Annotated in this window: 110 protein-coding genes, 1 tRNA gene and 1 pseudogene; 44 read left to right on the top strand and 68 right to left on the bottom strand. The window is 62.3% G+C overall.

What is annotated here, in order from left to right:
• Positions 1-104: 104 nt before the first annotated feature.
• Complete coding sequence (locus tag VWY60_RS06395; protein WP_416540077.1) at positions 105-995, bottom strand: AraC family transcriptional regulator; 891 nt, start codon at positions 993-995, stop codon at positions 105-107.
• A 160-nt stretch (positions 996-1,155) separates the two neighbouring features.
• Between VWY60_RS06395 and VWY60_RS06390 the strand changes: the two genes are divergently transcribed.
• The 4 genes from VWY60_RS06390 (at position 1,156) to VWY60_RS06375 (ending at position 4,414) form a co-directional block, all read left to right on the top strand.
• Positions 1,156-1,968, top strand: a complete 813-nt coding sequence (locus VWY60_RS06390) for an SDR family oxidoreductase (protein ID WP_416540076.1) — start codon at positions 1,156-1,158, stop codon at positions 1,966-1,968.
• A 37-nt stretch (positions 1,969-2,005) separates the two neighbouring features.
• Positions 2,006-2,848 carry an SDR family NAD(P)-dependent oxidoreductase gene (locus VWY60_RS06385; protein ID WP_102855908.1) on the top strand — a complete coding sequence of 281 codons (843 nt, stop codon included), beginning with the start codon at positions 2,006-2,008 and terminating at the stop codon, positions 2,846-2,848.
• A 545-nt stretch (positions 2,849-3,393) separates the two neighbouring features.
• Entirely contained in the window at positions 3,394-4,026 is a 633-nt protein-coding gene (locus tag VWY60_RS06380) for a tyrosine-type recombinase/integrase (RefSeq protein WP_260098720.1), read from the top strand.
• A gap of 82 nt (positions 4,027-4,108) precedes the next feature.
• Entirely contained in the window at positions 4,109-4,414 is a 306-nt protein-coding gene (locus VWY60_RS06375; protein WP_416540779.1) for a type II toxin-antitoxin system YoeB family toxin, read from the top strand.
• Between the two features lie 437 nt (positions 4,415-4,851).
• Here the strand turns inward: VWY60_RS06375 and VWY60_RS06370 are convergent, their stop codons facing one another.
• The gene (locus VWY60_RS06370; protein ID WP_340545769.1) at positions 4,852-5,094 is read right to left on the bottom strand and encodes a hypothetical protein; all 243 of its coding nucleotides are present in this window, start codon (positions 5,092-5,094) and stop codon (positions 4,852-4,854) included.
• Positions 5,095-5,247: 153 nt separating this feature from the next.
• Here VWY60_RS06370 and VWY60_RS06365 point away from each other — a divergent pair, with 153 nt between their 5' ends.
• On the top strand, positions 5,248-5,982 hold the full coding sequence (locus tag VWY60_RS06365; RefSeq protein ID WP_416540075.1) for a Crp/Fnr family transcriptional regulator: 735 nt from the start codon (positions 5,248-5,250) through the stop codon (positions 5,980-5,982).
• A gap of 65 nt (positions 5,983-6,047) precedes the next feature.
• Here the strand turns inward: VWY60_RS06365 and VWY60_RS06360 are convergent, their stop codons facing one another.
• From VWY60_RS06360 to VWY60_RS06350, 3 genes are all read right to left on the bottom strand, one after another.
• Complete coding sequence (locus VWY60_RS06360) at positions 6,048-6,236, bottom strand: hypothetical protein (RefSeq protein WP_340545771.1); 189 nt, start codon at positions 6,234-6,236, stop codon at positions 6,048-6,050.
• A 296-nt stretch (positions 6,237-6,532) separates the two neighbouring features.
• Complete coding sequence (locus VWY60_RS06355; RefSeq protein ID WP_416536350.1) at positions 6,533-6,919, bottom strand: hypothetical protein; 387 nt, start codon at positions 6,917-6,919, stop codon at positions 6,533-6,535.
• Positions 6,916-7,341 carry a hypothetical protein gene (locus tag VWY60_RS06350; protein WP_416592472.1) on the bottom strand — a complete coding sequence of 142 codons (426 nt, stop codon included), beginning with the start codon at positions 7,339-7,341 and terminating at the stop codon, positions 6,916-6,918. Before VWY60_RS06350 ends, VWY60_RS06355 begins: the two co-directional genes overlap by 4 nt.
• Positions 7,342-7,681: 340 nt before the next feature.
• On the opposite strand from VWY60_RS06350, the gene VWY60_RS06345 reads away from it, so the two are divergent.
• From VWY60_RS06345 to VWY60_RS06315, 7 genes are all read left to right on the top strand, one after another.
• Positions 7,682-7,948: a hypothetical protein gene (locus VWY60_RS06345; RefSeq protein ID WP_416540073.1), complete on the top strand. Its 267-nt coding sequence runs from the start codon at positions 7,682-7,684 to the stop codon at positions 7,946-7,948.
• A 39-nt stretch (positions 7,949-7,987) separates the two neighbouring features.
• Complete coding sequence (locus VWY60_RS06340; RefSeq protein ID WP_416536347.1) at positions 7,988-8,374, top strand: hypothetical protein; 387 nt, start codon at positions 7,988-7,990, stop codon at positions 8,372-8,374.
• Between the two features lie 8 nt (positions 8,375-8,382).
• Positions 8,383-8,844 carry a hypothetical protein gene (locus tag VWY60_RS06335; RefSeq protein WP_416540072.1) on the top strand — a complete coding sequence of 154 codons (462 nt, stop codon included), beginning with the start codon at positions 8,383-8,385 and terminating at the stop codon, positions 8,842-8,844.
• Positions 8,845-8,857: 13 nt separating this feature from the next.
• The gene (locus tag VWY60_RS06330) at positions 8,858-9,349 is read left to right on the top strand and encodes a hypothetical protein (RefSeq protein ID WP_340545777.1); all 492 of its coding nucleotides are present in this window, start codon (positions 8,858-8,860) and stop codon (positions 9,347-9,349) included.
• Between the two features lie 72 nt (positions 9,350-9,421).
• Positions 9,422-10,489 (top strand): FtsH protease activity modulator HflK, encoded by a 1,068-nt coding sequence (hflK, locus tag VWY60_RS06325; RefSeq protein ID WP_416540071.1) that lies wholly within the window; start codon positions 9,422-9,424, stop codon positions 10,487-10,489.
• Complete coding sequence (gene hflC / locus VWY60_RS06320; protein WP_416540070.1) at positions 10,486-11,505, top strand: protease modulator HflC; 1,020 nt, start codon at positions 10,486-10,488, stop codon at positions 11,503-11,505. Before hflK ends, hflC begins: the two co-directional genes overlap by 4 nt.
• 19 nt (positions 11,506-11,524) lie before the next feature.
• Complete coding sequence (locus VWY60_RS06315; protein ID WP_416540069.1) at positions 11,525-11,692, top strand: hypothetical protein; 168 nt, start codon at positions 11,525-11,527, stop codon at positions 11,690-11,692.
• Positions 11,693-11,970: 278 nt separating this feature from the next.
• Here VWY60_RS06315 and cysE read toward each other — a convergent pair whose 3' ends face one another.
• From cysE to fabF, 21 genes are all read right to left on the bottom strand, one after another.
• Complete coding sequence (gene cysE / locus VWY60_RS06310) at positions 11,971-12,786, bottom strand: serine O-acetyltransferase (RefSeq protein WP_340545780.1); 816 nt, start codon at positions 12,784-12,786, stop codon at positions 11,971-11,973.
• Between the two features lie 299 nt (positions 12,787-13,085).
• A complete protein-coding gene (locus tag VWY60_RS06305) occupies positions 13,086-13,382 on the bottom strand; it encodes a hypothetical protein (RefSeq protein WP_416540068.1) in 297 nt (98 codons plus the stop codon).
• A 12-nt stretch (positions 13,383-13,394) separates the two neighbouring features.
• On the bottom strand, positions 13,395-17,372 hold the full coding sequence (locus tag VWY60_RS06300; RefSeq protein ID WP_416540067.1) for a baseplate multidomain protein megatron: 3,978 nt from the start codon (positions 17,370-17,372) through the stop codon (positions 13,395-13,397).
• Positions 17,372-17,842, bottom strand: a complete 471-nt coding sequence (locus tag VWY60_RS06295; protein WP_416540066.1) for an NlpC/P60 family protein — start codon at positions 17,840-17,842, stop codon at positions 17,372-17,374. The genes VWY60_RS06300 and VWY60_RS06295 overlap by 1 nt, the downstream gene beginning before the upstream one ends.
• Entirely contained in the window at positions 17,839-18,789 is a 951-nt protein-coding gene (locus VWY60_RS06290; RefSeq protein WP_416540065.1) for a DUF2163 domain-containing protein, read from the bottom strand. The genes VWY60_RS06295 and VWY60_RS06290 overlap by 4 nt, the downstream gene beginning before the upstream one ends.
• Positions 18,789-19,421, bottom strand: coding sequence for a DUF2460 domain-containing protein (locus VWY60_RS06285; protein ID WP_260079401.1), 633 nt, complete (start codon positions 19,419-19,421; stop codon positions 18,789-18,791). The genes VWY60_RS06290 and VWY60_RS06285 overlap by 1 nt, the downstream gene beginning before the upstream one ends.
• A 15-nt stretch (positions 19,422-19,436) precedes the next feature.
• Positions 19,437-20,093, bottom strand: a complete 657-nt coding sequence (locus VWY60_RS06280; RefSeq protein WP_416540064.1) for a phage tail tape measure protein — start codon at positions 20,091-20,093, stop codon at positions 19,437-19,439.
• A complete protein-coding gene (locus tag VWY60_RS06275; protein WP_260079403.1) occupies positions 20,086-20,343 on the bottom strand; it encodes a rcc01693 family protein in 258 nt (85 codons plus the stop codon). Before VWY60_RS06275 ends, VWY60_RS06280 begins: the two co-directional genes overlap by 8 nt.
• Positions 20,340-20,732, bottom strand: coding sequence for a gene transfer agent family protein (locus VWY60_RS06270; RefSeq protein ID WP_416540063.1), 393 nt, complete (start codon positions 20,730-20,732; stop codon positions 20,340-20,342). The genes VWY60_RS06275 and VWY60_RS06270 overlap by 4 nt, the downstream gene beginning before the upstream one ends.
• Before the next feature lie 11 nt (positions 20,733-20,743).
• The gene (locus VWY60_RS06265) at positions 20,744-21,157 is read right to left on the bottom strand and encodes a phage major tail protein, TP901-1 family (RefSeq protein ID WP_061048939.1); all 414 of its coding nucleotides are present in this window, start codon (positions 21,155-21,157) and stop codon (positions 20,744-20,746) included.
• Between the two features lie 108 nt (positions 21,158-21,265).
• On the bottom strand, positions 21,266-21,673 hold the full coding sequence (locus VWY60_RS06260; protein WP_416540062.1) for a DUF3168 domain-containing protein: 408 nt from the start codon (positions 21,671-21,673) through the stop codon (positions 21,266-21,268).
• On the bottom strand, positions 21,670-22,041 hold the full coding sequence (locus VWY60_RS06255; RefSeq protein ID WP_416540061.1) for a head-tail adaptor protein: 372 nt from the start codon (positions 22,039-22,041) through the stop codon (positions 21,670-21,672). The genes VWY60_RS06260 and VWY60_RS06255 overlap by 4 nt, the downstream gene beginning before the upstream one ends.
• A complete protein-coding gene (locus tag VWY60_RS06250; protein WP_340545789.1) occupies positions 22,038-22,685 on the bottom strand; it encodes a head-tail connector protein in 648 nt (215 codons plus the stop codon). Before VWY60_RS06250 ends, VWY60_RS06255 begins: the two co-directional genes overlap by 4 nt.
• 181 nt (positions 22,686-22,866) lie before the next feature.
• Entirely contained in the window at positions 22,867-24,051 is a 1,185-nt protein-coding gene (locus VWY60_RS06245; protein WP_416540060.1) for a phage major capsid protein, read from the bottom strand.
• 72 nt (positions 24,052-24,123) lie between these two features.
• A complete protein-coding gene (locus VWY60_RS06240) occupies positions 24,124-24,732 on the bottom strand; it encodes an HK97 family phage prohead protease (RefSeq protein WP_416540059.1) in 609 nt (202 codons plus the stop codon).
• Positions 24,733-24,767: 35 nt separating this feature from the next.
• Positions 24,768-24,986, bottom strand: coding sequence for a GTA head formation protein, RCAP_rcc01685 family (locus VWY60_RS06235; RefSeq protein WP_014874871.1), 219 nt, complete (start codon positions 24,984-24,986; stop codon positions 24,768-24,770).
• Positions 24,979-26,172, bottom strand: coding sequence for a phage portal protein (locus VWY60_RS06230; RefSeq protein WP_416540058.1), 1,194 nt, complete (start codon positions 26,170-26,172; stop codon positions 24,979-24,981). Before VWY60_RS06230 ends, VWY60_RS06235 begins: the two co-directional genes overlap by 8 nt.
• Before the next feature lie 194 nt (positions 26,173-26,366).
• Positions 26,367-27,659 carry a DNA-packaging protein gene (locus VWY60_RS06225; RefSeq protein ID WP_416540057.1) on the bottom strand — a complete coding sequence of 431 codons (1,293 nt, stop codon included), beginning with the start codon at positions 27,657-27,659 and terminating at the stop codon, positions 26,367-26,369.
• Complete coding sequence (locus VWY60_RS06220; RefSeq protein ID WP_340545794.1) at positions 27,631-27,972, bottom strand: recombinase; 342 nt, start codon at positions 27,970-27,972, stop codon at positions 27,631-27,633. Before VWY60_RS06220 ends, VWY60_RS06225 begins: the two co-directional genes overlap by 29 nt.
• 290 nt (positions 27,973-28,262) lie before the next feature.
• Positions 28,263-29,417: an endolytic transglycosylase MltG gene (gene mltG, locus VWY60_RS06215; protein WP_416540778.1), complete on the bottom strand. Its 1,155-nt coding sequence runs from the start codon at positions 29,415-29,417 to the stop codon at positions 28,263-28,265.
• A complete protein-coding gene (gene fabF / locus VWY60_RS06210) occupies positions 29,417-30,682 on the bottom strand; it encodes a beta-ketoacyl-ACP synthase II (RefSeq protein ID WP_340545795.1) in 1,266 nt (421 codons plus the stop codon). Before fabF ends, mltG begins: the two co-directional genes overlap by 1 nt.
• 329 nt (positions 30,683-31,011) lie before the next feature.
• Here fabF and VWY60_RS06205 point away from each other — a divergent pair, with 329 nt between their 5' ends.
• Entirely contained in the window at positions 31,012-31,959 is a 948-nt protein-coding gene (locus VWY60_RS06205) for a PilZ domain-containing protein (protein WP_416540056.1), read from the top strand.
• 732 nt (positions 31,960-32,691) lie between these two features.
• Here VWY60_RS06205 and VWY60_RS06200 read toward each other — a convergent pair.
• The 4 genes from VWY60_RS06200 to fabD form a co-directional block, all read right to left on the bottom strand.
• Positions 32,692-33,435: a 1-(5-phosphoribosyl)-5-[(5-phosphoribosylamino)methylideneamino] imidazole-4-carboxamide isomerase gene (locus VWY60_RS06200; RefSeq protein WP_340545797.1), complete on the bottom strand. Its 744-nt coding sequence runs from the start codon at positions 33,433-33,435 to the stop codon at positions 32,692-32,694.
• A gap of 164 nt (positions 33,436-33,599) precedes the next feature.
• Positions 33,600-33,833 (bottom strand): acyl carrier protein, encoded by a 234-nt coding sequence (locus tag VWY60_RS06195; protein ID WP_005982462.1) that lies wholly within the window; start codon positions 33,831-33,833, stop codon positions 33,600-33,602.
• 647 nt (positions 33,834-34,480) lie between these two features.
• Positions 34,481-35,218, bottom strand: coding sequence for a 3-oxoacyl-ACP reductase FabG (gene fabG, locus VWY60_RS06190; protein ID WP_340545798.1), 738 nt, complete (start codon positions 35,216-35,218; stop codon positions 34,481-34,483).
• Between the two features lie 86 nt (positions 35,219-35,304).
• The gene (gene fabD / locus VWY60_RS06185) at positions 35,305-36,237 is read right to left on the bottom strand and encodes an ACP S-malonyltransferase (RefSeq protein WP_416540055.1); all 933 of its coding nucleotides are present in this window, start codon (positions 36,235-36,237) and stop codon (positions 35,305-35,307) included.
• 186 nt (positions 36,238-36,423) lie between these two features.
• Here fabD and VWY60_RS06180 point away from each other — a divergent pair, with 186 nt between their 5' ends.
• Both VWY60_RS06180 and VWY60_RS06175 read left to right on the top strand, forming a co-directional pair.
• Positions 36,424-37,731: a cytochrome b/b6 domain-containing protein gene (locus tag VWY60_RS06180; protein WP_416540054.1), complete on the top strand. Its 1,308-nt coding sequence runs from the start codon at positions 36,424-36,426 to the stop codon at positions 37,729-37,731.
• A gap of 122 nt (positions 37,732-37,853) precedes the next feature.
• The gene (locus VWY60_RS06175) at positions 37,854-39,143 is read left to right on the top strand and encodes an MFS transporter (protein ID WP_416540053.1); all 1,290 of its coding nucleotides are present in this window, start codon (positions 37,854-37,856) and stop codon (positions 39,141-39,143) included.
• A gap of 124 nt (positions 39,144-39,267) precedes the next feature.
• Here the strand turns inward: VWY60_RS06175 and VWY60_RS06170 are convergent, their stop codons facing one another.
• A complete protein-coding gene (locus tag VWY60_RS06170) occupies positions 39,268-39,843 on the bottom strand; it encodes a YceI family protein (protein WP_416538903.1) in 576 nt (191 codons plus the stop codon).
• 204 nt (positions 39,844-40,047) lie between these two features.
• Positions 40,048-40,647 (bottom strand): hypothetical protein, encoded by a 600-nt coding sequence (locus tag VWY60_RS06165; protein WP_416540052.1) that lies wholly within the window; start codon positions 40,645-40,647, stop codon positions 40,048-40,050.
• Between the two features lie 590 nt (positions 40,648-41,237).
• On the opposite strand from VWY60_RS06165, the gene rpsF reads away from it, so the two are divergent.
• From rpsF to VWY60_RS06130, 7 genes are all read left to right on the top strand, one after another.
• Positions 41,238-41,591, top strand: a complete 354-nt coding sequence (gene rpsF / locus VWY60_RS06160) for a 30S ribosomal protein S6 (protein WP_340545804.1) — start codon at positions 41,238-41,240, stop codon at positions 41,589-41,591.
• Between the two features lie 28 nt (positions 41,592-41,619).
• Entirely contained in the window at positions 41,620-41,847 is a 228-nt protein-coding gene (gene rpsR, locus VWY60_RS06155; protein WP_005982441.1) for a 30S ribosomal protein S18, read from the top strand.
• Between the two features lie 12 nt (positions 41,848-41,859).
• On the top strand, positions 41,860-42,471 hold the full coding sequence (rplI, locus tag VWY60_RS06150) for a 50S ribosomal protein L9 (RefSeq protein ID WP_340545805.1): 612 nt from the start codon (positions 41,860-41,862) through the stop codon (positions 42,469-42,471).
• Positions 42,472-42,740: 269 nt separating this feature from the next.
• Positions 42,741-42,923, top strand: a complete 183-nt coding sequence (locus VWY60_RS06145) for a peptidyl-tRNA hydrolase (protein WP_416540051.1) — start codon at positions 42,741-42,743, stop codon at positions 42,921-42,923.
• Positions 42,924-43,326: 403 nt separating this feature from the next.
• Entirely contained in the window at positions 43,327-43,797 is a 471-nt protein-coding gene (locus VWY60_RS06140; RefSeq protein ID WP_340545807.1) for a lytic transglycosylase domain-containing protein, read from the top strand.
• 151 nt (positions 43,798-43,948) lie between these two features.
• Positions 43,949-45,907 (top strand): bifunctional 2',3'-cyclic-nucleotide 2'-phosphodiesterase/3'-nucleotidase, encoded by a 1,959-nt coding sequence (locus VWY60_RS06135; RefSeq protein WP_340545808.1) that lies wholly within the window; start codon positions 43,949-43,951, stop codon positions 45,905-45,907.
• Between the two features lie 298 nt (positions 45,908-46,205).
• The gene (locus VWY60_RS06130) at positions 46,206-47,492 is read left to right on the top strand and encodes a calcium-binding protein (RefSeq protein ID WP_416534166.1); all 1,287 of its coding nucleotides are present in this window, start codon (positions 46,206-46,208) and stop codon (positions 47,490-47,492) included.
• A gap of 225 nt (positions 47,493-47,717) precedes the next feature.
• On the opposite strand, the gene tig is transcribed toward VWY60_RS06130, so the two are convergent.
• The gene (gene tig, locus VWY60_RS06125) at positions 47,718-49,049 is read right to left on the bottom strand and encodes a trigger factor (RefSeq protein ID WP_416534167.1); all 1,332 of its coding nucleotides are present in this window, start codon (positions 49,047-49,049) and stop codon (positions 47,718-47,720) included.
• A 242-nt stretch (positions 49,050-49,291) separates the two neighbouring features.
• Positions 49,292-50,422: a porin gene (locus VWY60_RS06120; protein ID WP_416538907.1), complete on the bottom strand. Its 1,131-nt coding sequence runs from the start codon at positions 50,420-50,422 to the stop codon at positions 49,292-49,294.
• Positions 50,423-50,795: 373 nt separating this feature from the next.
• On the opposite strand from VWY60_RS06120, the gene VWY60_RS06115 reads away from it, so the two are divergent.
• Positions 50,796-53,000: a methyl-accepting chemotaxis protein gene (locus tag VWY60_RS06115; RefSeq protein ID WP_416540050.1), complete on the top strand. Its 2,205-nt coding sequence runs from the start codon at positions 50,796-50,798 to the stop codon at positions 52,998-53,000.
• A gap of 414 nt (positions 53,001-53,414) precedes the next feature.
• On the opposite strand, the gene VWY60_RS06110 is transcribed toward VWY60_RS06115, so the two are convergent.
• Together VWY60_RS06110 and VWY60_RS06105 are read right to left on the bottom strand one after the other, a co-directional pair.
• Positions 53,415-53,499: transfer RNA gene (locus VWY60_RS06110), tRNA-Leu, on the bottom strand.
• Positions 53,500-53,611: 112 nt separating this feature from the next.
• The gene (locus VWY60_RS06105; RefSeq protein ID WP_416540049.1) at positions 53,612-55,312 is read right to left on the bottom strand and encodes an NAD(P)H-hydrate dehydratase; all 1,701 of its coding nucleotides are present in this window, start codon (positions 55,310-55,312) and stop codon (positions 53,612-53,614) included.
• 195 nt (positions 55,313-55,507) lie between these two features.
• Here VWY60_RS06105 and VWY60_RS06100 point away from each other — a divergent pair, with 195 nt between their 5' ends.
• From VWY60_RS06100 to VWY60_RS06090, 3 genes are all read left to right on the top strand, one after another.
• Complete coding sequence (locus VWY60_RS06100) at positions 55,508-55,846, top strand: P-II family nitrogen regulator (RefSeq protein WP_014874894.1); 339 nt, start codon at positions 55,508-55,510, stop codon at positions 55,844-55,846.
• A gap of 92 nt (positions 55,847-55,938) precedes the next feature.
• Positions 55,939-57,345 carry a type I glutamate--ammonia ligase gene (gene glnA / locus VWY60_RS06095; protein WP_340545814.1) on the top strand — a complete coding sequence of 469 codons (1,407 nt, stop codon included), beginning with the start codon at positions 55,939-55,941 and terminating at the stop codon, positions 57,343-57,345.
• Positions 57,346-58,052: 707 nt separating this feature from the next.
• Positions 58,053-59,054, top strand: a complete 1,002-nt coding sequence (locus VWY60_RS06090; protein WP_416540048.1) for a hypothetical protein — start codon at positions 58,053-58,055, stop codon at positions 59,052-59,054.
• A 13-nt stretch (positions 59,055-59,067) separates the two neighbouring features.
• Here the strand turns inward: VWY60_RS06090 and VWY60_RS06085 are convergent, their stop codons facing one another.
• Entirely contained in the window at positions 59,068-59,841 is a 774-nt protein-coding gene (locus VWY60_RS06085; RefSeq protein WP_416540047.1) for a heme-dependent oxidative N-demethylase family protein, read from the bottom strand.
• A gap of 148 nt (positions 59,842-59,989) precedes the next feature.
• Between VWY60_RS06085 and dddP the strand changes: the two genes are divergently transcribed.
• Positions 59,990-61,342: a dimethylsulfonioproprionate lyase DddP gene (dddP, locus tag VWY60_RS06080; protein WP_416540046.1), complete on the top strand. Its 1,353-nt coding sequence runs from the start codon at positions 59,990-59,992 to the stop codon at positions 61,340-61,342.
• 91 nt (positions 61,343-61,433) lie between these two features.
• On the opposite strand, the gene VWY60_RS06075 is transcribed toward dddP, so the two are convergent.
• A complete protein-coding gene (locus VWY60_RS06075) occupies positions 61,434-61,919 on the bottom strand; it encodes an NUDIX hydrolase (protein WP_416534242.1) in 486 nt (161 codons plus the stop codon).
• A 170-nt stretch (positions 61,920-62,089) separates the two neighbouring features.
• On the opposite strand from VWY60_RS06075, the gene VWY60_RS06070 reads away from it, so the two are divergent.
• From VWY60_RS06070 to VWY60_RS06050, 5 genes are all read left to right on the top strand, one after another.
• Complete coding sequence (locus tag VWY60_RS06070) at positions 62,090-63,340, top strand: alpha/beta fold hydrolase (protein WP_416540045.1); 1,251 nt, start codon at positions 62,090-62,092, stop codon at positions 63,338-63,340.
• A 255-nt stretch (positions 63,341-63,595) separates the two neighbouring features.
• The gene (purB, locus tag VWY60_RS06065) at positions 63,596-64,900 is read left to right on the top strand and encodes an adenylosuccinate lyase (RefSeq protein WP_340545820.1); all 1,305 of its coding nucleotides are present in this window, start codon (positions 63,596-63,598) and stop codon (positions 64,898-64,900) included.
• A gap of 169 nt (positions 64,901-65,069) precedes the next feature.
• Positions 65,070-65,687, top strand: a complete 618-nt coding sequence (locus VWY60_RS06060) for a tetratricopeptide repeat protein (protein WP_416540044.1) — start codon at positions 65,070-65,072, stop codon at positions 65,685-65,687.
• 76 nt (positions 65,688-65,763) lie between these two features.
• Positions 65,764-66,963: a flagellar motor switch protein FliG gene (locus tag VWY60_RS06055; RefSeq protein WP_416540043.1), complete on the top strand. Its 1,200-nt coding sequence runs from the start codon at positions 65,764-65,766 to the stop codon at positions 66,961-66,963.
• Positions 66,964-67,132: 169 nt separating this feature from the next.
• Positions 67,133-68,068 carry a lysophospholipid acyltransferase family protein gene (locus VWY60_RS06050; RefSeq protein ID WP_416540042.1) on the top strand — a complete coding sequence of 312 codons (936 nt, stop codon included), beginning with the start codon at positions 67,133-67,135 and terminating at the stop codon, positions 68,066-68,068.
• Between the two features lie 89 nt (positions 68,069-68,157).
• Here the strand turns inward: VWY60_RS06050 and VWY60_RS06045 are convergent, their stop codons facing one another.
• Entirely contained in the window at positions 68,158-68,883 is a 726-nt protein-coding gene (locus VWY60_RS06045) for a DUF1223 domain-containing protein (RefSeq protein WP_416534178.1), read from the bottom strand.
• A 246-nt stretch (positions 68,884-69,129) separates the two neighbouring features.
• On the opposite strand from VWY60_RS06045, the gene acnA reads away from it, so the two are divergent.
• Together acnA and VWY60_RS06035 are read left to right on the top strand one after the other, a co-directional pair.
• Positions 69,130-71,817: an aconitate hydratase AcnA gene (acnA, locus tag VWY60_RS06040; protein WP_416540041.1), complete on the top strand. Its 2,688-nt coding sequence runs from the start codon at positions 69,130-69,132 to the stop codon at positions 71,815-71,817.
• Positions 71,818-72,091: 274 nt separating this feature from the next.
• Positions 72,092-72,391, top strand: coding sequence for a putative quinol monooxygenase (locus VWY60_RS06035; protein WP_416540040.1), 300 nt, complete (start codon positions 72,092-72,094; stop codon positions 72,389-72,391).
• Between the two features lie 54 nt (positions 72,392-72,445).
• Here VWY60_RS06035 and VWY60_RS06030 read toward each other — a convergent pair whose 3' ends face one another.
• The 9 genes from VWY60_RS06030 to yajC all read right to left on the bottom strand — a co-directional run bounded on the left by VWY60_RS06030 (position 72,446) and on the right by yajC (position 78,770).
• Positions 72,446-72,985 carry a DsbE family thiol:disulfide interchange protein gene (locus tag VWY60_RS06030; RefSeq protein ID WP_416540039.1) on the bottom strand — a complete coding sequence of 180 codons (540 nt, stop codon included), beginning with the start codon at positions 72,983-72,985 and terminating at the stop codon, positions 72,446-72,448.
• Entirely contained in the window at positions 72,978-73,151 is a 174-nt protein-coding gene (gene ccmD, locus VWY60_RS06025; protein ID WP_416540038.1) for a heme exporter protein CcmD, read from the bottom strand. Before ccmD ends, VWY60_RS06030 begins: the two co-directional genes overlap by 8 nt.
• Positions 73,148-73,879, bottom strand: a complete 732-nt coding sequence (locus VWY60_RS06020; protein ID WP_416534182.1) for a heme ABC transporter permease — start codon at positions 73,877-73,879, stop codon at positions 73,148-73,150. Before VWY60_RS06020 ends, ccmD begins: the two co-directional genes overlap by 4 nt.
• Before the next feature lie 45 nt (positions 73,880-73,924).
• On the bottom strand, positions 73,925-74,581 hold the full coding sequence (ccmB, locus tag VWY60_RS06015) for a heme exporter protein CcmB (RefSeq protein WP_340545830.1): 657 nt from the start codon (positions 74,579-74,581) through the stop codon (positions 73,925-73,927).
• Positions 74,578-75,204 (bottom strand): heme ABC exporter ATP-binding protein CcmA, encoded by a 627-nt coding sequence (ccmA, locus tag VWY60_RS06010; protein WP_416540037.1) that lies wholly within the window; start codon positions 75,202-75,204, stop codon positions 74,578-74,580. Before ccmA ends, ccmB begins: the two co-directional genes overlap by 4 nt.
• 95 nt (positions 75,205-75,299) lie before the next feature.
• Positions 75,300-75,653: an Mth938-like domain-containing protein gene (locus VWY60_RS06005; RefSeq protein WP_340545832.1), complete on the bottom strand. Its 354-nt coding sequence runs from the start codon at positions 75,651-75,653 to the stop codon at positions 75,300-75,302.
• A gap of 166 nt (positions 75,654-75,819) precedes the next feature.
• The gene (gene secF / locus VWY60_RS06000; RefSeq protein WP_340545833.1) at positions 75,820-76,788 is read right to left on the bottom strand and encodes a protein translocase subunit SecF; all 969 of its coding nucleotides are present in this window, start codon (positions 76,786-76,788) and stop codon (positions 75,820-75,822) included.
• 1 nt (position 76,789) lies between these two features.
• A complete protein-coding gene (gene secD / locus VWY60_RS05995; RefSeq protein ID WP_340545834.1) occupies positions 76,790-78,451 on the bottom strand; it encodes a protein translocase subunit SecD in 1,662 nt (553 codons plus the stop codon).
• A gap of 34 nt (positions 78,452-78,485) precedes the next feature.
• Positions 78,486-78,770 carry a preprotein translocase subunit YajC gene (gene yajC / locus VWY60_RS05990; protein WP_340545835.1) on the bottom strand — a complete coding sequence of 95 codons (285 nt, stop codon included), beginning with the start codon at positions 78,768-78,770 and terminating at the stop codon, positions 78,486-78,488.
• Between the two features lie 179 nt (positions 78,771-78,949).
• Here yajC and VWY60_RS05985 point away from each other — a divergent pair, with 179 nt between their 5' ends.
• Together VWY60_RS05985 and serS are read left to right on the top strand one after the other, a co-directional pair.
• Positions 78,950-80,476, top strand: coding sequence for a pentapeptide repeat-containing protein (locus tag VWY60_RS05985; protein ID WP_416540036.1), 1,527 nt, complete (start codon positions 78,950-78,952; stop codon positions 80,474-80,476).
• Between the two features lie 124 nt (positions 80,477-80,600).
• Entirely contained in the window at positions 80,601-81,893 is a 1,293-nt protein-coding gene (gene serS / locus VWY60_RS05980; protein WP_416540035.1) for a serine--tRNA ligase, read from the top strand.
• Positions 81,894-81,983: 90 nt separating this feature from the next.
• On the opposite strand, the gene VWY60_RS05975 is transcribed toward serS, so the two are convergent.
• The 5 genes from VWY60_RS05975 to VWY60_RS05955 form a co-directional block, all read right to left on the bottom strand.
• Positions 81,984-82,673 (bottom strand): helix-hairpin-helix domain-containing protein, encoded by a 690-nt coding sequence (locus VWY60_RS05975; RefSeq protein WP_416540034.1) that lies wholly within the window; start codon positions 82,671-82,673, stop codon positions 81,984-81,986.
• A complete protein-coding gene (locus tag VWY60_RS05970; RefSeq protein ID WP_416540033.1) occupies positions 82,670-83,686 on the bottom strand; it encodes a fatty acid desaturase in 1,017 nt (338 codons plus the stop codon). Before VWY60_RS05970 ends, VWY60_RS05975 begins: the two co-directional genes overlap by 4 nt.
• Before the next feature lie 331 nt (positions 83,687-84,017).
• On the bottom strand, positions 84,018-85,478 hold the full coding sequence (gene der / locus VWY60_RS05965) for a ribosome biogenesis GTPase Der (protein WP_340545839.1): 1,461 nt from the start codon (positions 85,476-85,478) through the stop codon (positions 84,018-84,020).
• Between the two features lie 99 nt (positions 85,479-85,577).
• The gene (locus VWY60_RS05960; RefSeq protein ID WP_416540032.1) at positions 85,578-86,900 is read right to left on the bottom strand and encodes a PQQ-binding-like beta-propeller repeat protein; all 1,323 of its coding nucleotides are present in this window, start codon (positions 86,898-86,900) and stop codon (positions 85,578-85,580) included.
• Between the two features lie 67 nt (positions 86,901-86,967).
• Entirely contained in the window at positions 86,968-87,639 is a 672-nt protein-coding gene (locus VWY60_RS05955) for a hypothetical protein (protein ID WP_416540031.1), read from the bottom strand.
• Positions 87,640-87,938: 299 nt separating this feature from the next.
• On the opposite strand from VWY60_RS05955, the gene VWY60_RS05950 reads away from it, so the two are divergent.
• The 3 genes from VWY60_RS05950 (at position 87,939) to VWY60_RS05940 (ending at position 93,514) form a co-directional block, all read left to right on the top strand.
• Complete coding sequence (locus tag VWY60_RS05950; protein WP_416534187.1) at positions 87,939-89,234, top strand: efflux RND transporter periplasmic adaptor subunit; 1,296 nt, start codon at positions 87,939-87,941, stop codon at positions 89,232-89,234.
• Positions 89,231-93,067 (top strand): efflux RND transporter permease subunit, encoded by a 3,837-nt coding sequence (locus VWY60_RS05945; protein WP_416538928.1) that lies wholly within the window; start codon positions 89,231-89,233, stop codon positions 93,065-93,067. Before VWY60_RS05950 ends, VWY60_RS05945 begins: the two co-directional genes overlap by 4 nt.
• Before the next feature lie 219 nt (positions 93,068-93,286).
• Positions 93,287-93,514 carry a hypothetical protein gene (locus tag VWY60_RS05940; protein ID WP_416534189.1) on the top strand — a complete coding sequence of 76 codons (228 nt, stop codon included), beginning with the start codon at positions 93,287-93,289 and terminating at the stop codon, positions 93,512-93,514.
• Between the two features lie 36 nt (positions 93,515-93,550).
• Here VWY60_RS05940 and VWY60_RS05935 read toward each other — a convergent pair whose 3' ends face one another.
• Positions 93,551-95,359 carry an ABCB family ABC transporter ATP-binding protein/permease gene (locus VWY60_RS05935; RefSeq protein WP_416540030.1) on the bottom strand — a complete coding sequence of 603 codons (1,809 nt, stop codon included), beginning with the start codon at positions 95,357-95,359 and terminating at the stop codon, positions 93,551-93,553.
• A gap of 137 nt (positions 95,360-95,496) precedes the next feature.
• On the bottom strand, positions 95,497-97,239 hold the full coding sequence (locus tag VWY60_RS05930; protein ID WP_416540029.1) for a LysM peptidoglycan-binding domain-containing protein: 1,743 nt from the start codon (positions 97,237-97,239) through the stop codon (positions 95,497-95,499).
• 164 nt (positions 97,240-97,403) lie between these two features.
• On the opposite strand from VWY60_RS05930, the gene VWY60_RS05925 reads away from it, so the two are divergent.
• Complete coding sequence (locus VWY60_RS05925; protein ID WP_340545847.1) at positions 97,404-97,946, top strand: TIGR00730 family Rossman fold protein; 543 nt, start codon at positions 97,404-97,406, stop codon at positions 97,944-97,946.
• Positions 97,947-98,033: 87 nt separating this feature from the next.
• Here VWY60_RS05925 and VWY60_RS05920 read toward each other — a convergent pair whose 3' ends face one another.
• The 10 genes from VWY60_RS05920 to VWY60_RS05875 all read right to left on the bottom strand — a co-directional run bounded on the left by VWY60_RS05920 (position 98,034) and on the right by VWY60_RS05875 (position 106,036).
• Positions 98,034-98,486 (bottom strand): host attachment family protein, encoded by a 453-nt coding sequence (locus VWY60_RS05920; RefSeq protein ID WP_340545848.1) that lies wholly within the window; start codon positions 98,484-98,486, stop codon positions 98,034-98,036.
• The gene (locus tag VWY60_RS05915; protein ID WP_340545849.1) at positions 98,486-98,686 is read right to left on the bottom strand and encodes a hypothetical protein; all 201 of its coding nucleotides are present in this window, start codon (positions 98,684-98,686) and stop codon (positions 98,486-98,488) included. The genes VWY60_RS05920 and VWY60_RS05915 overlap by 1 nt, the downstream gene beginning before the upstream one ends.
• A gap of 143 nt (positions 98,687-98,829) precedes the next feature.
• Positions 98,830-99,429 (bottom strand): superoxide dismutase, encoded by a 600-nt coding sequence (locus tag VWY60_RS05910; RefSeq protein ID WP_416540028.1) that lies wholly within the window; start codon positions 99,427-99,429, stop codon positions 98,830-98,832.
• Between the two features lie 168 nt (positions 99,430-99,597).
• Positions 99,598-99,852, bottom strand: coding sequence for a hypothetical protein (locus tag VWY60_RS05905; protein ID WP_416540027.1), 255 nt, complete (start codon positions 99,850-99,852; stop codon positions 99,598-99,600).
• A 12-nt stretch (positions 99,853-99,864) separates the two neighbouring features.
• Complete coding sequence (locus VWY60_RS05900) at positions 99,865-100,023, bottom strand: hypothetical protein (protein ID WP_416540026.1); 159 nt, start codon at positions 100,021-100,023, stop codon at positions 99,865-99,867.
• A 114-nt stretch (positions 100,024-100,137) separates the two neighbouring features.
• A complete protein-coding gene (locus VWY60_RS05895; protein ID WP_340545851.1) occupies positions 100,138-100,593 on the bottom strand; it encodes a hypothetical protein in 456 nt (151 codons plus the stop codon).
• A 179-nt stretch (positions 100,594-100,772) separates the two neighbouring features.
• Positions 100,773-101,345, bottom strand: a complete 573-nt coding sequence (locus VWY60_RS05890) for a sarcosine oxidase subunit gamma (protein ID WP_416538932.1) — start codon at positions 101,343-101,345, stop codon at positions 100,773-100,775.
• Positions 101,338-104,370, bottom strand: a complete 3,033-nt coding sequence (locus tag VWY60_RS05885; protein ID WP_416540025.1) for a sarcosine oxidase subunit alpha family protein — start codon at positions 104,368-104,370, stop codon at positions 101,338-101,340. The genes VWY60_RS05890 and VWY60_RS05885 overlap by 8 nt, the downstream gene beginning before the upstream one ends.
• Before the next feature lie 58 nt (positions 104,371-104,428).
• On the bottom strand, positions 104,429-104,758 hold the full coding sequence (locus tag VWY60_RS05880) for a sarcosine oxidase subunit delta (protein WP_340545854.1): 330 nt from the start codon (positions 104,756-104,758) through the stop codon (positions 104,429-104,431).
• Positions 104,759-104,791: 33 nt separating this feature from the next.
• The gene (locus VWY60_RS05875; RefSeq protein ID WP_340545855.1) at positions 104,792-106,036 is read right to left on the bottom strand and encodes a sarcosine oxidase subunit beta family protein; all 1,245 of its coding nucleotides are present in this window, start codon (positions 106,034-106,036) and stop codon (positions 104,792-104,794) included.
• A gap of 269 nt (positions 106,037-106,305) precedes the next feature.
• Here VWY60_RS05875 and ccmI point away from each other — a divergent pair, with 269 nt between their 5' ends.
• From ccmI to VWY60_RS05860, 3 genes are read left to right on the top strand one after another with little or no spacing between them, the layout of a single operon-like run.
• Positions 106,306-107,556, top strand: a complete 1,251-nt coding sequence (gene ccmI / locus VWY60_RS05870) for a c-type cytochrome biogenesis protein CcmI (RefSeq protein ID WP_416540024.1) — start codon at positions 106,306-106,308, stop codon at positions 107,554-107,556.
• Positions 107,553-108,026, top strand: coding sequence for a Holliday junction resolvase RuvX (ruvX, locus tag VWY60_RS05865; RefSeq protein WP_340545857.1), 474 nt, complete (start codon positions 107,553-107,555; stop codon positions 108,024-108,026). Before ccmI ends, ruvX begins: the two co-directional genes overlap by 4 nt.
• Before the next feature lie 5 nt (positions 108,027-108,031).
• On the top strand, positions 108,032-108,265 hold the full coding sequence (locus VWY60_RS05860; protein WP_340545858.1) for a DUF1289 domain-containing protein: 234 nt from the start codon (positions 108,032-108,034) through the stop codon (positions 108,263-108,265).
• A 171-nt stretch (positions 108,266-108,436) separates the two neighbouring features.
• Here VWY60_RS05860 and VWY60_RS05855 read toward each other — a convergent pair whose 3' ends face one another.
• From VWY60_RS05855 to dusA, 3 genes are all read right to left on the bottom strand, one after another.
• Positions 108,437-109,228 (bottom strand): hypothetical protein, encoded by a 792-nt coding sequence (locus VWY60_RS05855; RefSeq protein ID WP_416540023.1) that lies wholly within the window; start codon positions 109,226-109,228, stop codon positions 108,437-108,439.
• Between the two features lie 25 nt (positions 109,229-109,253).
• Positions 109,254-110,120, bottom strand: coding sequence for a sulfite exporter TauE/SafE family protein (locus VWY60_RS05850; protein WP_416534198.1), 867 nt, complete (start codon positions 110,118-110,120; stop codon positions 109,254-109,256).
• A 182-nt stretch (positions 110,121-110,302) separates the two neighbouring features.
• Positions 110,303-111,310: a tRNA dihydrouridine(20/20a) synthase DusA gene (gene dusA / locus VWY60_RS05845; RefSeq protein ID WP_416540022.1), complete on the bottom strand. Its 1,008-nt coding sequence runs from the start codon at positions 111,308-111,310 to the stop codon at positions 110,303-110,305.
• Between the two features lie 108 nt (positions 111,311-111,418).
• Between dusA and VWY60_RS05840 the strand changes: the two are divergent.
• A pseudogene (locus VWY60_RS05840) lies at positions 111,419-111,954 on the top strand (site-specific integrase); the annotation flags it as partial.

Raw genomic sequence — 111,954 nt, 5'->3', positions numbered from 1 at the left:
GCGCATTCGCTGCGGATGCGCCAACGGCTGCTTTCGGACATGGACGGGCCGAGAGGCTTTTGTTCGCTACAGGGCTGTGACGTTTGAATTTGGTCCCTATCGACTTATTCGGCAGCGTCAGAAACTCGATCCTGTCTTGGGGAGCATCCGAATTTGCGGGCATATTCTCTCGAGAACTGAGCCGAACTTTCGTATCCCACCCCGTAGGCAATCTCGGAGACCTTTGAGCCGGTCGTTTGAAGCTCATTACGGGCATGAAGCAGACGCAGATCTTTCTGGTATTGCAGCGGAGAGTTGCCCGTGACTGCTTTGAACTGTTCGAAAAAGGCCGAACTGCTCATACCCATACGAGCGGTAAGCTCTCCGACGACAAGGGGTTTGCCCAGATCTGACCGGATTTCGTGCGTCGCCGCAAAGATCCGGCTGGCCGTGTTTTCGTGCCACACCAGTTTTTGAAGCGTGCCACCATGTTGCCCGATCAGCAGGCGGGCATGGATTTCCCGCGACGTGATCGGCGCCAGCATGTGTCGCGCCACTTCGGTTTCGCACTGGCGAAAGTATCGCAACAGGGCGTCTTGCATGTCGTCACCAGTGGGTGCGAGGCAAATCGAAAACGGATCTGACACACGTTGGGCGGATGACTGCGGCAAGGACGGAGCCAGGGCGCGAAGGAGATCCAGATCAAGGGGGAATACGAGCGCGACATAGGGATGATCGGGCGCGGCCTCGGTGATCCTTGAAACAACGGGCAGCGCGTTGCTGACGATCAGCGACTGCCCGGCCCGCACGGTGAGTGTTCTGGTGCTGGTCCCAACCTCTTTTGCACCTTGCAGGACCGCGCACAACAGCGGGCGGTAGACATTTGCGTCATGTTGGGTGGTCGCCGGGTGGGTGAGAAAAACCGTCCCGCCATCCTTATGTGTTAGTACACCCTGCCCAATGCCCGCGTGGTCAAGCTGCGTCAAAACATAGTCCAATAACGTCTGAGGTCCCATGAATGCCTCCTGTGGATCGACCTACTTTACCACGGGAACAAAGCAAACGCTTACCCAAAACTTCGGTTTATCGAGGATTGTGCAAGAAAGCTGGAGAATACTGAAAGAAAAATCCTGCCTTGTTGATTATCGTATGAACAGAAAGTTAGGGATTCGAGATATGAAAACCATTCTTATCACCGGGGCCTCGTCGGGAATTGGCGCGGCGACCGCCCGGCATTTCCAAGCAAACGGTTGGAATGTCATCGCCACGATGCGCAGCCCTACGGACAGCCCGGAGCTCGGCGCGCTAGAAAACGTGCATCTGGCCCAACTGGATGTGACGGATGCGGGTTCAATTGCAACGGCCGTAGGCGAAGGCATCGAACGGTTCGGGCAGATTGATGTTTTGCTGAACAATGCGGGCTATGGCGCCTATGGTGCGTTAGAGGCCTTTTCGATGGATCGCATCCGGCGTCAGTTTGACACCAACGTGCTTGGATTGATGGAAGTGACCAAGGCGGTTCTGCCCCACTTTCGTCAAAACCGGTCGGGCACGATCATCAATATCTCGTCCATTGGCGGGCAGATCACATTTCCACTTGGCGCGCTTTATCACGGCACCAAGTTTGCAGTTGAGGGACTTTCGGAGTCGCTGCATTACGAGCTGGAGCCCCTTGGCATTCGGGTCCGTATTGTCCAGCCGGGCATGATACGAACCAACTTTGGGGGCAGTTCTTTCGATTTCGCCATGGATGAAAACCTGCCGGACTACGCGCCAATGGCTGAAGCCATGGGGCGCCTGTTTGGCAAGCTGGCCGCGAACCCTTCTGCGCCCGAAACTGTCGCGCAGGTCATTTGGGATGCGGCCAACGAGACCGGAAGCCGCCTGCGCTTTCGCGCTGGACCTGATGCTGAAGAGCTGCTCGATGCCCGCAAACAACAAGATGACGAGACGTTCATCGGTGGTCTCAAGCAAAAGATGGGACCCTGAAGGCTATCCAATCATTCATAGAAAGAGGGCATGATCCATGTACCGCGAAGCAATCGAAAAAGGCGGCTTGGCCATTGTAACCGGGGCGGCAAGCGGCGTCGGCAAAGTCGCAGCTCAACGACTGGTACAAGACGGTCTGGGGGTTGTGCTGGTAGATCTGGCAGGTGAGGCCTTGGACCGAGCCGAGGCGGAATTGCGCGATCTGGCGGGCGCGTCCGCAATCGTTCAGGCGGTTCCGACAGATGTCACAGACACCGACGCCATGACTGCCTTGGCGGATCAGGTCTTTGCGCTCGGAGAGGTAGCAGTCCTGATGAACAATGCCGGTATCGCGCTGCCGACCGGCAGTTGGAAAAACGCAGAGAACTGGCGCAAACTTTTAGAGGTCAATCTCTTTGGTGTCATGAACGGCGTGCATGCTTTCTTGCCACGCATGATAGAAGCTGCACGCCCGGCGGTGGTGATCAACACAGGGTCAAAACAGGGGATCACCACACCGCCCGGAAACCCTGCCTATAATACCAGCAAAGCCGCCGTGAAAGTCATGACAGAAATGCTGGCGCACGATTTGCGACAGGCCGAGGCGAAAATCACCGCCCATCTGTTTGTGCCGGGATTTACCTATACTGGTATGATTAAGAAGTTCATGTCGGAAAAACCCGCCGCCGCGTGGACGAGCGAAGAGGCAATCGACTACCTGCTGAAGCGCATGTCGGACGGGGATTTCTATATTCTCTGCCCGGACAATGATGTGTCCGAAGAGCTCGACCGCAAACGGGTTGAATGGGCCGTGGGCGACATTATCAACAACCGCCCGGCGCTCTCACGCTGGCATCCTGACTATGCGGATGCCTTTGCCGCGCACGAGGCCTTGGAATAGCCGCTCCAAAAGAGCGGCCGTAAATGGAGCCAGTGAAACTGTTGTCCAAATAACAAGGCTTACTCCTCATCTAAATACCTAGCGGACATTCGTGCGAAGCGCGGCATCAAGTATTTTGGGCTCACTACCGACTTGCTGCGTTGCGGCGGCAGGGTTGCAGCGAAACTTCACCAAGACGCTTCTCCCAGACAACGCCAGGCAGCCCGGAGCGGTCATTGGCGGGGGCGTCATGTAAAAGATGCTGCCGCTGCAAAATATCCTGAAAAGCGGCCGTTGAACCGACTTGGCGCGCTGCCTTCAGTGCTGCAGTCAGCACCAGGGGTAGAGGTGCGCAGGAAGCGGGCTTTGCAAAGTCGGAGCTTCTTTCTTGCCCTATCGCCGCTCTGCTGCATTGCAGCGAAGCAAAGCAGACCTTTTCGCAATATTACCCTCTAACGCAGAATACTTCGAAGTCTTTCGACCTACGGATGGACTTCAAATGCTATCCATAGACCGTTGGCGAAATGCCAAGGATGTGGAGGGTTGCGGTGGTCGGAGGACCAACTATGTCAATTCCTAACCTTCCCGCAATTCGCATGCGTCACGCTCCCTGGAACAAAGGGCGTATCATAGGCCAAAAACGTCCTTTGCTTCCCAAGCATGTCTGGGCAATTCGCGTTCGCCTTGAACTCTCCGATAGGGTGCGTGATCTGGCACTCTTCAACTTGGCAATAGACAGCAAACTCAGAGGATGTGATCTCGTCCGTTTGCGTGTTGTTGACGTTTACGCAGCAGGCCACGTGAAAGAGCGCGCGTCCATAACCCAAAGCAAAACCAGTCAACCGGTTCGGTTCGAAATTACCGAAGGAACGCGATCTTCGCTTCAGGCCTGGCTGGATATGCCAATAATGAAGAAATCTGAATTTCTTTGGCCTGGAAGGCTCCACAACCGGCCGCACATAGGTACACGCCAATACGCGCGACTGGTTCGGGATTGGGTGAAATCCATTGGCTTGGAGCCAAGCGCCTATGGAACCCATTCGATGCGGCGTACCAAGGTGGCTCAGATTTATCGCAAAACCGGGAACCTTCGAGCGGTTCAGCTCCTTCTCGGCCATACCAAGATGGATAGCACAGTCCGCTACTTAGGGGTTGACCTGGAAGATGCCTTGTCAATTTCCGAGAGCGTCGAGATCTAGGACGCCAAGACGTTAAAAAACATTCCCAAAGCCTTGCCTCTGACTTGTCTGGCCATAGGCAAGGCTCCAGCGGGAGGAGGGGATACTGGCTATCAAAGGCGATTTAAGCGGCTGGTGGTCCCGCCGGATCACTGCTGAACACAGGTTTGTATATCGCGTCAGCGGCAAAGGTAATGACAGAGCCTGGAGATCGCCCAGCTGCGACATAACTACTGTTCGATCAGGCTCTTCGCGACAATGCTCACAATCAAGAAAGCCTGCTCCAAGGCTTGTGCCGCAGCTATTTGTTTGGCTTCAGCCGAGGGTCTGTGGAAACTCGCCTGGTTTCTCGACGATGAGGATGTTTCAGTCGATTTTGGGGAGGCAGCCGGATCCAGGAACACTTTAGCGTCTTATACGCCGGAGAGGGCTAAATCCGCGCTTTTGTGGCGTTTTTCTGCGGTGCAGCTTGAGTTGAGCACCGCCCATCAGGCCGGAATGGCAGTCAGAAGCCCGCGTACCCCGATCGGGGCTATCATTCGCTTGATCTTATCGGCGAGGACATGGAAGGCCATCTTGGTACGGACGTTCTTGGGCGTTGGCATACGGAAGTGCGTCGCCTCATCTCCACTCAATGGTGGTTACGATGAGCCGGAAACCCGCTCTTATCAAATCGCGCTACACTGTTCCATTGGCGCTGACGTCAGACAATGTCAGATTGGACGTTACCGTCTTTGCGGCCCGTGCCACCCGGTATGTCCTGCAGGTCGGCCTGGTGGCTCCGTGCATTGCACGAGTTGGACGAAAGCGGCATAGGCGAAGTCTATCACGCTGCGATTGAGTATATCATCCCGGCGGCCTCCGAACGGAATTACCGCCAGCAATGATCCGGTTGATGAGACCCGCTACGGCTCGATGCGCCTCTATCTCGCCATCAGTAACAGCTGCGTTTTCATGCGTCTTTGCAGCGTCCCGCAGGATACCCACGATCTCGCGCTCGGGCAGGAGCTTGTGATCGTTCATCGCCAGCAGCAGTGCTTCGCAGATCGAGAGGGCAGCCATTCCCGAGAAGTCTTTCTCGCTGAGCATTTTATTGTATCCTTCCGGTGACGGTAAAACATCGCGCAGCAGACTGGCCTCGCTTGTCCCAACCATCTTCGCAGAAAAATGGTATGCTGGGCTAACCGAAAGCAGTCTGTGCGCGATTGCGTCTGGAGTTTCTTTCCAGCTTGAGAGGCCCCGATGACGGATATCTTAGAAAGCCCGCTTACACGGAAGCTGCAAGTCTTCGTCGCATTGTCTGAAGATGAATTGGGCGTCTTGAAGCGTTTGCATCTGCGCCGCCGGTCCTTTTTGGCGGGGCGTGATCTCGTGCATCAGGGGCAGTCGGATCAGGCCGCTTATATTCTGGCCGCCGGTTGGGTATGTTCCTACAAGCTTCAGCCGGACGGAACCCGCCAGATCGTGGATTTCCAGATACCGGGGGACTTTATTGGATTGCGCAGCGTGCTGCTGCGCACGTCCGACCATAGCTTCGAGCCGGTCACGGATATTCAGGCGGCAGAGGTCTTTGCGGACGACCTTCTGGAAGCCTTCGAGAAGACGCCTCGCCTCGCGGCAGCAATTCTCTGGGCGGCATCACGGGACGAAGCCATGGTGGTCGAGCATCTCGTAGGAGTTGGCCGCCGCGCTGCGGATGCACGCATGGCGCATTTTCTGCTGGAATTGGGGGCAAGGCTGAAGCTGGTCGGAATGGGGAGCAAGAAAGGCTACGCCTGCCCTTTGACACAGTATCATCTTGCTGACGCGCTCGGCCTAAGCGCCGTCCATGTGAACCGTGTCTTGCGGCAGCTTCGCGAACGCGGCCTGCTGACATTTCGGGACGGCCGTGTAACGTTCGGCAATTATGACGGGCTGGTAGAGTTTTCGGGGTTCGATCCGGCGTATCTGGATCAGACCGGCCCGCTCTTGAAATGAAAAAGGCCGCCCCTCCCCCCGGAACAACCTGGGGCGGCCCGATCTTCATTTAAAGCAAAGGAGTATCACGAAAGCGCTTTTTTAGCCGCGTCCAGTTCCTTGTTCGTTTCGGCGTGGTTCTTCGCCGCATGCGCCTTCTCGGCCGCCTGGTAGTGCTTCACAGCCCGGTCTTTTTTGGGGCCGGCGATTGCCTTGTCACAGGCTGCTTTGACCGAGGTCATCTTCTCGGCGGCATTGGTCTGTTCGGGTGTCATTGGATTGTCCTTTCTTGGACATTCCGAGAATAGGGCACGCAGTGCAATGCAGTCCATTTGAGGAACCGCACGCATCCCGTGCTTCTCTGCTGCTCGGAAATGAGTGCCGCCGGAGATTCGGCAGGCACGCAGCCATGTACCCATCTTCTCTGCTCCGCAGCACTGATGCAGGTTAGCTTGGGGCGGGTCCGCATCTTCTGGCTGATGATCTTTGAACGAAGAGCTCGGGAGCCGTTTCACATGCCGAGAAGTGCGTTAAAGATATCGCCCCAAGGTGAGGGTTCATCCCGCTGGCATCAGGTGGTGGGGGTTTGCTGATGTGACAGCCGCAGCCACCGGCCGTTGTCCAGCAGATATGTGGACGCGCAGAGCGCCTCATAGATTGGCAAGCCTGACTTCTCCGCGAATACGCGGTAGGCGAGCACAGCAACGGCCCCTTGCCTGATTTGGCTGCGGTCTTTCATTTCCACGGTTCGCCAGCCCGTGTTTTTCTTCACATGCTCCAGGATCTGCCCGCCCTGAAGAATGCCCGGCGGATAGGGAAGTATCATCACTGCATTTTTTGCAGTCACGGTGCGGGCGCTGTCCGCGCCGCTGGTCCAGCACCGCTCTTCCAGATCCCATAGCACCGCATAGTCCTTACCATCACTGCGGTCGCCGTCCCGTGTTTTGCCTGACATCATTGGCCCGTCCCCGGAGTGCCTGTGAGTATTAACTGCAAAATCAGAAAGAGGATCGCCAGTACCGCCCAGATCAACCCAGACAAATTCGTCGGCCCGTTTTCTGCGGCGCCAGAAACAGCCATCAAGCGCTTGCGATGTTTGGGGAGAAGGCGGGTCAGTTTCCGCGCGAGCGTTCCGCTATCCTGCTTGAGTGCGGGCACGTCGCGGAATTGCGACAGCAGCATCTCCAGTCGCGAGCCTGCGACCTCTTTCTCCAACGCGGCAAGCGCGGCTGCCTCCTCCCAAGGTTCGAGCTCAAGCCGCGCGAGGGCCGATAGAACCGTAACTGCATTGCCATTCCGGTCCTCGCCAACGAAGGCTTGTAAAAAGCGGTCAAACTCAGGGCTGTGGGGTTGAAGAATGCCAGCGGCTGGCATCGGCATATCCTCCCTTTTTCGGTGTTCGGATCGGGAAGCGGCTGTTCCCGAAGAACCGGGCTGCCGCCTGCCGGGTAACACGCTTCGGATAACTCCGATCATACCCGCATTGCCCGACGCACGCGCTGACGCAGATCAGCCGGTCTCCAGTCCTCTGAAGTCTAGCCGAAGGTTTGGTCCGCGTATGCCAGAGCGGTCAGGACCCCAGCGGCGCTAACATGGGTCAGCACGCACCGCCCGGTTCCGGGGTAATGTAGGAGCGCCGCAAAGTTTGGCTGCCTCTCGGCAACCGGGATGCTGCAGCCAAGGCAGCGCGGCAGACATGCACATATCGCGGAGACCGGTGATGGCCTGGCGATCAATCAGATCCACCGTGACTTTCCCGCAGCCTTTTACCTTGCCCGGATATCCGGACGAACTGCCTTCCGGCGAATACGAAGTGCTGGTCGAGGAGGAGCTTATCGAAGGGCTGAGTTTCACGGCTTACCGCAGAACGGCGATTTACCTGACCATCCACGGCAAGGGGCGTTTGCCGGGCCGGACAGAGTTGCGGCCAATTACCTGGACCGACCTGGAAGCAGCGCTCGGCCAAGACCCGAAACGCAACACTTGAAGATAGCGAGGCGGCGCTTTCCCCGCTGGAGGATTCACAATGTACACTCCCGAATGGCTTAAACCCGGCCTCTACGGCGCCGTGATAGGTGGCGCATTATTAGGCATCGGCGGATTTACCTGGGGCGGCTGGGTAACCGGCGGAACGTCACACGGCATGGCCGTGACCATGTCCCGCAACAATGTAGTCACGGCTTTGGTCCCGGTCTGTCTGGACATGGCCCGAACCGATGCGGAACGCGACGCAAAGCTGGCAGCGATCAGGGCCGTTGCTACCTACCGGCAGCGGGATGCCCTCATGAAAGCCGGTTGGGCGACCGTCCCGGGAACCGAGTTTCCGGACCGGGACATTGCGCAGGCCTGTCTTGCGGCCCTTGACGTCGAAAAGTCGTCGGAGCGCCCGGAAAACACGATCAATGAAGGATGAACAGTGCCATGTTACCATCTCTGCCTGAAATGACAGATCTTGAACGGCGCGTTCTGGCCCATGAACGGATTCTCCAGTCGCTCATTGCTTACATGTCCCGCACGGAACCGCGTTTCCTTGAACACCTTAAGAAGCGTTTTGTTGAGCCAATGGCCATGGTGAGGCATGAGCATGACCACCGAAACGCGGATGATTATGCAGAGGAATTCATTCGCACCGTAATGGCTCTTGGAGAACCGCATTTGCCAAAGGCCGCAAGCTCCAGCGTGCTCGATAAGCCACTGCACAAACCGGAAGATATCCATATTTCGACACACCCCTATCGTCCAACTGCGAAGGCGGAGCGCGTTCGTGCCCGGAAGAGGAATGGAATCTGGGAGGTCAAGGTGGACGGTGTTTTCCACGGGGACTACCACGACAAGGGCACTGCGTCAGTAGCCGCAGCCTTGGCCCGCTTGTCGCTTCGATGAGAGGACCCCACCCATGAACGAGGCAGTTAGAAAATCCATTGCGGTCTTTGCCCGGCCGTTCAACGTTCCGGGCTTCAGCGAAACGCTCCCTGCCGGAGAATATGACATTGAAACGGAACTGTGTTCACCTCCCGACAGCCTGCAGCCTGAGACTTGGAGAGCTTCTGTCGCCGTGAAGTTGCATCCCAGGGAATTCCACCCCGGGCTGGCGAGAACCTTGACCGTTTCGCTGGCCGACCTCGATGACGCCCTGGCAAAGGACAAGCTCACCGGAAAAGAACTGGCCGAATATTTCCTGGAAGAAATGCTTTCTGACCCGATGGTCCGGCTGGTGATGGTGGCCGACGGGGTCTCCGAAACTCAGCTGCGGAACCTTTACTCGGGCGGGGGCGCATCTCAGGCGCACAAAGAGGCGCCGGATGCGGCTATAGCGGGTGAATTGCCAACGGAAAATTCACCAATCCAGGCCGCGGAGAACGAAGGAATGCCGACACAGAGGGAATAAGCCGCGCGCAGGCGCCTTGGCGTCAAAGGTCTGTATCGGATGCCGGTTTGAGAGACCAGGAGAGGAAACAATATGCCCGACCAGAACGGCGGCCCGGAAGACCGTGGGCCATGGCAAAGCAGACAGAAGCGCAATCCGCCCGATATCGACGAAATTCTTCGTGAAGGCCGCGACCGGCTGGGCGGATTGCTCCCTGATGGGCGGCCCCCTGTGAAGGGCATACTGGTCGCAGGAGCGATAGTCTTGGCAGCGGTTGCGGCCTGGTCTTCATATTACACAGTCCCGAGCGACTCTGTCGCCGTTGTCCAGCGTTTTGGCAGATACACTGCTGAGGTTCCGCCTGGCCTGCATTTCAAATTCCCGCTTGGCATCGACGTTGCTACGCTGGTGCCCGTGAAACGGCAGCTGAAGCAGGAATTCGGGTTCACAACGCCGGGCCGGAGTGATCCCTTTCAGAGCCCGTCAGACGGCCGACGCGAAACCGAAATGGTCACGGGAGATCTGAATGCCGCGCTCGTGGAATGGGTGGTGCAGTACCGGATCTCTGACCCCCTGAAATTCCTGTTCGAGGTACGCGAGCCAAGCGCGACTTTGCGCTACGTCTCTGAGTCCGTGATGCGAGAGGTTGTTGGCGACCGCACCGTTGACGAGGTCATCACCATCGGCCGTCAGGAGATCGAGAGCGAGGCGCTTCTCAAGATGCAGGCTCTGTCCACGAAATACGCCATGGGTATCAGCATCGACCAGGTGCAGCTGAAGAACATCAACCCGCCGGGACCGGTTCAGGCGTCGTTCAATGAGGTCAACCAAGCACAGCAGGAAAAGGAGCGCCTGATCAATGAGGCGCGCCGCGAATACAACAAAGTCATTCCGCTGGCCGAAGGCGAGAAAGATCAGCGGATCCGCGAGGCTGACGGTTATCGCCTGAAACGCGTCAACGAGGCGGAAGGCGACGCAGCACGGTTCACCGCGCTTTTGGCCGAATACGTCAAGGCGCCTGAGGTCACGAGGCGGCGGATATACATAGAAACCCTCCAGGATGTTCTGCCCAGCATCCTGTCAAAAATCATTGTCGACGGATCGACTGCGAGCATCCTGCCGCTTTTGAACCTCGACAGGCTTCAGGAGGATCCGTCATGAACATCAGATTGGGGCTCTTCGCAGGGATTGCGGTTGCTGCCGGCGTGATTGCCTCCGGTTCCCTCTACACAGTTGGTGAAGTCGAGCAGGCCATTATCACCCAATTCGGTAAACCTGTGGGCGAACCAGTCATAACGGCTGGATTAAAGCTGAAGCTGCCTATCGTTCAGGACGTCAACCGGATCGACCGCCGGGTTCTTGAGTGGGACGGCAATCCTTCTGACATGCCCACCAAGGACAAGCTCTACATATCCGTCGATCTGTTCGCCCGCTGGAAAATCACCGACCCGTTGCAGTATTTTCTGCGGCTGCGCGATGAGCGCAGCGCGCAATCCCGTCTAGACGATATTCTCGGCAGCGAAACCCGCAATGCTGTCGCCAAACACGAGCTGATAGAGATTATCCGGACCACGAAGGGCCGGACCCCGCTGCGGGACACGCTTCTGACCGATGAGGAGCGCGCGCAGGACATAGGTTCTCTGGTTCCTATCCAGAAGGGCCGCGCACTTGTAGAACAGGAGATATTCGCAGCCGCCTCAGAGAAGGTTCGCGTTTTTGGGATCGAGCTTCTCGATATCCGTTTCAAAAGGATCAATTACAACGAGAGTGTGCGTCCGAAGATCTACGACCGCATGATCTCAGAGCGGCGCCAAATCGCTGAACGTTTTCTTTCCGAGGGCAATGGCGAAGCCGCTCGGATCCGCGGCAACCGGGTGCGCGACCTGAACAAGATACAGTCCGAAGCGTATCGCGCCGTCGAGGAAATCCGCGGCGTGGCTGACGCCTCGGCGGCTGCGATCTACGCAAAAGCCTACAACACCGACGCCCAAGCAGCCGAATTCTATGCGTTCACCCGGACAATGCAGGCCTACAAGGACATGATTTCAGGGGGAACGACGCTGGTTCTGACAACGGACAGCGAACTTTTCAGGTTTCTGAGAGGAATGGAGACCGGGGAGCCGACTGGGAGCACGCCTCCTCCCGCCCCCGGCCTGACGGCCGCGGCCGAACGCTGATGTATTAGAGGACAAAGAGATGACGGAAAAACCGGTGGATTTAGACGCAAGGCGAAGCGCCGAAGGCCAGATTGCGACCGATATCCGGCGGCATGCCCTTAAGGATTTCAAAGCCGACCAGAGAAAACTCCGCCTGCGGCAGGAAGAACTTGAAATGAAACGTCTCGCCAAACCGGCCTCTAGCTGACATGAGGCGGCCATGCCTACGTTGGGCAGCTTAACGTCGTCTGGCAGAAGCGCCCCGATAAAGTTTCGCTGCAGCCCTGCCGCCGCATCGCAGCAAGTCTGCTCCGGGCTGTGACAGCGACTTACCCGACCGGCAACATTCGCACCTCCCACACCCCACCAAAAAAGGGGCCGCCAGCGCTGCCCCTCTCCATCGTCATCTTTCCAAAAATACTCACAAATGCACCGATGGCGGCACGCGCACCGCCCGCCATGCCCAGACCTGCAAAGCGGCGCGGCCTACTGCGGCTTGTCGCCGCCCAGCACCTGGTTCATGCTGACCGACGGCTGGTCGCAGCCGGCCTCACCGACAATCTTGGCCGGCACGCCCGCAACGGTCTTGCAGGGCGGCACCTCGGCCAGCACTACCGATCCTGCCGCGATACGGCTGCAATGGCCCACCTTGATATTGCCCAGCACCTTGGCGCCAGCACCGATCAGCACGCCATTGCCGATCTTCGGGTGCCGGTCTTCCTCTTCCTTGCCGGTGCCGCCCAGGGTCACCGAATGCAGCATGGAGACATTGTCGCCCACCACCGCCGTCTCGCCGATGACGATGGAATGCGCGTGATCGATCATGATGCCCCGGCCAATTCTGGCCGCCGGATGGATATCAACGCCAAAGATCTCGGAAATCCGCATCTGGAAGAAATAGGACAGATCGTAATCGCCCTGCTGCCACAGCCAATGCGCCACCCGATAGGCCTGAACCGCCTGATACCCCTTGAAATAGAGGATCGGCTGCAACAGCCGGTGGCAGGCGGGATCGCGTTCATAGACCGCCATCAGATCGGCGCGCCCGGCGGCAATCAGATCCGGGTTTTCGTCATAGGCCCGGTCGACGATCTCGCGCAGGATCACCATCGACATCTCATTGGAGCAGAGCTTCGCCGCGATGCGATAGGACAGCGCCTTCTCAAGCGAGGTATGATGCAGGATGCAGGCATGGATCAGCCCGCCCATCAGCGGCTGGCGGCGCACGGCGTCCTGCGCCTCGGTGGTGATCTGATCCCAGACGGGATCAACGGAACTGACGGCCTGGCGCGTCTCAAGCATGGCTCTGCCTCCTGTGTTGCAACCAGAGTACCTCCCCCAGCGCAAAAAGGCCAACCGCAAATCCGTGATGAGAGCCATCGGATCTGCTGATCTTTTGCCCCGGCTGCGCAGTCATGCACCGACAGCCCGTTGTTTTTATTGGTGATCACCCGTCGCACCAGCTCCCGTGCCCCGATGCACAGGGGCTGTGCAGGCCCGATATTGACGGTGCCACAGGCTGTCAAATGGCCGCCCGGCACAGACGCTGCCAGCGTCGTTGAGGCGCCGCAACAGCCGCATGACAAGGCATCCGGCAGCCGCTAGCCCGGGTTATGCCTGATATGACGCGCCAGCTCGGCCAGCACCAGCCGGGTACAGGTCAGATAGTCCGGCGCGTCATAAAACGGCTCATCCGCCAGCGGGAATTTCCGCGCCGCAGCACTCAGGGAGCCATCGCCCCAGCGCGGGCAGAGCCGCCGGTGGCGGCGCAGATGGCGCACCGCCTGCGCCGCCCCGGCAAAGATCCGCTGGCACAGCGCGCGCCGCTGCGCCGGGGCCACCGCCAGCAGCGCGCGGGCGGTGCTGGTGATATCACCGGGCAGGATAGGCCGTCGCATTCCCGCCCCGCCTCAGACCAGCCGCAGTGCGGTCACCGCACCAGCCCCGTAGCGGGCCGAGACCTGCGCCACCTCGATACGATCTCCCGGCACCACCGCATCCGCTGTCTGGGCCGCCAGCGGATAGCTCCAGCCGTGAGCGTCCAGCAATTCTTCGCGCAGAATCTCGCCGCCGCGCAGGATCCGCAGGCGGTAGCGCTCCAGATCCTCGCCCAGCGGGATCTCCGCCAGATCCCAGCGGTCGCCGTCGATGCGGCTGCGGCGGATCCAGTCCAGCCCGACCGCGCCGCTGCCCAACACGCCTTTCTGGCGCAGATGCACCGGCGCATAGGGGCGCAGCCCTTCACCGGCAAAGGCCGCCTCCAGATGCACATAGCTCGGATCATCAAAGGCGCGCCGGGCGGTGCCGATACGGTAGTGACGGCTGAGGCCACGCTGATTGGCAGCCAGTGTGATCTGCTGCGGCGTGCCATCCAGCGCCACCACATAAGAGCCCTTCGGCCAGGCCACCGGCATCCGCGCATCGCTGCCCTGCTGCCCACGCAGCCGGTCGCGCAGCAGATAGCGCCCCGGTGCGATCAGCTCGGCCTCGCCAAATTGCATCAGCTCCCAATTGCCGGGGCTGCCATCGCCGATGGCCACCAGATTGGCGCCATTCAGCACCGCCAGCCGGTCCCGGCTCTGCAATTGGCCAGAGATCATATCAACTTCCAGATCGTCGCCCCGCTCCCAGCGCCCTGGCGCGCCCGCAGGCAGCACCGTATTGGTGATGGCAATGGTTGAAGCGGCGGCCAGCACCTCCTCCAGTGCATAATCCGCATCACTCTGTGCGCCGTATACGGCAACGCTCCCCGGCCAGGGCTGCGCCGTCACTGCCAGATGCGGCGCATGGGGCACCTCATCGCCGCCAATCAGCGGCAGGTCCATGAACAGCGGCAGCACCGGCACCGGTGCCGCAAAGGCGGTGACACCGGGCAGTTCCTCCGGCACTGGTGCCGGGTGGTAGTTCTCCGGCTCGATCCGCACCGCCTCGATCAGCTGCGCCGCGCCCTGCTCGACCCGGTCGATCCGGTAACGGGCCTGCGCACCGCTGCCGACCTCCGCACCCGTCTCTGAGCCTACCTCCGGGCCTGCCTCTGCCCCGGCAAGCGGCAGGCGGATCACATCGCCCGCGCCCAGCGCCATGGCGGAGGGCGGCAGCTCCAGCCGCAGGGTATCGCGGGCCATGCGGGCCTCGCTCAGCCAGCGCTCCACCACCTGCCGCCCCTCGGCGCGGGTCAGCGCCATCGGCAGCTCATTGTCGCTGACCGCATGGGTCGCCTCATCGGGCAGCACCGCCTCCTCGCCGCGCAGATCATGGCGCCCGCCCCATTCGACAAAGCGCAGCCGCATCCGTCCGGCCAGCTCGGCCTCCGGCGCGCGGGTCTGTTCCAGCACCCCGTCCAGCTCCTGCCCCTCAACCAGTTGCGCCAGATCCAACGCTGCGTCCTGTCGCCCATTGCGCAGGCGAAACCGCAGCAGACCATCGCGTTCGATGGCATCCACCCCGTGGCGCAGCAACAGCGGTTGCAGCGCGGCGCGGGCCTCACCGACATCGCTGATCGCATAGCCGCGCACCAGCGCAGGCAGGTCACTGACATCAATCGCCGCAACACCCGAGGCGGCACAGATCTCCTCCAGCACCGAGGCCAGCGTGCGCTGCCCCACCCGCCCGTTCAGCCAATGGCCGCGCAGGTAATTCTCGCCGTCGCTCCAGACCTCCACCGCATTGGGAAACACCGGAAAAGGGCGCGCGTCCCAGGCCCAGACATAGGCGTTCGACATATCCAGCATCGGGCCACCATAGACCTCGGAGACGGGGTTTTTCCCCTCCTCCTGCCAATAGCCCAGCAACGCGCGCAGATAGGCCAGCTGCATCATGTCATCGCGCTGCCCGTTGGAAAATTTCGGCAGTTTGGATTCCGAGCTTTTGGGATCCAGAAACTTGTTCGGCTGGTTAGTGCCCTTGTCGATGGCGGCACAGCCCAGTTCGGTGAACCAGATCGGTTTGCTCTGCGGCTCCCATGCCGTGGGCAGCGCGGCACGTTGCCCGTTGATCCGGTCATGATGCGGTTTGGACCACCAGCTGCGCAGATCCTTGTAGCGCCAGATCCACGGCTCATCATAGGCGCCATCGGTGATCGGCGTGCGGATCTGGGCCGCCTCGGCCTCGGGCGAGTGGTAATACCAGTCATAGCCCTCGCCGCCCTCGATATTGGCGCGCAGATACGCCAGATCATGGATGCCCGGCGCCCCGGCCCGGGCGTCCAGATGATCCTCCCCCTCGCGCCAGTCGGACAGCGGCATGTAATTGTCGATGCCGATGAAATCGATCTGCTCATCCGCCCAGAGCGGATCGAGGTGGAAATAGCGATCCCCCTCCGGGCTCTGGTAGCCCCAGTATTCCGACCAGTCGGCGGCATAGCCGATCTTGGTATCCGGCCCGAGGATCTGGCGCACCTCCTGCGTCAGCGCCCGCAGCTCTGCCACCGCAGGAAAGCCTGCCTCATCGCGGATCTGGGTCAGCCCGCGCATCTCCGAGCTGATGCAGAACGCCTCAACCCCGCCCGCCGCCGCACAAAGCGCGGCATTATGCAGGATGAACCGCCGCAGCCCCCAATCCTCCAACGGGCCGCTATAGGTGACGCTCCCGTCAGCCACAGTGAAATCCGCCGCCGTTGCCGTGCCAAAGAACTGCTGCACCTCAGCCCGCGCCATAGCCGTGCCATCGGGGCTGCCGGGCTGGCCCGGTGCCAGCGACAGGGTGATCCGCCCGCGCCAGGGCAGATGCGCCTGACCCGGCTCACCGCTCCAGGGATCGGGCAGATCATTGCCCGCCATCTGATCCATCAGGATAAACGGATAGAACATCACCCGCTTGCCCTGCGCCTGCATTGCGCGAATGGCCTCGATCACCGAGGCATCGGTGGGGGTGCCGCCGTATATGGGTCTGTCATCCTGCCGCGCGATCAGCTCGGCCTCCGTCCGGGTCAGCCCGGCCACCGACCAGGGCATATTCGCCCCCTCGATATGCTGGCGCTCCACCTTCGGTTTGACGCTACACACGCCACAGCGCAGATCATTGCCAAACCACGACACAATCAGCGAGGCCGCGCCACAGGCGGGCAGCTCCTCGCCAAGGGTCGTCAGCGAGGTGACCAGATCGGTCTCCCCCGAGGGGCTGTGCGAATTGGCGGGTTTGGCCTGTCCCGGCCCGTGGTCGTAATGCACCGGCGTGCTGGCCAGCGCGTATTCCCCGGTCCCCGGCATCAGGGCAACCCCCTGCACCAGCTGCGGCAGATCCAGATCATAGGTGCTGGAGGCCGGTTGCTCGGCACGCAGCACCTCGAACGAGAATTGCGGCACCCGGTTGCCAAAACGCTCCAGCGCCAGGTTCTCCATCACCACATAGGCGGTGCCACGATAGGCGGGCACCTCGCCTGTGCCCTCTACCGCCTCGATCACCGGATCGGGCAGCTGGTCCATGGTGCCGCGATAGACGGTCATGTTCAGATCCTTGGGCGCGACCTCTTCGCCATCAGCCCAGACCCGCCCGATAGAGGCCACCTCTCCGGCGCAGACCGCTACGGCAAGTGACACATCATAGCTGTAGCTGGTGACCTTGGGCTGGCGCCGACCGCCGCCCTTGCCGCCGCCACTAGTGGTGGAGGTCTCGCGGAACTGAGACGCCCAGATCACCTGCCCGCCCACCCGCATCCGGCCATAAACCTGCGCAATCGGCTGGCCATCGCTGGCATGGGTCAGGCGAAAGCGTTCCACCCGGCCGGTCTCCACCGGCTCACTGCCCGCGCCCAGCAGGCGGCTGTCGATGGCGCGTCCGACGGTGGCGCCAAGTGCGCGGCCAATCGCTACCGAGGAGAGACCCGCCACAGCCCCCCCAACCGAGCCGCCAAGGGCCGCCCCCGCCGCAGAAAGAAGAATGGTCGCCATCACGTCACCTCATCAGCATCAACATCAGGAAAGGAAAACCGCGCCACGATCCGCCGTTGCCACGGCTGGCTCAATGCGCTCTCGACCACACCGTGGCCGCAATAGGCATGGATGAACCGCGGCATGGCGCCGGTTTCAGTTTGCAGCGCGATATGTTTGGCCACCGCCCCCCGGCGCATCCGAAACAGGATCACGTCACCGGCGCGCGCCTCATGCAGCGGTCGGGGGCTGAGATGGCGCAGCGCCGCCTGCCACAACGCCTCCTCGCCCTGCGGTTCGGACCAGTCCATCGTATAACCCGGCACCGCCTCCGGCTCCTGGCCGTAGACCTCACGCCAGACCCCCCGGATCAGGCCGAGGCAATCGCAGCCAGCACCGCGCCGGGCGGCCTGATGCACATAGGGCGTGCCCAGCCAGCCCCGCGCCGCCGCAACCAGCTCGGCGCGCGATATCCCTCTCGCGCCGCTCATCTGCGGCTGCCGCCGGTGTTATTGCCGCTCTGGCGCGGCACGCTCATCACCCAGTCTTCGCCGGGGATATCGGGAAAGCCCTGAAAATTGACGCCATTGTTGAACTTCAGCCGGCAGGTCTTCAGCCGCTTGTCGCAGCCCGCTGCCAGATGCAGTAGATCGCCGGGTCGGATCTGCGCCCGCAGCGGCTCCCAGAGTGTCAGTTGGCGGTGCTCTGCGTTCGGATCCGGCGCGCTTGCGTCCTGTCCCAGCCGCCCGACCTGCTGGCGGTCCTGCTTGATCCAGCCCCACAGCCCCTCAGCCGCACCGCTCATCACCGTGAGACGGCCAGAGGTGAACCAGTTCGGCTCAAACCCCGGCAGGGCGGCAAATCCGAAATACTGCCCCTCGCGGATCTCTTCGGCGGCCAGCTCCAGCGTGTAACCCGGCGTCGTCATGTCAAAGCGGCAGGCGCCATCGCCCAGAACCGCCGTGCAGGGTTTCTGGTAGATCCGCCCCATCGGCTGGTTAAGCGCCTCCGTCAGGCCGCGCAGCTCCGCCTCAAAGGCACCACCGGCACGGCGGATCTGGCCAAAGCTGCCGCGAAACTGCAACCAGCGCACCGAGACATCGGCCCAGTTCACCAGCCAGCAGCGCACCTCGGCGCCGTCAAAGCACCCGGCCTCGATCTCGTCTTCGCGGATGGCGGCATCGCTCAGCGCACCCAGCGCCTCGGTATTGTCGACCGCCAGCCCGGTGGCCTGTTGCAGGCTGCGCGCGGTCAGCCCGGTGCCTGCGCGAAACAGCAGACCGGCCTCGCCCTCGGCAGCACTTTCGAACCGCAGGTCGCGGTCATGATCGGTAAAGCCGAACCGCACGCCATCGCTGCGGGTCACCAGCCAGCAGCGACACAGCGTGGTCAGACCGCTGGCCACATGGGATTGAAACGCCTCGCTTACCCCCGCCATCAGACCCGGACCTCCACCACTGGGACATTGGGCACGTCGCCCGCCTGAAAGGACGCCACGCTGGTCTGAATGCGATCGGTGTCAAAGCGCACCGGCACATCGAACTCAAACCCCGCCTTCACCGACAGGCCCGCCTCCGGTGGATGCGCCAGCGTGATGGTGCCAAGGGTGCTGTCGAGCGTGTAGTCTACCGTCTCCTGCAAGGCGTCCTGCTCAATCCCGATGCGCACGCTGCCCGCCACCGGTTTCGTTATCGGGCGCTGATAGGCAAAGCTGCCGGAACGATAGGTCTTGCTCAGCTGGAACACCTGCTGCACCCCGTCGCCGATACCGATCACCTGATCCCCAAACGCCACCTCCTGCGTGGCGCGGGCGGATTTGTAGTCGGACCAATCCTTCCAGCGGAAACCGTACATCTGGCCCTGCCGCGCCTCGAAAAAGGCAATCAGCGCCTCGATATCCTCAAGCCCCCTCAGGCCCAGCCCCGCATCATAGCGGCGACGCGAATGCGCCCAGGGGGTGTTGCGTTCCTCATGCCCGTTGGCAAGCGTCACCACATCGGTGCGCCGCTCCGGTCCGCCGATTGAGCCGAAGCTCAGCGATGCGGGAAATCTGACCTCGTGAAAATTCATCTGCTGTCCTCCGGCTCAGCGGTTGCGATTGCCACGCGACAGGGCGCGGCTCAGCTGGGCGGCGATCTGGCCCTGACTGCGTTGGAACCCCTGCACATCGGGGGTCTGGATATTCATCACCACCGAGGTGGCTCGCCCGCCCTGGCTGCGCACACCAAGCGCGCCATCGGCACCACGGGTCAGCGGCAGGATCGCCTCTGGGCCTGCCTCGCCCATCAGCCCGGTGCCGCCGCGCATGGGAAAGCTCACCGGGCCACTGACGATCCCCCCCTTGGCAAAGGGCATCACCCGGCCTTGTGAAAATGCCGCCCCATCGGCAAAGGGGAGAATGCCGCTCATCAGCTTGCCCACCCCATCCGACAGCAGCCCGCCAATATGAGAAGTGACCGGTTTCATGGCCGCCGAATAGGTGGTCTGGATCATCGACTGCGCCATGGTATCCAGCGCATCTGAGAGCTTCATGCCGTCAAAGACAACACCGTCAAAGGCGCGGCGCAGCCCCTTCGACATACCGCGTTCCAGGGTCTCGGCATCCTTGCCGGTGGCGGCAAAGGCGGCGCGCACCCGGCGCAGTTCGGCATCGAATGTGGCCGCCATGCCCGCCGCATCGCCAAGGCTGTCGCTCAGCGCCTCGCCCTGCTGTTCCAGATGGTTCAATCCTGTGTCACTCATCGCTTACGGCTCCTGTTTCTGGGGATCTCGGCGCGGCGGGATCGGGAAATGCGCGCATCAGCTGGTCCAGCCCGGCCCGTCCCAGCGGCGCGACGCCGCTGTCCTGCCCCAGCATCAGCCGCAGCTCCGCCGGGGTGAGGCGCCAGAACTGATCCGGCGTGAGCCGCAGCCCCGCCAGCCCCGCCCGCATCAGCGCCGGCCAGTCAAGGCCGGTGCTCTGTCTGTCTGTGGAGTGCTGCCGGGGCGTCATGGGGCCACCGGTCCGGTCGGCTGCGCGCCCGCCTCTCCCGGCAGCGCAAAACTGCGCGCCAGGAGCTGTGCGGCGACCCGTGCGGCCTGCATCGGACCGCCGTCGATATCGGCAACAGCCAGATCCGCCTCGCTGAGCCGGTGGCCGCCGCCCTGCACCCCCGCCGCCAGCAGCGCCAGCACATCCGCCGCCGAGAACCCGCCGCTTTCGAACCGGGTCACCAGATCAATCAGCGATCCCGTCCCGAGCCGCGTTTCCAGCGCCGCCAGCGCCCCGAGGGTGAGCTTTAACGCCAGCACATCGCCGTTTACCGCCAGCAGCACCTCGCCGGCATAGGGATTGGCCGCACAGGCGTTAACTGCCGGGGCTGGCTGTTCCGAGGGGGTCATGGTCACCCCCCTCAGACGGCGGTGAAGACCAGCGCGCCGGCGCTGGCGAGCGCAAGCTCATAGGTGGCCTCGCCATTGTGGCTGCCGGCATATTCCAGGGCGGTGACCTGAAACGGGCCTTCGACGATGCCAAAATCGGGGATGATCACCTGAAACGCCGGGGTCAGCCCCTCAAAGAACAGCTGCCGCGCCCGCTCATCCGTCCCGGCATCGCGAAAGATACCGGAGCCGGAGATATTGGCCGAGCGCACCCCCGCGCCGGACAGCAGCTCGCGCCAGCCGCCCTGGCTTTCCAGACTGGTGACATCGACGCTTTCGGCGTTGAAGCTGATGCGCGTGGCGCGCAGCCCCGCAATGGTTTCGAACTGACCGTCGCCGGTCATGTCGATCTTGACCAATAGATCCTTGCCGTTTTGAACACTCATAGCGGTGATCTCCTGTTGCTGAGTGATGGGACGTCGCGCCAATTCAGATCAGCCTTGCCGCGCAACGCATTGTAATTAATGTTGGATTTTCGCCAAACCGACCGGGTGTCAGCTGTCCTCCAGCCGCGCGGTGAAGCGCAGGCGGATCTCTCGGCCGCCGGAGGGTTTGCGGCTGGCGCTGGCGCGGTCGAACCACAGGCCCACCAGTCGCCCGCGCGTCAGGCTGAGCGAGGCGCTGGCGAGGCTGTCGCAGATGCTGGCGGCAATGCCCTTCGCACCGGCAAAGCCCGCAATATCGGTATGGACGGTGATCTCCACCCGGTGGCGCGCGCCGGCACCACTGCGGTCGGAGCGGTCCTGCACCTCCTCGGGGCCAAGGGTCACATAGGTCTGCGGCAGGCTGCCTGCTGGCAGCGCGTCATAGATGGCGCCGCTCAGCGCGGTGGTCAGCGCCGGGTCATTGGTCAGGTGCTGAAACAGCGCCTCCTGCAGCGGCAGGGCCAGGGCATAGGTCATGCGGTGGTCTCCTCGGTGGCAAAACAGGTCAGGTAGCGGCCGTCAGGGTCGCCTTCGGCCACCGCATCAATGCGAAAGATCCGGGCACCATCGCGCAGCCGCTGGTCCGGCCGGGGCCGCGCCGGGCTACCGGTGGGATGGGCCCTAAGGGTGATGCGGTAGCGTTGCAGTGACAGGCTGGTGCCGGAGTGATCGGTGCTGCGGCCACTGAGGGCACGCATATCGCACCAATGGTGGCCAAGCAGCTGCCATGCCTCAAGAAACCCGCCAGCCCCATCCGAGGTGCGGCGCGGATCCTCCAGCGCCAGACAGCGGTTGAGACGTGGTGTGGAGCGGGCAGCGGGGCGGGATGTGGTGCGGCGGCTCATGCGCCTGCCCCCGGTCCAAAGCTGCGGCCAAACCCGATCCCATGCCCGCCGCCGACGCCCAGGCTCACCCGTAGCGCACGATAGCGTTCGATCAGGCTGGTGACGCCAAAGGGCATACAGCCGCCCTGCAACCTCGTGTCATCGCGAAACTCATAGTAATGCGCCGCCAGCATCAGTACCGCCTGCGCCAGATCGCCGGGCAATGCCGACCAGCTGTTGGCCATGCCCGCCCGCATCAGGATCCGCGCCGCACCACCGCTGGCAATTGTGGGCAGCACCCCGCCAACCGGACGCAGCCGGGGCTGCTGGCTGTCGGGTTCCAGCCGGTAGCGACCGGGTGGCAGCACGGTCTCGACCCCGGCGGCATCGCTCAGCGTCACCGAGTGGATCTGCTGCACCGGTGCAAGCGGCAGCGCCTGTAGCTGGGGATCCCGCCAGGCGGCGAGCGTCAGCAGGAAATCCCGCGCCAGAAGCACCCGGCCGGTGCGTGCCTCGATCGCCGCGATGGCAGCGCGCAGGAAGCTGATCAGCACGGCCTCCTGCACCCCCGCCTCGTCAAAGCCGGTGCCCAGACGCAGATGCGCCTTGAACGCCTCTTGCGGCAGAACCGCCTCTGGCACCGGTGTCACTTCATTCAACATCATCTCTTCACTCCAACGGCTGTTCGTTCGGGGGCTGCTCGGGCTGGCTGTTGCCGGATGGGTCGGGGCGGATGCGCGCCGGGCTGCTGCCGCTGGACGGAAGGGGAGCAGCTGGACGACAGCGGCCTGAAGGCGCGCATCCGCAGACGGAACCGGGCTGCCGGGTCCGCCATCGGTCCAAGCGTCAGCTCAGACCGAATTTCAGCAGTTTGATGGCGGCAAAATCGCTGACATCGCCGCCGACACGTTTGGTGGCATAGAACAGCACATGCGGCTTGGCGCTAAAGGGATCGCGCAGCACCCGCAGGTCGGGGCGTTCAGCGATGGTGTAGCCGGCCGCGAAATCGCCAAAGGCCACGGCATAGCCGTTCACACCGGCGTCGGGCATGTCCTCGGCAATGACCACCGGATAGCCCATCAGCCGCGCCGGTTCCGCCGCTGCCAGCCCGTCGGACCACAGGAAGCGGCCATCGGCATCCTTCAGCTTGCGCAGGAGGCCTGCGGTTTTGGAGTTCATCACAAAGCTGGCGTTGGCCCGGTACTGCGCGCCAAGCGCATAGACCAGATCAATGATTGCATCGCCATCACCGATATCGCCCTCCACGCCGGTGGTGACATAGCCAAGATTGCCCCAGCTCCAGCTGTCATTGGCAACCACCGGGTGGTAGAGGATGCCGGTCGGTTTGTCGTTGCCATCGCCATTGATGAAGGAAGCCGCCTCGGCGCGGGAAAACTTGTCGGCGATCCGGCCAGCCAGCCAGCCCTCGATGTCAAAGGCGCTGTCGTCCAGCAGCCGCTGCGAGGCCTTGGGCAAGGCGCTCAGCTCATGCAGCGGGATGGTGATGCGGTCGATCACCGGGGTTGCGGTTTCGGTTACCGCCGCCGTCTCATTCGCCCAGCCGTGACCGACATCGCCATGGTCGATCAGCACATCGTAGGAGGTTGCCTCAACCGTCACCACCGAGGCGACGGCGCGGATCGAGGCGGTGCTGTTCAGCACGGATTTGACCGTATCGGAGGTCTGCGGATCCACCAGGTAGCCGCCATCGCCATTGACGGCGGTGGCCATCGCCTTGGCATCAAGATCAAGGCCACGCAGCGCGGCGTCATCGCCGGACCGCAGATAGGCATCAAAGGCTTTCTGATGAGGCGCGCCGCCTGCCTCGGCAGCGGCCAGAGGGGGACGATTGGCAAAGTGGGATTTACGATCCAGCATGGTCATACGCTCTTCTGTCTGTTTCAGTTTCAGGGCAATGTCGTCTTTGAACCCATTGAAATCATGTACGAAGTCGGCAACGGCCTGTTTGACCTCCTGCGGGGCTGCATGGGAGTGGGCCGTTGCTTCCGGGTGGGATTGGGGATGGCTCATCTGTCTGTCCTTTTGGGTCGATTGAGGAAGGCAAAAGCGGGGCGCGACCGCAGCGGAGGCCGGGGCCTGCATTCAGCCGAGCGGCGTCAGGCTGGCACCGCTGCGCAGCAGGTCGATCACCTCCCGCCAGATCTGCGGGGTATCGTCCGGGCCGATGGCGCCGCGCTCTGCGGTCTGCGATTTGGCGGCGGCCCCGGCTGGGCTGACGCGGGCTGTGGACAACATCGGGAAGGTCACCAGCGAGACCTCCCAGAGGTCCAGCTCACACAGGGAGCGCCCGCCGCCTTTGCGCGCCACGGCGCGGCGGGTCCGGTAGCCGATCGACAGCCCATCCAATGCGCCGACAGCGATCAGCGCCGCAGCCTCGGCGCCCTTTTGGGTGCGGGTCAGGATACGGCCCCGGACATGCAGGCCGCGGGCATCCTCGCGGACCTCATCCCAGACGCCGATCGGCTGTGCGGGATCGTGCTGCCACAGCATCTTGACCGCGATCCCGGCCTGCGCCAGACGGTCGAGCGACGCCTGATAGGCCCCCGGCTGCACCATGTCACCGCCAGCGTCGACGCAGCCAAACAGGCTGGCATATCCGCTGATCATGACCATATCGTCGGCCTCGTCGCCAATGGTCAGATCCTCGCCGAAGCGCGCGAACTTATGCTCCAGATGCGCATGAGATGGCATCAGCTTCTCCTTCTATCACTTTGAATTTCGTGCAATTACTGAACCACAAGAAAGGATTGGAAGGCCTGCGCCAAGATCACGGCGGCAACGCCGTAAACGGTGAGCCAGAGGCGTTTTTCCATCCGCTCCATCATCATCTCCAGCCGGTCGAGACGCCGGTTCATCGCCTCCTGCTGGATCTCGGCGATGCGCTCATGGGCGGTGAGCCGCAGACCCGGTGAGCATTCAAACGGCGGTATCGGGATTTCAGTCATCCGCCATCGCCTCCTCTTGCGGGGGCAGGCCCAGAAGGCTGCGTTTTTCGGCCACGCTGAGGAACTCCGCGGCGGCCACGCGGCGCCACTGCGCCTCGCGTTCGGAGGCCAGCGCAGGCACCTGATCAAGGTCCGGTTTCAGGGTGACCGCAGCCCCCTGATAGCGCGACAGCCAGTCCGACAGCGTCGCGGTGACACGGGTCACAAGCGGCAGCACGGTGAGCCGGTAAAAGGCGCGGTTGGCCTCCTGATAATTGGCATATGTGGCATCGCCCGGCAGGCCCAGCAGCATTGGCGGCACCCCAAGCGCGAGAGCAATTTCGCGCGCGGCGGCGTCCTTGGTCTGGTGAAATTCCATATCCGATGGAGAGAACCCCATTGGTTTCCAATCCAACCCGCCTTCCAGCACCATTGGACGGCCGGCGTTGCGCGCGCCCTGAAAATTCATTTCGATTTCTTCACTTAGACGGCGAAACTGATCCTCAGCCATCAGCCCCTGACCATCGCTTCCGGTCCAGACCAGAGCGCCGGAGGGGCGGGCTGCATTGTCCAGAAGCGCCTTGGACCAGCGCGAGGCCGAGGTATGCACATCCACCGCCATGGCTGCGGCCTGCATCGGCGACAAACCGTAGTGATCGTCCTGCGGATGAAAGCTGCGCAGATGGCAGATCGGGGCGCAGGGCATGGTCACATCAAAGCGGTGTTTGCGCCCCGACACGCTGTAGTCATAGGCCATCGGCCAGCCATCGCTGCCGGGCACCACGGTCATGCGGTCAGGGCGCAGCACATGCAGCTCGACCGGCAATACGTCGCGACCATCGGGATCGCAGACCGCCTCAATATAAGCGTTGCCCGACAACAGCAGGTGGCCAAACAGCGCTTCCAGCAGCTCAGCGCGGCCTTGGGCGGCATTGGGCCGGGCCAGCAGCGTCAGCAGCGGGTGGCTGTCGTAGCGCTGTGCGCCGTCCTGCAACACCAGCGGCAGCGCGGCGGCGGCCTCGGTGATCATCTTAACGGCACGGTAGCCCACGGGATTGCCGACAAAGCCGCTTCGGGTCAGCGAACTGCTGTCGCGCGGGCTCCAGCCGGTGCTGCCAGTGCCACCGTGCCAGGCCACCACACGGGCGGCGGCGCTTGCCTTGGTTTCGACGGGCTGTTGCTTGCGCCGCAGAAGGTCAAAGACCATGGGGCCACTCCTTTGCTTGAAGGGGGCGAACCATGCCCCTGTTTGCTGCGATCCTTTATGACGGCGGGGGTTGAAGAAGATTTGAGCAAGGCGCGCGCAGGGCACGCAACACCTGCGCTAAACCTTTGATCCAACTAAAAAACGCCCGCAGGACTGCGGGCGTTTTGCGTCTGATTTGATGGCCGGTGGCCCGCCTATAACATGCGCGCGCGGGGCAGCCTGTGGCGGGTCGCCGGGGTCAGGATCAGCTCCTGCACCGCCCAGACCAAGGCATCCAGCCGGTCCGGTGAGCCCTGCCCCAGATAGCCACGCGGGGTCATCTGGCAGAGCTGATCCTCCAGCGCGCCAAGCCCCGGCAGGTGGCGCACCCGGCCCTGTTCATAAAGCGCCGCGACCGGTTCGGCCCGTGCCCCCTTGCCCCGGCTGGCGTGCAGCGCGGTAAAGGGCACCAGCGGGTCGATCTGGCGCAGCAGGCTTTCGACCAGGGCACCGCCCTGATTGACCTCCGCCACCACCCGGTCGGCGCTGTAGCGGTCGCGCGCATCAATGGCGGCCTGCGCCCAGGTCAGCGGTCCGACGCCCTGCACCGTGCAATCCGCGAGCACATAGGCGCACCAGTCCTGCGGCGGGCCTGTGAGCGTGGCACCCACCACGAGGATGCCGCAGGCGTCGGAGTGTTTGCCGGCGCTCACCGCCGGGTCCACCGCCACCACCACCCGGTCCAGTTCCGGGGCCTTTGCGATCTGCGCCGCAACCAGCCCGGCATTGGTCCAGAGCGCGCCATCGACATCCTGCAACAGGATGCCGTCCAGCTCTTGTCGGCCTAGCCGTGACCCGGCATAGCGGCTGCGCACCTCCGCGATGAAGGAGGCGGCGAGATTGGCACGGTTGGCCTCGGTCGCGGCATGGGTCTGCACGGTGGAGGGGCTGGCCAGAAGGTCGCGCAGCACGCCGGTATTGCGCGGTGTGGTGGTGACGCAGACGCGCGGCTCCTGCCCCAGCCGGAGCGCAAATTGCAGCATGTCCCAGCTGTCCTGCCCGCGTTTCCATTTGGCCAGCTCATCAGCCCAGGCGGCATCGAACTGCGGGCCACGCAGCGCCTCAGGGTCATGGGCCGAAAACGCCTGGGCGGAGGCGCCATTGGGCCAGATCAGCCGCCGTTCGGTGGCTTTCCACGTCGGGCGGCGGTCGCGGGGTGTGCAGGCGAGGATGCCGCTGTCGCCCTGGACCATGACGTCGCGCACCTGATCGTAGGTTTCCCCGAGGAGGGCGATGCGGCGGGCGCGACCAGCGGACAGCGGTGTTGACCCTTCGGCCAGCGTACGCACCCATTCGGCGCCGGCGCGGGTCTTGCCTGCCCCGCGTCCGCCGAGGATGACCCAGCTGCGCCAGTCGCCCGGCGGCGGCAGCTGGTGCGGCAGCGCCCAGAGATCAAAGACATAGGGCATCGCACAGAGGTCATGGTCGCTGAGCCGGTCCAGAAACATCTTCTGCGTCGAAACTGGCGCGCAGGCGAGCCAGCCGCTCTTCGATTTCACTGCGGGCGGCGTCGATGTCGAGCCCGGCTGCGGCCTGATGCTGTTCACTTTGTTCGACAAGGGTTTTCTCCACTTTCTGGCTGTCACGGATCAGGCTTTCCAATTTGGCGATACGCGGCGCGCTGCCGGCGTCGTCTGCATCGCAGGCAAGCCGTTCGAGCATCTGCTCGGCCTCCTGCCGGAGCCGTTCGATGGAATTATGGAGGGAGAAAAGAAGATCGGCGGTCTTTGCCAGCCGATTTTCCGGGGTATAGGTGCTCATGGTTGGGGCCTCATAGTCATGGGACCTCCGTTCGGAAAATCGCAAGGCCGCCCCACAAGCGCGATCCATGATCGGGCGTCCTGCGGGCGGATCTGCCAATTTCCCAGCTGCCTGTGAACCCTGCCACAAACCAGCGCAAAAGTCAAAGTTGACAACCTGAAGTATCGGACGCAAGCTGCCGGATTTGTTAAGTAAATTTCAGATTAACCTACCATAAGGTTAACGGTGCCGCACAAAAAAGAGGACGCCGAAGCGTCCCCTTTCAGATCTGATCCATGATTGGATTGCGCCTAGTTGCTGTTGCCCTGCGCTTCAATCTCGCGCCATTTGGCGACATTGCGATTGTGCTCCTCAAGCGTGACGGCAAAGGCGTGGCCACCGGTGCCATCAGCGACGAAGAACAGGTAGTCGCCCTGATCGGGGTTCACCGCCGCCTCAAGGCTGGCCATGCCGGGGTTGGCGATTGGCGTCGGCGGCAGCCCTTCGATCACATAGGTGTTCCAGGGGGTTGCCCGGCGCAGTTCGCTCTGGCGCAGGCCACGACCGAGGACACCCTCGCCCCGAGTAACACCATAGATCACCGTCGGGTCCGTTTGCAGCCGCATCCCGCGGTTCAGCCGGTTGGTGAAGACCGAGGCGACCTGCCCACGCTCCTCTGCCACGCCGGTCTCTTTTTCGATGATCGACGCGAGGATCAGCATCTCTTCGGGGCTGGTAACCGCTGCGCGGTCCGAGCGGCCCTCCCAGGCGGCGTTGATGCGCAGCTCCTGGCGCTCCTGCATCTCGGCCAGGATCTCGGCGCGGTCATCACCGGGGGAGACCTCATAGCTGTCGGGTGCCAGCATCCCCTCCGCCGGGCGCGTGCCCGGATCGCCGTCGAGGATATCCATGGCTTTCAGCGATTCGACCACCTGCCAGCTGGTCACGCCTTCGGCCAGCGCGATGCGGTAACGGGTGTCGGCATCGGCTTTCTTCTCTTCGTAGACAGCGGGCACCTCATCGACGCCGGGCACAAATTCCGCACGCTCGACAAAGCGGTTGGTGGCCGGGTCCAGCTCGCGCACCTCGGCCAGCACGCGGGTCACGCCCACGCGGTAGACGATTTCGGTGCCACAGCTGCTGGCGCCGCCGCGGGTGATCTGATCGACGATCTCGGCCATCGAGGCCCCTGCGGGCACCAGATAGCTGCCGGCCTTCAGCGCATCGGTTTTCTCGGCGTAGCGCACACCAACCCGGAACAGCGGGCCGGAGTTGATCGCGCCCTGGCTCTCCAGATCACGGCTGACCCGAGACATCGTGCTGCCGGACGGCACCCGCAGGCAGATCGCGCTGTCCAGCGGACCTTCGGAGGTATACTGCGACTGCCCCCAGAGGATGACGCCGCCCAGAAGGAACAGCATCACCACCAGGACCGTCATCATGTTTGAGGCGAGGTTGCGCCACATCACTCAGGCTTTCCGAACAGGACCGACGCATTGGTGCCGCCAAAGCCAAAGGAATTGGACAGCGCCACCTTGATCTCGCGCTCGCGTTTCTGGTTCGGGGCCAGATCGACAGCGGTTTCAACGGCCGGGTTGTCCAGGTTGATGGTGGGCGGTGCCACCTGATCGCGGATCGCCAGGATCGAGAAGATCGCCTCAATCGCGCCAGCCGCACCCAGGAGGTGGCCGGTGGCGGATTTGGTCGAGGACATGGTGACCTTGCCCGCCGCATCCCCCATCATCCGCTCAACCGCGCCCAGTTCGATGGTATCGGCCATGGTCGAGGTGCCATGGGCATTGATATAGTCGATGTCCTTCGGCTCAAGCCCCGCATTGGCCAGCGCCGCGCGCATCGAGCGTTCGCCGCCTTCGCCGTCCTCGGAGGGAGCGGTGATGTGGTAGGCATCGCCGGAGAGACCATACCCCAGCACCTCGGCATAGATCTTGGCGCCACGGGCCTTGGCGTGGTCGTAATCTTCCAGCACCACGATGCCGGCGCCCTCACCCATCACGAAACCGTCGCGGTCGGCGTCATAGGGGCGCGAGGCGGCCTTTGGGTCATCGGCGCGTTTGGTGGACAGCGCCTTGCAGGCGTTGAAGCCGGCAATGCCGATTTCGCAGATCGCCGCCTCGGCGCCGCCTGCGATCATGACGTCGGCGTCGCCGGATTTGATCAGACGGGCCGCATCGCCGATGGCATGGGCACCGGTCGAACAGGCGGTCACAACAGAGTGGTTCGGCCCCTTGAAGCCAAAACGGATCGAGACCTGACCGGAGATCAGGTTGATCAGCGCGCCAGGGATAAAGAAGGGCGACACCCGGCGGGGGCCTTTTTCCTTGATCATCACGGCGGTGTCGGCGATCGAGCTGAGGCCACCGATGCCAGAGCCGATCATCACGCCGGTGCGCAGGCGGCTCTGCTCGTCCTCGGGTGTCCATCCGGCGTCACGCACGGCCATATCAGCCGCGGCAATGCCATAGAGGATGAAATCATCAATCTTCTTCTGGTCTTTTTTGACAACCCAATCATCGGGGTTGAAGGTCCCATCGCTGCCGTCGCCACGCGGAACTTCGCAGGCGTAGGTGGTGGCGACGCCGCTTTCTACCGCATCAAAATGCGTGATCGGACCCGCCCCGGACTGACCGTCCAGCAACCGCGACCAGGTCTCTTCGACGCCGCTTGCCAGCGGTGTGACCAGGCCCAGTCCGGTAACTACTACTCGACGCATTTCTTGCACTCCTCTGCCTCGGCAATTTGACTCCAAATAGCTTGGATTGGCGCAGAGGTGCAAGAGCCGGTGGTCTCCGGTTGTTTTGCGATAATTTAATGACAGCCTTAGATTGCGGTTAACTTGGATAATGTACCTTTTGGTTGTTCTTTGGTTTCGTAGTCGCGACAGTACCGATATGGCGCGCCTGCGAACCACTATGCGGCGCCCAACAGACGGGGCGCAGGATCCAAGGTCAGCGGCTGTGGGGCAAGATGTGAATGGTGCACATAGAGTTCTTGTTTGGACGCCCTGCGTCACCTGATCCTGATCTACGAAGGGTTCGGCGGATGGCACACCGCCGCCCTTCGCGCATGTGGGGGCTGGGCGTATTTGCGCTGCTGTTGCTGGTCAGCCTGCTGCTTGGCGCTGAACCGCTGGCCGCCCGCGAATGCCGTGTCTTCAACAAACTGATGACGCTGACGCTCGCCGGTGAAGATTTTCTCGACTACCTGCGCACCGGCAGCAATTCGCCCGCCGTGCAGGAGATGGAACGGTTGCTGGCAAAGACATCAAAGACCGAGCTGCATCTCGCGATGCAGAGAGAAAAGATGGACGATCTGCTGAAGGCGACCCATAACCTGATTGCCCAGCACCGCAGCCTGCTGCGGGTCCTGGCGCTGAAGGACCGGCGCCATGCGGAACGGGCCTCTGTCAAACTCTTTGCCAGTGAAACCCTGGCGGCCTATCGCCGGGAGCTGGCGCGTATGCCCTGCTCTCGTGCAGGCAGTAGCGGGCAGGATGGCGGCGGCCTTGGCGCCTTGCCCGCGCTGGGACAGATTTCCAGCACCACCGCGGCGGCCGGTTCACTGGGTCTGGTGGCGCTTGGAGCGCTGTGTTTTGTGCTGTTTGAACGGCGCATGACCACGCTGAGGCGGCGCCGCAAGCGCCATACCTGCAACCTGGACTGCACCCTTGTGCACAACAATGATAACGGGGTTGCGGCGACCCTGCTGGACATCAGTCAGGAGGGGGCGAAGGTCAAATCCGAAGCGCGCCTCGGCGCCGGGGATATCATCGTGCTGGACCTGCCCGGCGATGCGCCGCAGATAAATCTTCACGGTCGGGTGCAATGGTGCAATGCCAACTATTTTGGCCTGCAGTTCAAGGAGTGTCTCACACGCGATATGGTGAAGGCTCTGGCGGGTTTTCGCAGGGCGCCCAGAAAATCCAAACGGGAGTTCGGGCGCGACGGGACGCCTGCCGAGCTTGAACCACATGGCGCGGTGTCTGGCTGACGGATCGGCATGGCCGGAGCGACACTCTGCGGCGTGGTCCTTCGTCGTGATGATGTCACAAGGGGGTCGGCCTGTCTTGGGCTCAGCTGCTATCACGGGTCCCCGGTCGCGGCGAACCGGCAACAAGCGCGCGGCAAAGATCGCGCGCGCGGGCGGCGGACCGGCGTCTGGCTGGCGTCTGGCGGGCCATGATCGCGGCCATGATCGCGAATATGCAGACAGATCCCACGTGCGATGCCTTGCGGAGCCGACCTCGCGAACCGGTGGCACCCCTGTGGTAGTGGGATGGTGGCGGTTGGTGCCGGATGGTGGCAGATGCGGACCATTGGGGCAGGACGTGCTTCGCTCCGCAATCAGTCGGCGAAGCAGACAGATCTTCCGCCGGTATAGACCATGCAGGAAGCGCGCGCGCCGGTTTGGTCAATTTCAGGCAGAGACCACAGCTCCGGCCCGCTTATGTCGCGATCAGCGGTGCATCGGCGGCGTCGAGAGGTCGGTTCGACAATTCCGGTCCATTGGCAGCGATCTCGACCGGATCCTGTATAGACAGCGCCGCACCAGCTCAGCCGCGCCGGTCATGCGCCCGGTGCTGCAAACCCACGTCGGCCTGCCCGCTCCCCAAGGCAGCCAACACACGCAGGCTGCGCTGAAATAACAGGGCCGCGCAGTCCTGACGACACCGCAGCCCATTGGTTGATGCGGCAGCAGTGCCGCCCGAGACGTGCCGCCGACCTAGCGGAATTCGGCAACTGGCTCACGCGTGGGGCGCGCCGCCTCCAGCGCCTCCGCCACGGTCAGGGTCTTGCGGAACAGTGCCCGCCCGACCAATGCGCCGGAGATCGAACCGATGTATTTCAGCCGCGCCACGTCATCGGCGGTGCGGACCACACCGCTGGCGATCACCGGCGTGCGCGCTTTCTCCGCCAGCCCTGCGATCAGCCCCAGCTGCGCCTCGACATCGGTCATATCGCTTTCGATATCGGTGATGATGATGCCCGCAAAGGGACAATCGGCAAAGGCGTCGATAAAGGCTTCGGGCGTGAACGAGCCGGCCTGACGCCAGCCGTCGGTCATCACCTGCCCCTGCCAGACATCCACCGCCAGCACGATCTGATCGGGGTGAAGACGGGTCAGCGTGCGCACCAGTTCGGGGTCCCGGGCGGCAAGCGTGCCGACCACCACACGGCCCGCCCCCTTGTCGATCCAATGCTCAATATGCTCGCGCGAGCGCATACCGCCGCCCAGCTGAACCGGGATACCGGCGGTGCGGATGATTTCCTCCACCAGCTCGGCATTGCGGTTGTCGCCTTCGATGGCATCAAAATCGGTCAGATGCATCCATTCGGCACCATCGGCGGCAAAGCCGCAGGCGGTGGCAACCGGGTCCACGTGCCAGATCATGGCGGTGTCGAGCCGCCCCTTGTCCAGCGTCACGCAGCGGCCGTCCTTCAGTTCCATCGTGGGGTAGATCATCATCGCAATGCCCTCCTGTCGTCGGCAGTTTCGCCAAGGCTAGCACGGAGACCGATCACCCCTAAGGAGAAAACCCGACCTCGCGGAGGTCGGAAACGTCCAGAAACGAAAAACGGCGCCTTCCTGCCCGGAAAGCGCCGTCTGTGATCGTCACCGATTGGGTGGGATCAGGAAGCTTCGCTGATGAACTTCACCGCATCGCCAAAGGTCTGGATGGTCTCGGCCGCGTCATCGGGGATCTCGATGCCGAACTCTTCTTCGAAGGCCATAACCAGCTCAACGGTGTCCAGGCTGTCTGCGCCCAGATCATCGATGAACGACGCGTTCTCGGTCACTTTGTCTTCTTCAACACCCAGGTGTTCCACAACGATCTTTTTTACGCGGTCTGCGACGTCGCTCATGTCAATTCCTCATCTTTTCAGGCATTCGCCCGGTTGTCAGGCATTCGCCCGGTTCTGCCCTTGCCCGCTCGGGGCGGCGTGGTTGTGCCCGATGCGGGCGGTCGTGTCCCGCATAGCGGAACCGCCCCTGCCGGTCCGGCATGGACCCGCAGATGGCGAATATGCGCCGCCTATAACACAGACCGACGCAGAGGCAAACGGTTTCGCAGCATCACTGCACCCGCCTGCCCGGAGCCTGTCGCCTGAGGCTCAGGCAACAGGGTGAGCATTTGGCCACAGCCGCAGCCACATGCAAGGCTTGTGGTGCATATTTTTACGCAACCCCTCACCGCCGCAGGTCATTTTCCGTTATTTTGCAGCGACTTTCAGCTGGTCATCCATCCTGAGGATGGCCGTATTTCGCTCCGGATAACCGGGCCAGCTGCGGGGCGGGATCGCAAAACCCCGCGACCAATCTTGTGCGATGCCGCGTCGGCGGCACCGAAAATCCCCCACGGCCTGAGGCATAGAGGCCACATCTGACGCGGCGGCCGGAACGCAGAACCCGCCACCGGAGGACCGGCGGCGGGACCAGGTGACTCGGCGTCACCGCAAAGCCTAACCGGGGTCTCGGCGGCCCCGGTTGCAGCCCGGATCGCGCCCCGGGATCACAGCATGGCCATGCCGCCGTTCACATGCAGGGTGGTGCCGGTGACATAGCCTGCCTCGGCGCTGGCCAGATACAAGACGGCGGAGGCGATTTCCTCCGGGGTGCCCATCCGACCGCTGGGGATCTGGGTCAGGATCGCGTCTTTCTGGGCGTCGTTCAGCTTGTCTGTCATGGCGGTGGCGATAAAGCCGGGAGCCACGGCATTGACGGTAATGCCCCGGTTGGCGACCTCATAGGCCAGCGATTTGGACATGCCGACCATACCGGCCTTGGCGGCGGCGTAATTGCCCTGACCGGGGTTGCCGGTGGCCCCCACGATGGACGAGATATTGATGATCCGGCCCCAGCGCGCCTTCATCATGCCGCGCAGAACACCCCGGCACAGGCGCATGGTCGAGGTGAGGTTCACCTCCAGCACGCTGGCCCATTCCTCATCCTTCATCCGCATGAACAGATTGTCGCGGGTGATGCCGGCGTTGTTGACCAGAATATCCACCGAGCCCATCGCCGCGATCGCCTGTTTCGGCAGCGCCTCGACCGCCTCTGCATCGGAGAGGTTGCAGGGCAGCACATGGGCGCGCTCGCCAAGTTCCGCCGCCAGTTCCTGCAGCGGGGCCTCGCGGGTGCCGGAGAGGCCCACGGTGGCGCCAGCGGCGTGCAGGGCCCGGGCGATATCGCCGCCAATGCCACCAGATGCCCCGGTGATGAGGGCGGTTTTTCCAGTCAGATCAAACATATGATTTCCTTTGTCTCATCCCCGGCCCGCGGTCCGCCGTTTTCTTTGGAAGACAACGGGCCGGAATATTAATGAAATTTCCGCGTTCAGCCCGCGGTGATGGCTGCCACGTCCTCGGCGGTGCCGATCTGACGGCAGGCCAGATTGCGGTCGATTTTGCGGATCATGCCGGAGAGCGCCTTGCCCGCGCCGATTTCCCAGAATTCGGTCACGCCTTTGGCGGCCATGGTCTGCACGCTTTCGCGCCAGCGCACAGAGCCGGTCACCTGCTCGACCAGAAGCTGGCGGATTTCAGCCGGATCGGTGACCGCATTGGCGCGGACGTTGGCGATCAGCGGAACCGCAGGAGAGGTGATCTCGACCCCGGCCAGTGCCTCGGCCATGACATCGGCGGCAGGCTGCATCAGGGCGCAGTGGAAGGGCGCGCTGACCGGCAGCATCACGGCGCGTTTGGCACCTTTTTCCTTGGCGATTTCAGCGGCGCGTTCAACGGCGGCCTTGGCGCCGGAGACCACGACCTGAGTGGGGTCGTTGTCATTGGCGGCCTGACAGACCTCGCCTTGTGCGGCGGCGTCTGCAACGGCGCGCACCGCCTCGAGGTCGAGCCCCAGAATGGCGGCCATCGCGCCCTCGCCGACCGGCACGGCGCTTTGCATCGCCTTGCCGCGAATGCGCAGCAGGCGCGCGGTGTCGGCGACGGAAATCGCCCCGGCTGCGGCCAATGCGGAATATTCGCCAAGGCTGTGACCGGCGACAAACGCCGCCTTGTCGATGCTGACACCCTCAGCCTCCAGCGCGCGCATGGCGGCGAGCGAGGTCGCCATCAGCGCCGGCTGGGCGTTCTGCGTGAGGGTCAGGGTTTCGATATCGCCCTCCCAGATCAGCTGGCTCAGCGCCTCTCCCAGTGCGGCGTCCACCTCGTCAAAGACCGCTTTGGCTGCCGGATAGGCCTCGGCCAGGGCTTTGCCCATACCGATCGTCTGCGCGCCCTGCCCTGGAAACACGAATGCAATTGTCATCTGAGACCTCATCTTGTCTGCATATCTGCGTTGCATCGGGTTTAGACGCAGGTGACGCTGCGTACAAGCATAGCCTTCGCGCGGGCGCACCGGTGCTGTGCATCAGCTGACAGAGATGCGTGTTGTGTCAAACCGCTGAAGGGATAGGGTATTCCTGTCGCCCCCTATAAGAAGGTCTCATCGCCCGTGTCCTCCCCTGCCCGCGCGCCCGCGCTTCGCCAGAATACCGCCCGCCACTATGGCAGCGTTGCCAAAGGTTTTCACTGGCTGACAGCCCTATTGATGCTGGCGGTGTTCCCGCTTGGTTATTTTGCCAATGATCTGGCGCACCATATTCAAAGCCCGGAGTTTGACGGCGCACAGGCCACGCTGACCCGCGCGGCGCTGCTGTTTTCACTGCACAAGACCCTGGGGCTGGCGTTGTTCCTGACCGCGCTGCTGCGTATTCTCTGGGCGCTGAGCCAGCCCAAGCCGGTGCCACTGCACCCGGAGCGGCGGGCCGAGACGCTGCTGGCGGAGGTGGTGCACTGGCTGCTTTACGGGGCGCTGGTGGCGGCCCCCCTGACCGGCTGGATCCATCACGCCGCAACCACGGGATTTGCGCCGATCTGGTGGCCCTTTGGTCAGAACCTGCCGTTTGTGCCGAAATCGGAGGCGGTGGCGGCGGTGTTTGGCGGGCTGCACTGGCTGTTTGTCTGGACCCTTGCGGTGGCTTTGGGGCTGCATATTGCCGGGGCGCTGAAACATGAGGTGATCGACCGCGACGCCACGCTGCGCCGGATGCTGCCAGGACGCGCGCCCCAGGTGACGGTGCCAGAGCAGATCCCCCATGGGGCGGCGCCGGTGCTGGTGGCGCTGGCGATCTGGCTACTGGTGCTGGCCGGCGGCGGTGCATTCGGCCTTTATGCGCCGCACAGCCATGGCGCGCCGGGCACCACCGCACATGAGGCTGGATCCGAGGCCACGGATGGCGGCGATCCTGCCGCAACGATGGCGTCTGACACGGCCGGCAACTGGCGGGTCGAGGATGGCACATTGGCGCTCACCATCGTGCAGATGGGCAGCGAGGTACGCGGCCAGTTCGACCGCTGGCAGGCAGTGATTGATTTCGAGGACCCTGCCGCCCCCGGCCCCGCCGGCGCGGTCACCGTCACCGTGGCGATCCCCTCGCTGAAGCTCGGATCTGTCACCGATCAGGCGATGGGGCCGGATTACTTTGACAGTTCCACCTATCCCACCGCAGAGTTCCGCGCCGAGATCGAGAAGCTGGCGGAGGGATATATCGCTGAGGGCACCCTGCGGATCCGCGATCAGGAGGTGCCGCTGCGCCTGCCCTTCACGCTGGATCTGAACGGTGACACCGCCACAATGTCCGGCAGTGCCGAAGTGAACCGGCTGGATTTCAACATCGGCCAGGGCGTGCAGGACGAAAGCTCGCTTGCCTATGCGGTGACCATCGCTGTCGACCTGACCGCCAGTCGCGCCGCCCCCTGACGGATGTGGACACAGATCCGGCGGGGGTGGCCGCCGCGTGCCCCCATGGGGACATATAGTCCCGCAGGTTCTGGCCCACTTAAGGTATTGTGCCGCGCGGCAGCACCGGTGATGCTGCGAAGATGGCCACCGAAATCGAGTTCTCTTTTGCGGCACTGAACCCGTCAGCACGACGGCACATTCGCGTGTTTCAAATACACCAGTTCCTTGACCGTTTTGCGATGGGGCTGACGGTTGCCGTGGTTGCTCTGGCCTTGACCGACCGGGGCATGGACCTGTTGCAGATCTCGTTTCTCTTCGGGATCTACGCGCTTACGACGATGGCGATGGAGCTGCCGTTTGGTGGCCTTGCCGACAGCATCGGGCGCAGGCCGGTCTTCTTGACGGCGGTTGTCGCCAGCCTGATCTCGCTTGTGCTTTTTCTCTCTACGAGCGATTTTTATGTTCTGGCGCTGTCGTTTGCATTCATCGGCTTTGGCCGCGCGCTTCGGTCGGGCACGCTGGATGCCTGGTTTGTTGAAACCTTCAAAGCCGCCGCCCCCAATGTCGATGTCCAGCCCGCACTGGCCAAAGCGCAATGGGCCAATGCCGTAGGTTTGGCGATTGGCGCCATTCTGGGAGGTCTTCTGCCCGATCTCTGCGGCGAGGTCGCAAAACGCCTTGGGTTCAGCATTTATGATGTGTCCTACCTTGCGAGCGTCGTCGTGATGTCGGGCGTGTTTGTTTTCACGGTACTGGCCATTGTCGAAACACCGCGCCCGATGAGCGCCACGGCTCTCAAGCACGGCTTTGCGAATGTGCCGATGGTGATCGGGGACGCGAGCCGTCTGGCCCTCAGACATCCGGCTCTGTCGATCCTTCTGGCAGCGCTGGCGTTCTTTTTGATGGCGACCAACCCTGTTGAGGTGATCTGGCCGACCCATGCAAAGCCGATGCTGGACGAGAGCTATGCCAACACCGTCATCGGTATCGTCACTGCCAGCTATTTCTTCGCCATCGCTTTCGGCGCGTCCCTGTCCGTGCCCATCAGCCGGATTTTTAAACGGCGGCACGCCATGACGCTGGCGGCAGGTTTTGCCTGTCTGGCAGGGGTTCAGATCGCATTGGCGCTGCAAGGCAGCATTGTCGGCTTTGTGACGGTGTTTGTCCTCTATTCCGTGTTTCTGGGGGTCTGCGAAACCCCGGCCAGCAGCATCCTGCATCGCTGCGTTGGCGACGGTCAACGCTCGACCATGCTGTCTTTGCGGTCGCTGATCCAACAGTTGGGGGCCGCATCGGGCCTGATTCTGGCCGGAGCTGTCGCCGATATCTACTCGACACCGGTCGCCTGGATCGTCGGTGCGGTGTTTCTGGTGATTGCGATGATGCTGATCTTGGTGTTGGTCAGACGGCTGGCGGCAGCCGCCGAATAGCTGACGGGTGCCCGCCCACTCGTTCAGGGACGAACTTACAGGGACAAAAAAACCGCCACCCGGCAAGGGGCGGCGGTTCTGGATCGGTGGGTGGCGGGGGTGACCCCTCCGCCGTGCGGTCTGGTTATTCGGCCTTCATCGCCTCGACCGAGATCTTCACCTCGACCTCGTCGCTGACGAAGGGGGCGAATTTGCCCAGCTCGTAGTCCGAGCGCAGCAGGGTTGTGGTCGCGTCGAAACCGGCCCAAGGCTTGCCCGCCATCGGGTGTTCGCCGACCTGGTTCAGCTTGGCATCCAGAACCACGGATTTGGTGACGCCGTTCAGGGTCAGGTCGCCGGTGATTTCTGCGGTATTCTCGCCGGTGACCTTGATGCCGGTGGATTTGAAGCTGATCATCTCCGCATCATCGGCGCCAAAGAAATCCTTTGACATGAAATGGTCAAAGCGCGCTTCCCAGCCAGTCAGCATGGATTGCGCAGGCATCGACACCGAGACGCTGGAGGCTTCGGGGTTTTCCTGATCAAAGGCGATTTCACCCTCAAACCCCGAGAACATGCCGTAGGTGGTCGAGAAACCAAGGTGATTGTAGCTGAACACCACCTGGCTGTGGCTCGAATCCAGCTTGTAGGCTTCAGGGGCGGCAAAGGCGGTGGTGGCGGCGGCCCCCATCAGGGCGGCTGCAAAGAGAGTGGTTTTCATAATCTTGGCTCCGTTGGACCGTGTGACTTCGTTTCCCAGTTGAAGACTTTGTCATCAGAAAGGAAAGCCCGCAAAAGCCAACACTATCTGTGTTCAGATGAACAACCCAAGCCGCATTGACGCACAGAGGCCGGTTCTCGCGCAGTTGTGATGTCGGCAGGCGGTGGCGGCGGGCCAAGGCGTTCCGCCAGAGATCTGGAGCGCCTAGCTGAAGATCGGCAGGGCGCCGCTCAGCTGATCGCGCAGCCGCAGGCGGGTTTCGGTGCTGTCGATCGGCAGCTCCATCAGCACTGCGCCGTCGATATCCAGAACCGAGATGGCATGGGCGGAGAGGCGCACGCCGCCAAGGCTGCTATAGCTGCGCCGCAGGACAATCCGCGGTGCGCCGCGCCGTGTCTTGCGCAGGATCCTCAGCTCGCGCCGGATCGGGTCGAAACAGGCCTCCGGCTGGCTGTCGGGGTGATGCGAGGTCAGCAGGATCAGGCCGACAAACAGAAAGGCCACGGAAATCCCGATCCGGATCAGCGACATCTGCGGATCGAAGCCTGCGTCAGGCAGCAGCCAGAGGCCGGTGGCGCCCATCACCATACCGCCCCCAAGAATGCGCAGCAGCAGCGAGCGGATCGGCCAGTTGGCCTGCATCTGAAGGTTCATTGGTGCCGACCGGGCCAGATGGGCCAGCCGTCTGGCGGCAGGAGACTGAGAGGACGCGCGCCGCATGACCTTGCCAAATCGACCCGGCTGCATGGATCGACCCGGCTGCATGGGCTGAAAACCGATCTCGGATGGTTCGAGGAGGCTCATCTCTGGTCCCTTTCACTCTTAACGCGGTCTGTCTGTCCTGCCTTGCCTTGCCTGTGACGCCTGCTGCGCCTGTTGGTCTGTGACTGGCGGGGTGGTTAACACTTGATTAACCAAGATTGACGCCAGCATTGGGGCTGAAATGGGGCGGAGTTGCGGTAAATACGGGCCGTGCTCCGCCGTGATGGGCAGCCCTTTCGTCTACGGGCCTCAACAGGGCATATGCAGATGCAGCCGCCCTGCCCCCGCTTCCATGTTGACCCCGCCGGGCTAGCGCGCGGGGTCTGATCGGGCCGCTGGCGAAAGAGGTTCGCCCTGTCGGATCCGTGGCCCATTCTCAGCTTTGCATGCTCAGCTTTGCATAATTTTGCTAAAATTTGGTTCACAGGATATGGATCAAACCCCAGCGACCACTGGCAACGTGGGTGCAGAGGGGCACGCGGCGGGAAACGGGCCTTGCCCTTTTGGTCTGAGCCTGTATATGGGGGCTTCCTTCCGCGACATTTTCGATCCGCGCAGACTCTCGTGACAGGGCAGCGGAAGGGACAACCGCCCCGTCTATGAAATGCGCCTAGACAAAAACTGGAGTTCACATGCCACTCTACGAGCATGTCATGATTGCGCGTCAGGACCTGTCCAACTCGCAAGCTGAAGGCCTCATCGAACATTTCGGTGCTGTTCTGTCCGACAACGGCGGTAAGCTGGTCGACAGCGAGTACTGGGGCGTCAAGACGATGGCCTATAAGATCAACAAAAATCGTAAGGGCCACTACTCCTTCCTGAAGACCGATGCTTCGGCAGCGGCGATCCAGGAAATGGAGCGTCTGATGCGCCTGCATGATGACGTGATGCGCGTTCTGACCATCAAGGTTGACGCACATGAAGACGGCCCCTCGGTTCAGATGCAGAAGCGCGATGAGCGCGACACGCGTCGTGAGCGCCGCTGATCAACGCTTGAGAAAAGGACGCTAAACCATGGCAGCCAAACCGTTTTTCCGTCGTCGTAAAGTATGCCCGTTCTCGGGCGACAATGCGCCGAAAATCGACTACAAAGACACCCGTCTTCTGCAGCGCTACATTTCCGAACGTGGTAAGATCGTGCCGTCGCGCATCACCGCCGTTTCGGCAAAGAAGCAGCGTGAACTGGCCCGTGCTATCAAGCGCGCCCGCTTCCTCGCCCTGCTGCCCTACGCCGTGAAGTAAGGAGATAAGCACATGCAAGTTATCCTTCTGGAACGTGTGGCCAAACTGGGCCAAATGGGCGAAGTCGTGGACGTAAAGCCCGGCTATGCTCGCAACTTCCTGCTGCCGCAAGGCAAGGCGCTGACCGCGTCGCAGAACAACATCGCTCGTTTTGAGGAACAGAAAGCGCAGTTCGAAGCGCGCAATCTGGAAACCAAGAAAGAAGCGGAAGCTCTGGCAGAGAAGCTGGACGGTCAGCAGTTCATCGTGATTCGCTCCGCGTCTGACGCTGGCGCCCTCTACGGCTCCGTCACCCCGCGTGACGCCGCAGAAGCCGCCACCGCAGAAGGTTTCTCGGTCGACAAGAAGCAGGTTGCCCTGCTTTCGCCGATCAAGGAACTGGGTCTGCACAGCGTTGTTGTGAAGCTGCACCCTGAAGTCGAAGTTCAGATCAAACTGAACGTTGCGCGTTCGGTCGAAGAAGCTGAGCTGCAAGCCTCGGGCAAATCGATTCAAGAGCTGGCCGCTGAAGAAGAAGCCGCTGCTGAATTCGAAATCTCCGAACTGTTCGACGATATCGGCTCTGCCGCATCCGACGACGACGATGCAGCCCCGGCCGCAGACGACGAAGAGACCAACGCCTGATCGGCATTGGATCTATCCGAGATCGAGAGAGGCCGCCCCGGATCGGGGCGGCCTTTTTCATATCTGCGGCGGCCGCAGCTGGATTGCGCTGCTGACAGATCAAAATCGCCTCAAACTCTCCGCAGAAACTGCGGCGCGGGTAACCTCGTCTTTGCCGGTTTCTGCAAGCCTAGATCCCGCCCTGAGCGATCGCTCCGGGAGCGCGTGTTTGTGCGCACGTGTGGTTGTGACTGTCGTGCCAGGCCTGCGTCTGGCGTCTGGGGGTAAGCATGGAAGAGGATCTGATCCGGGAAGAAACGGCGCTGCGGCGGCGCCTGCTGCTGCGGCTCTTGCGCAACTTCAGCTTTGAAAACCCGAAATACAGGGGCGAACCGATCAGCAATCTGGTGCCACCGGAGCTGATCACCGCCGAGCTGACCCAGCACAACCCTGACCGGGTGATCCAACCCTAAACCATGCGGGCGTTGCAGACGGGGCCACGAAGGCTCGGCCCCCGCAGCCCCTTTGCATGGGCGTCCCAATCGGGCCGCAGGCACGGGAGCCGTGTTGGGACAGGGCAAGGCCCGGTTCATGCGCGCGTGGATCATGCGGCAGTCGATCAGCGCCGACAAATTCTTAGCGGTTAAAATTTGATCCATCAGCGCCCGCCCTGGCCGGGGCACCCTGACCGGTCATGCGGATCGCCGCGCCGGGGGGCAATCCCGGCTGATGGGCCGGGATTGCGGGCGATCATCGGACAGCCTGCCACGGTCGGGGGATATCCGCCGATGGGTTCCCGCGCCATTTGCCCAAGCCGCAGGCGCGCCCTAATCTGCCGCCGATCCGGCGTATTCGGGGTTTAGACAGGCAGTATCCATGATTGATCGCAGAACGGCTCTGGCCATTATTCTCAGCCCGCTGGCCCTTGCCGCCTGTGGCGAGGCACCCGCCGCAACCGAGCGCGCCGCAACGCCGCCGCTCTATCCCAACGAGACGCCGGAGCTTCGCCGCAAGATCAATTTCTGGGCCGACCACTATGAGGTGCCGCGCCCGCTGGTCCACCGCCTTGCCATCCGCGAGAGCACCCATCGGCCCTGGGCGGTCAACCGGCCCTACTACGGGCTGTTGCAGATCCTGCCGGCCACTGCCCGCTCCATGGGGTTTCGCGGCAAGCCGAAGGATCTGCTGGATGCCGATACCAACCTGAAATATGCGGTGAAATATCTGCGCGGGGCCTGGCTCCTCTCCGATGGCAGCTACGATCAGGCGGTAAAACACTATTCGCGCGGCTACTACTATGCCGCAAAACGGCGGGGCATGCTGCGCGAAACCGGGCTGCGCCCCTGATCAGACCGCTTGAAAACCACGATATCACAAAGAGTTATGATATCTTACGCGGCAGCTTGCCACTCTGATTGTTAGCGCAAAACTGTCACGTGACCGAAGGCGTTTTTCTGCTAGCATGGATGTCTGTAATAAAAAGACGTCGGAGTGAAAAATGCCTATTCAACTAGATCGCCGGTCCTTTCTGGCCGGCAGTGCCGGTCTGATCGCGCTGCATCCGTTTTCGGTTCAGGCGGCTTCCAATCAGGTGCATCTGCGCCTGATGGAGACCACCGACCTGCATGTGCATGTGTTTCCCTATGATTATTACGCCGACAAGCCGCGCGACACTGTCGGGCTGGCGCGCACGGCCTCGCTGATCGGCGATATTCGCGCCGAGGCGACCAATTCGCTGCTGCTGGACAATGGCGACTTCCTGCAGGGCAATCCGATGGGCGATTACATCGCCTATGAGCGCGGCATGAAGGAAGGCGACACCCATCCGGTCATCCAGGCGATGAACGCCGTGGGCTTTGACGGCTCGACGCTGGGCAATCATGAGTTCAACTACGGGCTGGATTTCCTGATGAAATCCCTCGCCGGGGCCGAGTTCCCGGTGGTCTGCGCCAATGTCGCCACATCCACCGGTGCCGGCCCGCGTGACGACAAGACCCTGCTGCCGCCCTATGTGATCCTGGAGCGCGAGCTGACCGATGGCGCGGGCAACCGTCATCCGATCAAGATCGGGCTGATTGGCTTTGTGCCGCCGCAGGTGATGAACTGGGACCGCCGCCATCTGGAAGGCAATGTGCAGGCCCGCGACATTCTGCAATCCGCCCGCGCCTATGTGCCGGAGATGAAGGAAAAAGGCGCCGACATCATTATCGCCCTGTCACATTCCGGGATCGGCAGCGCCGATGAGACCGACGGGATGGAGAATGCCTCGGTGCCGCTGGCGGCCGTCGAGGGCATCGACGCCATCATGACCGGCCATTCGCATCTGGTCTTCCCCTCCTCCACCTATGCGGATTTTGCCGGGGTGGATGTCGACAAGGGCACCATCCACGGAACCCCCGCCACAATGGGCGGTTTCTGGGGCAGCCATATGGGTCTGATCGACCTGATGCTGGAGCGGGACGGCAGCGGCTGGCGCGTGGTGGGCCATGCCTCGGAGGCGCGCCCGATTTCGCGGCGCGAAGAGGACCGGTCGATCACCGCCCTGGTCGAAAGTGCCCCTGCGGTGCTGGCAGCTGCGCAGAAAGAACATGATGAGACACTGCAATATGTCCGCCGCGCCGTGGGCAAAACCGACGCGCCGCTGCACAGCTATTTTGCACTGGTCGCCGATGATCCCTCGGTGCAGATCGTGTCGATTGCGCAGACCTGGTATATCGAACAGATGCTGAAGGGCACCGAGCATGAAGGCCTGCCGATCCTGTCAGCTGCGGCCCCGTTCAAGGCCGGCGGTCGCGGTGGTGCGGAGTATTACACCGACGTTCCAAAAGGCGATGTGGCGATCAAGAATGTCGCCGACCTCTACCTCTACCCCAACACCGCCCGTGCAGTGCGGGTGACCGGCGCGCAGGTTAAGGACTGGCTGGAACGCTCTGCCGGCATGTTCAACCAGATTACCCCCGGCGAGGCCGATCAGGTGCTGCTCAATCCCGCCTTCCCGAGCTACAACTTTGACGTGATCGACGGGGTGACCTATCAGATCGACCTGTCGCAGCCCTCGAAGTTCGGGCCGAAGGGGGAGCTGGAGAATCCCGACGCCAACCGCATCGTCAATCTGGAGTTCAACGGCGCGCCAATCGATCCCGCACAGGAGTTCATTATCGCCACCAACAACTATCGTGCTGGCGGTGGCGGTGCCTTCCCCGGCGCGATGGGGGATACCATCGTGTTCGAGGGGCCGGACACCAACCGCGATGTGATCGTGCGCTATATCGTCGAGAAGGGCACCATCAGCCCGCGCGCCGATGCCAACTGGCGCTTTGCCCCGCTGGCGGACACCTCGGTGCTGTTTGACACCGGCCCCAAGGCGGCGGCCTATGTGGACAGTGTCGAGAGCATTGCAATAGAACCTGCGGGTGAAGGGCCGGATGGCTTTGCACGCTACAGAATTGCGCTGTGAACAAACTGTTTCCGATTTGTGCAAAATGAAATGATTCTCGCCGCCCGGCCAAACTTGGTCGGGCGGCATATTTAGGCGCACACGCCCCGCTTGCACACAAGTTATTGAGGGGCGCCCTAAAGGTTAATTTTTACAAATTTCGAGCAAATTTGCGCTCTCCTTACTGCTTTTTAGGCATTTGTTTGCCAAATTTCCGCCCCCTTCTTGCGGCAGAGTTTTCCGACATGCGAGGTGTCGATCAGCGCTGCACAACAGCGACCCGCATCAAGACGGTTGATGAGCAAGAGGAGCAGTTCCGATGCCAAACGGCAGTTTCAACGATTTTCGAAATGCGCTTCTGGCGTTTGAATCGGGCTGGGACCGGGACCGCTACAATGCGGGGCAGATCAGCGACGCGCAGCTGACGCAATGGGTCGGCGCGCCGGTCAGCAGCTTCTATCCCGGCCTCAGCAGCTGGGGCCAGCTGAGCGACACCCAGTGGCGGGACATGGCCTATCACTCCACCAATTCGCTGGGCTTTGTCGGCTATCAGTTCGGCGAGGCGCTGCTGATTGACCTCGGTTATTATCAGGACGACGTTTACTACCTGGGCGGTGATACCATCAACCGCTGGGATGGCACCTGGACCGGGAAAAATGGCGTCAACAGCCTGGATGATTTCAAATCCCACGCCGCACAGGACACCGCCATCAATGAGGCGTTTGGCTATAACTTCGAGATGCTGAGCTACTATCTCGGTCGGCAGGGGCGCAGCATCAGCGATTTTGTCGGCGAGACCGTGACCTATCGCGATGTCAATGGCGCCATGGTGGATGTTACCCTCTCGCTGACCGGGCTGATGGCTGCGGCGCATCTGCGCGGTGCTTCGGGGCTGGCGACGCTCTTGCTGAGCGATACCGCCTCGACCGATGAATACGGCACCTCGATCCTGAAATACGTGAAAGATTTCGGCGGTTACGACAGCCCCACAGCCGACGCGCTGATTGCCTTCTGGCAGGATCGCAAGGCAGGCGGCACCGCACCGCTGGACATGGGCGAGCCGCAGCCAAGCGAGCCCGTCCTGGTTGGTGAAACCCTGCTGGGCACCGTCAGCCGGGACATTCTGGATGGAACCGATGCAAATGACCTGCTGTCAGGGCGCGGCGGCAACGACCGGCTTGCAGGCCGTGCGGGTGATGATGATCTACGCGGTGGCGGCGGGCGCGACCGGCTGATTGGCCAGGGCGGCGATGACAAACTCAACGGTTCGCACGGGGCCGACACGATCCGCGCCGGTGCGGGCAATGACACATTGATCGGCGGCAATGGCAATGACCTGCTGTTTGGTCAGGGTGGTAACGACCTGATGATCGGGGGCGATGGGGCCGACACATTTGCCTTCGGCAGCAACCACGGGCGCGCCCGTATCCGCGATTTTGAACTGGGCACGGACAAGATCGACATCCTCAGCGGAGCACAGAACATCAATCAGATCGATTTTACGACCAGAGGTGATCACGTCGTGATGTCTTTTGACAATGTTGTGGTCACGGTTGAAAATATCACCGTCGAGGAACTCGCCAGTTCCGATAACTTTCTGTTCTGAGCGGGCACCACCGCAAGACCATCGGGTGATCTGACAACCGAGAGGTCAGACAACCGAGTGATCAGACAACCGCCCTGGAGTTCGCCTCCACGGCGGTTTTTTTATGCCTTAGACCGCTCCTACTCCGCCCCGCGCTCACCGCCAAACAAAAAGGCCGCCCCCTGAGGGACGGCCTTGCGCGTTGGCACACCTCGGATCCGCGCCGGGCGGGATCCGGGATCTGACTTATTCTTCTTCCAGAGCTTCGACTGCGGCCTGCAGGTCGTCCTTGGACACTTCTTTCTCGCTCACTTTGGCCTGCTCGGCGATGTGATCGATGACCTTGTCTTCGAAGATCGGCGCGCGCAGCTGCTGCTGCATCTGAGCGTTCTGCTGGATGAACTCAAAGAACTGGCGTTCCTGGCCCGGGTACTGGCGTGCCTGGCTCATGATGGCCTGGGTCATTTCCGCATCGGTCACTTCGACCTCGGCTTTCTGACCCAGCTCGGCCAGCAACAGGCCCAGACGGACGCGGCGCTCTGCCAGTTTGTTGTGCTCGTCAGTCGGCTCGATTTCACCGTGGTTGTGATCGTGAACCTCGGGGTTTTCCTCGTGCCACAGCTGATGTGCGATCTGCTTGGCTTCGGCTTCGACCAGCGAGGGCGGCAGGTCGAAGGAGACCAGATCGTCCAGCTTGTCCAGAAGGCCACGCTTCATCACCGCGCGGGCCGCACCGGCGTATTCTGCTTCCAGACGCTCGGAGATCTGACCTTTCAGAGCGGCGAGGTCCTCGGCGCCGAATTTCTTCGCCAGCTCGTCGTTGATCTCTGCTGCCTTGGCGGCTTTGACCTCTTTCACGGTGCAGGTGAATACGGCTTCCTTACCGGCCAGATGCTCGGCCTGGTACTGCTCGGGGAAAGTGACGGTGACGTCTTTTTCGTCGCCTGCCTTGGTGCCGACCAGCTGGTCTTCGAAACCGGGGATAAAGGAGTTGGAGCCCAGCACCAGCGGGTAGTCTTCGCCTGCGCCGCCGTCGAAGGCTTCGCCGTCTACCTTGCCGACGAAGTCGATCACAACCTGATCGCCATCTTCAGCGGCAGCACCCTCTTCGCGGGCTTCGAATTCCTTGGCGGTCTCGGCCAGGTTGGCCAGCGCCTCATCAACTGCGGCGTCGTCTGCTTTGACCACCAGCTTTTCCAGCTCAACGCCGGAGAGATCAACTTCGGGGATTTCAGGCAGTGCCTCATAGGACATCTCGACGTTGACGTCGTCGCCCTCTTTCCAGTCTTCGTTGGTCATCTTGACGTCGGGCTGCATCGCCGGACGGTCACCGCTTTCCTCGAAGTGCTTGTTCATCGCACCGTCGATGGTTTCCTGCATGGCTTCGCCGATCAGACGCTGGCCGAACTGCTTCTTCAGCAGCGCCATGGGAACCTTGCCCTTGCGGAAGCCCTTCATCTCGACTTCGGGCTGTGCCTCGACGAGTTTTTCATTGACCTTCGCATCCAGCTCGGCGGCGGTAACGGTGATCGCGTAGCCGCGTTTCAGACCTTCGTTCAGCGTCTCGGTGACCTGCATCATATTCCCCATAGAGATTCGGGGCGCGCGCGCGGGCGCTCCCCCAGACAATTTGTGGCCTTCTATTTGCACAAGCGCGGCGGCGCAAGAGGGATTGCCCCCGCAGCCGCCCGGTCAGCGCCGGTTGCGGCGTTTTTTGGCCCCGAAAACAGAAAACACGCCCCAAAGGACGTGTTTTCCATAATCCGATTGCGCGGATACCGTTCAGGGCGCAGCGGATCGCCCTGCCCTGGCGCTGGCGATCAGAACTTCCAGCGGGCGCCTGCCATGATGGAGGAACTGTCCTGATAGCTGGTCCCAGAGGTGTCCGCGTAGGAATAGTCGCGGTAGGCCACATAGGTTTCCAGGTTCAGACCGTCGAAATTCTGCACCGCTGCAACGCCCCAGGATTCAGCGTTGTCGCCACTGGTGACCATATCCGAGCCGTCATAATAATCGATGGCAAAGGAGGTCGCGCCCACGGCCAGGAAATTCGCGGTATAGCCCAGCTTGGCAAAGGCATAATCGCCGCCGGTGTCGCGATCCCCTGCCGCAACCGCAAGCGAGACTCCGCTTGGTTCGTGCAGCGTGGCAAAGGAGGCCACGATATCGCGGGTTTTGGTGCCCGGCCCGTTTTCGTTCCAGACCGCCCCCAGCGCGCCCTGAATGGCGAAATCACCAAGATCGTCGTTATTGTACCGCAGGGCGATATCATAGGCTTCGCGGTCGGAATTTGAGCGCAGGATCTCTTCGCCGTAAGAGGCCGAGACGGTAAAGCCGCTGAATTCCGGCGTATCATAGCGCACCCGGCCAAGCCGCCCGCCATCGAAGCTGCGGAAGGCCGAGCCGATGTTGACGCCTGACAGCGTACCGGTGGAGGTGCGGAACAGGAAGCCGCCAGCGGAATCCCCGATGGCAGACGTCTGAATGACACTGGTGCCGGAGAAATCGGATTCCGCCAGCCCGTCAGAGGCCATCGAACCCTGACCAAAGGAGAAGGTGCCGTAGCGCGGTGTTGCGTATTGAATATCGACCTTGCGGATCCGGGTACGGTCCCAGCTGATGTTCTGCGGACGGCCGTTCTGGTTCACCCCATCGGAGGAGCGCAGCCCAAGAGCGGTTTCGAAATTGAACCGCAGGGTGTTCTCGCCAAAGGGCTGTTCAAGCCAGAAGCCGATGCGCGAGTTGGAATTGGCGTTGTCCACCAGCGTGCTGAAATCATCACTGCCATCGTCGAACGACTGGAACGAGGGGTTGAACTGACCATAGTAGCGGAAGCTGCCGCCGGAGCTGTTCTCGTAGGTGGGCCCGGCAAAGGCGGGAACCGCCAGCCCGGCAACAAGACCGGACATCAGGGCTGTCACCCCAAGGTGAGAGGCAATTTTGGTGTTCATGAGGAGATGCTCCAATATTGTTCAGGGCGGCTCCCTCTCCATCCCTGAGAGGCCGACCTGTCACAGGTGCTATCACGCGATTTTCTGGTGCTGCACTCTTGAAATAGGCCGCGCCGGTTCCCTTGCCAGCTGTGGGCGGAATTCTCGCTCGATTGTGATCACCCGCTGCGCGGCACCGCGCCGATCGGTCCGGAATTTCTGCGCCGCCCAGCTGTCTCAGGCTGACCAATCGGGCCGGAACATCGCTCCCCCCAGAAAACGTCGACATTTCGGTGGAATATTCAGTGAAACACGCCGTCTAACGGCAGATTTCCACAGTTTATTAAGGGGCACTCGTTAGCTGTGGCAGATCGACAAAGCAGGTACCCAGACTATGAGATTCAAAACTTCCATCAAGACGGCCATCTTTCTGATCGTCTTTCTGGCCAGCGCGGTCATGTTCGCGCTCATCGCCCTGTCGCGATACACCGATCAGCTGCGCACGGGGATCGAGACTGAAGTGGTCGCCGTGGAGGGGTTTGCAAAGACCCTCGCCGAGGCCAGCAGCGATTTTCAGAACGCCCGCATTGTTGAGATGGGGTTTCGCCTGAAGCCGAGCCAGGAGGTGATCGCCACCCAGGCTGAGACCATGGCGCATCTGCGCAACCGGCTGGAGACTGCAAGGATGCAGATCACCGAGTTGGATAACATGAGTGAGGCTGCACAGACGCTGAGCCTGCTGGCCAGTGAAATCGCCGCCTATGAAGCCGGGTTTGCCGACGTGGTCGCCAGCCAGGAGCGGTTGGGCTTTGACGAGACCGACGGGCTTCAGGGGGCGCTGCGCAGCTCTGTGCGGAGCATCGAAAAGGCATTGGAAGACACCGCAGAGCCCGAGATGAAGGTGAAGATGCTGATGATGCGGCGCCATGAGAAAGATTTCATCATGCGCCACGACACAAAATACATCGACCGGCTGAACGCCCGCGTGGATGAATTCCGTGCGTTCCCCGGCAGCTATTACAAGAACATCTCGCAGCGGGCCCGGATCGGCAGCCTGTTGACCGCCTATCAGAACTCCTTCAACGCCTATGCCGAGGAGACCAAGGTGATCGACGGCCACTATCAGGCCCTGAATGAAATCGAAACCGCAAGCGCACCGATCCTGGCCAAGATGAACGACCTCACCTCGGCCCGGCTGGACAGGATCCATGCCAGCGCCGCCGAGGCCATCGCCACCGCCAATGCCAATGCTATGAAGGCAGGCTTTGGCGGGCTCGGGGTCTTTGTCGTGGTGGCATTTGCCCTTGCCATCGGGATCTCGCGTCCGCTGTCGCGGGTCAATCTGGTGCTGCAAAAGATCATGGCGGGCGATTTCTCCACTCCGGCGCCGCAGTCGCGCATCAAAGAGGTCTCGACCATTGCCGCCGCCGTGGAGGACCTGCGCGCCGACAATGAGATGAAGGACAAGCTGACCCGCGAAATTGCCGAGGTCATCAGCGCCTGCGCTGCCGGAGACTTTTCCAAACGGTTGCAGATCGGGGACGCCAGCGGCTCCTTTGCGGATCTGGGCCGCGGTGTGAATGCCATCGGCGACGCGGCAGAGGGCGGCCTCGGCGATATCCGGCAGGTGCTCGACACGCTGGCGGCAGGTGACCTCACGCAGCGCATGCCCGACGGTCAGAAGGGGATTTTCAAGGAAATCGCCGATGCGGTCGACAACCTCAGCGACAGCCTCACCAGCATGGTGCGGCAACTGTCGCACAGCAGCGAGGTGCTGAATTCCACCGCCGCAGAAATTGCGGCCGCCGCCGAGGACGCCTCGCGCCGCGGAGAAACCTCCGCCGCCTCCCTGGAAGAAACCGCCGCTGCGCTGCAGACATTGGACGACACCGTGCGCGGCACCGCCGAAGGATCGGATCAGGCCAAGGATATCGTGCGCGACGCCTTTGCCCAGGCGCGCTCCACCAGCGAACTGGCCAGCCAGACCATCAGCGCCATGCAGCGGATCGAGGATTCGTCTGGCGCGATCGCCAAGATCACCGACCTGATCGAAGATCTTGCCTTTCAGACCAATCTGCTGGCGCTGAACGCCGGGGTCGAGGCCGCCCGCGCGGGAGAAGCAGGCCGCGGCTTTGCCGTCGTCGCCTCCGAGGTGCGCGGCCTCGCGCAGCGTTCTGCGGACGCCGTGCAGGAGATCAACGCGCTGATTGAGGTCAGCACCCGCGAGGTTGCCCAGGGCGTGAAACTGGTCGATCAGACCGGCACCGCGCTGGCCTCGATCCAAAGCTCGGTCGAAGCGGTGGTCGGCAAGGTTGAGCAGATCGCCGCCACCACGGTCGAGCAGTCCAATGGTCTGTCAGAGGTCAACACCGCCGTCGTCTCCCTGGACCAGAATGCGCAGAAGAACTCCGCCATGCTGGAGCAGACCGCCGCCGCCGGTCAGATGCTGCGCGAGGAGGCGCAGACATTGGTCCGGGCGATCTCCGGCTTTACCACCAGCCCTTCCGGCACCGGACACCGCGATGCTGAACCCATCGCCGACAGCTGGGCGCAACCGGCCTATGACGATGAGGATATCGCCTACGCCCAATCCGCCTGATCAGACGGTCTGACCGCACTGCCCCAGCTGGCGCTGCGGTCGGACCTGAGGCTGGCCAAGGCGTCAACGACCGGTGTCGCAGTCTGATGAGCCCAGTTCTGCCCCCTGACCTGCTGCCCCCTGACCTGCCCCCTGAAACGCCCGCCAACCCGGGCGTTTCATCATATCCGCCAAAGATATCCTCCAATGGGTCGATCCGCGCCAGTCAGGCAGCGGCGCAGGTGCCGATCAAAGACGGGCCTGAGCTGATCAAGACGACGCAGATCAGCCAGAGCACCACGCATGGCATCCACCGTCCCGCCGATGGCGACATTGTCCTCGGTACAGATGCCGCGAAGGATAAAAGTCAAAGCTGGTGCCAAAGGGGTAGACCGGCCCCAATAGGCCGGGTCATCCTAGAGGATCTGTGAAAAATGGTGCGGGTGGAGGGACTTGAACCCCCACGCCTTGCGGCGCCAGAACCTAAATCTGGTGCGTCTACCAATTTCGCCACACCCGCATCCTGTCGGTGGTCACAGCCACCGTGAAGCGCTCAATAGCAAAGCTTTTTGACGGATGCAAAAGGGAAAGCGCGGTTCGGGCGCAACTTTTTCACCCGCGCCCTGCCCCGGCTATCCGGTTCGCCCCTCAAGCCTGCGCAACACGCGAGGGATCTGCTCGGGCAGATCCTCGGCAATCAGCCCGGGGCCGAATTCCAGCGCGCATTCGACGTGAATATAGGCGGCGGTCTCGGACGCCTGCATCGGGGAAAACCCGCGCGCCAGCAACCCGGTGATGAAGCCTGCCAGCACATCGCCCGACCCGGCGGTGGCCAGCCAGGGCGCGGACCGCTCGTAATGGGCGGAATTCACCGAGCAGCGCCCGTCCGGCGCGGCGATCACCGTATCGGGCCCCTTGAACAGCACCACGCAGCCCGCGCGTCTGGCCGCCTCACGGGTGGCGTCGACCTTGGAATAGGCGGGACCGGAGGTGGCGGGTGCTGCCAGTTTTTCTGCGATATCCGGGAACAGCCGGGCAAACTCGCCGCCATGGGGCGTGATCACACAGGTGTCGTGCAGGGCCTCAAACAGGACGTCGGGTTTCAGCTCGAACCGGGTCAGCGCATCAGCATCCAGAACGGTGGCGCGTTTTTCCTTCAGCACCGCCATGACCACCGCCTGGGTGTCGGCCCCGCGCCCCAATCCGGGGCCAAGGCAGACCGCATTGAACCGCTTGTCCTCCAGAAGCTCGCTGACCCCATGCGCGCCGTCGATCTGCCGCAGCATGATCGCCGTCAGCTGACTGGCATTTTCCATCATCGCCGATCGCGGCGAGCCGACGGTCACCAGCCCTGCCCCGATGCGAAGCGCTCCGCGGGCGGCAAGACGCGCGGCACCGGTCCGACCATGTCCGCCGGAGAGGATGAGGGCGTGGCCGTGGGTGTATTTGTGATGACCGCTTCGCTTCGACATTATCTGTGGCGCAACCGAGGTCACGACGCCGCCAGTTGCGGCACCTTGCCCTGTTTTCAGGCCGATGCTTTTGACCAAAACCCTGCCTGACTGCTCGGGTCCATCTGCCAGGACATGCGCCAACTTCCGGCTGTGAAAGGTTACCGTGAGATCAGCGCAGATTGCCTCAAATTCCCGTGCCGGTTCCTTACTACGCAGCAGTTTTCCAGAGTCCGTGCACGCCCCGCTGGGTAGGTCAATTGAGACCACGCGGGGCGCCGGGAAAGCACCCGTTCTGGAGCTTTCTGACAGACGCCACTCGGTTATCTCGGTTAGCCGGCCAAACGAATTGAACGTCTCGACCGGCCGCGTAAGTCCAGTTCCAAACAGCGCATCAACAAGAAGAGTGTTTTCCCGGTGCTTTGCAGGATCCAGTGCAAATGCGCCACTCCCAGTGTCGACATATGGAACGACTGCTCCCAGCTCCCACCACCGCTCATAATTCACCTTCGCATCCGTCGGCAGCTTGTCCGGGTCGCCATAAAGGAACACCTCCACCTCCCAGCCGCGCTGCTTCAACAGTCGCGCCACAACAAAACCGTCGCCGCCATTGTTGCCCGGCCCGCAGAGTACCACGGCACGGTAGGGTCCTTCGGCACCGTTCTTCTGGCCAGAAATATCCCGGGGGGAGGCCGCAGGCCGGGGGGCAGCGCCCCCCACTTGGGTAGCCGCAGGCCCCGCCAGCTCCGGCCATTCCTCGAAAATGGCCTCGACCACGCTCCGCCCTGCCCGCTCCATCAGCTCCAGACCGGTGACCTCGCCAGAGCCGATGGCGGCCTGTTCAATGGCGCGCATCTGGGCAGCGGTCAGCAATTCGCTCATTCCTTTGACCTCTCGATTGGGGCAGCAAACGGCGACGCGGATTCAGAACTGCGCATAAAACGGGCGCACTGCCTAATTTTTAGGCACATCCGATGAAATCCTGCGCAGTTTCGCCGCAGCGCTTGCAGCTCTTGTTGTCGCGGCTCAGTAGAAGTGATCTGACCTCTCTCGACAAGGTTGCGAGGAGTCACCCCGATGAAAAAGATCGAAGCCATCATCAAGCCGTTCAAACTCGACGAGGTGAAAGAAGCCTTGCAGGACGTGGGCGTACAGGGTCTTTCGGTGATCGAGGTCAAGGGGTTTGGCCGTCAGAAAGGTCATACCGAGCTCTACCGTGGCGCCGAATATGTCGTCGATTTCCTGCCGAAGGTGAAAATCGAGGTGGTTCTGGACGATGATCAGGTTGATGCCGCCATCGAGGCGATTGTGGCAGCAGCCAAGACCGACAAGATCGGCGACGGCAAAATCTTTGTCTCGCCCGTTGAGCAGGCAATCCGCATCCGCACCGGGGAAACCGGTTCGGACGCGCTCTGAGCCTGACCACATAATACTCGGCTGTCCCTGTCGCCGCGCGGCAGGCCAGCCCGGACACTCTCAAGACAAAAAGATCAGAAGGACCATTGGAAATGAGCGCAGACGCAGTTCTGAAGATGATCAAAGACGAAGATGCCGCCTATGTCGACATCCGTTTCACCGATGTGCGGGGCAAGCTCCAGCACGTGACCGTGGACGTCGACCTGGTGGATGAAGATTTCCTCGAAGAGGGCTTCATGTTCGATGGCTCCTCCATCGCCGGCTGGAAGTCGATCGAAAACTCCGACATGAAACTGATCCTCGACACCAGCTCGGCCTATGTCGATCCGTTCTATGCCGAAAAGACCATCTGCATCCATTGTTCCGTGGTTGAGCCCGATACCGGCGAAGCCTACCCCCGCGATCCGCGCGGCACCGCGCAGAAGGCAGAGGCCTATCTGAAATCCTCCGGCATCGGCGATGTGGCCTATATGGGCCCCGAGGCAGAATTCTTCCTGTTTGATGATGTGCGCTTCTCCAACACCATCAACAAAGTCTCCTTCGAGGTCGACGCCACCGACGCCTCCTGGAACACCGATACCGAATATGAAATGGGCAACATGGGCCACCGTCCGGGTCTGAAGGGCGGCTATTTCCCGGTGAACCCGATCGACGAAGCCCAGGACCTGCGCTCCGAAATGCTCTCGACCATGAAGCGTCTTGGCATGAAGGTGGACAAGCACCATCACGAGGTGGCCTCGTGCCAGCACGAGCTGGGCCTGATCTTTGACAGCCTGACCAAACAGGCCGACGAGCTGCAGAAATACAAATATGTGATCCACAACGTGGCACATGCCTACGGCAAATCCGCAACCTTCATGCCGAAGCCGATCTATGGCGACAACGGCACCGGCATGCATGTGAACATGTCGATCTGGAAGGACGGCAAGCCGCTGTTCGCGGGCGACAAATATGCCGATCTCAGCCAGGAAGCGCTGTATTTCATTGGTGGCATCCTGAAGCACGCCAAGACCCTGAACGCCTTCACCAACCCCTCGACCAACTCCTACAAGCGCCTGATCCCCGGCTTTGAGGCCCCGGTTCTGCGCGCCTATTCCGCCCGCAACCGCTCCGGCTGCGTGCGGATCCCATGGACCGAGAGCCCGAAAGCCAAGCGCGTCGAAGCCCGTTTCCCCGATCCGGCCGCAAACCCCTACCTGGCCTTCTCCGCCCTGCTGATGGCCGGCCTTGACGGGATCAAGAACAAGATTGATCCGGGCGAAGCCATGGACAAGAACCTCTACGACCTGCCCGCAGAAGAGCTGGCCGGCATCCCTACCGTCTGCGGCAGCCTGCGCGAAGCGCTGGAATCGCTGGCGGCCGACCATGACTTCCTGTTGCAGGGCGACGTGTTCACCAAGGACCAGATCGAAGGCTATATCGCCCTCAAGATGGAAGAGGTGGAAACCTACGAACACACCCCGCATCCGGTGGAATACGGCATGTACTACAGCTGCTGATCCCCGATCACGCAGGCTGACTGGGCGCTCCCTTCGGGGGGCGCCTTTTTCATATGCGCCGCAGCAGCTCAGCTCGCCGTCGTCCTCGTCAGATGTGGGTGGCTGCGGCATATGATCATGGCGCTCCGCCGACGCGATATTGCGTGCAGGCCCAACGGGGCGACTTTTGATTTGACATCCCCCCGCCGCTCGGTCTCCATCGCCGCATGATCCTTGCTGTTCTACTGCCCATCGCCATGCCGATCGTGGCGCTCATCTGCCTTTTTGCGGCCTACCGGCCAAATCGCATCTCACGCGCGCTGCTGGCGGCGACGGGCTGGGCTTTGCTCGCGCTGACCGGGTGGTATGTTGCCCGTTTCATACTTGGCCTTGCTTAGCGGCGGCCCGCGTCATACCGGATTCCGGCCACCCCCGCCGCTGACACGCTCCCCTTACGTCAACTGATCGGAAACACTGCGAGTGATTGGCGGCGATTGGCAATCGCTGCGGCATCAATGTGACCATTCCCCGCCCATGTTTCGCCCCATTCGTCGCGTGACAGCAGGTCGACTGGCAAGAAATATCAACATTTTCAAAATGATAGCTAGAGTCACCGACGCATTCAAATAACCTAAGGATTATTTTACCAATCGCCTGTCGCCGCCTCACTTTCCACCATTTCAAATTTTAACTTAATTGTTGAAACATCTGAGCGGAGGATCCCGACGGTGACACAGTCAGTTCAGTACAGAGGCAAGCTCGGCTTTGAGGCCCGACACCCGGAGGCCTTGTCCAGCAGCTCGGCCTCGGTGGTCGATACGCTGGAGGAATATGGTCACGCCGTGCGGCAGTTCCGATCCCGCAGCCCCAATCTGATCCTGCTTGAGTGCGATCATTATCGCATTGAACTGCGCTATCTGCGCCATCCGATCAAGCCGACGCGGGCCAACAGCGCCGATGCGGACTGCACCGAGACGCGGCTGCGCAGCGCGCTGAATGTGACGCTTTTCCCGAACCATCCTGACCATTGCGACGCCGAGCTGAGCGAGCTGCTGCTGGCGGTGGTCCTGCGCCGCCTGACAGAAGAGCTTGAGGTGGCGACGGTGGATTGGCTGGACACCCCCGTCACGCTGACCCGGGCGGCCTTTCTTGGTGCGTTTTCGGACGCTTCAGAGGTCGAAACACCCTCCGAGGCGGCTATGCCCACCCCGCTAGACGGGTCAGCAGACGGGACTGCAACCGTACCGCCGGAGGTGTTGCTGACCGTATCACCAGTGACCGCGCCGACAGACGCCGCGGCTGACACCTCCGCCGTTATTGCGCCGCAGATCGCTGCGCCGGACGCGTCGCAATCCGCAGCCGATCCCAAACAACGACCCCAGGGACGGCTGCGCGGCCGGGCCTGTTTCGAGCCGGTCGATGTCACCGCTGCACAGCTTGCCGAACATTGCGCGGCCATGCTCGACTCCTCGGAACTCCGCGCCACCGGTCGCCACGCCATCGAGGCGCGTAACAGGGCGCGGGCACGCACCAAGGCCATCCTGCAACATCCGCGGGCTGCCCACTACGACATGGCCCGGATCGGTGGTCTGCTGGCGGCTGTGCCGCCGCGTATGCTCTCGGCGGTGGCCCATATTCTGCACAGCCCGCAGCTGCGCGGCCATCTGCATATCATCTGTGGCGCAACTGCGCTGCTGGCCCTGCAAAGCTCGGCTGCCATCGCCTTCTAGAGCCGCACCCGCTCTAGGCCGATGCAGCCGGTGCCCCCCATTGGGCCAAGACATCCGCACGGGCCAGCACGCTCGTGTGGATGCTGAAAACAACCGCGCGACTGCGCGGCAGCCGCAGAATCGTCTGCCGTTCGCTGCGCAGATACCCGGCGTCATCCGCCGCCGGACGTGGACGATCTCCGCTGACCCGGCGCGGCTGATGCAATGTGGGATCGGCGTACCACAGCGCATTGAACCGCCACATCGGGCGGCCCTGCTGGACCCCGTCAAACAGCCGCTGCACCCGCGCCGCAATGCCCGCATCATAGCTGTCGACAGGCGCATGGATGGCGATCAGCGGACGAAGGTATTTCTCCGCCAGGGTCCAGTTCGCCGGGAAGCACAGCACCGCCCCGGTCAGCACATGCTCATCCGCCCCCTGCGGTTTTTCCAGAATGCAGAAATCCTGCTGCGCGATCCGCCCCAGCGTGCCGAGGGGATCCTCCCAGTCCAGCTGCACCTGCACCCCGTCAGGCCGGAGCACATGGCCTGGCCGAGACGGCGCAGCCTCCGGGTAGAGCTGCGCCAGAACCGCCTCCAGCAACTCGCAGGCAGCGGGCATCGCCCCCGGCCCGCATTGCAGAACCTCCGCCCGCTGAGTTGTCAGCAGCCGCTCACGCTCCGTCATCTGCGCGGCGAAGGCGGCATCGAAATAGAGCCAGTCTTCTGGCGCCAGCGGCTGGATGCCGGGCAGCTTGCGCTCTTCCAGGGGATTATACGGCAGGCGGGTTTGCAGAATCTCATTCATGCCACCTTGTAACAAGCAAAGCCTGTCATTTCATCCGCAAGCTTGCGCGTCAGCCTGAAAACGACCGTCCGAACGGTCGTATTTGGCAGCGACACCGGCGCAAGCCCCGCGCCACTTTGGACAGACCTGTCCAGAGATGGAGCCGGAGATGAACGAGCACTACCGCGACACCCGCAAGATTGACCCCACGCGCGGCGCCACCCTTGGCGACAATACGCCCAACGATCAGGACCGGGTCGAGATCGGCCCCACCCAACTGGCCTATCGCGAATGGGCCGCCGCAGGGTTGCAGCTGCCTGATCTTCAGGCGATGCGCCGCTACCGCTGGGAGCGGCTGACCCGGTTCATCAACGATCGCGACTACGGCGGCCTCCTGGTGTTTGACCCAATGAACATCCGCTACGCCACCGACTCCACCAATATGCAGCTGTGGAACACCCATAACCCGTTTCGCGCACTCTTGATCTGCGCTGACGGCTACATGGTGATGTGGGACTACAAACAGGCGCCTTTCCTCAGCGAATTCAACCCGCTGGTGCGCGAACACCGCGCCGGGGCGGATCTGTTCTACTTTGATCGCGGCGACAAGGTGGATGTGGCGGCGGATGTCTTTGCCAATGAGGTGCGTGAGCTGTTGCGCGCCCACAGCGGCGGCAACAGGCGGATCGCGGTGGACAAGATCATGCTGCACGGGCTGCGCGCGCTCGAAGCACAGGGGCTGGAGGTCTTCCCCGGCGAGGAGCTGACCGAGAAATGCCGCGCAGTGAAAGGCCCCGATGAGATCCGCGCCATGCGCTGCGCCAATCACGCCTGTGAAACAGCTGTCGCCGCGATGGAGCGCTATGCCCGCAGCGCCATCCCCGGCGGTCAGATCAGCGAAGATGACGTCTGGGCAGTGCTGCACGCCGAAAACATCCGCCGGGGTGGCGAATGGATCGAAACCCGGTTGCTGACCTCTGGCCCGCGCACCAACCCGTGGTTTCAGGAATGCGGCGGGCGCATCATCCAGAACAACGAAATCATCAGCTTTGACACCGATCTGGTCGGCTCCTACGGGATCTGTATCGACATCTCGCGCAGCTGGTGGATCGGCGACCGCGCGCCGCCTGCCGATATGATCTATGCGATGCAGCACGGGGTTGAGCACATCCGCAGCAATATGGAGATGCTGAAACCGGGCGTGAATCTGCAGGAGCTGTCGCGCAGCTGCCATCTGCTGGATGCTCAGTTCCAGAAACAGAAATACGGCTGCATGATGCACGGTGTCGGGCTCTGTGATGAATGGCCGCTGGTCGCCTATCCCGATCAAATGGTCGAGGGCGCTTTCGACTATGAGCTGGAGCCGGGCATGGTGCTCTGTGTCGAGGCACTGGTCAGCCCCGAAGGCGGCGATTTCTCGATCAAGCTGGAGGATCAGGTGCTGATTACCGAAACCGGCTATGAGAACCTCACCACCTACCCGTTCGATCCGGCGTTGATGGGCACGGCGGGCGGGAAGTGACCCGCAGGGCGTCGCGCAAAGAGCCTGGGCAGAGCGCCCACTGGCGGGCGCTTCCCCGCTGGGGGGAGAGACCGCTGAACCTGTGGCGCCGTCAGGTGCCTCCGCTTTGCCACCGGGCGAGTTTATCCCTCAGGATCAGCACACTGGGCGCGGAACTATATTGCGACAGCTCTGCCAGCGGCACCCAGGCCAACGCCTTTGATTCCGCAGTGGCCCGGATTTCGCCTGCCTCGGCGCGAAACAGGTAGCGCACATCGTAGTGCAGATGCGCCGCCTCGCGGCCATTGGCCGGGATCTCGTGAATGTCGATGTCGAACACCTGCTCCCCGATACGGCTGATCCGGCTGAGCCCGCTTTCCTCATAGGCCTCTTTCCAGGCGGTGAACCCTGCATCGGCGATGCCGTCGCAATGTCCGCCCAACTGTAACCACCGGTCCAGTTTGGCATGATGGGTGAGCAGCACCGCAGAGAGATCCTGCGACAGCACAAAGGCGGATCCGGTCACATGGCCGATTGCCGGATCCCGTTCAAACGCCCTTGGCTCACGCGCGCAAAACGTGGTCAGGCGCTGCCACATCTGCCGGTCACGCGCATCCAGTGGGGTGAATGCGCCGATCCCCGCGCAGTGATCCAGGGTCGTATTTGTTGTCAATATCCCTCACCTTCCCGTGACGTCGGGGCCTGATGGCTTGTACCTGCCCGGCTGTCGCCGCACCTTAGGGCGACCCCCAGATAAAGGCCATTCCTATGCCCACCGAACGCATTTCCTTTTCCGGTCACTCCGGTGACCAGCTGGCTGCGCGACTGGATCTACCCGAAGGGCCGATCCTGTCAACGGCGCTGTTTGCGCATTGTTTCACCTGTTCCAAGGACATCCCGGCGGCGCGGCGCATCTCGGCCCGTCTGGCGGCGATGGGAATTGCCGTCCTGCGGTTTGATTTCACCGGTCTGGGTCATTCCGATGGCGAGTTTTCCAATACCAACTTCAGCTCAAATGTCGCCGATCTGGTGGCGGCGGGACAATATCTGGCGGGGCGCGGGCTGGCGCCTGCGCTGCTGATCGGTCATTCGCTGGGCGGCGCTGCGGTGCTGCGCGCCCGTGCAGGCCTGCCGTCGGTGCGCGGCGTGGTGACGCTTGGCGCGCCCTCCGATCCGGCCCATGTGGCGCATCAGTTTGGCGAGGCGCTGGAGCAGATTGAGACCGAAGGTGCGGCCGAGGTCTGCCTTGCCGACCGCCCGTTCCTGATCCGCAAGCAATTCGTCGACGACATCCGCAGCGAGGCGCTGACCAGCGCCGTTGCTGATCTGGATGCCGCGCTTCTGGTGATGCATGCGCCGCTGGATGCCACCGTCAGCATCGACAATGCAGCAGAGCTGTTCATGGCGGCCAGACACCCCAAGAGCTTTGTCACGCTGGACGATGCCGACCACCTGATCTCGCGTCCCCGTGATGCCGAATATGCCGCTGACCTCATCGCCGCCTGGGCCGGGCGCTATATCGACCTGTCGCCGCCTGCTCCGCCCCCCGGTGCCCCCGAAGGCGTGCTGCGTGTCACCGAAGCGGATCCGAACGGCTTTTTGCAGGATATCCAGTCCGGCCCCCGTCATCACACCTACGCCGATGAACCGCTGGCCTATGGCGGCAGCAATCGTGGCATGACACCCTATGGGTTTATCGCCGCCGGTCTCGGCGCCTGTACCTCCATGACCATCCGCATGTATGCCCGGCGCAAGGGCTGGCCGCTGGAAGGCGTCAGCGTCGATGTCTGCCATGACAAGGTCCATGCGCAGGATGCCCTGCCCTCGGGTCCGGCGCAGATCGACCAGTTTACCCGCGTGATCTATCTGACCGGCCCCCTAAGCGCAGATCAACGCACCAAGCTGATGGATATCGCCGACCGCTGTCCGGTACATCGCACGCTGGAACATGGCGCCAAGGTGACGACGCGGCTGGATCAGGCCGAGATTGAGGTGGATCCGGCACATCTGCCGTTCTGACCCTGCGCTGACGGCGGCATTTGTTGGGCGGGCGGATGTCGCCGCTGGCTGCCGGCCCCGTAACGGATGCCGTCTGCCTCCCTATCAGTGGCGCAAAACGCACCGATGCGCCGGATGCGAGACATAAGACAGCTGAAATCGGGCGCTTTCTGTCGCGGGCTGGCTCCGCGCCCTTGCCCTGTGAGGCGCGCTGCTCTAAGACGCGCGGCATCATCCGCTTCCCTTCTGCCCTGCTACAATAAGGTGCTGCTGCCCATGATCCCCCGCTATTCCCGTCCTGAAATGGTTGCCATCTGGTCGCCGGAAACCAAATTCAAGATCTGGTACGAAATCGAGGCACATGCCTGCGAAGCCATGGCGAACCTCGGCGTGATCCCGCGCGAGAACGCCGACGCGGTATGGAAAGCCAAGGACGTGGAATTCGACGTCGCCCGCATCGACGAGATCGAGGCCGTGACCAAACATGACGTCATCGCCTTTCTGACCCATCTGGCCGAACATGTCGGCTCCGAGGAAGCGCGCTTTGTGCATCAGGGCATGACATCGTCGGACGTGCTGGACACCTGCCTCAATGTGCAGCTGGTGCGTGCCGCCGACATCCTGCTCGAGGGCGTCGACAAGGTGCTCGCCGCGCTGAAGAAACGCGCGCTGGAGCACAAGGACACCGTGCGCGTCGGCCGCTCCCATGGCATCCACGCCGAGCCGACCACCATGGGTCTGACTTTTGCCCGTTTCTATGCCGAAATGGACCGCAACAAGCAGCGTCTGCAAAATGCCCGCGCCGAAGTTGCCACCGGTGCAATTTCCGGCGCGGTTGGCACCTTTGCCAATATCGACCCGCGCGTTGAAGAACATGTCTGCGAACAGCTCGGCCTCAGCCCCGAGCCGATTTCGACCCAGGTGATCCCGCGCGACCGTCACGCAATGTTCTTTGCCACGCTGGGCGTCATCGCGTCGTCGATCGAGAATATCGCAGTGGAAATCCGCCACATGCAGCGCACCGAGGTGCTGGAAGGCGCCGAATTCTTCTCGATGGGCCAGAAAGGCTCCTCGGCAATGCCGCACAAGAAGAACCCGGTTCTGACCGAAAACCTCACCGGCCTTGCGCGCCTGGTGCGGATGGCGGTGATCCCGGCGATGGAAAACGTGGCGCTGTGGCATGAGCGCGATATCTCGCACTCCTCGGTGGAGCGCGGCATCGGCCCGGATGCGACCGTGACCCTGGATTTTGCGCTCAACCGTCTGGCCGGCGTCATCGACAAGATGCTGGTCTTCCCTGAGAACATGCTGGACAACATGAACAAATTCCCCGGCCTCGTTATGTCGCAGCGGGTGCTGCTGGCGCTGACGCAGGCGGGTGTCAGCCGCGAAGACGCCTATTCCATGGTGCAGCGCAACGCCCTGAAGGTCTGGGAAGATCGTGTTGATTTCCGCGAGCTGCTGCTGGCGGATGCCGATGTGGTTGCCGCCCTTGGCGAAGAGGCGATCAACGAGAAATTCGACATGGGCTATCACACCAAACACGTCGACACGATTTTTGCCCGGGTGTTTGGCGACTAAGCCAACCTGTGATCTCTGTGATTGCACAGGCCGCTCTGCCACACGCAGGGCGGCCTTTTTCGTGCCGCTGCGCCTCACTGTCTTGTTATCCCGCCCCGGTGGTCCACCCTCTAAGGTGAAGACACCTCAGGCCGCAGATCCGCGGCGCGCGCGACAAAAGGACAATCCCATGCCTGCCCTCCCGACACGAACCGCCCTCCTCGCCCGTTCTCTGCCCGCATCGGTGCTGCGGGCCAGCTGTGCCGCGCTGCCTGCGCTGGCGCTCTCGGCCGCTTTTGCCACCGGCTTTGCAGGCCAGTCATTGGCGGCGGGGAGCGATGACAGCGCCGCGCCAAAGCCAACCAACACCACCAAGACCTGCAAGGGCGCCAAGGTCTGGGACGATCAGAAACAGCGCTGCGTCGCGCCCAAACACTCCTCGCTCGACCCGGATGAAATGTATGACGCCGTGCGCGAACTCGCCTATGCTGGCCGCTATGGCGACGCGCAGGCGGTGCTGGCGGCGATGCCTGACCAGATGGATAGCCGGGTGCTGACCTATTGGGGCTTTACCTATCGTAAGCAGGGCTATCGGGATCAGGCCATGTCCTATTACACTCGTGCCATTGCGCTGGATCCACAGAACCATCTGGCGCGGTCTTACATGGGGCAAGGGTTTGTAGCTGAAGGAAAATACGGTCTTGCGCTGGAGCAGTGGAAACTGATCCGCGCCGCTGGCGGCAGTGGCAGCTGGGCCGAGGTCTCGCTGCGCGAGGCGCTTTTGTCGGGACAGACGCAAAGCTATTGATTTTCAGCATTTCTTTACGGCTTGCGCCCTAGATTGGAGACAACAGAAAGAGAATCTTTTTGGCTAGGGCTCATAAATGCAGAATGAAAATGCTTTGGCGCTTCCCATGGCGGCCTCCTCAGATGACTTTGGCGATTTCTCCGCCCCGGCTCCGCTTGGCGGGATGGATTTCGGCGGCGATTTCGGCGGCGGCGATATGGGGATGGGCGGCATGGGTGGCGGTGCGCTGGATATGCCCGCAATGGGCGGTGGTATGCCCGCCGCCAAATCCAAACTCAGCGGCAAGGCCAAAGCCGCCATTGTGGTCCGCCTGCTGCTGAACGAAGGGGCCGATATCCCGCTGGAATCGCTGCCGGACGATTTGCAGATCGAATTGACCCAGCAGATGGGCCGCATGGGGCTGATCGACCGCACCACCCTGCATGAGGTGGCCGGGGAATTTGCCGAAATGCTCGACAACGTCGGGCTCTCCTTTCCCAATGGTCTGGCTGGTGCGCTCTCCGCGATGGAGGGCAAGATCAGCCGCCAGACGGCCAGCCGCCTGCGCAAGGAGGCCGGCGTGCGCCAGTTTGGCGACCCGTGGGAGCGTCTGCGCGCCCTGCCGCCAGAGGAGCTGGCTGAGCTGGCTCAGGCCGAAAGCACCGAGGTCGCCGCTGTCCTTCTGTCCAAACTCGACACCACCAAGGCGGCGCAGATGCTGATCCACCTGCCCGGTCCCGTGGCCCGCCGCATCACCTATGCTGTCAGTCAGACCGCCGCCGTGACCCCGGATACAGTGGATCGCATTGGCCTGTCGCTTGCCGCGCAGATCGAGGCGCGGCCCGAGGTCGCCTTTGAAGAGACGCCGGGCCAGCGCATGGGGGCCATCCTGACCCAGGCGGCAGCCGGCAAACGTGACGAGGTGCTGACCGCGCTGGATGAGGAAGACGAGGAATTCGCCGGTGACGTCCGCAAATCGATCTTCACCTATGCTCTGATCTCACAGCGCGTCAGCCCCGTCGATGTGCCCAAGATCGCGCGCGTTCTGGCGCAGCAGGATCTGGTCACCGCCATCGCCTTTGCCACCGACGAGGACGATGTGGAATCCAGCGAATTCATGCTGGCCAATATGTCCAGCCGGATGGCCAACAACATCCGCGAGGAAGTGGCCGAACGGGGCAAGGTCAAGCGCAGCGTTGGAGAAGGTGCCATGGGCACGATCGTCAACGCCTTGCGAGAGCTGGTGAATTCCGGCGAGATCGAGCTGCGCGCCACTGACGAGGACGAAGAGGACTGATCTCAGCGCCCGCCACGGCGGCGCGGCCCAGGGCCGCGTCCACCGGATCTGAGCGGACGTATGGCCAAGAGCTGCGTTGCCGATCACGGGGTCGGTTGCTTGTGCCTGTTGGCGCCGCCGTTTATGGTCGCGGCTGATTTTGCTTTCCTCAATTGCAGGCCGACCGGACATGCCCGTTGATCCCTCCACCCTGTCCCCAGGCCGCCGCGCCAGCTACTACGCCAGCAATCTGGCGCTGCGCGCGATCATCGGCGCGCTGGGTCTGATCCCCTATGACAAACGCATTCCGGCGATGGGCTGGGTGATGCGCAAGGCTGCACCGCTGGCGGGGTTTCACAAACGGGTGCGTGACAATCTCGCGCTGACCTGCCCCGAATTGCCGGAGGCGGAGGTGGCGCGTCTCTGCGATGAGGTCAGCGACAATGTCGGGCGCGTGGTGGCGGAACTCTACGCCGGGCAACCGTTTCTGGAGCGCGCCTGGGCGGCGCCGGTCTCCGGCCCCGGTCTGGCGGCGCTGGAACGCGCCCGCGCCGAAGGGCGTCCGGTCATTCTGGTGACCGGCCATTTCGGCAATTACGACGCCGCGCGCGCCAATCTGATCAAGCGCGGCTTTGCCATGGGGGCGCTCTATCGTCGGATGGCCAATCCCTATTTCAACGACCACTATGTGCGCGCCATTGAAAAGACCGGTAAGCCCATGTTCGAACAGGGAAAACGCGGCATGATGGAGATGGTCCGCCACCTGAAACAGGGGGGCATCATTGCCATCGTGGCGGATCTGCATGCCCATGGCGGGGTCAATATCGACTTCTTCGGCGAACCCGCCGTGACCTCCATCGTGCCAGCCGAACTGGCGCTGAAATACAAGGCTGCGATGATCCCGGTCTACGCCATTCGCCAGCCCAACGGGCTGGATTTCGAGATCATCGTACAGGAAGAGATCGCCCCATCGGATCCTGTCACCATGACCACCACCCTCTGCAAACGGCTGGAGGAACTGGTGCGGCAACATATGGGGCAGTGGTTCTGGATCCACCGGCGGTGGAAACCCTATGTGCCGATCCCGAAACCCACACCGGCAGACCGGAAACCGGACGCGACCTGAGCCTGCCCGGGGTGCTGCGGTGTGCGGTCTTCGTCTGGCCTGGCTCAGGTTTGCCCGGCCCACTTCAGCCTGTCTCAGTTCAGCCTGTCTCAGTTCAGCTTGGCTGCGGCCAGGATCGCACCATAGGGCGCCTGCTGTACCAGCAGCGCGGCCGGGCGGGCATCGGTCAGCGTCACAGTCAGCTCCAGCGTGCCCTGCCCGTCCCAATCCGCCACGCGGTCGATCTGTTCGACGACATTGGCGTAATCCAACCGACGGCCCGCCAGCTCCCCGCGTGAGATATCCACGGTTTTCAGCGGCGCATAACGCACCAGCTGCACCGAGATCGGCCCGGACAGAACCGGCGCGGTATCGGCCCGGCGCAACGCGACAGCGACGCCATCAGCGGCGCTGCCATCAATGCGGATCGACACCTGGCTGGGCCGGGTCTGATGGCTGGCGATCACCTCGGTCAGCTCCATCGCATTGGCGCCGACAACATCGTCCTGACCATTGACGATCATCTGCGGGGTATAGACCATCTGGCGCCCGCCGACGTGGGCGTATCCTTTCTGGCGGCGGGTGTGGGCGGGATCGGCGAACTGATCTTTCCAGCCGATATAATCCCAGTAATCCACGTGCAGCGCCAGCGGCAGCACATCAGGCCGCGCCGTCAGCTGCCGCAGCAGCGCATCAGCAGGCGGACAGGAGGAGCACCCCTGCGAGGTGAACAGCTCCACCACCACCAGATCGGTGGCCGCGCCAGCGCTCTGCGCGGCAGCCCCGGTTGGCAGCGTCATCCACACGGCCAGAAAAAGCGATGCGACCCATTTCATACAAGATACCCTTTTTGCTCTGGCTTATGGATCTAGCGGGCTGAGCCTGAAATGACCAATCAATCATTCTTGAGACGCCCGTGCGCGGTGCTGTTTAGGGTGAAAATTCCACCTTGGCGCAAATTTTGTGTACTATTGCATACAAAAATGCCGCCTGCGGCGTTTCAGCTATTGAATGCACGCCCGACCTGTTGCAGATAGCCGGTAGCGAATTCCCTGTATTCACATCCCAGAGGGAGGCCAAACATGCCTATCACCGTCGGACAGGACAATGCCAAGACGCGCCGCAAACTGAGCGCAGGCGGCAAGTCGATCTCCTATTACTCGATCCCCGCCGCCACCGAGGCCGGTCTTGGCGATTTTGCCAAGCTGCCTGCCGCGCTGAAAGTGGTGCTGGAAAACATGCTACGGTTTGAGGACGGCGGCTTCTCCGTCTCCACTGACGATATCAAGGCCTTCGCCGAATGGGGCGCCAATGGCGGCAAAAACCCCCGCGAAATCGCCTATCGTCCGGCCCGCGTGCTGATGCAGGATTTCACCGGCGTTCCCGCCGTTGTGGACCTCGCCGCGATGCGCGACGGGATCAAGGCGCTGGGGGGCGACGCCCAGAAGATCAACCCGCTGAACCCGGTTGATCTGGTCATCGACCACTCTGTCATGATCGACGAGTTCGGCAACCCGCGCGCGTTCCAGATGAACGTTGACCGCGAATATGAACGCAACATGGAGCGCTATCAGTTCCTGAAATGGGGCCAAGGCGCGTTCAACAACTTCCGCGTTGTGCCCCCGGGCACCGGCATCTGCCACCAGGTGAACCTGGAATATCTCGCCCAGACCATCTGGTCGGATGAGGATCAGAACGGAGATATGGTTGCCTACCCTGACACGCTGGTTGGCACCGACAGCCACACCACCATGGTCAACGGCGCGGCCGTTCTGGGCTGGGGTGTTGGCGGCATTGAGGCCGAGGCTGCGATGCTGGGTCAGCCGATTTCCATGTTGATCCCTGAGGTCATCGGCTTTGAGCTGACCGGTGCCATGGTCGAAGGCACCACCGGCACCGACCTCGTGCTGAAGGTTGTGGAAATGCTGCGCGCCAAAGGTGTTGTTGGCAAATTCGTGGAATTCTACGGCAAGGGTCTGGACACGCTACCGCTGGCAGACCGTGCCACCATCGCCAACATGGCGCCTGAATATGGTGCCACCTGTGGCTTCTTCCCGATCGATGATGAAACCATCCGTTACCTGCGCAACACCGGCCGCGACGAAGATCGTATCGCGCTGGTCGAAGCCTACGCGAAGGAAAACGGCTTCTGGCGCGATGCGGATTACGCCCCGATCTACACAGACACGCTGAGCCTTGACATGGGCACCATCGTGCCTGCGATCTCCGGCCCGAAACGCCCGCAGGACTATGTTGCCCTGACCGGTGCCAAGGCGGCCTTCCAGAAGGAAATGGAAGAGACGTTCAAGCGTCCCATGGGCAAGGAAATCGCCGTCAAGGGCGAGGACTACACCATGGAAAGCGGCAAGGTCGTGATCGCCTCGATCACCTCCTGCACCAACACATCCAACCCCTATGTGATGATCGGTGCGGGCCTTGTGGCGCGCAAGGCCGCCGCATTGGGTCTGGATCGCAAACCCTGGGTCAAAACCTCGCTCGCGCCCGGTTCGCAGGTTGTGTCCGCCTATCTGGAGGCCGCAAACCTTCAGGAAGATCTGGACAAGATCGGCTTTAACCTCGTGGGTTATGGCTGCACCACCTGTATCGGCAACTCCGGCCCGATCCAGCAGGAACTGTCCGACGCCATCGCCGAAGGGGATCTGGTCGCGACCTCCGTCCTGTCCGGCAACCGCAACTTCGAAGGCCGTATCAGCCCCGATGTGCGCGCCAACTACCTGGCCTCGCCGCCGCTGGTCGTCGCCTATGCGCTGGCTGGTACCATGGACATCGATCTGGCAACCGATCCGATCGCACAGGACAAGGACGGCAACGACGTCTACCTGAAAGACATCTGGCCGAGCCAGAAGGAAATCGCCGATCTGGTCGAAGCAACCGTGACCCGCGAAGCCTTCCTGTCGAAATACGCCGATGTGTTCAAAGGCGACGAGAAATGGCAGGCGGTGGACACCACCGACGCCGAGACCTACGACTGGCCGGCAAGCTCCACCTATATCCAGAACCCGCCCTACTTCCAGGGTATGGGCTCTGAGCCGGGTACCATCTCCAACATCAAGGACGCAAAAACGCTCTTGATCCTTGGCGATATGGTCACCACCGACCACATCTCCCCGGCGGGCTCTTTCGCGACCACCACCCCGGCTGGCCAGTATCTGCTGGACCGTCAGGTGCAGCCGCGTGAGTTCAACTCCTACGGCTCGCGTCGTGGCAACCACGAGATCATGATGCGCGGCACATTTGCCAACATCCGCATCAAGAACGAGATGCTCGACGGTGTCGAAGGTGGCTATACCAAAGGCCCCGATGGCGAACAGACCTCGGTCTACGAGGCCTCCATGGCCTATCAGGAACAGGGTACCCCGCTGGTTGTCTTCGGCGGCGAACAATACGGTGCGGGCTCTTCGCGCGACTGGGCGGCCAAGGGCACAGCCCTGCTGGGCGTCAAGGCGGTCATCGCCGAGAGCTTCGAACGTATCCACCGCTCCAACCTGGTTGGCATGGGCGTGATCCCGTTTGAGTTCACCGGCGGCGACACGCGTAAGACGCTGAAGCTCACCGGCGATGAGACGGTCTCGATCCACGGCCTGGACACCATCAAGCCGCAGCAGGAAGTTCCTTGCGACATCACTTACGGCGATGGCACCACCAAGACCATCACCCTGAAGTGCCGCATCGATACCGCGCCCGAGATCGAGTACATCGAACATGGCGGCGTGCTGCATTACGTGCTGCGCAACCTCGCCAAATCCTAAGGCAGGCGCGGGTCACTGCATCTGAGCGATCAACGCGGGTGCCCTTCGGGGCACCCGTTTTTGTTTTCAACACGATGAATTCAGGCATAAACTCGCGGGACCAATCGGAACCATCGCGCCAAGATGCCGTAAGGTAAACTTTCGACTGGACGGCGAGCTGTCGGCCCGTCTAGGATTTGTTAACAGATGTAGCAGCCGCGTTACGGCGGAAACGCCAGATGCAACAGGCTGCTCAGCCGCCCCCCAAGACACACTAAACTCAGACGGATGACCAGTGAAAGACACTCCTGAAGAAGAAGCTATCATTGTCACCATCACGGCGATCCCCGACCTCTACGACGAGCTGGTCGAGGCGCTGCAGAAACTTATGCCGGAAACCCGTCGTTTTCAGGGCTGTATCCAGGCCCATCTCCTGCTGGCACCAGAGCGCGGCGAGGTGGTCATTTTCCAGAGATGGGAGAACAGCGAGGTCCAGAGCGCCTATCTCACCTGGCGGGCAGAACGCGGTGATTTTGATCGGCTGGCAGAGTTCATACAGGACGAACAGATCTTCCGCACCTATGAGCTTGGCTAGGATCGGATCCTGCTTGCCCCGTCAGGCCTGCGCCGCCTGCCGATGGCAGCCGCATCAGTTGGCTGCCGCACGCGCCAGTGCCGGGCGCAGGGTGCTGTCGATCACCCGCTGCGTGATGGGACCGGCAAAACGCAGGATGATAGTGCCCTTACCGTCGATGACATAGGTTTCCGGCACGCCATAGACACCCCAGTCCAGCGCCATCCGACCTGCCTCATCGCGACCGATGGCCGTATAGGGATTGCCCAGCTCGTTCAGAAAGCCAACGGCATTGTCTTCCTGATCCTTGTAGTTCACCCCGTAAATCGCCAGCCCTTCCTTGGACAGCGCATCCAGGCTCGGGTGTTCCACCCGGCAGGGGCCACACCAGCTGGCCCAGAAATTCACCAGTTTCACGCTGCCGTCACGCAGCGTGGCATCGTCGAACCCGGGTTCACCGGGAAAATCGGTCAGCACAACCGGCGGCGCGCTCTGACCTTCGCGCGCTGAGGGCAGGCTTTCGGGATCATCGCGGAACATGCCAGCCAGAAACAGGGCCACCAGCCCGCCAAAAACCAGAACCGGCAGCGCCATCACGGGAGAAATCTTAGCCACGGGGCGCACCTCCACGGGTCTGCATCTGTTGTTCCATTGCCCGCATCTCCCGCCGTATCCGGCGACCACGGGCAAAGGTGATCACCAGCAGTCCGGCCAGCAGAACCAGCGAGGCGCCGTAGGAAGACAGCACTTCAACGGCATATTTTCCAAGATCGGGCATCATGCGTCCATCCTTTCACGCAGCATCAGCGCACGGATCCGGCGGGCGCGGATTTCCGTGCCGGTCCGGTAGAGCACCAGCGCCAGAAACATCAGGCCAAAGCCGATCATGCAGACATAGAGCGGGTTGGAAAACGCATCGGCCACATTCTCCTCCTTGTCGAGCGAGAGCGACGCGCCCTGATGCAGACCCTGGTTCCAGAAGTTCACCGCATAGCGGCTGAGCACCGCAAAGACCGAGCCGACAAGACACAGGATCGAGGTGAGATCCGCCGCCGTGTCCGGATCCTCGATCGCCTCCCACAGGGCGATATAGCCAAGGTAGAACAGGAACAGCACAAGGAATGAGGTCAGCCGCGGGTCCCAGACCCACCAGGTGCCCCACATCGGCTGCCCCCAGAGCGCGCCTGTCACCAGCGCGATCAGCGTCATCACCACCCCGACGGGCGCTGCAGCACGCGCGGCCAGGGCACTGACATGATGACGGCGCACCACCCAGATCAGCGAGGCCACCAACATCATGAACCAGGCGTTGATGGCGATCAGCGCCGAAGGCACATGCAGGAAGATGATCTTCACCGTGGACCCCTGCCGGTAGTCATCTGGTGTGAAGAAGAACCCCCAGACCAGCCCCACACAGGTCAGCACGGCAGCTGTGACCCACAGCGCGGGCAAGACCCGCTCCGAGGTGGTCAGGAACTTCTTTGGATTGGCGTATTCCCAGATCGACATGGTGGCTATTTAGCTCTTGCTTGAAGGGATCTCAATTCATTCATCCTAGCGCAAATTGACGCGCAGCACGGCGGCACTGGCAAAGGGCAGCAGCGCCAGCGAGGCGGCCGAGATACCGGCCAGCATCAACAGCGGCGTCTCTACCGCCATGCCCTCGGCCCCCCGGCGCGCCGCCTCGGCTCCGAAGATCAGCGTCGGCACATAAAGCGGCAGCACCAGAAGCGACATCAGCAGACCGCCCCGCTTCAGCCCGACAGTGAGCGCCGCACCAAAGGTGCCGATCACCGACAGCGCGGGCGTGCCCAACAGCAGCGAAACCACCAGCCAGAGAAACCCCTGCCCCGGCAGGTTGAGCAGAACCGCGAGCACCGGTGCTGCCAGAACCAGCGGCAGCGAGGTGGTGATCCAATGGGCCAGCGCCTTGATCGTCACCACCGCTTCCAGCGGCAGCGGCGCCGTGGCCATCAGATCCAGCGTCCCATCCTCCCAGTCCAGCGCCAGCAGACGGTCCAGCGACAACAGGCAGGCCAGGAGCGCGCCCAGCCAGAGGATGCCGGGCGCGATACGGCTGAGCAATTCGGACTGCGGCCCCACCGAGAATGGCACCAGCACGGTGACAATCAGGAAAAACGCCAGCCCCAGCCCAAAGCCGCCGCCGGCACGCAGCGCCAGCTTCAGATCCCGCAGCAACAGCGCCCTCACAGGAAGGCTCCGTCAAAATTGTCGAGATCCGGCAGCCTGGCCCGAAAACGGCCCACATCCAGCGTGTCGCCATCCAGACCAAGATCGATATGCGTGGCGATCAGCGCCGCGCCGCCACCGGCCAGATGCTGCTGCACCACCTGTGCAAACTGCTGCACCGAGGCCCGGTCCAGACTGACGGTCGGTTCATCCAAGATCCAGTAGCGCCGCCCCGTCACCATCAGCCGCGCCAGACCCAGGCGGCGTTTCTGTCCGGCCGACAGCGCCCCGGCCTGCCGGTCGCGCAGACCCCGGAGGTCAAAGGCATCCAGAGCGGCATCAATCGCGCCGGTGGCAAAAATCGCCGCCCAGAACCGCAGGTTCTCCGCTACCGTCAGCGTCAGCTTGATCCCGTCGGCGTGGCCGGCATAGGCAAAATCCTCGGCGCTGCCGTCGCCGTCAAAACTGATCTCACCCGCCAGCGGCGGTTGCAGCCCGGCGATGGTGCGCAGCAGCGTGGTCTTGCCGCTGCCGTTTGGCCCCCGCAGGATCAGCGCCCGGCCCGGTGTCAGCGCAAAGCTCACCCCCTCCAGCACCGGAACGCCGCCGCGCGCGATGCTCAGCCCTGCGATGGTCACTGTCATGAAATCCGCCTACCCATTTGGTTCTGCTCCGAAAAAGCCGATCCGGCGGCCGCTGTCCTTGCGCCAGATCAAGCCCAGGCCTGCACGTGCGACAGTCAGACCGCAAGCGCCGCAAGCGCGATGCGGCGGCCCTCGGACAACAGCACGTTATAGGTCCGGCAGGCGGCGGGGGAGTTCATCGCCTCAACCCCGATCCCGGCCCCTTCCAGCTGCTGGCGCAGACCGGCGGGGATATGGGCCACCTCGGCGCCGGTGCCGACGAACAGCACATCCACATCCCCGGCAAGCGCCAGCAATGGCGCGCTGTCCTCATAGCCGCCCCAGTCCGTGGTCCCCGTGGCCCCGGTCAGGATATTGCCGTGATGCACCTCACCGCCAACCCGAAAGAACCCCGGCCCATAGCCATCAATTGGCAGGGCATCCGTATAGGCAACTTCGTTCAAACGCATGGCGTGCATCCTTTGTACGTGGTCGGGTGGTGGGCGGGCGACCCTGCCCTGCCCGGCTGCATAACATGTCCGCCACCGCGACAAAATACCAGCGCCGCATATGCCGATAAAAAGAGGCCGCAACCCATGGGGCTGCGGCCTTTGATCCGTCGCGCGATCTGAACTCTCAGGCGTCGATATTTGCGAACTGGTTGCCTGCGGTGTTCGACGGCTTGGTCCAGTCGCGTTTCACACCCAGCCACAACAGGATGGTGGAGGCCACGAAGATCGACGAATAGGTGCCGATGATGACGCCCCAGATCATCGCAAAGACAAAGCCCCGGATCACATCGCCGCCCAGCACATAAAGCGAGATCAGCGCCAGCAATGTGGTCACCGAGGTCATCACCGTCCGGCTGAGGGTTTCGTTGATCGAGATGTTCAGAACCTCGGCCAGTGGCTTTTTCTTGTAGCGACGCAGGTTTTCACGCACCCGGTCAAAAACCACCACGGTATCGTTCAGCGAATAGCCGACGATGGTCAGCAGCGCCGCGATGATGGCCAGATCGAACTTGATCTGCAGTTCCGAGAACACGCCAATGGTCAGCACCACATCGTGGACAAGCGCGGCAACAGCGCCAAGCGCGAACTGCCACTCAAAGCGCAGCCAGATATAGATCAGAACCGCACCAATCGCGAGGGCAACCGCCAGCACCGCCGTCTGTACCAGCTCACCAGAGACCTTGGGGCCTACAGATTCCACCGAGACGAATTTGATCCCCGGTGCCACCGTATCCAGTGCTGCATTCACATCCGCGATCACTGCGCCGGAAATCGACTCGCCATCGCCCTGCGCCTGAATGCGCACCATCGCCACATGCTGGTCCTCGTCAAAGGTCGGATCGAACACCTCGCTGATGGTGATGTCCCCCAGCTCCAGCGGTTCCAGCGCGCCGCGATAGGCGCCCACGTCGATCTCGGTCGTGCTTTCGGTCCGGATGGTGGTGCCGCCGCGGAAGTCGATGCCGAAATTCAGCCCCTGCAAGGCAAAGGAGGCAAAGCCGACAACGATCATCAGCGCAGAGATGCCCAGCCACAGTTTCCAGAGTCTGAAGAAATCAAACGAGGTATTTTCGGGAATTAGTTTCAGCCGCATCTCAGACCTCGATTGTTTTCGGACGACGCCGTTCAAACCACATCACGATGATCACCCGCGTCACGAAGATCGCGGTGAAGACCGATGTCAGAATCCCCAGCCCCAGCGTGATCGCAAAGCCGCGCACCGGGCCAGAGCCCATGGCGAACAGGATCACAGCGGTGATGAAGGTGGTGATATTGGCGTCAAGAATGGCGCTCAGCGCCTTGGAATAGCCTTCGTCAATGGCCCGTGCAGGACCTCGACCGGCCTTCAGCTCCTCGCGGATCCGTTCAAAGATCAGCACATTGGCATCAACCGCCATACCGACCGTCAGAACAATACCCGCAATCCCCGGCAGGGTCAGCGTCGCACCAATCAGGCTCAACGCACCAAAGATAAGCGCGATATTGAGGATCAGCGCGATATTGGCAAAGATCCCGAACAGACCGTAGCTCAGCGCCATGAACACCAGCACCCCGACAAAGGCGACGATGGTCGCAACCTTGCCCGCGTCGATGCTGTCCTGACCCAGTTCCGGGCCAATCGTGCGTTCCTCAAGGAACTCCAGCCCCGCAGGCAGCGCACCTGCACGCAGCAGGATCGCCATATTGGTGCTTTCCTCGATGGTGAAGTTGCCGGTGATAATGCCAGAGCCACCCGGAATATGCGACTGGATCACCGGGGCGGAGACCACCTCCTCATCCAGCACGATGGCAAAGGGCGAACCGATGTTTTCGGCCGTATAGTCGCCGAACTTGCGCGCGCCGGTGGTGTTGAAACGGAAGCTGACCGCCGGGCGGCCGTTCTGATCAAACGACGGCTGCGCATCCACCAGCTCCTCACCGGTCACAACCGGTGCAGCCTCAACGGTGTAGAACACACCGTCTTCGTCCAGCGACGGCACGACTTTGTTGCCGACACCCGCATTGGCATCGGCGTCCGTGCCGCGCCCCACAACGGGGTTAAAGGTCAGCTGGGCGGTGGTGCCGATGATCGCCTTCAGCTCAGACGCCGACCCGATGCCGGGCACCTGGATCAGGATCCGGTCGCTGCCCTGGCGCTGAATGGTCGGCTCGCGGGTGCCCACTTCGTCGATCCGGCGGCGGATGATTTCCAACGCCTGACGCACGGTGCGGTCATCAGAGGCCAGCTTCTCCTGCTCGCTCAGCTCTACAGTCAGAATGTCACCGGTCCCGGACACGGTGATATCCGTGGCCCCGGCGCCAGTCAGGCTGGTGATCGGATTGGCCAGACCACGCACAACCTCCAGCGCGCGGGCCATGCCCTCGGGCTGAGAGATCTTCAGACGAATCTGCCCTTCTGGTGCGGGCTGGCGACGGAAGGTGCCGACCTCACCGCGCTCAGGGCGCAAAGCGTCGCGCACTTCGGGCCAGAGCGCATCCATGCGCGCGCCGTAGACGTCGGCCACCTTCACCTCGGCCAAAAGATGCGCGCCACCGCGCAGGTCCAGACCAAGGTTGACCAGCGACGACGGCATGAACGACGGCCATTGGCCCGCCACGTCCAGCCGCGCGGGGCTTTCGCCCTTCGCGATTATTTCGGCGGCGGCGTCATTGGCCTGCTCGACGCGCGTGTAAAACGCATTTGGCAGGGCAAGCAAAAGGCCGGTCACACAGACCAGCCAGATGAGAACCCGCTTCCAGAGATCAATTTGCAGCATTGCCCTGCCTTTTCAGTTGGTTAAGCGGGGATACTTACGCTGCCGGCTCGGTCTTGTTCAGAACCTGCGCGATGGTGGATTTGATCACGCGGATTTTCACACCCTCGGCGATTTCCACTTCGATCTCGCCATCGTCCTTGACCTTGGCCACCTTGCCGATGATGCCACCCTGGGTCACCACCTGATCGCCCCGGCGCAGCGCCTCGACCATCGCCTGATGGGTCTTCAGTTTTTTCTGCTGCGGACGGATCAGCAGGAAATACATGATCGCAAAGATCAGAATGAGCGGGAGAAACTGGGCGAGTGCGCCACCTTCCATGGGATATTCCTTCTGTGTGACAGGCGCTTCAGACGCCCTTAATTTTGCAGGGGAACCTATGCGCTGGCCCGGGGCTTTGCAAGGCTAACGGGGCCAGTTGCGATACCGCAAACGCAGTTGACCCATGGCGGGAGCGATGAGAGGGTTTTTACAACCCATTTCAGATCCAGATTGCCCATATGACCACGATTATCCTGCCGATTGATCCCAAGTATTTCTGGGCGATTGTTGCCCTTGCTGGCTTTGTACTGGCGGTGGCTGTCGTCTATGCAGCCATGCCCCGCACGGAGGGCAAGCAAACCGATCCGCTAGACCGCCTCAAAGATATTCTGGGACTGGCACAGTTCGGCGACGGGCTGTTTCTGTTGCTTGCCCTGATGTGGTCCGGCTTGTTTCTGGCGCTGTTCACCGGTCTGCTGCTGATGCTGTGGGAGCTGATCTGGTTTGTGGTCCCACAAAATCCGTTGTCAGAGGCATCTGCCCGTTTCGCCCTGCTGCGACTGGCGGCGATGACTGCAACCCTTGGCGCGGTGGTGGCGCTGCCTTTCACCCTGATCCGGATCCGACTGACGCGCGAGGCCAACAAGACAGCTGATGAATCCCTGTTCAACGACAAGATCAACGCCGCCACCCAAGACCTGCACGCCATGCGCCAGCGCTGGGACGGTACGCAGAATATCTGGGAAGACGACATAACCCGCCGCAACGCTGCCATCGACCGGCTGGAGGGGCTAGTGAAGGAGCGCCCGGACACAGCTGCCCGAGTTTCAAGGCTTCTGAGCGTCTATGTGCGCGAACTCTCTCGCGAGGTGCCCCCAGAAATTCCGCCAGAAGATGTGGCAACGAAAGAATTGCGAACATGGGCGCAGGGCCTCACGGTTAAGCGATCAGACATGGAAAACGCGGTGCAGGTTCTTGGACGGATGGAAGATATTGAAGGTGTCGATCCCGACAGCATCACTATTGATCTACGGCGGGCCAATCTACAGGGCTTTGACCTAAATGAGCTAAAACTTTCTTGTGCCCGGCTATCCGGCGCGCGACTACAGGGGGCACGCCTACAACGTACACAGATGCAAGACGCAGACCTCTTCGAGGCTAAATTTCAGGGAACATACTTGTTCGGAACGAGGTTGCGATCGGCAAACCTCAGTGAAGCACAGATGCAGGCGGCTAATCTCTTCGGTGCAAATATGCAGGAGACAAATCTTGTGGCGGCACAGATACAGGGAGGTGACCTGAAAGGAGCAGATATGCAGGGTGCAAACCTAGGTGAAGCACAGATGCAGCAGGCCCGCCTCTCCGGGGTGCTGATGCAGGGCGCAAATCTTCGCAGGGCGCTGCTACAGGGGGCTGACCTCGTTCATGTTCAAATGCAAGGAGCTAACCTTGCAGATGCCCAGATGCAAGGGGCAAGGCTCTATTGGGTCAGGTTTGATAGATCCACGAACCTCAGCGAAACCGATTTGACAACGTCAATGCTACAAGAAATCGACTTTTCTGAGGTCAACATCGACCGTGAACAACTGAACAGCGGATTCGGCTTCCGCGGCACGAATTTGCCAGACGGACATGGCCCCGAGTGTCCGGTCTGGCCAGTTCATTGGCCAAAAATAGCATTGAAGGATCCAGAAAGCCTCACACAATGGAGAAAATGGCAAACGGACCCCGACAACTACATCCCGCCCACGGCACCGGACGAGTAGACCACCGCCCCCTAACGTGCCATCCCACAACACCCCGGCGGCAAACGTGCGCGCCCCCTTCCCCTTCCCGCCCCCATCCGGCATATGCTGGCAGCACTGATTCAACGCTTTAGGAGCACTCCCCATGCATGACATCCGCGCGATCCGCGAGAACCCTGCCGCTTTTGACGCCGCTTTGGCGCGGCGTGGGGATGCGGCGATGTCCTCTGACATCCTGGCGCTGGATGAAACCCGCCGGGCCAAAATCCAGGCGGCCGAAACCGCTCAGGCCGACCAGAACAAGGCGGCCAAGGCCATCGGCGCGGCCAAGGCCAAGGGGGACGATGCCGAATTCGAACGTCTGCGCGCGGAAGTGGCCGGCAAGAAAGCCGAAGTCGCCACCCTGCAGACCGAGGCCAAGGAACTGGACGCCAAGCTCACCGATGTGCTGGCCCGCATTCCCAACCTGCCCGCCGAGGACGTGCCCGAGGGCGCGGATGAGGACGACAATGTCGAGGTCAACAAATGGGGGGCGATCCCCAATTTCACCTTTGAACCGAAAGAACACTTTGAAATCAAGGGCGTCGCAGCTGCGATGGATTTCGAAACCGCCGCCAAAATCTCCGGCTCCCGCTTTGTTCTGCTGAAGGGCGCCGTGGCCCGTATCCACCGCGCGCTGGCGCAGTTCATGGTCGACACCCATGTCGATGAGAACGGGCTGACCGAGGTGAATTCCCCGGTTCTGGTGCGCGATGAGGCGATGTATGGCACCGACAAGCTGCCCAAGTTTGGCGATGACAGCTATCAGACCACCAATGGCTGGTGGCTGGTGCCCACCTCCGAGGTGCCGCTGACCTATTCCGTTGCGGGCGACACGCTTGATGAGGCCGCCCTGCCGATCCGCATGACCGCGCATACGCTGTGTTTCCGCTCCGAGGCGGGCAGCGCCGGCAAGGATACCTCCGGCATGCTGCGTCAGCACCAGTTCGAGAAGGTGGAGATGGTCTCTATCGTCCACCCCAGCCAGTCCGATGATGAGCAGAAGCGTATGCTGCGCTGCGCCGAAGGGATCCTTGAGAAACTGGGCATCCCCTACCGCACCGTCGTGCTGTGCACCGGCGACATGGGCTTTGGCGCGCGCCGTACCTTTGACATCGAGGCCTGGGTGCCGGGGCAGAACACCTACCGAGAGATTTCCTCGGTCTCCACCACCGGTGATTTTCAGGCCCGCCGCATGAACGCCCGGTTCAAACCTGCGGACGGTGGCAAGCCGGAATATCTGCACACGCTCAATGGCTCCGGTCTGGCGGTCGGGCGCTGCCTGATTGCGGTGCTGGAGAACGGCCAGCAGGAAGACGGCTCCGTCAAACTGCCCGAGGTGCTTGCCCCCTACCTGGGCGGTCGCCTGACCCTAACGGCGGCAGGTGATCTGGTTTAACAGCGCACTGCAACCTGTTAATAAAATATAAAAACCGGCGCACCCCAGCGCCGGTTTTCCTTTTCTCGCGAGACGCGCCTCCGATGAGGCCTATTTCTTCCTGCCCTTAGCGGCAGCGGTAGAATCGTCCTGTTTCTTCGCACTGGCCTTCTTGCGGCCTGCCTCCTTCTTGCCGGTCTCTTTCCGGGCGGAGGCTTTTTTGGCAGGTTCCTTCTTGGCGTCTTTCTTGGCGCCGTCTTTTCTACTGCCGTCTTTCTTTGGATTGTTCTTGGCCTCAAGGATCGCCTTGGCCTTGGCCTTTTCCTTCTCGATGGCGCGTTTTGCCTTGGCCTTCACCCGCTTTGCCTTGGCTTTGGCCTTCACCTTTGCGGCGGCGAATTCCTCGGCCAGGGCTGCGGCCTGTTTGGCGGCCTTCTTGGCCTTGGTGACGGCCCTCTCCGCCTTGGCCTCCGCAGCGCGGCGGGCGGCCTCGGCCGCAGCAAGCGCCGAGCTGAGCTGCGCGGCATCGCCCGTCTGGGTATCCGCGCCATTGCGCGCCGCTGTCGCGGGCGTGGCGCCATTGGCACGGTGATCCGGTCCGGTCCCGGCCCCCTTCGCGACCTGCTGCGCCTTGCGCGCCTCGGCCACAAGCTTCTGCGCGCGCAGCCGGCCGATACGCGGGATCCGGCTCAGCTCCTCCGGCGTTTTTCCGGCAACCGCCTCAACCGTGGCGCAGCCGTTTTGTGCCAGAACCTGCGCCAAGGCAGGACCGACACCGGGAAGTGTTGCAATGGATGTCATGAGGTCTCCTGCCTGTTGGTCGCCTGCATCCCACCCGCCACGGCGACCGATCCTGCCGCCTGCTGCGGGAATGGCACCAGCCGCTGCTGCTCCTCATCCCAGAGTTTCAGCCCCATGGCGCGGACCGCCTCGCCAAATTTGATCCTGCGCGGAGCAATCTCCGGCGGCAGATTGTGGTGGCACCGACGCAGCCGGTAGCTGGGAATGCGGGCGTTGAAATGATGAATGTCATGAAGCGTGATATTGGCGACTGCAAAGTCAAAAAACCAGCCAAAATCGAGGCACGATGATCCCTGAAGGGCGGCCACCTGCGGATTGAGGTCCGGCCGACGATCCCAATAGGTGTCCTCAAAATTATGCTGGAGATAGACCAGAAACACCCCGATCATCCCACCAAGAAAGGAAAACCCCAGCCAGATCAGCACCCCGGCCATCCCCGCGATGGCATAGAGCAGCGCGAGCAGCAGCACGATCACCACATTGTGCAGCACCACCCCCAGGACGCCAAAGCGCAGCGTGTTCTTCGGCCAGCGATAGCGGATGAAATAGGTGAACGCCGCCCCCAGCGGCACCAGCACAAACGGGTTGCGATACAGCCGATAGACCAGCCGCTGCGCCCAGCCCGCCGCCTGCCATTCGCGCAGCGTCATGGTGTGGATCTCACCGGACTCGCGGTGTTCCAGATTGCCAACATAGGCGTGATGCTCATTGTGGTTCTGTTTCATCACCTCAAACGGCGCAAAGGTGAAGGGCGACAGCACATGGCCTGCGACTTCGTTCTGCCATCGGGTTTCGAACAGCGAATGATGCCCGGTGTCATGTTGCAGTACATAAAGCCGCACCGCCGCAAAGGCAAAAACCACCCCGGCAGGCGCCATCAGATACCAGATGTCGGCGTAGCGGATCGCGAGTGACAGCGACAGGAAATAGACCGCAAACGTCCCAAAATAGCTGAGCGCCGCCAGCCGGTTATCCTTCTCGCAATAAGTCCGCGTATATGCTCTCAGATCCATGAAATGTTCCTTAGAGACGCAGTGTGACGCTGAAATGACGATGGCCTGAGGCAAATTGCCCGTGGCCCGGCGACGCTCAGACCGCCACTGTGAATACCCCGCAATACCCCGACGCGGCGCCCCGCATCTGAGGGTCCGGCCGCCCGACCGGCATCAGATTGCGCAGAGAAGCCACCCCGGCTTTCAATAATCTATGGTGAAGCCTAGCAAAGCCAATGGCTTGCGGTCAAATGGGGCCAAGGTCGCAGGCGTGAAGCCGCGCGCCCCATGAAAAAAGGCAGCCCTCGAAGGGGCTGCCCGAAATCTCATCCTGCGGTCAGCACGGCAACGCTCAGCTGCGGCGGCCTTCCAGATGTTTGCGCAGCTTCGACGGCGGCGCTTTTTTCTTGCCCTTGTAGGGGTTCTTGTCCGACTGCGAGCGCAGCGTCAGACGAATGGGCGTGCCCGGCATGTCGAAATCCTGCCGAAGCCCGTTGACCAGATAGCGATTATAGCTCTCGGGCATCTTGTCGGGATGCGAACACATCACCACAAAGCCCGGCGGACGGGTCTTGGCCTGGGTCATATAGCGCAGCTTGATCCGTTTGCCCTGCGGGGCTGGCGGCGGGTGCTGTTCCAGCATCCCCGTCAGCCAGCGGTTCAGCGCCGCTGTTGGCACCCGGCGGTTCCAGACGTCATAGGCACGCATGATGGCGGCGTGCAGCCGGTCCAGACCCTTGCCGGTCTTGGCCGACACGGTGATCAGCGGCGCGCCGCGCAGCTGCGGCAGCAGCCGGTCAAAGGCCTCTTTCAGATTGCGCAGTTTTTCCTGCTTTTCGTCCTCGATGTCCCATTTGTTCACCGCAACCACAACCGCGCGGCCTTCACGCTCGGCCAGATCGGCAATGCGCAGATCCTGTTGCTCAAACGGGATTGCCGCGTCCAGCAGGACCACCACTACCTCGGCAAATTTCACGGCCCGCAGACCGTCGGACACGGAAAGTTTCTCAAGCTTTTCCTGCACCTTGGCCTTCTTGCGCATACCTGCGGTGTCAAAGATCCGCATCGGCACATCCTGCCAGTCGATCTGTAGCGAGATCGCATCGCGGGTGATCCCGGCCTCGGGCCCGGTCAGCAGGCGATCCTCACCGAGGATCTTGTTGATCAGGGTGGATTTACCCGCATTCGGACGCCCGACAACCGCCACCTGCAACGGTTTGTTGCGAGTCGGCATCGGCACCGAGAGGTCATCCTCCTCGGCGTCCTCATCCAGCACGACGTCAATCTCCGGGCTGTCGTCCTTGGCGCGTTTTTCAAACTCATCCGCCAGCGGCATCAGCTGCGCATAAAGGTCGTTCAGACCCTCACCATGTTCGCCGGACAGGCGGATCGGCTCTCCCAGCCCCAGCCCCCAGGCGTCCAGAACACCGGCGTCGGCGGCATTGCCCTCGGCCTTGTTGGCGGCCAGAATCACATGCGCGGATTTCTTGCGCAGGATTTCGGCAAACATCTGATCAACCGGAGTCACACCAACGCGGGCATCGACCATAAACAGACAGATATCGGCCATATCGACCGCCCGCTCGGTCAGGCGGCGCATCCGCCCTTCCAGCGAGTTATCGGTGGCATCTTCCAGACCGGCGGTATCCACCACGGTAAAGCGCAGATCGCCAAGACGCGCTTCCCCTTCGCGCAGATCGCGCGTAACGCCGGGCTGGTCATCCACCAGCGCCAGCCGCTTGCCGACGAGACGATTGAACAGTGTGGATTTGCCCACATTCGGGCGGCCCACAATAGCGAGGGTAAAAGACATCAGACCAACTTTCTGCGATTCAGACGCGCCCCATAGCGCATCTGCGCGTGCCCTGCCAGAGCACATCGCTGTTTAACCCTCTCCTACCGCATCAAAGCGCTATCGGAAAGCGTGCAATTGTCCTTTGGTCGACACGACATAAAGCGTGCCGCCAGCCACCACCGGCGCGGTGCTGGCACCGCCCGGCACCGCAACCGTGCGCAGCAGTGCTCCGCTTTCGGGGCTGAAAAAGCGCAGCAGCCCATCGTTGGAGGCGACAACCACCTGCCCCCCGGCCACCACCGGGCCGTGATGCGCCACGATGGCGCCCCGCTTGCGGGGTTTGTCCTTCAGGTATCCGGGCAGATCGGCCGCCCAGATCGCCTCGCCGCTGTCCGCGTCCAGCCGCAGCAGCTGCCCCAGATCGCTGATCAGGAAAACACTGCCCGCAACCGCCCAGACCGGATCCACCGCGCCATGGGGGGCGGTCCACAGACGATCGCCAGCCGCCAGATCAAAGGCCGCAGTACGCCCGGACTGGTTGCCGACATACATGCGGTTGCCGGACACCACGGGCGAGCCGGTCACATCGCTGATCCGCGAAATCGTCCGCCCGATCCGCTTGCCCGCAACCGAGGCGTTCCAGCGGCGCAGGCCGCCCTTGCGGAAGGTCGCGGTAAGATCGCCGGATCCAAAGGCAAAAATCGCCAGATCGGAGGTCACCGCAGGCGCAGGCGCGCCCAGGATATTTGACGGGCTCGGGGTGGCCTGGATCTGCCAGGCAATCCGGCCATCCTTGGCATGGACCGCCCAGCCGGTGTCATCGCCGGCCACAAGATAGATCAGCCCATCGTGCACGGTGGGCTGCCCCGAGCCGGTCGCCTCAAGCTCCTGCCGCCAGAGGGTCGCGCCGCTCGCCGCGTCCAGCGCGGTCAGCACACCATAGCCGGAGGAGACATAAACCACGCCATTGTCAAACGCCAAACCGCCGCCGGTGGCCTGACCGGAGCTGTCGGAGGCTGGCAGCAGCTCGCTCTGCCACTGCAAGGCCCCGTTTGTGGCAACGGCGGAAACTCTGGCGCCGCTGTCCAGCGTGTAGATGCGGCCATCGCCGACAACCGGCGTGGCAGTGATGCGCTGACGACGGCTGTCGCCCGCGCCGATGGAGGTAGACCAGATCGCGTTTGGAGCGGCGGCAAGCGCCGGGTGGACCGGCCGCAGCCCTTCGACACCGGGGCCCTGTGGCCAGCTGGTGTTGCTGCGTGCCGCAGGCAGGGCAATGGCGCGGGTTTCATTGGTCACCACGGCGACGCTGTCATCGCGCAGATCCAGACGTTCACCGCGCAGGATGACCTCAGGCTCGGTGCAGGCGGACAGGACCAACGCCAATGCGGTTCCTGTCAGAATGCCCCTTGCTCCCCAAAAGCTTGTTACTGCCGTCATTACCCTGCCCCGTTACTGCACTTATACTGCACGTTTCTCGCTGCGCCCGTCAGCGCAGATATTGTCCTCAGCCTTCTGGTGCCGCGGCCGGCTCCAGCGCTCCCCCAAGCGCCACAATCACTTGCGAGGCACGGTCTTTCAAGTCCGAGGTGACCGCCGCCGACGCAATAATCTCGCGCAGACGGGTGATGGCGGCCTCGGCATTGCCGTCTTCGATGTCGATCAGGGCCAGCTGTTCCTGCGCCAGCAGCGCCAGCGGCGCACCGGGCTGGGCCAGCGCCTCGAACTGGATCCGGCGGTCGGCGATGGGCAGGCTGTCCTGCTGCAGGCCAAGCGCCTTGAAGGTCGCGATATGGCGATAGATCACTGGCATCTCGCCATTGCTGGCCACCGCATTCAGCCGCTCAACAGCGGCCGCGCGCTCGCCTGCGTCGGCCAGAGCACCGGCCTGCAACAGCTTCAGCACCGTATCGCCCCCGGCGGTTTCAGCGGTGATGGCATCCAGCGCATTGGCACGGGCCGCGCTGTCGTCGCTGTCCAGCGCGGCGATCATCTGGTCACCCAGCGCCTGCGCGGCGGCCTCGGTCTGGGCGCGGTTGTATTCGCGCAGCGCCGCCCCGCCCACGATCAGCACCACGGCCACGCCGCCAATCCAGCCATAACGTTTGAGTATCTTGAACAGGCGATCGCGACGGACCTCTTCTGTCACCTCATCGATAAAGCTGTCGGTGTCGCTCATGAAAATGTCCCTGGCAGATCCGGCAACCGCCCCCGCGCTTGCCGGAAAGTTTCCTGTGTTCTGCTTCTCTTACAGTGCAACCGGTGCCAAGCCAAGTGGCCCTGTTGTGCCCGATCCCGCACAAACCGCTCCAAAAAGGCAAAAAATGTGAACTGAACTACAGAGTTTAGTATGGACAATGCCTATATCGCCCATATCACTTAGCGCGAGTTCGCCTGAACATGCCGAATTAATGGTATGGTTGTTGAGTGGTTCTATATGTCCCGGATGGGATGACTATGAATTTAGGAAGGCCCAAGATGCGTGTAATTCCCCTGATAACTGCTGCTGTTGTAACAGCAGGCTTGTATTATGCCGTGATCGAGCGGGATGCGCTTCTTGCCTTCGCCCGGGGGGAGCAGAGCGACGTGGACGCGGTGGCTGCCCCATCTGATGCGGACGCTGCGGCCCCAGCCGCTGACGCCGCTGACCCAACCGGAGCCGTTGCAGCGGCGGCGGCATATACCAAGGAGACCGGCAAATCGCCGGTCGGGGTTGTCGCCATCCGCAGTAGCGCCCGTGGTATCGACAGCGCTGTCGTGCTGCGTGGTCAGACCCAGGCCATCCGCGAGGTTGAGGTCCGGTCTGAAACCACATCCACCGTCCTGTCCGAACCGCTGCGCAAGGGTGCGCAGGTGAAGGCTGGCGATCTGCTGTGCAAGCTGGATCCCGGCACCCGCCCCTCAGCCCTGCTGGAGGCGAAGGCCCGGCTGAGCGAAGCGAAAATCCGCGTCCCCGAGGCCAAGGCCCGGCTGGAAGAGGCCCGCGCGCGGCTGCGCGAGGCGCAGATCAATCTGACCGCTGCGGCGAAACTCTCCGAAGGTGGCTTTGCCTCTGAAACCCGGCTGGCTTCGGCGCAGGCTGCCGAGCGCTCTGCGGTGGCGGGCGTGGCAACGGCGGAAACCGGGCTGGAAACCACCAGCGCGGGCATCGAAGCCGCCTCGGCACAGGTTGCCGCATCTGAAAAGGAACTGTCGCGTCTGGATATCCTCGCGCCATTTGACGGGCTGCTGGAAAGCGACACCGCCGAACTAGGCAGCCTGATGCAGCCCGGCAGTCTTTGTGCAACGGTGATCCAGCTCGAAACCATCAAACTGGTCGGTTACGTGCCAGAAGCCGAAGTCAACCGCGTCACCATTGGCGCCATGGCCCGCGCCGAACTGGCAAACGGGCGTCTGGCTGCGGGCAAGGTGACCTTTATCAGCCGCTCAGCTGATCCCACCACCCGCACATTTGAGGTGGAAATCACCGTGCCGAACCCGGATCTGGCGATCCGCGACGGCCAGACTGCCGATATCGTGATCTCCGCCGAAGGTTCCAAGGCGCATTACCTGCCACAATCCTCGCTGACGCTGAACAATGACGGCCAGCTGGGCGTGCGCGTGGTCAAAGAGGATCGGACGGTCGGATTTTACCCCGTCAGCCTCCTGCGGGATGAGGCCAGCGGTGTCTGGGTTGGCGGCCTGCCTGAACAGGCGGATGTGATTGTTGTCGGGCAGGATTTTGTTGTTGCGGGCGTCGCTGTTGAGCCCACCTATAAAGAGGTTACCCAATGACCGGTATCGTCAGCTGGGCCGCAGAACGGGCCCGTATGATCCTGGCGTTCATCGCCATTTCGCTGCTGGTCGGCGGCTTTGCCTATGCCAGCCTGCCCAAAGAGGGCGAGCCGGATATCGAAATCCCGGCGCTGTTCATCTCTGTCCCCTTCCCCGGCATCTCCGCCGAGGATGCCGAGACCCTGCTGGTCAAGGTGATGGAGACCGAGCTGGCCGATCTCGACGGGCTGGACAAGATGTCCTCAACCGCCGCCGAAGGCTACGCCGGTGTGGCGCTTGAGTTCGACTTTGGCTGGGACAAGACCGCGATCATGGCAGATGTCCGTGACGCGATGGATGCCGCCGAGGCCGATTTCCCCGAGGGGGCTGAAAAATACACCATCAACGAAATCAACTTCTCAGAATTCCCCATCGTCATCGTCAACCTGACCGGTGCCGTGCCCGAACGCACGATGGCCCGTATCGCCAAGGACTTGCAGGACGATCTTGAGGCGCTGGAACCGGTGCTCGAAGCCGGGATCGCCGGCAATCGCGACGAGATGGTCGAAGTACTGATCGACCCGCTGCGGCTGGAGGCCTATAACGTCACCGCGCTTGAACTGATCACCGTTGTGCAGAACAACAACCAGCTGATCGCCGCCGGTGAGGTGGAAACCAATCAGGGCACCTTCTCCGTGAAGATCCCGTCATCCTTTGATGATGTGCGCGACATCTACGAGCTGCCAGTGAAGACCAATGGCGACCGCGTGGTCACCCTGGGTGAGCTGGCCACGATCAATTTCACCTTCGAGGATCGTCGCGGCACCGCGCGGTTCAACGGCGAGGACACGGTGGCGTTGCAGGTGGTCAAGCGCAAGGGCTACAACCTGATCGACACGGTGGATCTGGTCAAGGTAACCTTGGCCGAGGCCAAGACCAAATGGCCGCCCGAGCTGAAGGCCGCCGTCTCCGTCGGCACCTCCAACGACCAGAGCCGCGTCGTCGGCTCCATGGTGAGCCAGCTGGAAGGTTCGGTCCTGACCGCTGTTGCTCTGGTGATGATCGTGGTGCTGTCGGCGCTTGGCAGCCGTGCCGCCCTGCTGGTCGGTTTTGCAATCCCGACCTCCTTCCTTTTGTGTTTTGCCTTCCTTGCGGTGATGGGCGTGAGCATCTCCAATATCGTGATGTTCGGCCTGATCCTTGCGGTGGGTATGCTGGTGGATGGCGCCATCGTGGTGGTCGAATACGCCGACAAGCGGATCAAGGAGGGCACCGGCCCGATGCACGCCTATGTCGAGGCGGCGCAGCGGATGTTCTGGCCGGTGGTTTCCTCAACCGCGACCACGCTCTGTGCCTTTCTGCCGATGCTGTTCTGGCCCGGTGTCCCCGGTGAATTCATGGGAATGCTGCCGGTCACGCTGATCTTCGTGCTCTCGGCATCGCTGGTGGTGGCGCTGATCTATCTGCCCGTCATGGGCGGTGTCACCGGCCGCATGAGCCGCCTGTTTGAAAACCTCTCCGACGGGCTACGGGCGGTTGCACCCTGGTGGCTGCGGGCCGCTCTGGTGCCGGTGATGCTCTGGGGTATGTTTGCAGGGGCGATGCAGATGCTCAACGGGGGCTATCTGCTGCCCGCTCAGGTGCCCGATACCGCCGCGCTGATCTTTGGTGCGCTGGTCTTTGTGCTGGCGGCCTTCGGGGCCTCGGTCACGCTGGGCGCGGCCAGTCTGCACCGGACCGAGAAATCCGTCGATGCCGGCTACAAACACACGCCCTTTGGCCATTTCATCAAATTCATCGTCGGCAATCCGGTCATGCCCATCGTCACCATCGGGGCGATCGCCTTTGCCATCATGACCGTCTTCACCATGTTCGGTCAGAACAACTACGGCGTTGAATTCTTCGTCGAATCCGAGCCGGAGCAGGCCACCGCCTATGTGCGCGCCCGTGGCAATACCTCGCTGACTGAAGAGGATGAGATGGTGCGCCAGACCGAACAGGTAATCCTGTCGCATCCGGCGGTCGTGAATGTCTTCTCCTTTGCCGGTGAAGGCGGGCTGAACACCGATGCCTCAGGCGCCCAGACCCCGCCCGATACCATCGGTCAGGTCCAGTTCGAGATCATCCCATGGGAGGACCGGCCGACCCAGACCGAAAGCTGGTTCAACGGCTGGTTCACCCGCGAGGTGACGGCAACCGAGTTCGACGGCGATACGGTGATCGAGGAGATCAACGCCGAACTGGCCAAGCTGCCGGGCTTTGAAGCGGAAATCCGCGCGCTGGCGCAGGGGCCCGCCTCCGGCAAACCTGTGCACCTGCGTCTGAAAGGCGACAGCTGGGACACGCTGACAGCCGCCACCGAACAGGCCCGCGCCCAGTTCGAGGCAACCCCCGGTCTTGACCTGATCGAGGACAGCCTGCCGCTTCCCGGTATCGACTGGCAGATCGACGTCGATGTCGAAAAGGCCGGGCGGTACGGCGCCGATGTGGCGACCGTTGGCGCCATGGTGCAGCTGGTCACGCGCGGCATCCTTCTGGACACCATGCGCGTCGACAGTTCGGACGAGGAAATCGAAATCCGCGTTCGCCTGCCCGAAGAAGACCGCGTCCTCTCCACCCTTGATGCGCTGAAACTGCGCACCGAGGATGGGCTGGTGCCGCTGTCGAACTTCATCACCCGCCATCCTGTTCCCAAACTGGAAAAAATCAGCCGCGTCGAACAGCAGCGCTATTACGACGTGAAGGCGGATATCGAACCGGGCCTGTCAAAGGTCATCACCACCGAGACCGAGGACGGCAAGGAGCAGACGCTGGCCTATGTCAAATCTCTCCCCGAAGGAACCGCAACCGGCGAGTTGACCGGCCCGGATGGCACAGCGTTCAGGCTGCGCAGTCTTGAAGGCGCGGCCACACAAGAGGCCCTGCAATCGGCGCTGGAGGATGGCGCCCGTGTTGTGGCGCTCAACGCCAACGAGCGCATCGCCAAGCTGACCGAGTGGCTGGAGAGCGATCCGCTGCCCGCCGATATCACCTGGGAATGGACCGGCGATCAGGAAGAACAGGCCGAATCCGGCGCCTTCCTGATGAAGGCCTTTGCCGGGGCGCTGGGGCTGATGTTCGTGATCCTCCTGGCGCAGTTCAACAGCTTTTACAATTCCATCCTGGTTCTTCTGGCGGTGGTGCTGTCCACCACCGGCGTGCTGATTGGCATGATGGTCATGCAGCAGCCGTTCTCGATCATCATGACCGGCACCGGCATCGTGGCGCTGGCAGGCATCGTGGTGAACAACAATATCGTTCTGATCGACACCTATCAGGAATACGCCCAGAAGATGCCCCGGATCGAGGCGATCATCCGCACCGCCGAGGCGCGGATCCGTCCGGTTCTGCTGACCACCATCACCACGATGGCCGGTCTGGCACCGATGATGTTCGGGCTCAGCCTCGATTTCATCAATGGCGGCTATTCCATCGACAGCCCGACCTCGCTGTGGTGGAAGCAGCTGGCGACCGCCGTGGTCTTTGGTCTGGGGATTGCCACCGTGCTGACGCTGCTGGTGACACCCTCGCTGCTGGCGATCCGGGTGTGGCTGTGGATCTATGTCGCCGCCCTTGGCCGCCTGCTTGCACGGCTTACCGGCGGGCGGTCCAGCCAGATCGCGCGCGACATGCGCCTCGCGACCAAGGCCCGCACCCTGCCCACCACCGAGATCCTGTGGGAGCGTGAAGGCAGGCTGGACAATGAACGAGACCCGGCGATGTCGGCGCCCGAAGCCGCACAGACCAGGCCGGACGAGGGCTGGGAGGAAGAGAAGGGCAAACCGCCCTCAACACCGCTGCGCGCCGCCGAATAACCAGCCAACGCCCCGCCTCCGCGGGGCGTTGTGCGTTTGTTGGGACCAAAGCGCAGCCATCGGCGGCCAGCGACCAATCCGCCGCATCTGCATATTTTGGTGGTAATGAGCGGCCAGCTGGGCCAGCCTGAAGACATTCCGCCGACCGCAGCACCAGCCGGGCGCCAGAAGACAGCCGCGCGGTTCCAGCCAGCCCCGCCAGCAGAGAGGACCCATCAGATGCCCGATTTCAACGATATGTTCGAACTCACCATTGCCGACGTCGATCTGATCGAAACCGCACTGCAACGCACGCGGGACGCACTGGCTGACAGCAGTCAGACCGTGCAGGGCATCGCCGGTCACAACCGCGCCGACAGCCTGCGTCAGATCCACGATCTGCTCGGACGGCTGCACAATCAAAAGATTTTCTACAAACCAAAGGACGGGGTCTACGTCAGCGGCTAGCCGCGCCGCAGACCCCCCTTATCCCCCGCAGGGTGATCAGGCGGCGTCCTGATCCGATTGCTGGCGCTGCCACAGATGCGCGTAGCGGCCTTCGCTGGCCAGCAGTTCGTCATGGGTGCCGCGCTCGGCGATCTCGCCCTGTTCCAGCACAATGATCTGGTCGGCCTCTGCAACCGTGCTCAGACGGTGGGCAATGGTGATCACCGTCCGCCCCTGCCCGGCGCGCGACAGCGCCTCCTTGATCTCTTGTTCTGTGTCGCTGTCCAGCGCCGATGTCGCCTCGTCCAGCAGCAGGATTGGCGGGTTCTTCAGCAGGGTACGGGCAATGCCCACCCGCTGCTTCTCACCGCCCGACAGCTTCAGGCCCCGCTCGCCGACCTGCGTCTCATACCCCTCAGGCAGCCGCATGATGAAGTCGTGGATCTGCGCATCCCGCGCGGCCTGTTCCACCTCTTCCTGCGTGGCTCCGGCCCGGCCATAGGCGATATTGTAGCGGATCGTATCGTTGAACAGCACGGTATCCTGCGGCACCACGCCAATCGCGGCATGAAGGCTCTTTTGCGTGACATCCCGCACATCCTGCCCGTCAATGCGCAAAGCCCCGCGGGTGACATCATAGAACCGGAACAACAGCCGCCCGATAGTGGATTTGCCCGACCCGGTAGACCCAACGATGGCCACGGTCTGCCCCGCCGCCACCTCAATACTCACGCCCTTCAGGATCTGCCGGTCGCTGTCGTAGCCAAACTCCACATTCTCCAGCGTGATCGCACCGCCGTTGACCTGCAACACCTTGGCATCACCCCGATCCTTCACATCCGGGTCCTGTTCGATCAGATCGAACATCTCGCCCATATCCACAAGGCTCTGACGGATCTCACGGTAGACGGTCCCGAGAAAGTTCAGCGGCACGGTGATCTGGATCATATAGGCGTTGACCATGACAAAATCGCCCACCGTCAGATTACCCTGCTGCACGCCGATCGCGGCCATCACCATCACCACCACCAGACCGCCGGTGATCACCAGGCTCTGGCCAAAGTTCAGGAATGCCAGCGAATAGGCAGTCTTCAGCGCGGCCTTGGCATAGGCCCGCATCGCCACATCGTAGCGCTCGGTCTCGCGATCCTCGGCGCCGAAATATTTGACCGTCTCATAGTTCAGCAGGCTGTCGATCGCCTTCTGGTTGGCATCGGTGTCCTGCTTGTTCATCTCGCGGCGCAGCTTCACCCGCCATTCCGTCACCGCAAAGGTGAACCAGACATAAAGCCCGACAGTGACCGCCACCACGACCAGATACCAGATGTCAAACAGCACCGCGAGGATGACGGCAACCAGCACCAGCTCCAGCACCAGAGGCCCGATGGAAAACAGAAGAAAGCGCAGCAGGAACTCCACGCCTTTGACGCCGCGTTCGATAATCCGGCTCAGCCCGCCGGTTTTGCGGGTGATGTGATAGCGCATCGACAGGCGGTGAATATGGCGAAAGGTCTCCAGCGCCAGACGCCTCAGTGCCCGTTGACCGACAGGCGCAAACACCGCATCACGCAGCTGCTGAAACCCGGTGGTCAGAACCCGCGCCACGCCATAGGCCACCGTCAGACCAACAGCCCCCAACGCCAGAGGCGGCACGCCTTCTCCCGCGAGGCTATCGACCGCACCCTTGTAGAGCATCGGCGTATAGACCGCGACCAGCTTGGCCAGGATCAGCACCGCCAGCGCCACCACCACGCGGTATTTGACCCAGGCCTGATCCTTTGGCCACAGGTAGGGAAAAACGCGGCGCAGGGTGCGCAGGCCGGAACGGCGCTCCTCCTGCGCGGTGGTCATATCGCTGTCCGTCATCACATGTCCTTGTTGCAAGACCTCTGACATAGGGCCGTGCCGACCATTTGGCCAGCATGGCCCTGCGCCGTATCCCGACTTTTGGCCCGACTATTATCCCGGCCTTTGCGCAGGCCCCCCGCGCGGCGACAGTCGTCTTATTGCACCGGCACCGAGAATACCTGACCGGGGTAGATCAGATCCGGGTTGCGGATCGCCGCGCGGTTGGCATCAAACACCCGCACATACAGCAGCCCGTCGCCGTAACGTTCGCGCGAAATCGCCCAGAGCGTATCGCCCTCCTGCACCGTGACCAGGCGCACCTGAGGCTGCGTGCCGGTTGGGGCCGCATCGGGTGCAGCTGCGGTTTCGACAGGCGGTTGCAGCACCTCCGGCGCTTCCCGTTTGAACGGGGTTTCAAGCCGGCTCAGCACCTTGCCCTCGGTATCCAGCGCATCCAGTCGCAGCGCGTAGATCCCCGGCGCCACATTGGGCAGAATACCGGACCAGCGGCCTTCCTCATCCACGGGCAGATCGGCAATCGCCGCATTGTCGAGATAGGCGCGCACCACCGCATCCGCGCGCACCCGCCCGCTCAGCACTACAGAGCCCGCATCATCATAGGAAATGGTCTCCAGCGCCACGGTATCGGGCGCCTCTGCCAGTCGCGGCGTGGGGGGCTGGACAAGCGTCACGCCGCTGGCATCGGACCGCAGCACCGCCACCTGTTCCGGTGCGGCGGCGGCTGGCGCGTCCTGGCCTGTGGTCTGCGCCACATCCGCCGCAGCGGCCTCAGCCATCTCGACTGTGGTTTCCGCCACCTCGGCAGGTGCCACCGCACGATCCTCAGCCGGGCTGTCTACCGCAGCCTGCGCAACATCTGCGGGATCTGCATCCGGTTCTGCGGCCAGCTCTGCCGCCACCGGTGCGGCAGGTGCAGCGCTCACAACAGGAGAGGCTTCAGCTGTTTCCGTTGCAGCGGTCGTGACCTCAGCCTGCACCGCCTCACTTGCCACCGCCTCACTTGCCACTGCCTCACTCTGCACGGCCTCAGCCTGCGCAGCCTCGCTCTGAGCGGCCACGGTCGCGGTTTCCTCGGCGGCCGCATCGGCTGCGACATCCGCTGCCACCGGCGCCTCGGCGACCGGGGCCTCAACCGCGTCGGCCTGTGCCACCTGCACCGGCGCGACGGGCACGACAGGTGCCAGAATGAACTCTGCATCAGAGGCCGCAACCGCCTCCCCCAAGGTGGCTGTCAGCGAAATCACCTGCGGCTGATCCGAGGGCGCAACCGAGGTGAACAGCACAAAGCTGCCATCCGACGGCACCGTCAGTGTCTCCAGCACCGCACCGTCCAGCATCAGCGAGATCACCGATCCCGGCGTTGCCCGCCCGGCAACCATTCCGCTGCCATCGGTCTCAAATCGTGCAAGATCCATCTGCGGGGCTGTCAGCGTCACGGCGGGTGTTTCAGCAGACGTCTCATCTGCCGATGGCGCGGCCTCGACGGCGCTGGTCTCTGCTGCCCCTGCCACAACCACCTCGGCCGCCTGCTCCGCATCCGCGCGCGGCGCCGCTTCGACAGGCGCTTCACCGCCCGCAGGCTGATCGACCTCGGCCGGTGCCGTCGCATCCGTCGCAGCCACTGTCACCTCGGTTTCTGTCACCGTCTCTTCGGGCGCATCGCTGCCCACCTCGGGCGAAGCCAGCTTGCGATCTGAGGCGGAGACGCTCGGCGTGATCACCACCTTGTCGCCATTGGCGGCGGAGCCATCGCCGCCCGCGCCGCGCTCACCACCGCCCCATTGCAGGAAAACCACCCCGCCCAGCACCGCGACCACCGCAGCAGCGCCCCCGATGGCGATGGCGGATATGCCACCTTTGCCCGTTACATCCGTCATTCCATTCCTTCCCTTCCGACCCCGAAAAGACCTCCACCGGTCGTCCTCGGGTCCGATCCTGCGGGATGTCCCCCCCGCTTGCTTGAGCCAGCCATACAATGCCGCTATCAGGGACCAAAGGACGACTTATTTCCCCGCCGAACACAACAAAAAAGGTGACTGCCATGCGTATTCACTCCGTCTGTGTGTATTGTGGATCGCGCGATGGGATCCGTCCGGCCTATGCCGAGGCCGCCGAGGCGCTCGGAACCGGCCTTGCCCAACAGGGCCAGCGGCTGGTCTATGGCGCCGGGGACGTCGGGCTGATGGGCCGGGTGGCGCGGGCGGCACAGGCGGCGGGCGGGCGCACCTTTGGCGTCATTCCCGAACATCTGGTCCGCCGCGAGGTCGCCAAGACCGACCTCAACACCTATGTGGTCACCGAAACCATGCACGAACGCAAAAAGGTGATGCTCTACAACGCCGATGCCGTGGTGGTGCTGCCGGGCGGTGCCGGCTCGCTTGACGAGCTGTTCGAGGCGCTGACCTGGCGTCAGCTCGACCTGCACCGGAAACCGATCCTGGTCCTCAACATCGACGGCTACTGGGATCCGCTGAAGGCCCTGGTGGAGCATGTGGTGGCCGAAGGGTTCGCCGGGGCCGAGACAACGGCGGCGCTCACCTGGGTCACCAGCGTCGAGGATGCGCTGACCGCGCTGCGCGGCTGATCTCGACAACAAATAACGCGGCGCATTCCTGCACCGCGTTGGTCTGTAAATTTGCCAGATAAATGCGTTTCGCGCACACCGCCGAGATCAGGCGGCCAGCTCCTGCTGAACAATCTTCTCGATCTCGTCGATCGGGTGGTTGGTCAGCGTCTTCGGGATCTCCGCCAGCACCAGATCCTGCACCTCCTTGTGCAGCTTGTCGCGCAGATTGCCGAGCACCTGCGGCGAGGCGACCAGAACGATCTTGCCCAGTTTGCCCTTGTGCGCCCGCTCATAGAGCAACTCTGCGATATCGTCGGCAAAGCGCTCCTTGGCCAGCTCGTGCCAGTCGGTATCATCCAGCGCCGAACGGTGGCCAACACCGCCGTCGTGCATCCGGCCGGGACGGTTGGCCGATTGTTCGATATCGGAGGGATTGTCCTGCTCTTCCTTGCGGCGCACCTCCAGATGCGGGTTCTGCGCATCGGTGGTGTTTTGCAGCAGCAATGCCTTTTCGCTGTCGGTCACCAGAACATATGTGCCGTGGTCTAGCTGAGCCATTATTGGTCCTCCTGCTCGTTCGATTTGGTCACCCGTGTCGCACCGGCAGGGCGTTCCTTGGCACGTTTTTCCTCGTCCTCGGTCGCCACCTCCCGGGCCAGTCGGCCACCGGTGCGCCCGCCATGCGAAACGCTGCCCTCGGCGCCCAGGATTTCCTTGGTTTCCTGACGGCCATCCTTTGATCTCACGCGGTCTGCCATGTCGGTCCTCCATTTTTATCGGGGTTCACCAACACAACCGCCAAAGAGGCGTTTTGTTCCCCCCTCGGCCCGCCCCCGCGCAATAAAGAAAGGCCCCGTCCGATACCGGACGAGGCCCAAGATCAATCACTGATCCCAAAAGATCACATGCGCGAAGCGACGTTTTCCCAGTTGACCAGATTGTCGAGGAAGTTGGTCAGATAGGCCGGACGCTTGTTGCGGAAATCGATATAGTAGGAATGCTCCCACACGTCACAGCCCAGCAGTGCTGTCTGACCAAAGCAGACCGGGTTCACGCCGTTTTCGGTCTTGGTCACCTTCAGGTCGCCGTCGGTGTCCTTGACCAGCCAGGCCCAGCCGGAGCCGAACTGACCCGCGCCTGCGGCAGAGAACTCTTCCTTGAACTTGTCAACGGAGCCAAAGCTGTCGACCAGAGCCTTTTCCAGCTCGCCCGGCATCTTGCTGTCGCCCGGACCCATCATTTCCCAGAACTGGTTGTGGTTCCACAGCTGGGAGATGTTGTTGAAGATACCGCTCTGGGCGACGGCATTTGCGTCATAGGTGCCCTTGATGATCTCTTCCATGGACTTGCCGTCCCACTCGGTGCCGGCAATCAGCTTGTTGCCGTTGTCCACATAGGCCTTGTGGTGCAGGTCGTGGTGGTATTCCAGCGTTTCTGCGGACATGCCTTTGGATGCCAGCGCGTCATGGGCATAAGGAAGATCGGGAAGTTCAAAAGCCATCTGGGCCCCCTGTATTGTCTGTTTCGTTCCTAGGCAGATACATGCGGCTGGTGCCCCCATTGGTCAAGGCCAAGCCGGGGAAACAGCTAAAAAATAACCCGGTCAGCAGGAAAAGAGGCAGCCGCCGCAGGCCGTTAGACGATCGGCAACGGATCCTGCACCGAGTGCTTACCTGCTCAGCTTGACGTTGCTGCGGGTGCACGGCCCGCTGCCGGACGGACGGTTATCATAGCCATGCACGCGCGCTGTAATCGACAGCTTCATACGCGGCTCATCCATCGTGGCCGAATAGCTTGCCTTGGCAGACCCCGAACGCGCATCAATATTATTGACGGTCCACTTCAGCTTGAGCCGGTTTTTTGAACGCAGATCGTAAGGCACGATCATCGGGGTTTTCTGTACGCTGGCAATAACGCCATCCATCACGCCCGTGACTTACTGGTCATGATCGACAAAAACCAGAACACGCGGCGACAGCCATCCGTATTTCTCATAGGAGGTGATCTGGCAATCATAGGTCACCGGTGCCGCGACAACGGGCGCTGCGGCAAATAGGGTGCAGGCCGCCACTGCGGCTCTGATCAAAGATTTCATCGGGAATGCTCGCGCTCTCAGGAAATGGATACAGCCGCTATATCGTCAATCGCGCGCAGGTTGTGAAGTCTTTTCTACGGAATTGCCGCTACGATGCAGCCGCGACATCATCAGCTAACTTGTGACCTGGGCGCATTGGCCGATGCCGCGTGGCGATTTCTCCCCGACGCCACCGGAGATCACCTTTACCGACAGTTTCTTGTTCTGGGTGTTAAACACCGCGCGATAATGGGTTTCCACCGCGCTCGCGCCATTGCCGACCGAGGCGCTGGTAACCGTCCAGCTGACCCGGTAGGAGATATCGCTGATGCGGAAAAACCCGGCCTTCAGCGGGCGGCCGGACAGCGCACTCACATTGCCGGAATGCACCACTTCCGCCGACCATTCATCGTGGAAACGCAGGCTGATCAGCGGCGGGATCCACCCTCGGCCAGACAGCGATTTCACCTTGCAGGTATAAATCCCTTCCAGCGCCGCCGCCGGGGTCGCCAGACCGGTGCCAAGTGCCACGCAGGCAGCAAAGCCCAGCGTCCTTGCAATTGGCAGCAGCAGGTCAGCGACCTTGAACATATTAACCTCCCACCAGTTAATACAGCACAGCCCGGCTATGCAGCAGACAGATAACTCCCTAATTGGCGGTGATCATGAATCACAAATGGTGAAGAACCAACAAAGCCAAGTAAAAAGTGCCCCCGGAAATCCAGAAGCACTTTACCTGCACGTAAAACGCACCACAAGGCTAAATTGCCTTAACCAGTTAACGCACCTACCTTAGATTGTGGATGCGCGGCGGTGCATAACAAGTTGTAGACATATCCGCCCACTGAACGGAAGCAAACGATGTGAAATGCACCGTTATTGTCCAGCCAGAAGGCCGCCGCCACCTGCGCCATGCGCGTGCGGCGAAACTGGCCCGGTTTGAAGGCCTCAGCCGACATATCGACCGGGCAGATTTTCGCCAGAACTTCGCGGGCGCTGTCACCGGACAGGCGGAACAGACCACGCGCGTCGGAGACATTGACGGCCAGCGCATGTTCGCCTTTCAGCGCCTCTGCCAGATCCGCCACCTTGGCGTCAACCTCGCCGTAAGGCACCAGCAGCAGCAGCTCATCCGGCGACATCCAGGCCACACCGCCCTGCTCGGTCAGGGAGATCTGTCCGCTGGTCGGCACATCCGCCCCGGTGGCGGCCTTTACCGCCGCCTTCAGGGTGGCAGAGGCCAGATCGCCACGCAGGGTGATCATCCCCTGCAACCCGCTGTCCTCGACCTGTGCCAGACCGGAGAATTTCGCCCCATTCATTGCGCTGACAGGATCAGACATTCTGCTTCTCCCCTTCCTTGTCGTAAAAGACCTGATCGACGATCTTGGCCTTGTAGATTGTCCCGTCGGTGCCGGGGAACTCGATCACCTCGCCCATCCGCTTGGGACCATGCTTGACCAGACCCATGGCAATGCCACGGCCCAGATTGGCCGAATAATAGGTCGAGGTGACGCGCCCGATGGTGTTTTTCTGGCCATTGGCGTTGACACCATTGCCGACCGCATAGGCGCCATCCGGCAGAACCGAGCCGTCTACGGTTTCCAGCCCCACCAGCTGCCAGCGGTCGGGATCGGCCATATGGCTGCGGGAATGCGCGCGTTTGCCGAGGAAATCCTCTTTCTTCTTCGACAGCGCCCAGTTGAGCCCCAGATCCTGCGGGATAACGGTCCCGTCAGTCTCGTCGCCGATCATGATAAAGCCCTTTTCGGCCCGCAGGATGTGCAGACATTCGGTGCCATAAGGCATCACCCCGAATTCCTTGCCCGCCTCCATCAACGCAGTCCAGAACGCCTGACCTTCGGAGGCCGCAACCGCGATCTCGTAGGACAGTTCGCCCGAGAAGGAGATGCGGTAGGCCCGCGCCTTGAAGCCGCCGATTTCCCCATCACGCCATTCCATGAAGGGCAGCGCCTCCTTGGAGACATCCATACCGCCGCCCGCTTTTTCATTCAGCTTTTCCAGCACCTTGCGGGCGTTGGGGCCAACGACGGCGACCTGCGCTAGCTGTTCGGTGACATTGGCAACATAGACTTTCCAGTCCCACCATTCGGTCTGCAGCCATTCTTCCATATGGCCATGGATCCGCTCGGCACCGCCGGTGGTGGTGTGGCAAAGCCAGGTGTCCTCGTCGATCCGGGCAACCACGCCGTCGTCGATCAGGAAACCGTTCTCCGAACACATCAGACCATAGCGGCATTTGCCCGGCTTCAGCGTCGACATCATGTTGGTATACATCATGTCGAGGAACTTGCCCGCATCCGGCCCTTTGACGACCAGCTTGCCGAGGGTCGAGGCATCCAGCAGGCCGAGGTTCTCGCGGGTGTTCTTCACCTCGCGGTTCACCGCGTCATGCACGCTCTCGCCGGAGCGAACATAGGCGTAGGGGCGGCGCCACTGGCCAACCGGTTCCCAATCCGCCCCATTGCTGTCGTGCCAGTCATACATCGGCGTCTTGCGCAGCGGCTGGAAGATCTCCCCGCGCGCCTCACCGCCGATCGCCCCCATCGAAATCGGGTGATAGGGCGGACGGAAGGTGGTGGTGCCCACTTGCGGGATTTCAGACCCCAGCGCATCAGCAAGGATCGCCAGACCGTTGATATTGCTCAACTTGCCCTGATCCGTCGCCATGCCCAGCGTGGTGTAGCGCTTGGTATGTTCGACGCTTTCGAACCCTTCGCGCGCGGCCAGCTGCACATCCGACACTTTGACGTCGTTCTGATAGTCCAGCCAGGTTTTCATCCGCAGCTTGATGTCGGCCTTGGCAGGCATCAGCCAGACCGGCTCCATCGCCGTCTCTGTCGGGGCATCACCAACGGGCGCGGTGCCTGCCTTGACCTTGCGGCCAGCAGCCTTCGCCGCCGCCTCGCCTGCGGCCTGCGCATCGCTCAGCGCCTCCGCCAGACCAGCGGCGCCATTGGCAGCCCCCGCCGCAATCACAAAACCCTTGCCATCCGCACCCAGCGGCGGACGGGTTGCATCGGGGCGGAAGTTCGCATGGGTCTGATCCCAGACGAGCTTGCCACCGCAATGGGACCACAGGTGCACCACCGGCGACCAGCCGCCGGACATCGCGACCGCATCGGCCTCGACCTCCTCCTGCGCACCACCCTCGCCGTTCTGGGCGCAGATCGCCACCGAGGTGACGCGCTTGCCGCCTTTCACCTTGGCAATGGCCCGGCCACATTCGACGCGGATGCCCAGCTGACGAACCTCTTCCATCAGCGCGCCGCCGCCGCTGTCGCGGGCATCCAGCACGCGCACCACCTCGACACCCGCAGCATGCAGCGCAATCGCGGTGCGATAGGCGTCATCATTGTTGGTGGCCACAACCACTTTCTGGCCGGGTGTCACCCCCCAGTTCACCGCATAGTCGCGCATCGAGGCCGCCAGCATCACGCCCGGCACATCATTGCCCGCAAAGGACAAAGGCCGTTCAATCGCACCGGTCGCCGTCACAATCTGGCTGGCGCGGATCCGCCACAGACGGTGGCGCGGACCACCCTGCCCCGGCGCATGATCGGTCAGACGCTCATACCCCAGCGCATAGCCGTGATCATAGACGCCCGCGCCCATGCAGCGGTCGCGCAGCAGCACATTGTCCATGCCCCGCAGCTCGGCGAGGGTTTTCTCGACCCAAGCGCCGGGTTCCATCCCGTCGATGGTGCCGCCATCAACCGGCGCGCGGCCGCCCCAATAGTTGTGCTGCTCCAGCAGCAGAACCTTGGCACCGGACATCGCCGCAGCCTTGGCCGCCTGCAAACCCGCAACACCACCACCAATCACCAGCACATCGACGAAATAATAGAAATGCTCGTAGGTGTCGGCGTCCTTCAGCTCCTTGTCGGGCGCTTTGCCCAGACCGGCGGACTGGCGGATGATCGGCTCGTAGACATGTTTCCACAGCGGACGCGGGTGGATGAACATCTTGTAGTAGAACCCCGCAGGCAGGAACCGCGCCAGCGCGTTATTGGCCACGCCCACGTCGAACTCAAGGCTCGGCCAATGGTTCTGCGACTGCGCCGACAGGCCCGAGAACAGCTCGGTCGTGGTGGCGCGCTGGTTGGGTTCAAACCGGTCGCCTGTGCCCAGACCAACAAGGGCGTTGGGCTCTTCCGGGCCAGCCGCAACCAGACCGCGCGGGCGGTGATATTTGAACGAGCGGCCAACCATCATCTGGTCATTGGCCAACAGAGCAGACGCCAGCGTGTCGCCTGCATAGCCCTTCATCCGCTTGCCGTTGAAGGTAAATTCGATCGGTTTGGAGCGGTCGATCAACCGGCCGTTTTTGGCAAGGCGCGTGCTCATGTGGCGGACCTTTCGCAAGAGAGGGCGACGAAAAGGGAGGTAACGTTCAGACAGGCGATCATTTCAGATCCCGCCATGTCCAGCCGGGACGCTTGGCCGTGACCGCATCCAGAATGTCCTTGGGCGGCTCGGTGGTCTGGGCGCTGTAGGTGCCAAAAACCTCAAGCGTGGTGGTGCAGCGCGCAGCATGAAACCACTTGCCGCAGCCATTGGCATGGCGCCAGCGTTCAAAATGCACGCCCTTGGGGTTTTCGCGCATGAACAGATAGTCATGAAACTCGTCATCCGACGAGCCGGGACCAAAACGCTTCAGATGCGCCTCGCCACCAGCGGCCAGTTCAGTTTCTTCGGCTTTGACGCCGCAATAGGGGCATTCAAGGATCAGCATTGTGCTTGCTCCGTAAAATTGAATTCTGCAGCGTTAGTGCGCCACACCGGCGGCGACGCTCTCGTCGATGAATTTGCCTTCCTTGAAGCGCATCATCGAAAACTCTTCGGCCAGCGGCGAATGACCTGTGGCCATCAGCTCCGCCATCGCCCAGCCAGAGCCCGGGATCGCCTTGAAACCGCCGGTACCCCAGCCTGCGTTGACAAAGATATTGCCAACCGGCGTCTTGGAGATCAGCGGCGAGCGGTCGCCGGTCACATCCACGATCCCGCCCCACTGGCGCAGCATCTTCAGACGGCTGACCATCGGGAAGGTCTCGTTGAGCGCGCGCACGGTTTCCTCGATATGATGGAAAGATCCGCGCTGGGTGTAGTTGTTGAACCCGTCGGTGCCGCCGCCGATGACCATCTCGCCCTTGTCGGACTGCGACATGTAGCCATGCACGGTATTGGCCATCACAACCACATCCATGCAGGGTTTGATCGGCTCGGACACCAGCGCCTGCAGCGCCACGCTTTCCACCGGCAGACGGAAACCCGCCATGTCCGACAGATGCGAACAATTGCCCGCAACCACCATGCCCAGCTTGTCGCAGTCGATGGCGCCCTTGGTGGTGTCGACGCCAACCACGCGGCCATTCTCATTGCGCACGCCGGTGACTTCACACTGCTGGATGATGTCCATACCCATGTTGGAACAGGCCCGCGCATAGCCCCAGGCCACCGCATCGTGGCGCGCGGTGCCGCCGCGTTCCTGCCAGAGGCCGCCCAGAACCGGATAGCGCGGCCCTTCGAGGTTGATGATCGGCACCAGCTCCTTCACGCGCGCAGGCTCAATCCATTCGGTCTGCACGCCCTGCAGGGCATTGGCATGGGCGGTGCGCTTGTAGCCGCGCACCTCATGCTCGGTCTGCGCCAGCATGATCACGCCGCGCGGGCTGAACATCACGTTGTAGTTGATGTCCTGGCTCATCGTCTCATAGAGCGAGCGCGCCTTCTCATAGATCGCCGCCGAGGGATCCTGCAGGTAGTTGGAGCGGATGATGGTGGTGTTACGCCCGGTATTCCCGCCGCCCAGCCAGCCCTTTTCCAGAACGGCGACATTGGTGATGCCGAAATTCTTGCCAAGGAAATAGGCTGTGGCCAGACCATGCCCCCCGGCCCCGACGATGATCACATCATAGTGGCGTTTCGGTTCAGGCGAGCGCCAGGCGCGTTCCCATCCGGTGTGGTAGCGCAGCGCCTCACGCGCGACAGCAAAGGCAGAATAACGTTTCATGGGCGAATCCGTGGTTCGAGACTGCTACCGGGTATGCACCACAGATCGCCCCGGGCTGCGCCGTTTATCGTCGCAATCGTGCATGGTTGCGACATGCGGACCCAAAGACGACGCGCCGCCGCCGCTTTGCCCGAAGCTGTAGGCTGAGCTTTGCCTGTGCTTTGGCGCGCAGGCGGCCCTCCGACCAGCCGGGACAGCGCGCCGCAGCAGTTAGGCCTTTTTTCCGCGCCTGCGCCCCTATACATGAGTGTGAAACTGCGGGAGCCGCCATGACCTTCTGGATTGTCATCAGTCTTATCACGCTGGCCACGGCCATTCTGCTGTCCCTTGTGCTGCTGCGGGGCCGTGACAGCGGCGCGCCTGCTGCGGCCTATGATCTTCAGGTCTATCGCCAGCAGCTACGCGACGTGGACAAGGATCTGGCGCGTGGCGTGCTGCAGGAGGGCGACGCCGAACGGGTCCGCACAGAGATTTCGCGCCGCATCCTGACCGCCGATGCCCAGGCGCAGGCCGCCGCCACCGGCCGCTCGCAGCCGCGCCTGCTGACCGGCGCAACCGCTGTTGTGCTAACCACTGTGATCTGCGCCGGCACCTATCTGCTCTATGCCAATCTCGGGGCACCCGGATACAGCGATCTGGGCCTGCAGCTGCGGATTGATGCCGCCGCCGAACGCGCCGCCAGCCGCCCCTCGCAGGCCGAAGCCGAGGCCGATGCCCCCGCCCGCCCCGAACGCGTGGTGGAACCCGGATACGCGACCCTGGTCGATCAGCTGCGCGAAACCGCCGCCGCCCGCACCAACGACGCCCAGGGCCAGGCGCTGCTCGCCCAGCATGAGGCGAACCTCGGCAATTTCGCCGCCGCCGCACAGGCCAAGGCCAATTACATCCGCATCATGTCCGGCGACGTCGAGGCGCGCGATTTCGGCGAGCTGGCCGAGCTGCAGATCATGGCCGCAGGCGGCTATGTCTCCCCAGAGGCCGAGGACGCCCTGCGCACCGCACTGACGCTCAACCGCTTTGATGGCGGCGCGCGCTACTACTGGGGGCTGATGATGGCGCAGATCGGCCGCCCGGACCTCGCCTATGAGGTCTGGAGCGAGACCCTGGCCATGGGCCCTGAGGGCGCCCCCTGGATCACCGCCATCTCCGCCCAGATCGAGGATATCGCCTATCGCGCCGGGGTCGACTATACGCCGATCGCCCCGGGCAGCAGACCGGCCCCCGGCGGAACCCCGGCGCTCTCGGGTCCCAGCCAGGACGATATCGCCGCGGCCGGGGAGATGAGCGCGCAGGAACGCCAGCAGATGATCCGCGGCATGGTCGAGGGGCTGTCGCAGCGGCTGGCCGACAGCGGCGGCACACCGCAGGAATGGGCGCGGCTGATCGGCGCCCTTGCCGTGCTGCAAGAGACCGAGCGCGCGCAGGCGATCTACACTGAGGCACAAGAGGTCTTTGCCGAGATGCCAGAGGCGCTCGCCACCATCACCGAAGCCGCGAAAAATGCAGGACTGACCCAATGATCCATGACGACTTCGAAGCCTTCGCCGCAGCCGTCCCCGCCTTCACCCCGATTGCGGGGCTGGATTTTGGCGACAAAACCGTTGGTGTCGCCATCTCCGACCGTATGGGCACCGTGGCGACGCCGCTGGAAACCATCCGGCGCAAGAAATTCACCCTGGATGCCGACCGCCTGTTCGAGATCGTCAAGACCCGCGAGGTCGGCGCCCTGCTGCTGGGGCTGCCGCGCAATATGGACGGCTCCGAAGGGCCGCGCTGCCAGAAAACCCGCGCCTTTGCCCGCAATCTGGCCAAGCTGACCGAACTGCCGATCGGCTTCTGGGACGAAAGGTTGAGCACGGTCGCCGCCGAAAGGGCGCTTCTGGAGGCGGATACGAGCCGAAAGCGTCGCGCAGAGGTGATCGACCATGTTGCCGCATCGTATATCCTGCAAGGGGCGCTGGATCGCATGCGCCATATCAAGGCGGGATAAAACGCATGAGTGACGAGGTCTGGAAACGTGACGAGGTGCAGTCCCCCTGCATCCAAATCTGTGTCGTCCACCCCGAGGCGCGGATCTGCACCGGCTGCTATCGCTCCATCGACGAAATCACCCGCTGGTCAAAGATGAGCAACGAAGAACGCGCCGAGCTGCTCGCAGCCCTGCCCGACCGCGCCAAGGAGCTGACCAAGCGCCGCGGCGGCCGCAGCGCCCGCCTAAACCGCAGCTAACGCGGCGCGCGGCACATGTCGCGCGACAACGGATAGCGGGCTGACAGCGCTCGGCTTTTGCCCGCCAATGGTTGCGCACGCCCCGGTAACCTTCTGAAAATCATGCGGAATAACTGCTGACCCATTGTTTCGCACGCGAAACATTCAGGCAGGGATGCTGACCTTTCCCGGCTAGCCCTCCGCCAACCACCTCTGGGTCCAATTCGCCAGCTCGGGGCGGAAATAGGCGATCATGCGGCCCTCTTCGGGGGCGCTGGCCCCCTCGGCCCATGGAGCGACACCATGCAGGCACAGCCGGTGCATCAGATAGGCCTCACCGGGGCGGGCTGAAACCGTGATCCTTGGGCAGGTGTCAAACACCTGCCTGCGGGCAGCGGTATAGGCGTCGGTCACATCCACCTCGCCCCATTGCTGCGCAGGGACGCCCTGAAACAGCGCTGCAAAGGCGCGGCGCATGATCACATGGCTGCCCTCCCAGATCACCAGCGACGAAGCATCGGGACTGCTGACATTCAGCGGCAGCCCCAGCACCCAGGCATGGGGTTCCTCGACCCGGCGGCGGCGGGTCTCCCCGAACATCTTCACCCCGTCCACATGCGCCGCGTCGCGGTTGATCCGGTAGCGCAGCGCCGCCTCCCCCTCACCGGGGCGCGGTCGTGGATAGCCCGGAAAGACAGAGGAGACCTGCGCGCGATGCAGATCCGGCAGGCCGCCAAGATGGGCGCTGATGAAGTCGATGGCGGGGCCGGCCAGCGGCGGCCCCTCCGGCAGCTGGCCGCGCCCGTCATTGGGCAGCGCATCAACACCGATGAACCAGGTGCCCTCACATTGCAGCCAGTCAGCATTGGCCGGATCGTTAAGGGCCCGGATCCCGGCCTGATGGGCGTGGCGCGCCCAGGCCAATGTGGCAGCATGGGCCGGAAAATCACACCACCCCTTTGTCAAGAACCGCTGCCAATCCATTGCAAAACCTTACCAATGCCTGAAATCAGAAGCCCAGAGACTTGCGCAGCATATTGAGCGCAACAAGGATCAGAAAGACTGCAAACACCCGTTTCAGCGGTTTCGGATCCATCGCATGGGCCAGCTTCACCCCCCAGGGGGCGGTGATCAGCGTCATCGCGATCACCACCACAAAGGCAACCATATTGACAGCCCCCAGCGTCAGCGGCGGGCGCGCCGACGGATCAATCGGCAGGAACAGAAAGCCAATCACCGACGGCACCGCGATGATGACACCAAAGCCCGCCGCCGTGGCCACAGCCCGGTGAATGGGCGTGGCATGCAGGCTCATCAATGGCACGCCAAAACTGCCGCCGCCGATGCCCATCAACACCGACAGAAACCCGACCATGGGGGACAGGATGATGCGGCGCGCGCCCTTGGGCATCTCGTTGCCCAGCCGCCAATCGGAGCGGCCAAAGGCCATGTAACAGCCAATCACCAGCGCCAGCACGCCAAACAGCGCCTGCAATGTGGTTGACCGCAAAGAGGCCGCAACCGTGACGCCGACGATGGCGCCGATGGCAATTCCCGGCCCCCAGCCGCGCAGGATGTCCCAATCCACGGCACCCTTCTTGTTGTGGCTCATCACCGAGCGCAGAGAGGTCACGATGATCGTCGCCAGAGACGTTGCCAGACACATCTGCATCAGCTGGTCGCCCCCATAGCCCAGCGTCTGAAACACGTAGAAAAACGCAGGCACCAGAACGATGCCGCCGCCAACCCCCAGCAGGCCCGCCAGAACCCCGGCCACCGCGCCTGTCACGATCAAGAGACCGGCCATCTGCGCCAGCACGGCAGGCTCCGGCCACAGGGTGGCAGTGGTCACAAGACTGGTGGTCAGGGCTGACATCGGCGGCTCTCCTCTTTCCCGGATCAGCGGTCGCAGACCGGCCCCATTCGCAGCGGATATGGGCGGCTGTCTTGCGCTGACATCCCCATCACCTAGCATGGGCGGGCAAAAATTGTCTCAGGAATTCGTGCGGCTTAGCAGCTAATGGCGGTGACCCGTGGTCGCAGGGCTGCGCCGGTGGATCAGGCCGCGAGGCCTGTCACCTGCTCCAGGGCGGTCTCCACCAACCTTGTATCTGCGCCCGGTCGGCTGGCGCCTTCGGACAGCACCCGCCGCCAATTGCGCGCCCCCGGACGGCCTGCAAACAGCCCCAGCATATGCCGGGTGATCTGATGCAATCGCGCACCTTGCGCCATCTGATCGTCGATATACCCCAGCATCTGCCCGACAACCGCGACCGGATCGGTTCCGCTGCCGCTGCCAAAAATGAGCGGATCCGCCTGTGACAGGATATCGCTGGGCTGATGATAGGCGGCGCGACCGATCATGACGCCGTCAAGGCCCCGTTCCAGATGCAGAAGCGCATCCTCCAGCCGTGCGACCCCTCCGTTGAGCGAGATATGCAGCTGCGGGAACTCCGCCTTCATCTGATGCACGATCTCGTAGTCGAGGGGCGGGATATCCCGGTTTTCCTTGGGGCTCAGCCCCTTTAGCCAGGCTTTGCGGGCGTGGATCGTCACCCGCTCGCAGCCCGCCGCCGCGATCTGTTCAAGAAAGGCAGGCAGCACCTCCTGCGGGTCCTGGTCATCAACGCCAATGCGGCATTTCACCGTCACCTCGACATCGACCTTTGCCCGCATGGCAGCTACACAATCGGCCACTAGATCCGGCGTTTTCATCAGCACGGCGCCAAAGGCCCCCGATTGCACCCGGTCGCTCGGGCAGCCACAGTTGAGATTGATCTCATCATAGCCCGCCTCGGCGCCGAACACGGCAGCCTGCGCCAGCTCCTCCGGGTCAGAGCCACCCAGTTGCAGCGCCACCGGATGCTCTTCGGCACTGAAGTCCAACAGATGCAACGCCCCGCCCCGCACCAAGGCAGGTGCCGTTACCATCTCGGTATAAAGCAGCGCCTCACGGCTCAGCAGCCGGTGCAGATACCGGCAATGGCGGTCGGTCCAGTCCATCATAGGCGCAACCGATAAGCGGGACGCATTGACAACATTATATTTTATTTTTTTATCAGCCATTTACCGCCCATCCGCTCGCCTCGATATTGTCTCATATGTTGTAATTCTCGCCTATTTTTGGCATGGTTTACAACAAATGTTGTAACTTGAGCCAAATGTTGTAACCCCATGGGTACCATCATCAAGCGAAAGCGCAAAGACGGCTCTGCCGCTTGGCTTGCCCAGATCGCCGTTCGGCGGGCTGGAAAAACTGTCTGGCGCGAGAACCGGACCTTCGAGCTGCGCTCGACCGCCGCGGCCTGGATCGAGAAGCGCGAAAAGGACCTCGCCAAGCCCGGCGCCCTCGAAAACCTGCCCATCGGAGAGACCCGCCGCCGCGAAGTGACCCTCGGCGACGCAATCGACAAATATGTCGAAGACAGCGCGAAGGCAATCGGTCGGACCAAGGCGCAGGTTCTCAAGAGCATCAAGGAGTTCGACATCGCGGACAAGCTTTGCGCCCAGATCGACAGCGCCGATATTGTGGACTTCGCTCAGGAGAAGCTAAAGACGGGTGTCTCGCCGCAAACCGTGGCCAACTACCTCTCCCATCTCAGCGCGGTCTTCACGGTGGCCGGTCCGGCCTGGAACTATCCTCTGGACGAACGCGCGATGCGCAATGCAATGATAGTCGCGAAGAAGCTAGGGCTGACGCAGAAGAGCCG

The organism is Phaeobacter sp. JH20_26, from assembly GCF_048056275.1.
Taxonomy (GTDB): domain Bacteria; phylum Pseudomonadota; class Alphaproteobacteria; order Rhodobacterales; family Rhodobacteraceae; genus Phaeobacter; species Phaeobacter bryozoorum.
This window is presented reverse-complemented; position numbering and strand designations above follow the sequence as displayed.

Bases quoted from the DNA above. Each gene is read 5' to 3' on its own strand.
- VWY60_RS06395 (WP_416540077.1), bottom strand. From the start codon at position 995: ATGGGACCTCAGACGTTATTGGACTATGTTTTGACGCAGCTTGACCAC.
- VWY60_RS06390 (WP_416540076.1), top strand. From the start codon at position 1,156: ATGAAAACCATTCTTATCACCGGGGCCTCGTCGGGAATTGGCGCGGCG.
- VWY60_RS06385 (WP_102855908.1), top strand. From the start codon at position 2,006: ATGTACCGCGAAGCAATCGAAAAAGGCGGCTTGGCCATTGTAACCGGG.
- VWY60_RS06380 (WP_260098720.1), top strand. From the start codon at position 3,394: ATGTCAATTCCTAACCTTCCCGCAATTCGCATGCGTCACGCTCCCTGG.
- VWY60_RS06370 (WP_340545769.1), bottom strand. From the start codon at position 5,094: ATGCTCAGCGAGAAAGACTTCTCGGGAATGGCTGCCCTCTCGATCTGC.
- VWY60_RS06365 (WP_416540075.1), top strand. From the start codon at position 5,248: ATGACGGATATCTTAGAAAGCCCGCTTACACGGAAGCTGCAAGTCTTC.
- VWY60_RS06360 (WP_340545771.1), bottom strand. From the start codon at position 6,236: ATGACACCCGAACAGACCAATGCCGCCGAGAAGATGACCTCGGTCAAA.
- VWY60_RS06355 (WP_416536350.1), bottom strand. From the start codon at position 6,919: ATGATGTCAGGCAAAACACGGGACGGCGACCGCAGTGATGGTAAGGAC.
- VWY60_RS06350 (WP_416592472.1), bottom strand. From the start codon at position 7,341: ATGCCGATGCCAGCCGCTGGCATTCTTCAACCCCACAGCCCTGAGTTT.
- VWY60_RS06345 (WP_416540073.1), top strand. From the start codon at position 7,682: ATGGCCTGGCGATCAATCAGATCCACCGTGACTTTCCCGCAGCCTTTT.
- VWY60_RS06340 (WP_416536347.1), top strand. From the start codon at position 7,988: ATGTACACTCCCGAATGGCTTAAACCCGGCCTCTACGGCGCCGTGATA.
- VWY60_RS06335 (WP_416540072.1), top strand. From the start codon at position 8,383: ATGTTACCATCTCTGCCTGAAATGACAGATCTTGAACGGCGCGTTCTG.
- VWY60_RS06330 (WP_340545777.1), top strand. From the start codon at position 8,858: ATGAACGAGGCAGTTAGAAAATCCATTGCGGTCTTTGCCCGGCCGTTC.
- hflK (WP_416540071.1), top strand. From the start codon at position 9,422: ATGCCCGACCAGAACGGCGGCCCGGAAGACCGTGGGCCATGGCAAAGC.
- hflC (WP_416540070.1), top strand. From the start codon at position 10,486: ATGAACATCAGATTGGGGCTCTTCGCAGGGATTGCGGTTGCTGCCGGC.
- VWY60_RS06315 (WP_416540069.1), top strand. From the start codon at position 11,525: ATGACGGAAAAACCGGTGGATTTAGACGCAAGGCGAAGCGCCGAAGGC.
- cysE (WP_340545780.1), bottom strand. From the start codon at position 12,786: ATGCTTGAGACGCGCCAGGCCGTCAGTTCCGTTGATCCCGTCTGGGAT.
- VWY60_RS06305 (WP_416540068.1), bottom strand. From the start codon at position 13,382: ATGCGACGGCCTATCCTGCCCGGTGATATCACCAGCACCGCCCGCGCG.
- VWY60_RS06300 (WP_416540067.1), bottom strand. From the start codon at position 17,372: ATGGCGACCATTCTTCTTTCTGCGGCGGGGGCGGCCCTTGGCGGCTCG.
- VWY60_RS06295 (WP_416540066.1), bottom strand. From the start codon at position 17,842: ATGAGCGGCGCGAGAGGGATATCGCGCGCCGAGCTGGTTGCGGCGGCG.
- VWY60_RS06290 (WP_416540065.1), bottom strand. From the start codon at position 18,789: ATGGCGGGGGTAAGCGAGGCGTTTCAATCCCATGTGGCCAGCGGTCTG.
- VWY60_RS06285 (WP_260079401.1), bottom strand. From the start codon at position 19,421: ATGAATTTTCACGAGGTCAGATTTCCCGCATCGCTGAGCTTCGGCTCA.
- VWY60_RS06280 (WP_416540064.1), bottom strand. From the start codon at position 20,093: ATGAGTGACACAGGATTGAACCATCTGGAACAGCAGGGCGAGGCGCTG.
- VWY60_RS06275 (WP_260079403.1), bottom strand. From the start codon at position 20,343: ATGACGCCCCGGCAGCACTCCACAGACAGACAGAGCACCGGCCTTGAC.
- VWY60_RS06270 (WP_416540063.1), bottom strand. From the start codon at position 20,732: ATGACCCCCTCGGAACAGCCAGCCCCGGCAGTTAACGCCTGTGCGGCC.
- VWY60_RS06265 (WP_061048939.1), bottom strand. From the start codon at position 21,157: ATGAGTGTTCAAAACGGCAAGGATCTATTGGTCAAGATCGACATGACC.
- VWY60_RS06260 (WP_416540062.1), bottom strand. From the start codon at position 21,673: ATGACCTATGCCCTGGCCCTGCCGCTGCAGGAGGCGCTGTTTCAGCAC.
- VWY60_RS06255 (WP_416540061.1), bottom strand. From the start codon at position 22,041: ATGAGCCGCCGCACCACATCCCGCCCCGCTGCCCGCTCCACACCACGT.
- VWY60_RS06250 (WP_340545789.1), bottom strand. From the start codon at position 22,685: ATGATGTTGAATGAAGTGACACCGGTGCCAGAGGCGGTTCTGCCGCAA.
- VWY60_RS06245 (WP_416540060.1), bottom strand. From the start codon at position 24,051: ATGAGCCATCCCCAATCCCACCCGGAAGCAACGGCCCACTCCCATGCA.
- VWY60_RS06240 (WP_416540059.1), bottom strand. From the start codon at position 24,732: ATGCCATCTCATGCGCATCTGGAGCATAAGTTCGCGCGCTTCGGCGAG.
- VWY60_RS06235 (WP_014874871.1), bottom strand. From the start codon at position 24,986: ATGACTGAAATCCCGATACCGCCGTTTGAATGCTCACCGGGTCTGCGG.
- VWY60_RS06230 (WP_416540058.1), bottom strand. From the start codon at position 26,172: ATGGTCTTTGACCTTCTGCGGCGCAAGCAACAGCCCGTCGAAACCAAG.
- VWY60_RS06225 (WP_416540057.1), bottom strand. From the start codon at position 27,659: ATGTTTCTGGACCGGCTCAGCGACCATGACCTCTGTGCGATGCCCTAT.
- VWY60_RS06220 (WP_340545794.1), bottom strand. From the start codon at position 27,972: ATGAGCACCTATACCCCGGAAAATCGGCTGGCAAAGACCGCCGATCTT.
- mltG (WP_416540778.1), bottom strand. From the start codon at position 29,417: ATGTGGCGCAACCTCGCCTCAAACATGATGACGGTCCTGGTGGTGATG.
- fabF (WP_340545795.1), bottom strand. From the start codon at position 30,682: ATGCGTCGAGTAGTAGTTACCGGACTGGGCCTGGTCACACCGCTGGCA.
- VWY60_RS06205 (WP_416540056.1), top strand. From the start codon at position 31,012: ATGGCACACCGCCGCCCTTCGCGCATGTGGGGGCTGGGCGTATTTGCG.
- VWY60_RS06200 (WP_340545797.1), bottom strand. From the start codon at position 33,435: ATGATGATCTACCCCACGATGGAACTGAAGGACGGCCGCTGCGTGACG.
- VWY60_RS06195 (WP_005982462.1), bottom strand. From the start codon at position 33,833: ATGAGCGACGTCGCAGACCGCGTAAAAAAGATCGTTGTGGAACACCTG.
- fabG (WP_340545798.1), bottom strand. From the start codon at position 35,218: ATGTTTGATCTGACTGGAAAAACCGCCCTCATCACCGGGGCATCTGGT.
- fabD (WP_416540055.1), bottom strand. From the start codon at position 36,237: ATGACAATTGCATTCGTGTTTCCAGGGCAGGGCGCGCAGACGATCGGT.
- VWY60_RS06175 (WP_416540053.1), top strand. From the start codon at position 37,854: ATGGCCACCGAAATCGAGTTCTCTTTTGCGGCACTGAACCCGTCAGCA.
- VWY60_RS06170 (WP_416538903.1), bottom strand. From the start codon at position 39,843: ATGAAAACCACTCTCTTTGCAGCCGCCCTGATGGGGGCCGCCGCCACC.
- VWY60_RS06165 (WP_416540052.1), bottom strand. From the start codon at position 40,647: ATGAGCCTCCTCGAACCATCCGAGATCGGTTTTCAGCCCATGCAGCCG.
- rpsF (WP_340545804.1), top strand. From the start codon at position 41,238: ATGCCACTCTACGAGCATGTCATGATTGCGCGTCAGGACCTGTCCAAC.
- rpsR (WP_005982441.1), top strand. From the start codon at position 41,620: ATGGCAGCCAAACCGTTTTTCCGTCGTCGTAAAGTATGCCCGTTCTCG.
- rplI (WP_340545805.1), top strand. From the start codon at position 41,860: ATGCAAGTTATCCTTCTGGAACGTGTGGCCAAACTGGGCCAAATGGGC.
- VWY60_RS06145 (WP_416540051.1), top strand. From the start codon at position 42,741: ATGGAAGAGGATCTGATCCGGGAAGAAACGGCGCTGCGGCGGCGCCTG.
- VWY60_RS06140 (WP_340545807.1), top strand. From the start codon at position 43,327: ATGATTGATCGCAGAACGGCTCTGGCCATTATTCTCAGCCCGCTGGCC.
- VWY60_RS06135 (WP_340545808.1), top strand. From the start codon at position 43,949: ATGCCTATTCAACTAGATCGCCGGTCCTTTCTGGCCGGCAGTGCCGGT.
- VWY60_RS06130 (WP_416534166.1), top strand. From the start codon at position 46,206: ATGCCAAACGGCAGTTTCAACGATTTTCGAAATGCGCTTCTGGCGTTT.
- tig (WP_416534167.1), bottom strand. From the start codon at position 49,049: ATGCAGGTCACCGAGACGCTGAACGAAGGTCTGAAACGCGGCTACGCG.
- VWY60_RS06120 (WP_416538907.1), bottom strand. From the start codon at position 50,422: ATGAACACCAAAATTGCCTCTCACCTTGGGGTGACAGCCCTGATGTCC.
- VWY60_RS06115 (WP_416540050.1), top strand. From the start codon at position 50,796: ATGAGATTCAAAACTTCCATCAAGACGGCCATCTTTCTGATCGTCTTT.
- VWY60_RS06105 (WP_416540049.1), bottom strand. From the start codon at position 55,312: ATGAGCGAATTGCTGACCGCTGCCCAGATGCGCGCCATTGAACAGGCC.
- VWY60_RS06100 (WP_014874894.1), top strand. From the start codon at position 55,508: ATGAAAAAGATCGAAGCCATCATCAAGCCGTTCAAACTCGACGAGGTG.
- glnA (WP_340545814.1), top strand. From the start codon at position 55,939: ATGAGCGCAGACGCAGTTCTGAAGATGATCAAAGACGAAGATGCCGCC.
- VWY60_RS06085 (WP_416540047.1), bottom strand. From the start codon at position 59,841: ATGAATGAGATTCTGCAAACCCGCCTGCCGTATAATCCCCTGGAAGAG.
- dddP (WP_416540046.1), top strand. From the start codon at position 59,990: ATGAACGAGCACTACCGCGACACCCGCAAGATTGACCCCACGCGCGGC.
- VWY60_RS06075 (WP_416534242.1), bottom strand. From the start codon at position 61,919: ATGTGGCAGCGCCTGACCACGTTTTGCGCGCGTGAGCCAAGGGCGTTT.
- VWY60_RS06070 (WP_416540045.1), top strand. From the start codon at position 62,090: ATGCCCACCGAACGCATTTCCTTTTCCGGTCACTCCGGTGACCAGCTG.
- purB (WP_340545820.1), top strand. From the start codon at position 63,596: ATGATCCCCCGCTATTCCCGTCCTGAAATGGTTGCCATCTGGTCGCCG.
- VWY60_RS06060 (WP_416540044.1), top strand. From the start codon at position 65,070: ATGCCTGCCCTCCCGACACGAACCGCCCTCCTCGCCCGTTCTCTGCCC.
- VWY60_RS06055 (WP_416540043.1), top strand. From the start codon at position 65,764: ATGCAGAATGAAAATGCTTTGGCGCTTCCCATGGCGGCCTCCTCAGAT.
- VWY60_RS06050 (WP_416540042.1), top strand. From the start codon at position 67,133: ATGCCCGTTGATCCCTCCACCCTGTCCCCAGGCCGCCGCGCCAGCTAC.
- VWY60_RS06045 (WP_416534178.1), bottom strand. From the start codon at position 68,883: ATGAAATGGGTCGCATCGCTTTTTCTGGCCGTGTGGATGACGCTGCCA.
- acnA (WP_416540041.1), top strand. From the start codon at position 69,130: ATGCCTATCACCGTCGGACAGGACAATGCCAAGACGCGCCGCAAACTG.
- ccmD (WP_416540038.1), bottom strand. From the start codon at position 73,151: ATGATGCCCGATCTTGGAAAATATGCCGTTGAAGTGCTGTCTTCCTAC.
- VWY60_RS06020 (WP_416534182.1), bottom strand. From the start codon at position 73,879: ATGTCGATCTGGGAATACGCCAATCCAAAGAAGTTCCTGACCACCTCG.
- ccmA (WP_416540037.1), bottom strand. From the start codon at position 75,204: ATGACAGTGACCATCGCAGGGCTGAGCATCGCGCGCGGCGGCGTTCCG.
- VWY60_RS06005 (WP_340545832.1), bottom strand. From the start codon at position 75,653: ATGCGTTTGAACGAAGTTGCCTATACGGATGCCCTGCCAATTGATGGC.
- secF (WP_340545833.1), bottom strand. From the start codon at position 76,788: ATGCGGCTGAAACTAATTCCCGAAAATACCTCGTTTGATTTCTTCAGA.
- secD (WP_340545834.1), bottom strand. From the start codon at position 78,451: ATGCTGCAAATTGATCTCTGGAAGCGGGTTCTCATCTGGCTGGTCTGT.
- yajC (WP_340545835.1), bottom strand. From the start codon at position 78,770: ATGGAAGGTGGCGCACTCGCCCAGTTTCTCCCGCTCATTCTGATCTTT.
- VWY60_RS05985 (WP_416540036.1), top strand. From the start codon at position 78,950: ATGACCACGATTATCCTGCCGATTGATCCCAAGTATTTCTGGGCGATT.
- serS (WP_416540035.1), top strand. From the start codon at position 80,601: ATGCATGACATCCGCGCGATCCGCGAGAACCCTGCCGCTTTTGACGCC.
- VWY60_RS05975 (WP_416540034.1), bottom strand. From the start codon at position 82,673: ATGACATCCATTGCAACACTTCCCGGTGTCGGTCCTGCCTTGGCGCAG.
- VWY60_RS05970 (WP_416540033.1), bottom strand. From the start codon at position 83,686: ATGGATCTGAGAGCATATACGCGGACTTATTGCGAGAAGGATAACCGG.
- der (WP_340545839.1), bottom strand. From the start codon at position 85,478: ATGTCTTTTACCCTCGCTATTGTGGGCCGCCCGAATGTGGGCAAATCC.
- VWY60_RS05960 (WP_416540032.1), bottom strand. From the start codon at position 86,900: ATGACGGCAGTAACAAGCTTTTGGGGAGCAAGGGGCATTCTGACAGGA.
- VWY60_RS05955 (WP_416540031.1), bottom strand. From the start codon at position 87,639: ATGAGCGACACCGACAGCTTTATCGATGAGGTGACAGAAGAGGTCCGT.
- VWY60_RS05950 (WP_416534187.1), top strand. From the start codon at position 87,939: ATGCGTGTAATTCCCCTGATAACTGCTGCTGTTGTAACAGCAGGCTTG.
- VWY60_RS05945 (WP_416538928.1), top strand. From the start codon at position 89,231: ATGACCGGTATCGTCAGCTGGGCCGCAGAACGGGCCCGTATGATCCTG.
- VWY60_RS05940 (WP_416534189.1), top strand. From the start codon at position 93,287: ATGCCCGATTTCAACGATATGTTCGAACTCACCATTGCCGACGTCGAT.
- VWY60_RS05935 (WP_416540030.1), bottom strand. From the start codon at position 95,359: ATGACGGACAGCGATATGACCACCGCGCAGGAGGAGCGCCGTTCCGGC.
- VWY60_RS05930 (WP_416540029.1), bottom strand. From the start codon at position 97,239: ATGACGGATGTAACGGGCAAAGGTGGCATATCCGCCATCGCCATCGGG.
- VWY60_RS05925 (WP_340545847.1), top strand. From the start codon at position 97,404: ATGCGTATTCACTCCGTCTGTGTGTATTGTGGATCGCGCGATGGGATC.
- VWY60_RS05920 (WP_340545848.1), bottom strand. From the start codon at position 98,486: ATGGCTCAGCTAGACCACGGCACATATGTTCTGGTGACCGACAGCGAA.
- VWY60_RS05915 (WP_340545849.1), bottom strand. From the start codon at position 98,686: ATGGCAGACCGCGTGAGATCAAAGGATGGCCGTCAGGAAACCAAGGAA.
- VWY60_RS05910 (WP_416540028.1), bottom strand. From the start codon at position 99,429: ATGGCTTTTGAACTTCCCGATCTTCCTTATGCCCATGACGCGCTGGCA.
- VWY60_RS05905 (WP_416540027.1), bottom strand. From the start codon at position 99,852: ATGGATGGCGTTATTGCCAGCGTACAGAAAACCCCGATGATCGTGCCT.
- VWY60_RS05900 (WP_416540026.1), bottom strand. From the start codon at position 100,023: ATGAAATCTTTGATCAGAGCCGCAGTGGCGGCCTGCACCCTATTTGCC.
- VWY60_RS05895 (WP_340545851.1), bottom strand. From the start codon at position 100,593: ATGTTCAAGGTCGCTGACCTGCTGCTGCCAATTGCAAGGACGCTGGGC.
- VWY60_RS05890 (WP_416538932.1), bottom strand. From the start codon at position 101,345: ATGTCTGATCCTGTCAGCGCAATGAATGGGGCGAAATTCTCCGGTCTG.
- VWY60_RS05885 (WP_416540025.1), bottom strand. From the start codon at position 104,370: ATGAGCACGCGCCTTGCCAAAAACGGCCGGTTGATCGACCGCTCCAAA.
- VWY60_RS05880 (WP_340545854.1), bottom strand. From the start codon at position 104,758: ATGCTGATCCTTGAATGCCCCTATTGCGGCGTCAAAGCCGAAGAAACT.
- VWY60_RS05875 (WP_340545855.1), bottom strand. From the start codon at position 106,036: ATGAAACGTTATTCTGCCTTTGCTGTCGCGCGTGAGGCGCTGCGCTAC.
- ccmI (WP_416540024.1), top strand. From the start codon at position 106,306: ATGACCTTCTGGATTGTCATCAGTCTTATCACGCTGGCCACGGCCATT.
- ruvX (WP_340545857.1), top strand. From the start codon at position 107,553: ATGATCCATGACGACTTCGAAGCCTTCGCCGCAGCCGTCCCCGCCTTC.
- VWY60_RS05860 (WP_340545858.1), top strand. From the start codon at position 108,032: ATGAGTGACGAGGTCTGGAAACGTGACGAGGTGCAGTCCCCCTGCATC.
- VWY60_RS05855 (WP_416540023.1), bottom strand. From the start codon at position 109,228: ATGGATTGGCAGCGGTTCTTGACAAAGGGGTGGTGTGATTTTCCGGCC.
- VWY60_RS05850 (WP_416534198.1), bottom strand. From the start codon at position 110,120: ATGTCAGCCCTGACCACCAGTCTTGTGACCACTGCCACCCTGTGGCCG.
- dusA (WP_416540022.1), bottom strand. From the start codon at position 111,310: ATGGCTGATAAAAAAATAAAATATAATGTTGTCAATGCGTCCCGCTTA.